The 112,968-nt window shown below is 71.0% G+C and carries 106 protein-coding genes, 1 tRNA gene, 4 pseudogenes and 1 riboswitch (1 of these 112 cut by a window edge); of the genes and pseudogenes, 59 read left to right on the top strand and 52 right to left on the bottom strand.

The window, feature by feature from the left end; translation table 11 throughout:
• The 4 genes from AB0I23_RS12800 to AB0I23_RS12785 all read left to right on the top strand — a co-directional run.
• A protein-coding gene (locus AB0I23_RS12800; protein WP_359109248.1) for an NmrA family NAD(P)-binding protein crosses the window boundary here: on the top strand, positions 1-260 show its 3' portion. The gene continues 568 nt to the left of window position 1, outside the view; 260 of the gene's 828 nt are visible here — the last part of the coding sequence; the start codon falls outside the window, past its left edge; its stop codon occupies positions 258-260.
• A 143-nt stretch (positions 261-403) separates the two neighbouring features.
• Complete coding sequence (locus AB0I23_RS12795; RefSeq protein WP_359109247.1) at positions 404-1,039, top strand: hemerythrin domain-containing protein; 636 nt, start codon at positions 404-406, stop codon at positions 1,037-1,039.
• 81 nt (positions 1,040-1,120) lie between these two features.
• Positions 1,121-1,648: an anthrone oxygenase family protein gene (locus AB0I23_RS12790; RefSeq protein WP_359109246.1), complete on the top strand. Its 528-nt coding sequence runs from the start codon at positions 1,121-1,123 to the stop codon at positions 1,646-1,648.
• Between the two features lie 235 nt (positions 1,649-1,883).
• Positions 1,884-2,876: an AraC family transcriptional regulator gene (locus tag AB0I23_RS12785; RefSeq protein WP_359109245.1), complete on the top strand. Its 993-nt coding sequence runs from the start codon at positions 1,884-1,886 to the stop codon at positions 2,874-2,876.
• A gap of 192 nt (positions 2,877-3,068) precedes the next feature.
• Here the strand turns inward: AB0I23_RS12785 and AB0I23_RS12780 are convergent, their stop codons facing one another.
• The 6 genes from AB0I23_RS12780 to AB0I23_RS12755 form a co-directional block, all read right to left on the bottom strand.
• Entirely contained in the window at positions 3,069-3,791 is a 723-nt protein-coding gene (locus tag AB0I23_RS12780; protein ID WP_359109244.1) for a 4'-phosphopantetheinyl transferase family protein, read from the bottom strand.
• A 229-nt stretch (positions 3,792-4,020) separates the two neighbouring features.
• A complete protein-coding gene (locus AB0I23_RS12775) occupies positions 4,021-4,914 on the bottom strand; it encodes an alpha/beta fold hydrolase (protein ID WP_359109243.1) in 894 nt (297 codons plus the stop codon).
• Positions 4,911-5,423, bottom strand: a complete 513-nt coding sequence (locus tag AB0I23_RS12770) for an SRPBCC family protein (protein WP_359109242.1) — start codon at positions 5,421-5,423, stop codon at positions 4,911-4,913. The genes AB0I23_RS12775 and AB0I23_RS12770 overlap by 4 nt, the downstream gene beginning before the upstream one ends.
• Before the next feature lie 68 nt (positions 5,424-5,491).
• The gene (locus tag AB0I23_RS12765) at positions 5,492-7,000 is read right to left on the bottom strand and encodes an FAD-binding protein (protein WP_359109241.1); all 1,509 of its coding nucleotides are present in this window, start codon (positions 6,998-7,000) and stop codon (positions 5,492-5,494) included.
• 59 nt (positions 7,001-7,059) lie between these two features.
• Positions 7,060-8,571 (bottom strand): flavin-containing monooxygenase, encoded by a 1,512-nt coding sequence (locus tag AB0I23_RS12760; RefSeq protein ID WP_359109240.1) that lies wholly within the window; start codon positions 8,569-8,571, stop codon positions 7,060-7,062.
• A 5-nt stretch (positions 8,572-8,576) separates the two neighbouring features.
• Entirely contained in the window at positions 8,577-9,461 is an 885-nt protein-coding gene (locus tag AB0I23_RS12755) for a class I SAM-dependent methyltransferase (RefSeq protein ID WP_359109239.1), read from the bottom strand.
• 206 nt (positions 9,462-9,667) lie between these two features.
• Between AB0I23_RS12755 and AB0I23_RS12750 the strand changes: the two genes are divergently transcribed.
• The 3 genes from AB0I23_RS12750 to AB0I23_RS12740 are packed head-to-tail and all read left to right on the top strand — an operon-like array spanning position 9,668 to position 11,672.
• The gene (locus AB0I23_RS12750; RefSeq protein WP_359109238.1) at positions 9,668-9,928 is read left to right on the top strand and encodes a hypothetical protein; all 261 of its coding nucleotides are present in this window, start codon (positions 9,668-9,670) and stop codon (positions 9,926-9,928) included.
• A gap of 11 nt (positions 9,929-9,939) precedes the next feature.
• Entirely contained in the window at positions 9,940-10,923 is a 984-nt protein-coding gene (locus AB0I23_RS12745) for a 3-oxoacyl-ACP synthase III family protein (RefSeq protein WP_359109237.1), read from the top strand.
• Positions 10,920-11,672 carry an SDR family NAD(P)-dependent oxidoreductase gene (locus tag AB0I23_RS12740; protein ID WP_359109236.1) on the top strand — a complete coding sequence of 251 codons (753 nt, stop codon included), beginning with the start codon at positions 10,920-10,922 and terminating at the stop codon, positions 11,670-11,672. The genes AB0I23_RS12745 and AB0I23_RS12740 overlap by 4 nt, the downstream gene beginning before the upstream one ends.
• 217 nt (positions 11,673-11,889) lie before the next feature.
• Here the strand turns inward: AB0I23_RS12740 and AB0I23_RS12735 are convergent, their stop codons facing one another.
• Positions 11,890-12,702 carry an AfsR/SARP family transcriptional regulator gene (locus AB0I23_RS12735; RefSeq protein WP_359109235.1) on the bottom strand — a complete coding sequence of 271 codons (813 nt, stop codon included), beginning with the start codon at positions 12,700-12,702 and terminating at the stop codon, positions 11,890-11,892.
• 410 nt (positions 12,703-13,112) lie between these two features.
• Between AB0I23_RS12735 and AB0I23_RS12730 the strand changes: the two genes are divergently transcribed.
• The 17 genes from AB0I23_RS12730 (at position 13,113) to AB0I23_RS12650 (ending at position 28,557) form a co-directional block, all read left to right on the top strand.
• Positions 13,113-14,327, top strand: a complete 1,215-nt coding sequence (locus AB0I23_RS12730) for an aminotransferase class I/II-fold pyridoxal phosphate-dependent enzyme (RefSeq protein ID WP_359109234.1) — start codon at positions 13,113-13,115, stop codon at positions 14,325-14,327.
• 268 nt (positions 14,328-14,595) lie between these two features.
• The gene (locus AB0I23_RS12725; RefSeq protein WP_359109233.1) at positions 14,596-15,861 is read left to right on the top strand and encodes a beta-ketoacyl-[acyl-carrier-protein] synthase family protein; all 1,266 of its coding nucleotides are present in this window, start codon (positions 14,596-14,598) and stop codon (positions 15,859-15,861) included.
• Positions 15,858-16,715 (top strand): MaoC/PaaZ C-terminal domain-containing protein, encoded by an 858-nt coding sequence (locus AB0I23_RS12720; RefSeq protein ID WP_359109232.1) that lies wholly within the window; start codon positions 15,858-15,860, stop codon positions 16,713-16,715. The genes AB0I23_RS12725 and AB0I23_RS12720 overlap by 4 nt, the downstream gene beginning before the upstream one ends.
• Entirely contained in the window at positions 16,712-18,220 is a 1,509-nt protein-coding gene (locus AB0I23_RS12715; protein WP_359109231.1) for an AMP-binding protein, read from the top strand. The genes AB0I23_RS12720 and AB0I23_RS12715 overlap by 4 nt, the downstream gene beginning before the upstream one ends.
• A 145-nt stretch (positions 18,221-18,365) precedes the next feature.
• Positions 18,366-18,629, top strand: coding sequence for an acyl carrier protein (locus AB0I23_RS12710; protein WP_359109230.1), 264 nt, complete (start codon positions 18,366-18,368; stop codon positions 18,627-18,629).
• Between the two features lie 3 nt (positions 18,630-18,632).
• Entirely contained in the window at positions 18,633-19,664 is a 1,032-nt protein-coding gene (locus tag AB0I23_RS12705) for a hypothetical protein (RefSeq protein ID WP_359109229.1), read from the top strand.
• Complete coding sequence (gene trpA / locus AB0I23_RS12700; protein ID WP_359109228.1) at positions 19,657-20,490, top strand: tryptophan synthase subunit alpha; 834 nt, start codon at positions 19,657-19,659, stop codon at positions 20,488-20,490. The genes AB0I23_RS12705 and trpA overlap by 8 nt, the downstream gene beginning before the upstream one ends.
• On the top strand, positions 20,487-20,861 hold the full coding sequence (locus AB0I23_RS12695) for an ectoine synthase (protein WP_359109227.1): 375 nt from the start codon (positions 20,487-20,489) through the stop codon (positions 20,859-20,861). The genes trpA and AB0I23_RS12695 overlap by 4 nt, the downstream gene beginning before the upstream one ends.
• 91 nt (positions 20,862-20,952) lie before the next feature.
• Entirely contained in the window at positions 20,953-22,098 is a 1,146-nt protein-coding gene (locus tag AB0I23_RS12690; protein ID WP_359109226.1) for an acyl-CoA dehydrogenase family protein, read from the top strand.
• On the top strand, positions 22,095-22,877 hold the full coding sequence (locus AB0I23_RS12685; RefSeq protein ID WP_359109225.1) for an N-(5'-phosphoribosyl)anthranilate isomerase: 783 nt from the start codon (positions 22,095-22,097) through the stop codon (positions 22,875-22,877). Before AB0I23_RS12690 ends, AB0I23_RS12685 begins: the two co-directional genes overlap by 4 nt.
• Positions 22,874-23,698: an indole-3-glycerol-phosphate synthase gene (locus AB0I23_RS12680; RefSeq protein ID WP_359109224.1), complete on the top strand. Its 825-nt coding sequence runs from the start codon at positions 22,874-22,876 to the stop codon at positions 23,696-23,698. Before AB0I23_RS12685 ends, AB0I23_RS12680 begins: the two co-directional genes overlap by 4 nt.
• A complete protein-coding gene (locus tag AB0I23_RS12675; RefSeq protein ID WP_359109223.1) occupies positions 23,695-24,597 on the top strand; it encodes an alpha/beta fold hydrolase in 903 nt (300 codons plus the stop codon). The genes AB0I23_RS12680 and AB0I23_RS12675 overlap by 4 nt, the downstream gene beginning before the upstream one ends.
• Before the next feature lie 149 nt (positions 24,598-24,746).
• Positions 24,747-25,349 (top strand): anthrone oxygenase family protein, encoded by a 603-nt coding sequence (locus tag AB0I23_RS12670; RefSeq protein ID WP_359109222.1) that lies wholly within the window; start codon positions 24,747-24,749, stop codon positions 25,347-25,349.
• A gap of 262 nt (positions 25,350-25,611) precedes the next feature.
• Complete coding sequence (locus AB0I23_RS41665; RefSeq protein WP_436846925.1) at positions 25,612-25,911, top strand: hypothetical protein; 300 nt, start codon at positions 25,612-25,614, stop codon at positions 25,909-25,911.
• A 188-nt stretch (positions 25,912-26,099) separates the two neighbouring features.
• Positions 26,100-26,477, top strand: coding sequence for a BlaI/MecI/CopY family transcriptional regulator (locus tag AB0I23_RS12660; protein WP_359109221.1), 378 nt, complete (start codon positions 26,100-26,102; stop codon positions 26,475-26,477).
• A 3-nt stretch (positions 26,478-26,480) separates the two neighbouring features.
• Positions 26,481-27,407, top strand: coding sequence for a M56 family metallopeptidase (locus tag AB0I23_RS12655; RefSeq protein WP_359109220.1), 927 nt, complete (start codon positions 26,481-26,483; stop codon positions 27,405-27,407).
• Positions 27,408-27,909: 502 nt separating this feature from the next.
• Positions 27,910-28,557: a DedA family protein gene (locus AB0I23_RS12650; protein WP_359109219.1), complete on the top strand. Its 648-nt coding sequence runs from the start codon at positions 27,910-27,912 to the stop codon at positions 28,555-28,557.
• 397 nt (positions 28,558-28,954) lie between these two features.
• Here AB0I23_RS12650 and AB0I23_RS12645 read toward each other — a convergent pair whose 3' ends face one another.
• On the bottom strand, positions 28,955-29,560 hold the full coding sequence (locus AB0I23_RS12645) for a fasciclin domain-containing protein (protein ID WP_359109218.1): 606 nt from the start codon (positions 29,558-29,560) through the stop codon (positions 28,955-28,957).
• Positions 29,561-30,582: 1,022 nt separating this feature from the next.
• Between AB0I23_RS12645 and AB0I23_RS12640 the strand changes: the two genes are divergently transcribed.
• The 3 genes from AB0I23_RS12640 (at position 30,583) to AB0I23_RS12630 (ending at position 34,197) form a co-directional block, all read left to right on the top strand.
• Positions 30,583-30,756, top strand: coding sequence for a hypothetical protein (locus AB0I23_RS12640; RefSeq protein WP_359109217.1), 174 nt, complete (start codon positions 30,583-30,585; stop codon positions 30,754-30,756).
• A 126-nt stretch (positions 30,757-30,882) separates the two neighbouring features.
• Positions 30,883-32,766, top strand: coding sequence for an ABC transporter ATP-binding protein (locus AB0I23_RS12635; RefSeq protein ID WP_436846924.1), 1,884 nt, complete (start codon positions 30,883-30,885; stop codon positions 32,764-32,766).
• Positions 32,767-32,919: 153 nt separating this feature from the next.
• Complete coding sequence (locus AB0I23_RS12630) at positions 32,920-34,197, top strand: MFS transporter (protein ID WP_359109216.1); 1,278 nt, start codon at positions 32,920-32,922, stop codon at positions 34,195-34,197.
• A gap of 678 nt (positions 34,198-34,875) precedes the next feature.
• Here AB0I23_RS12630 and AB0I23_RS12625 read toward each other — a convergent pair.
• From AB0I23_RS12625 to AB0I23_RS12610, 4 genes and pseudogenes are all read right to left on the bottom strand, one after another.
• Positions 34,876-35,676 (bottom strand): VOC family protein, encoded by an 801-nt coding sequence (locus tag AB0I23_RS12625; protein WP_359109215.1) that lies wholly within the window; start codon positions 35,674-35,676, stop codon positions 34,876-34,878.
• Positions 35,677-35,757: 81 nt separating this feature from the next.
• A complete protein-coding gene (locus tag AB0I23_RS12620; RefSeq protein ID WP_359109214.1) occupies positions 35,758-37,116 on the bottom strand; it encodes a carboxyl transferase domain-containing protein in 1,359 nt (452 codons plus the stop codon).
• Positions 37,109-38,584 (bottom strand): acyl-CoA synthetase, encoded by a 1,476-nt coding sequence (locus AB0I23_RS12615; RefSeq protein ID WP_359109213.1) that lies wholly within the window; start codon positions 38,582-38,584, stop codon positions 37,109-37,111. The genes AB0I23_RS12620 and AB0I23_RS12615 overlap by 8 nt, the downstream gene beginning before the upstream one ends.
• A 127-nt stretch (positions 38,585-38,711) precedes the next feature.
• Positions 38,712-38,978 (bottom strand): annotated as a pseudogene (locus AB0I23_RS12610) (MFS transporter); the annotation flags it as partial.
• A gap of 116 nt (positions 38,979-39,094) precedes the next feature.
• Between AB0I23_RS12610 and AB0I23_RS12605 the strand changes: the two are divergent.
• Entirely contained in the window at positions 39,095-39,526 is a 432-nt protein-coding gene (locus AB0I23_RS12605; protein ID WP_359109212.1) for an Lrp/AsnC family transcriptional regulator, read from the top strand.
• Here the strand turns inward: AB0I23_RS12605 and AB0I23_RS12600 are convergent.
• From AB0I23_RS12600 to AB0I23_RS12590, 3 genes and pseudogenes are all read right to left on the bottom strand, one after another.
• Positions 39,504-40,195 (bottom strand): annotated as a pseudogene (locus AB0I23_RS12600) (histidine kinase); the annotation flags it as partial. The gene AB0I23_RS12605 and the pseudogene AB0I23_RS12600 sit on opposite strands and share 23 nt — an antisense overlap.
• Before the next feature lie 58 nt (positions 40,196-40,253).
• Entirely contained in the window at positions 40,254-41,291 is a 1,038-nt protein-coding gene (locus tag AB0I23_RS12595) for a rod shape-determining protein (RefSeq protein ID WP_359109211.1), read from the bottom strand.
• 148 nt (positions 41,292-41,439) lie between these two features.
• On the bottom strand, positions 41,440-42,003 hold the full coding sequence (locus AB0I23_RS12590) for a hypothetical protein (protein WP_359109210.1): 564 nt from the start codon (positions 42,001-42,003) through the stop codon (positions 41,440-41,442).
• A gap of 78 nt (positions 42,004-42,081) precedes the next feature.
• Between AB0I23_RS12590 and AB0I23_RS12585 the strand changes: the two genes are divergently transcribed.
• Positions 42,082-42,951: an SCO2400 family protein gene (locus AB0I23_RS12585; protein ID WP_359109209.1), complete on the top strand. Its 870-nt coding sequence runs from the start codon at positions 42,082-42,084 to the stop codon at positions 42,949-42,951.
• 19 nt (positions 42,952-42,970) lie between these two features.
• Here the strand turns inward: AB0I23_RS12585 and AB0I23_RS12580 are convergent, their stop codons facing one another.
• Positions 42,971-43,408 carry a MarR family winged helix-turn-helix transcriptional regulator gene (locus tag AB0I23_RS12580; RefSeq protein ID WP_359109208.1) on the bottom strand — a complete coding sequence of 146 codons (438 nt, stop codon included), beginning with the start codon at positions 43,406-43,408 and terminating at the stop codon, positions 42,971-42,973.
• A gap of 130 nt (positions 43,409-43,538) precedes the next feature.
• On the opposite strand from AB0I23_RS12580, the gene AB0I23_RS12575 reads away from it, so the two are divergent.
• The 4 genes from AB0I23_RS12575 (at position 43,539) to AB0I23_RS12560 (ending at position 46,582) form a co-directional block, all read left to right on the top strand.
• Positions 43,539-44,558 (top strand): NADP-dependent oxidoreductase, encoded by a 1,020-nt coding sequence (locus AB0I23_RS12575; protein ID WP_359109207.1) that lies wholly within the window; start codon positions 43,539-43,541, stop codon positions 44,556-44,558.
• A gap of 89 nt (positions 44,559-44,647) precedes the next feature.
• Entirely contained in the window at positions 44,648-45,076 is a 429-nt protein-coding gene (locus AB0I23_RS12570) for an organic hydroperoxide resistance protein (RefSeq protein WP_359109206.1), read from the top strand.
• 82 nt (positions 45,077-45,158) lie between these two features.
• On the top strand, positions 45,159-45,959 hold the full coding sequence (locus AB0I23_RS12565) for an EI24 domain-containing protein (RefSeq protein ID WP_359109205.1): 801 nt from the start codon (positions 45,159-45,161) through the stop codon (positions 45,957-45,959).
• 14 nt (positions 45,960-45,973) lie between these two features.
• Positions 45,974-46,582 (top strand): LysE family transporter, encoded by a 609-nt coding sequence (locus AB0I23_RS12560; protein ID WP_359109204.1) that lies wholly within the window; start codon positions 45,974-45,976, stop codon positions 46,580-46,582.
• A 14-nt stretch (positions 46,583-46,596) separates the two neighbouring features.
• On the opposite strand, the gene AB0I23_RS12555 is transcribed toward AB0I23_RS12560, so the two are convergent.
• The 3 genes and pseudogenes from AB0I23_RS12555 to AB0I23_RS12545 form a co-directional block, all read right to left on the bottom strand.
• Entirely contained in the window at positions 46,597-48,543 is a 1,947-nt protein-coding gene (locus tag AB0I23_RS12555; RefSeq protein WP_359109203.1) for a flavin monoamine oxidase family protein, read from the bottom strand.
• A 117-nt stretch (positions 48,544-48,660) separates the two neighbouring features.
• Positions 48,661-48,957, bottom strand: a pseudogene (locus AB0I23_RS12550) (TetR family transcriptional regulator C-terminal domain-containing protein); the annotation flags it as partial.
• 231 nt (positions 48,958-49,188) lie between these two features.
• Positions 49,189-50,106, bottom strand: coding sequence for an SGNH/GDSL hydrolase family protein (locus tag AB0I23_RS12545; protein ID WP_359109202.1), 918 nt, complete (start codon positions 50,104-50,106; stop codon positions 49,189-49,191).
• 351 nt (positions 50,107-50,457) lie between these two features.
• On the opposite strand from AB0I23_RS12545, the gene AB0I23_RS12540 reads away from it, so the two are divergent.
• Positions 50,458-50,952, top strand: coding sequence for a DUF3145 domain-containing protein (locus tag AB0I23_RS12540; RefSeq protein WP_359109201.1), 495 nt, complete (start codon positions 50,458-50,460; stop codon positions 50,950-50,952).
• Between the two features lie 238 nt (positions 50,953-51,190).
• On the opposite strand, the gene fabF is transcribed toward AB0I23_RS12540, so the two are convergent.
• The 5 genes from fabF to AB0I23_RS12515 form a co-directional block, all read right to left on the bottom strand.
• Positions 51,191-52,453, bottom strand: coding sequence for a beta-ketoacyl-ACP synthase II (fabF, locus tag AB0I23_RS12535; protein WP_359109200.1), 1,263 nt, complete (start codon positions 52,451-52,453; stop codon positions 51,191-51,193).
• Between the two features lie 77 nt (positions 52,454-52,530).
• Complete coding sequence (locus tag AB0I23_RS12530) at positions 52,531-52,779, bottom strand: acyl carrier protein (protein WP_266986003.1); 249 nt, start codon at positions 52,777-52,779, stop codon at positions 52,531-52,533.
• 63 nt (positions 52,780-52,842) lie between these two features.
• A complete protein-coding gene (locus AB0I23_RS12525) occupies positions 52,843-53,844 on the bottom strand; it encodes a ketoacyl-ACP synthase III (protein ID WP_359109199.1) in 1,002 nt (333 codons plus the stop codon).
• Between the two features lie 13 nt (positions 53,845-53,857).
• Entirely contained in the window at positions 53,858-54,772 is a 915-nt protein-coding gene (locus AB0I23_RS12520) for an ACP S-malonyltransferase (protein WP_359109198.1), read from the bottom strand.
• 89 nt (positions 54,773-54,861) lie between these two features.
• Positions 54,862-56,061 (bottom strand): PucR family transcriptional regulator, encoded by a 1,200-nt coding sequence (locus AB0I23_RS12515; RefSeq protein ID WP_359109197.1) that lies wholly within the window; start codon positions 56,059-56,061, stop codon positions 54,862-54,864.
• 128 nt (positions 56,062-56,189) lie between these two features.
• Here AB0I23_RS12515 and AB0I23_RS12510 point away from each other — a divergent pair, with 128 nt between their 5' ends.
• The gene (locus AB0I23_RS12510) at positions 56,190-56,846 is read left to right on the top strand and encodes a pirin family protein (RefSeq protein WP_359109196.1); all 657 of its coding nucleotides are present in this window, start codon (positions 56,190-56,192) and stop codon (positions 56,844-56,846) included.
• 202 nt (positions 56,847-57,048) lie between these two features.
• Here AB0I23_RS12510 and AB0I23_RS12500 read toward each other — a convergent pair whose 3' ends face one another.
• Positions 57,049-57,870 (bottom strand): serine hydrolase domain-containing protein, encoded by an 822-nt coding sequence (locus AB0I23_RS12500; RefSeq protein WP_359109195.1) that lies wholly within the window; start codon positions 57,868-57,870, stop codon positions 57,049-57,051.
• A gap of 117 nt (positions 57,871-57,987) precedes the next feature.
• Between AB0I23_RS12500 and AB0I23_RS12495 the strand changes: the two genes are divergently transcribed.
• Positions 57,988-58,449 (top strand): MerR family transcriptional regulator, encoded by a 462-nt coding sequence (locus AB0I23_RS12495; RefSeq protein ID WP_359109194.1) that lies wholly within the window; start codon positions 57,988-57,990, stop codon positions 58,447-58,449.
• Positions 58,449-59,462, top strand: a complete 1,014-nt coding sequence (locus AB0I23_RS12490; RefSeq protein WP_359109193.1) for an aldo/keto reductase — start codon at positions 58,449-58,451, stop codon at positions 59,460-59,462. The genes AB0I23_RS12495 and AB0I23_RS12490 overlap by 1 nt, the downstream gene beginning before the upstream one ends.
• A gap of 315 nt (positions 59,463-59,777) precedes the next feature.
• On the opposite strand, the gene AB0I23_RS12485 is transcribed toward AB0I23_RS12490, so the two are convergent.
• The 3 genes from AB0I23_RS12485 to AB0I23_RS12475 form a co-directional block, all read right to left on the bottom strand.
• On the bottom strand, positions 59,778-60,716 hold the full coding sequence (locus AB0I23_RS12485; protein ID WP_359109192.1) for a DUF4429 domain-containing protein: 939 nt from the start codon (positions 60,714-60,716) through the stop codon (positions 59,778-59,780).
• Positions 60,717-60,801: 85 nt separating this feature from the next.
• Entirely contained in the window at positions 60,802-62,013 is a 1,212-nt protein-coding gene (locus AB0I23_RS12480; RefSeq protein WP_359109191.1) for an alpha/beta hydrolase, read from the bottom strand.
• 182 nt (positions 62,014-62,195) lie between these two features.
• Complete coding sequence (locus tag AB0I23_RS12475) at positions 62,196-62,927, bottom strand: TetR/AcrR family transcriptional regulator (RefSeq protein ID WP_359109190.1); 732 nt, start codon at positions 62,925-62,927, stop codon at positions 62,196-62,198.
• Positions 62,928-63,043: 116 nt separating this feature from the next.
• On the opposite strand from AB0I23_RS12475, the gene AB0I23_RS12470 reads away from it, so the two are divergent.
• Both AB0I23_RS12470 and AB0I23_RS12465 read left to right on the top strand, forming a co-directional pair.
• Entirely contained in the window at positions 63,044-64,654 is a 1,611-nt protein-coding gene (locus AB0I23_RS12470; RefSeq protein WP_359109189.1) for an MFS transporter, read from the top strand.
• A gap of 197 nt (positions 64,655-64,851) precedes the next feature.
• Positions 64,852-65,274: a peptidase inhibitor family I36 protein gene (locus AB0I23_RS12465; RefSeq protein ID WP_359109188.1), complete on the top strand. Its 423-nt coding sequence runs from the start codon at positions 64,852-64,854 to the stop codon at positions 65,272-65,274.
• Between the two features lie 56 nt (positions 65,275-65,330).
• Here AB0I23_RS12465 and aceE read toward each other — a convergent pair whose 3' ends face one another.
• A complete protein-coding gene (gene aceE, locus AB0I23_RS12460) occupies positions 65,331-68,072 on the bottom strand; it encodes a pyruvate dehydrogenase (acetyl-transferring), homodimeric type (protein ID WP_359109187.1) in 2,742 nt (913 codons plus the stop codon).
• A 483-nt stretch (positions 68,073-68,555) separates the two neighbouring features.
• Between aceE and AB0I23_RS12455 the strand changes: the two genes are divergently transcribed.
• The 6 genes from AB0I23_RS12455 (at position 68,556) to AB0I23_RS12430 (ending at position 73,216) form a co-directional block, all read left to right on the top strand.
• Complete coding sequence (locus AB0I23_RS12455) at positions 68,556-68,993, top strand: DUF3052 domain-containing protein (protein ID WP_037696857.1); 438 nt, start codon at positions 68,556-68,558, stop codon at positions 68,991-68,993.
• Between the two features lie 174 nt (positions 68,994-69,167).
• On the top strand, positions 69,168-69,626 hold the full coding sequence (locus AB0I23_RS12450; protein WP_359109186.1) for a peroxiredoxin: 459 nt from the start codon (positions 69,168-69,170) through the stop codon (positions 69,624-69,626).
• A gap of 171 nt (positions 69,627-69,797) precedes the next feature.
• Positions 69,798-70,373, top strand: coding sequence for a TerD family protein (locus AB0I23_RS12445; protein ID WP_359109185.1), 576 nt, complete (start codon positions 69,798-69,800; stop codon positions 70,371-70,373).
• Between the two features lie 178 nt (positions 70,374-70,551).
• On the top strand, positions 70,552-71,127 hold the full coding sequence (locus AB0I23_RS12440) for a TerD family protein (RefSeq protein ID WP_266986046.1): 576 nt from the start codon (positions 70,552-70,554) through the stop codon (positions 71,125-71,127).
• 70 nt (positions 71,128-71,197) lie between these two features.
• Positions 71,198-72,340 (top strand): DUF475 domain-containing protein, encoded by a 1,143-nt coding sequence (locus AB0I23_RS12435; protein ID WP_359109184.1) that lies wholly within the window; start codon positions 71,198-71,200, stop codon positions 72,338-72,340.
• Between the two features lie 141 nt (positions 72,341-72,481).
• A complete protein-coding gene (locus AB0I23_RS12430; RefSeq protein WP_359109183.1) occupies positions 72,482-73,216 on the top strand; it encodes a TerD family protein in 735 nt (244 codons plus the stop codon).
• Between the two features lie 31 nt (positions 73,217-73,247).
• Here AB0I23_RS12430 and AB0I23_RS12425 read toward each other — a convergent pair whose 3' ends face one another.
• Positions 73,248-74,123 (bottom strand): TerD family protein, encoded by an 876-nt coding sequence (locus tag AB0I23_RS12425; protein WP_359109182.1) that lies wholly within the window; start codon positions 74,121-74,123, stop codon positions 73,248-73,250.
• Between the two features lie 220 nt (positions 74,124-74,343).
• Here AB0I23_RS12425 and AB0I23_RS12420 point away from each other — a divergent pair, with 220 nt between their 5' ends.
• The 4 genes from AB0I23_RS12420 (at position 74,344) to AB0I23_RS12405 (ending at position 79,707) form a co-directional block, all read left to right on the top strand.
• Entirely contained in the window at positions 74,344-75,507 is a 1,164-nt protein-coding gene (locus tag AB0I23_RS12420; RefSeq protein WP_359109181.1) for an HpcH/HpaI aldolase/citrate lyase family protein, read from the top strand.
• A 10-nt stretch (positions 75,508-75,517) separates the two neighbouring features.
• Positions 75,518-78,013 carry a phosphoribosyltransferase gene (locus AB0I23_RS12415; RefSeq protein ID WP_359109180.1) on the top strand — a complete coding sequence of 832 codons (2,496 nt, stop codon included), beginning with the start codon at positions 75,518-75,520 and terminating at the stop codon, positions 78,011-78,013.
• 44 nt (positions 78,014-78,057) lie between these two features.
• Complete coding sequence (locus AB0I23_RS12410) at positions 78,058-78,873, top strand: HAD family hydrolase (protein ID WP_359109179.1); 816 nt, start codon at positions 78,058-78,060, stop codon at positions 78,871-78,873.
• A 174-nt stretch (positions 78,874-79,047) separates the two neighbouring features.
• On the top strand, positions 79,048-79,707 hold the full coding sequence (locus tag AB0I23_RS12405; protein WP_359109178.1) for an O-methyltransferase: 660 nt from the start codon (positions 79,048-79,050) through the stop codon (positions 79,705-79,707).
• Between the two features lie 44 nt (positions 79,708-79,751).
• Here the strand turns inward: AB0I23_RS12405 and AB0I23_RS12400 are convergent, their stop codons facing one another.
• The 4 genes from AB0I23_RS12400 to AB0I23_RS12385 all read right to left on the bottom strand — a co-directional run bounded on the left by AB0I23_RS12400 (position 79,752) and on the right by AB0I23_RS12385 (position 82,966).
• Positions 79,752-79,976 (bottom strand): FmdB family zinc ribbon protein, encoded by a 225-nt coding sequence (locus AB0I23_RS12400; RefSeq protein WP_327246529.1) that lies wholly within the window; start codon positions 79,974-79,976, stop codon positions 79,752-79,754.
• Positions 79,977-80,073: 97 nt separating this feature from the next.
• Complete coding sequence (locus AB0I23_RS12395; RefSeq protein WP_266990752.1) at positions 80,074-80,595, bottom strand: DUF4383 domain-containing protein; 522 nt, start codon at positions 80,593-80,595, stop codon at positions 80,074-80,076.
• Positions 80,596-80,738: 143 nt separating this feature from the next.
• On the bottom strand, positions 80,739-82,106 hold the full coding sequence (locus tag AB0I23_RS12390; protein WP_359109177.1) for a hypothetical protein: 1,368 nt from the start codon (positions 82,104-82,106) through the stop codon (positions 80,739-80,741).
• A gap of 71 nt (positions 82,107-82,177) precedes the next feature.
• Positions 82,178-82,966 (bottom strand): DUF4097 family beta strand repeat-containing protein, encoded by a 789-nt coding sequence (locus AB0I23_RS12385; RefSeq protein ID WP_359109176.1) that lies wholly within the window; start codon positions 82,964-82,966, stop codon positions 82,178-82,180.
• 190 nt (positions 82,967-83,156) lie between these two features.
• Here AB0I23_RS12385 and AB0I23_RS12380 point away from each other — a divergent pair.
• Positions 83,157-83,231: transfer RNA gene (locus AB0I23_RS12380), tRNA-Val, on the top strand.
• Between the two features lie 100 nt (positions 83,232-83,331).
• On the opposite strand, the gene AB0I23_RS12375 is transcribed toward AB0I23_RS12380, so the two are convergent.
• The 5 genes from AB0I23_RS12375 to AB0I23_RS12355 form a co-directional block, all read right to left on the bottom strand.
• Positions 83,332-83,715, bottom strand: coding sequence for a tyrosine-type recombinase/integrase (locus AB0I23_RS12375; RefSeq protein WP_359109175.1), 384 nt, complete (start codon positions 83,713-83,715; stop codon positions 83,332-83,334).
• Positions 83,716-84,974: 1,259 nt separating this feature from the next.
• Positions 84,975-86,024 (bottom strand): hypothetical protein, encoded by a 1,050-nt coding sequence (locus AB0I23_RS12370; RefSeq protein ID WP_359109174.1) that lies wholly within the window; start codon positions 86,022-86,024, stop codon positions 84,975-84,977.
• 322 nt (positions 86,025-86,346) lie between these two features.
• A complete protein-coding gene (locus AB0I23_RS12365; protein ID WP_359109295.1) occupies positions 86,347-87,285 on the bottom strand; it encodes a tetratricopeptide repeat protein in 939 nt (312 codons plus the stop codon).
• 319 nt (positions 87,286-87,604) lie between these two features.
• Positions 87,605-88,687 carry a hypothetical protein gene (locus AB0I23_RS12360; RefSeq protein ID WP_359109173.1) on the bottom strand — a complete coding sequence of 361 codons (1,083 nt, stop codon included), beginning with the start codon at positions 88,685-88,687 and terminating at the stop codon, positions 87,605-87,607.
• 613 nt (positions 88,688-89,300) lie between these two features.
• Complete coding sequence (locus tag AB0I23_RS12355; RefSeq protein WP_359109172.1) at positions 89,301-89,597, bottom strand: GYD domain-containing protein; 297 nt, start codon at positions 89,595-89,597, stop codon at positions 89,301-89,303.
• 302 nt (positions 89,598-89,899) lie between these two features.
• On the opposite strand from AB0I23_RS12355, the gene AB0I23_RS12350 reads away from it, so the two are divergent.
• From AB0I23_RS12350 to AB0I23_RS12340, 3 genes are all read left to right on the top strand, one after another.
• Entirely contained in the window at positions 89,900-90,346 is a 447-nt protein-coding gene (locus AB0I23_RS12350; RefSeq protein WP_359109171.1) for a DUF7144 family membrane protein, read from the top strand.
• Positions 90,347-90,434: 88 nt separating this feature from the next.
• The gene (locus tag AB0I23_RS12345; protein WP_359109170.1) at positions 90,435-91,784 is read left to right on the top strand and encodes a DUF1254 domain-containing protein; all 1,350 of its coding nucleotides are present in this window, start codon (positions 90,435-90,437) and stop codon (positions 91,782-91,784) included.
• Between the two features lie 47 nt (positions 91,785-91,831).
• Entirely contained in the window at positions 91,832-92,059 is a 228-nt protein-coding gene (locus AB0I23_RS12340; RefSeq protein WP_359109169.1) for a DUF2277 domain-containing protein, read from the top strand.
• On the opposite strand, the gene AB0I23_RS12335 is transcribed toward AB0I23_RS12340, so the two are convergent.
• The 4 genes and pseudogenes from AB0I23_RS12335 to AB0I23_RS12320 form a co-directional block, all read right to left on the bottom strand.
• Positions 92,046-92,723: a DedA family protein gene (locus AB0I23_RS12335; protein ID WP_359109168.1), complete on the bottom strand. Its 678-nt coding sequence runs from the start codon at positions 92,721-92,723 to the stop codon at positions 92,046-92,048. The genes AB0I23_RS12340 and AB0I23_RS12335 overlap by 14 nt on opposite strands.
• A 623-nt stretch (positions 92,724-93,346) precedes the next feature.
• A complete protein-coding gene (locus AB0I23_RS12330; protein ID WP_359109167.1) occupies positions 93,347-93,754 on the bottom strand; it encodes a hypothetical protein in 408 nt (135 codons plus the stop codon).
• 478 nt (positions 93,755-94,232) lie between these two features.
• Positions 94,233-94,802: pseudogene (locus tag AB0I23_RS12325) on the bottom strand (DUF7800 domain-containing protein); the annotation flags it as partial.
• A gap of 119 nt (positions 94,803-94,921) precedes the next feature.
• A complete protein-coding gene (locus AB0I23_RS12320) occupies positions 94,922-95,566 on the bottom strand; it encodes an HNH endonuclease family protein (protein WP_359109166.1) in 645 nt (214 codons plus the stop codon).
• A gap of 300 nt (positions 95,567-95,866) precedes the next feature.
• On the opposite strand from AB0I23_RS12320, the gene AB0I23_RS12315 reads away from it, so the two are divergent.
• The gene (locus AB0I23_RS12315; RefSeq protein ID WP_359109165.1) at positions 95,867-96,601 is read left to right on the top strand and encodes an ABC transporter permease; all 735 of its coding nucleotides are present in this window, start codon (positions 95,867-95,869) and stop codon (positions 96,599-96,601) included.
• 415 nt (positions 96,602-97,016) lie between these two features.
• Here AB0I23_RS12315 and AB0I23_RS12310 read toward each other — a convergent pair whose 3' ends face one another.
• Together AB0I23_RS12310 and AB0I23_RS12305 are read right to left on the bottom strand one after the other, a co-directional pair.
• Positions 97,017-97,679 (bottom strand): HAD-IA family hydrolase, encoded by a 663-nt coding sequence (locus AB0I23_RS12310; RefSeq protein WP_359109164.1) that lies wholly within the window; start codon positions 97,677-97,679, stop codon positions 97,017-97,019.
• Positions 97,680-97,867: 188 nt separating this feature from the next.
• Positions 97,868-98,860 carry a peptidoglycan-binding domain-containing protein gene (locus tag AB0I23_RS12305; RefSeq protein ID WP_359109163.1) on the bottom strand — a complete coding sequence of 331 codons (993 nt, stop codon included), beginning with the start codon at positions 98,858-98,860 and terminating at the stop codon, positions 97,868-97,870.
• A 119-nt stretch (positions 98,861-98,979) separates the two neighbouring features.
• On the opposite strand from AB0I23_RS12305, the gene AB0I23_RS12300 reads away from it, so the two are divergent.
• Positions 98,980-101,022 carry an MDR family MFS transporter gene (locus AB0I23_RS12300; RefSeq protein WP_359109162.1) on the top strand — a complete coding sequence of 681 codons (2,043 nt, stop codon included), beginning with the start codon at positions 98,980-98,982 and terminating at the stop codon, positions 101,020-101,022.
• Positions 101,023-101,071: 49 nt separating this feature from the next.
• On the opposite strand, the gene AB0I23_RS12295 is transcribed toward AB0I23_RS12300, so the two are convergent.
• A complete protein-coding gene (locus AB0I23_RS12295; protein ID WP_359109161.1) occupies positions 101,072-101,548 on the bottom strand; it encodes a GNAT family N-acetyltransferase in 477 nt (158 codons plus the stop codon).
• 471 nt (positions 101,549-102,019) lie between these two features.
• Between AB0I23_RS12295 and AB0I23_RS12290 the strand changes: the two genes are divergently transcribed.
• Positions 102,020-103,990, top strand: a complete 1,971-nt coding sequence (locus AB0I23_RS12290) for a bifunctional glycosyltransferase 87/phosphatase PAP2 family protein (RefSeq protein ID WP_359109294.1) — start codon at positions 102,020-102,022, stop codon at positions 103,988-103,990.
• Positions 103,991-104,014: 24 nt separating this feature from the next.
• Positions 104,015-104,569: a ricin-type beta-trefoil lectin domain protein gene (locus AB0I23_RS12285; protein WP_359109160.1), complete on the top strand. Its 555-nt coding sequence runs from the start codon at positions 104,015-104,017 to the stop codon at positions 104,567-104,569.
• Between the two features lie 130 nt (positions 104,570-104,699).
• Here the strand turns inward: AB0I23_RS12285 and AB0I23_RS12280 are convergent, their stop codons facing one another.
• From AB0I23_RS12280 to AB0I23_RS12255, 6 genes are all read right to left on the bottom strand, one after another.
• On the bottom strand, positions 104,700-105,668 hold the full coding sequence (locus AB0I23_RS12280) for an AEC family transporter (RefSeq protein WP_359109159.1): 969 nt from the start codon (positions 105,666-105,668) through the stop codon (positions 104,700-104,702).
• A gap of 146 nt (positions 105,669-105,814) precedes the next feature.
• On the bottom strand, positions 105,815-106,687 hold the full coding sequence (locus AB0I23_RS12275) for an ECF transporter S component (protein ID WP_359109158.1): 873 nt from the start codon (positions 106,685-106,687) through the stop codon (positions 105,815-105,817).
• Complete coding sequence (locus AB0I23_RS12270) at positions 106,684-108,396, bottom strand: ABC transporter ATP-binding protein (protein ID WP_359109157.1); 1,713 nt, start codon at positions 108,394-108,396, stop codon at positions 106,684-106,686. The genes AB0I23_RS12275 and AB0I23_RS12270 overlap by 4 nt, the downstream gene beginning before the upstream one ends.
• Positions 108,396-109,565: an energy-coupling factor transporter transmembrane component T gene (locus AB0I23_RS12265; RefSeq protein ID WP_359109156.1), complete on the bottom strand. Its 1,170-nt coding sequence runs from the start codon at positions 109,563-109,565 to the stop codon at positions 108,396-108,398. The genes AB0I23_RS12270 and AB0I23_RS12265 overlap by 1 nt, the downstream gene beginning before the upstream one ends.
• On the bottom strand, positions 109,562-110,203 hold the full coding sequence (locus tag AB0I23_RS12260) for an SCO2322 family protein (RefSeq protein WP_359109155.1): 642 nt from the start codon (positions 110,201-110,203) through the stop codon (positions 109,562-109,564). The genes AB0I23_RS12265 and AB0I23_RS12260 overlap by 4 nt, the downstream gene beginning before the upstream one ends.
• 41 nt (positions 110,204-110,244) lie before the next feature.
• Positions 110,245-111,513 (bottom strand): prenyltransferase/squalene oxidase repeat-containing protein, encoded by a 1,269-nt coding sequence (locus tag AB0I23_RS12255; RefSeq protein WP_359109154.1) that lies wholly within the window; start codon positions 111,511-111,513, stop codon positions 110,245-110,247.
• Positions 111,514-111,576: 63 nt separating this feature from the next.
• A riboswitch (cobalamin riboswitch) is annotated at positions 111,577-111,761 on the bottom strand.
• A gap of 373 nt (positions 111,762-112,134) precedes the next feature.
• On the opposite strand from AB0I23_RS12255, the gene AB0I23_RS12250 reads away from it, so the two are divergent.
• On the top strand, positions 112,135-112,359 hold the full coding sequence (locus AB0I23_RS12250) for a hypothetical protein (protein WP_359109153.1): 225 nt from the start codon (positions 112,135-112,137) through the stop codon (positions 112,357-112,359).
• Positions 112,356-112,769: a type II toxin-antitoxin system VapC family toxin gene (locus AB0I23_RS12245; protein ID WP_359109152.1), complete on the top strand. Its 414-nt coding sequence runs from the start codon at positions 112,356-112,358 to the stop codon at positions 112,767-112,769. The genes AB0I23_RS12250 and AB0I23_RS12245 overlap by 4 nt, the downstream gene beginning before the upstream one ends.
• Positions 112,770-112,968 lie beyond the last annotated feature (199 nt).

Raw genomic sequence — 112,968 nt, 5'->3', positions numbered from 1 at the left:
TGAGCTTCCACGACGTCGCCCGTGAGCTGTCGGCGGCCACCGGCCGGACCATCACCTACATCCCGGTCAGTGTCGAAGACTACCGCGCGGCACTGCGCGAGCTGGGCGAGCCGGAGGAGTTCGCGGACCTCTTCACCCTCATTGTCGACGGCCGCAACGCCAGCCTGGTGCACGGCGTCCGGGAAGCGCTCGGGCGGGAGCCCAAAGACTTTGCGGACTACGCCAAGGAGGCCGCGGCCACAGGCGCCTGGGACGCCTGACGAATCGGTGTCCCGCAGCGGTGGTCCGCCGGACCGGGCTACCCGGCCGACGGACCACCGCACCGACCGTGTATCGCCACAGACCGACCAAGCCGGGCGCCCCGGCGGCGGAGTGCCGGGGGCCCAGAGAAGAGAGGAACGCGATGGACGGGCTGCTGTGGGGAGGCAAGGGTGTGGAGGCGCTGCCCCGCCACCTTCGTGGATTCGCGCAGACGCACCTCGCGCTGCGGCGCGACTCCAGGCGGCTGGTGGCCGCGGCGCCGCTTCTGACATCCGTCGGTCTTCCCCGGGCCGCGGAATGGTGGCAGCAGCTCAGTGCCATCGTGGACTGGCATCACCGCACGGAGGACGAGATCCTCTGGCCGGGCCTGATCGAGCACGTGCCGGAGATCGCCGCCGGTTCCCACCGCATGGTGCAGGACCACGTGGCGCTCGACGACTCGATGTGCCGCGTGACCAAGGCGCTGGAGGGCGGACGCGCCGAGCTGATCGGCGGCCCCGTCGACACTTTCGACACGGTCCTTCACCGGCACCTGCTCGAGGAAGAGGCGCTGACCTTCCCGGTCTTCGCCCGCGTACCGGCCGACGTGTTCGCCGCCCTGGAGCGCCGCGTCCTCACGGCGGCGCCCTTCCGCGTCAAGCGGGTCCTTCCGCCGTGGCTGCTGGACGGACTCCCGCAGCCGGACGGGCTGATGCCCGGACCGGTGCGCCTGGTCGGGCGCACCCTGCTGGGACGCGCTTACCGCCGCTCGCTCATCGGAATCCTGGAACCTCGGTGAACGCGCCGCCGGGCCCCTCGTGGACGACGACCGCCCGGGGGCGCCGCTTACCCGCCCCACAGAACCGACCGGAGGAACACCATGAGCACTGCCGCCGCCCTCCACGAGGCCACCTCCAAGGACCCCGTGCTCCTCGCGGCCACCCTCGGCACCGGCCTGATGGCCGGTCTGTACCTCGCGTTCGACGTCGGCGTGATGCCCGCCCTCGCGCGCCGCGAGGACGAGAGATTCGTCGCCGCGATGCGCCGGGCCAATGACGCCCTGGACGACAACGCGGCCTTCGGGGCACTCTTTCTCGGTGTGTTCATGGCAACCGGCGTGGCCGCTCGCAGACTCGCCCGCGTGGACCCGGGCGACGCAGCCCGGAGGGCCGGGGCCGCCGCGGTGCTGTACGGCCTCAGCGTCGTGGTGACGATCTGCGCCAACCTGCCTCTGAACCGCCGGCTGCGCACCGCCCCTGGCACGTCGGCGGCCGCCCTGGCCGCTGCCAGGAAGGCGTACGAGCGCCCCTGGCGCCGGGCCAACACGGTTCGCACGGGAGCCTGCCTGGGTGCACTCGCCCTGTTGGGCGACACGGTGCGGCGGCGGGCGGCCGTACGGACGCGGTGACCGCCGCGACGAACGGACGTGTGGCAGGGACGAGTTGGCGGGGAGCGTTGACAGACTGGGCACAGGAACCACCGTGGGTCCGGAACTCCCCACGGGAGCGCCTGGACCCACGGTCGCCCCTCCCGACCCGTGAAGCCGCGCCGCCCGACGGTGCGGCTTCACGGGTCGGGAGGGGCACGGCCGGGGCCGAGGGCGCCCCGCGAGAAACGACGGCGAGACGGTGTGAGGTGAGGTTGTGGATACGCTCAGTGGTCTGCTGGAAAGCCCCAAGGCGCGGGGCGCCTTTCTGCTGAAATCGGTGTTCAACCCCCCATGGGGACTGCGTATCGAGGACCGTGCGCCCCTGTCGGTGGTCACCATGCTGCACGGCTCGGCATGGGTGCTTCGCGAGGGGGCCGCGCCGATGCGGATCGCGGCGGGTGACGTGGCGGTCCTGCGCGGCCCCGAGCCGTACACACTCGCCGACGACCCTTCGACGCCCCCGGGCATCACCGTCGACCCCGAGCAGCGCTGCAGCACCACTGACGGCGAGGACGTCACCGAGGCGATGTCCTTGGGCGTGCGCACCTGGGGGGAGCCGCGCCGCACCGGGTCGACCGTGATGCTGAGCGGCACCTACCAGGCGCCCAACGAGGTCGGGCGCAGACTGCTCGCCAGCCTGCCCGCGCTGCTCGTCCAGCCCGCCTCGGCCGCGCGGACCCCGCTGATCGGCATGCTGGCCGCCGAGATGGACGAGGAGGACATCTGCCAGGAGGTCGTCCTCGACCGGCTGCTCGACCTGCTGCTCATCAACGTACTGCGCTCCTGGCTCATGGAGCCCGGCACGGGTGCGCCGCTCTGGTTCCGGGCGCAGAGCGACCCGGTGGTGGGACGGGCGCTGCGGCTGCTGCACGAACGGCCCGGCGAGTCGTGGACGGTCGCCTCGCTCGCGACCTCGGTCGGGGTCTCCCGGGCGGCGCTGGCCCGGCACTTCACGGAGCTCGTCGGCGAGCCGCCGATGTCCTACCTGACCGGATGGCGGCTGACGCTCGCCGCCGACCTGCTGCGCGACCCCGACCTGTCGGTTGCCAAGATCGCCCAGCAGGTGGGTTATTCGGGGCCGTTCGCGCTGAGTGCCGCGTTCAAGCGGGAACGGGGCGTCAGCCCGCAGGAGTTCCGCCGGGGCAAGCGGTCCGGGGAGACCCTGGCCACCGGCTCGGACGGGCGGACAGTGGTCCTCAGACGCTGAGACGCGTCCGGCCGTCGGGCTCCGGCCCGGTGAGCTGAGGAAAGGCGGGGTACGGACCCGGGCGCGGCCCGGCGGCGGCCCTTGGGGGTGGTCACCGGACCACCCCCAAGCCGTCGTAGGAGTCACGGCGTTGCCGGCAGCCGCGTCCACCGGACCTCGCTCCCTGATCCAGCCTGGTCCAAACGAAAGACCCTAGCCCTCCACGGACACGCGGGCCCGCGCACCCACCCCCACCGGAGCCCCGGCCGGGACCGCCACGGCGGTGAGAAGCAGGCCCCCTTCGACGTGCCAGCGGCCCGTGTAGCGGGCCGCGAGGCCCCCGTCCTCAGGCCGTCGCCGGGCCGGCGGCGGCGTACGGTCCGGGCGGACCTCGGCCGTGAGCAGGCCACCGGTGGTGAAGGCGACCGCGACGGCGCTCGTGCCGATCCACTGGCGGGTGACCGGGTACCAAGCCTTGTAGACGGCTTCCTTGGCGCTGAACAACAGACGGTCCCAGGGCAGTTCGGGGTGCTCCCCGGAGAGCCGGGTCACCATCCGCCGCTCGCACTCCGACGCGAACAGACCGAGGACGCCGTGCTGCAGGGGGAGCGCGGGTTCGGCGTCCACGCCGAGCGCCGCCCACACCTCCGCGCGTGCCGCCACCGCCCCCCGATACCCGGCGCAGTGGGTGACGCTGCCGACGAACCCGGCGGGCCACGCCGGCGCGCCGCCCGTCGTGCGCAGCAGCGGCCCGGGCGGCGCTCCGAGGGCGTCCAGACAGCGGTGGGCGCAGGCTCGCGCGGCGGTGAACTGCCGGACGACCCGGTCCGGCCGGCCCCGTACGAGGGCGAGTTCCCGGGGGTCCGGCAGGTGAGGGAGCGCGTCGTCGAACGCCTCCGCCCCGGCGACCCCCGCCGGTACGAGCCGCTCGATCACGGCACACCGGGCAGCGCCCGGCCGCCCCGTACCCGGCGCTGCGTACCGTCCCTGGTACCGGTCGCCGCACCGACCACGAGCGCACGCGGCGCGCGGGCCGTCACCCCGTTCCCTCGACCGGCCGGTGTCCTGCGCGGAACCTTCCCCGGCGCCGGGACGGACCCGGATGCGCCCCTGACAGCCGGTCGGGCGGCGCGCCCCGTGGCAGCCGGGCCGGGGAGGGCTCTGTTCATCGGGTGCCCGCCTCTTTCACGCCTCCGGTGTCCCGGGCGCGCCCGGCCGCGCGGGCGGCGGTCCGGGTGACGGCCTCGGCCACGGCGTCCGGGTCCTCCAAGGGCAGGACATGGCCGGCGCGGGGGATCGAGGTGAACACGGCGTCCGGCAGAGCGGACGCCAGCTCCCGTCCCAGTTCGGGCCGGACGACCCGGTCGCTCTCGCCGGCGAGCACCGCGGCGGGCAACCGGACCTCGGCCAGCGCGGCCCGCAGGTCCATGCCCCGGGAGGCACGGAAGCAGGCCGCCCGTACCTGCGGCGTGGTCGCGGCGAACACCTGCCGGTTGACCTCGCGGAGCCGGGGGGCCAGCGACGTACCTGTCATGTGCCCCAGCAGGGTCCGCCCGAGGCCCGGTCGGCGCAGAGCCCACGAGAAGAGCGGCGCCTCCATCATGCGGGCCTCCTTCTCCGGGGTGTCCTGGTCGTGCGCCGCCGAGGCGACCAGGACCAGGCCCACCGGACGGGCCCCGGGCTCGGGTGCCGCGGCCAGCGCGAGCGCGGCGAACCCGCCGCCGGAGTGCCCGACGACGATCGGCGCGCCCCCTGCGTGGCTGACGACCGCCGCCAGGTCCGCGTTCATCGCCTCGGCGGTCACCTCCGAGGCGCCCACGGTGGAGGCGCCGTGGCCGCGCAGGTCGTAGGCGACCACTGGGAATCCGCTCCGCAGCAGCCGGTCGGTCACAGGGCTCCAGATCCGGCGGCTGCCGCCCCAGCCGTGCGCGAGCACCACCACGGGCCGGTCCTCGACGCCCCGCTCCAGAGGCTCCAGGACGGAGACTGCCAGCCGAGCCCCGTCCTTCGTACGAAGGAACGCCTCACCGGGGGCGGGAGCCGGAGCGGGCCCGGTCACCGGGAGACCCCCGGGGCCGGGGCGGCGGAGGCCGCCGGCGACGGCGCGGCGGGCAGCAGACGGCTGAGCCGCGCGAACGCCGCGCGGGTGGCGCGAGTGTGCTTCGCGTCCATGTCCACGAGGTTGGCCAGGACGGCGAGCGCGCCGTGCGGCTGGGCCCGGAAATGCATCGCGAGCCGGGTGCCGCCGTCGTCGAGCGGGGCGAGGGTGAACTCCGCCGTGCCCCGGAACGCCCCCTCCACGTAGGCCAGGGCCAGGCGCCTGCCCGGCTCCACGGCGGCCGTGCGCGCGGTGAACCGGATCTTCTTGCCCCCCTTGTCCACGCCCTTGGTGTGGACGGTGACCCGGGTGAGCGCGCCCACCCGGTCCGGGGCGCCGTTCACCGGCTCGAAGGTGTTGTCCGGCACCCACCACCGGGCGCCGCCTGCGAGTTCGCCCACCAGGGCCTCCCAGACAGCGTCCGGACCGGCGGCGAGCAACGCCTCGTCGATCAGGTCGTATTTCTTCAACTGCTCTTCCTCCTCATGGGATCGACGGGGACGGGCCGCCCTCGAAAGGGCGGCCGGGCTGTGCTCGGTCAGCCGAAGAAGCCCTGGCCGGGGGTGAGGACGTTGCCGGGGTCGAAGCTCTGCTTCGCCTTGCTCAGCGTCGTGTAGGAGGTGCCGAAGTGGCGGCGCCAGTCGTCGGTGGTGAGGTTGGGCACCGCGCCGACGTTGTAGCGCTTGGCGCCCATCGCCACCGCCCGGTCGTACAGCCAGCGGTTCTGCTGCACCATGCGGTCGATGTCGGCGGCGCTGGTGCCCGGGTGCGGGAAGCGCAGCAGGTCGAAGAGGTAGCCCACCCGGTCGTTCGGCTGGACGGCCATGGGCGCGGTGACATTGGAGGTGAGGTACGGGTAGCTCAGCAGCACGCCCCCGCCCAGACCGTCCGGCGTCAGTTCGCCCTCCGCCAGGCGCAGGAAGCTCGCGGCCGAGGAGCGCGGCAGGAACAGGCTCAGCCAGGGCTTGGGCTGGGCCCAGTATCCGGCGTCCTTCAGATACGCCTCGAAGCCGTCGACGCGGAAGAGGTAGTCGCGCAGTGCGTAGTCCTCGATGAGCGCCTCGGCGCGCAGGTCCTCGAGGCCCCCCAGCAGCCGGGCGCGGTCCGGGGCCCGGCCGCCGGAGTAGGTGGCGACCGCCTCGATCTTGTAGCGCCATCCCGAGTCGTCCGGCCGCCGGACCACCTCGCCGCCCTGCATCTGGAAGCGGTGGTCCGCCAGCAGGACCTCGGAGTCCTTCATGAAGGCGGCGACGTTGTCGTAGAACAGGCTGAACACGGTGGCGCGTTCGGCGGCGGGCACGGTCCGCAACGTGACCTGGACGATGACGCCGACCTGTCCGCCGCCCGCCAGCGCGGTGCGGAACAGCTCGGGCCGACGGCTCGGCGAGGTGGTGACGACTTCGCCGGTGCCGGTCACGACGACCAGCGACTTCACGGTGTCGGCGATCAGACCCTCGGTGCCCATGGTCAGGCCGATGCCGCCGACGCTGAGGGTGCCGCCGACGGAGAGCCGCAGGTAGTCGGGCAGGGCGGGAAGGGTACGGCCCCGGGGCAGCAGGTGGTCGGTGATCTCCGCGAACGTCGCGCCGGCCTCGACGGTGATCGAGTCGGAGCCGGTGGACAGGATGCGCGCCATGCCCCGGGCGTTCACCGCGATGCCACCGGGGACGGCGGCCTGGCCGTAGCAGGAGTGGGACTCCAGGTCCCCGCCGGTGCCGCTGCGGCCGCTGACGGCGAGCTTGAGCGTGTTGGCCCGGGCGTAGCAGATCATCTTGGCGATGTCCTGGACCGAGCCGGGGGTGAGCACCGCCCAGGGGACCGTGCCCGTCACCAGACGGCCGAAGTCGTGGGCGTAGGAGCCGAACTGGGAAGTGTCGGTGGTAAGGGTGCCGTCGAGGCTGGGCACGGGCACGACGCGGTCGCCGGGGCGGCGGGCGGTGTCGGCGGCCCAGGCCCAGCTCCCGGTCGTGGCGTTCCAGCCGATCACGGTGGCGGTGGCGCCCACCGTGCCGAGGACCGCTCTGCGGGAGGGGGTGTGCAGGTTCATCGGGAATCTCCGTGTCTCGTCGGCCGCGGGTACGCGGTTCGGTCGCGATGGCGCGGCCGTCAGGAAGCGGTGTGCGCGGGGGCGCGCAGGTCCTCGCTGGTGCTCAGCAGGTGCTCGGCCGGGTCGAAGCGGCTGGTGGCCCGCCGGAAGCGCCAGGTGTAGGTGGGCCAGATCGAGGGGTTGCGCCCGTGCTCGTCGAGGTACCAGCTCCGGCAGTTGCCCGCGTTCCACACGGTGCCCTCAAGTCGCTGGTCGAGCCGTTCGTTGTACGCCCGCTGGGCCTCGGGGCGCACCTCCACGCCGGCCAGCCCGCGCTTGTCCATCGTCTTCAACGCATCGAGGACGTAGGCGATCTGTGCCTCGATCATGATCACCTGGGAGGAGTGACCCAGGGTGGTGTTGGGGCCGAGCATCATGAAGAGGTTGGGGAAGCCGGCGACGCCGGTTCCGCGCAGGGCGCTCATGCCCTCGCTCCACGTCTCCTCGAGACTGACGCCGTCCCGCCCGAAGAGGCGCTCCGCGATCGGCCGCCGTACGGCCTCGAAGCCCGTCCCGAGGATGATCGTGTCCACCGGTCGCTCCTGGCCGTCGGCAGTGACCACCGCGTCGGCCGTGACCTTGGCGATGCCGTCGGTGACCAGGTCCACGTTGGGCTGCTGGATCGCCGGGTAGTACGTGTTGGAGAAGAGCAGGCGCTTGCAGGCCAGCACGTAGTCGGGCGTCAGCACGGCCCGCAGCCGCTCGTCCGGCACGCTCTTCTTCAGGTGGTCGGAGGCCATCTTCTGCATCTTCGTGGCGACGGCGGGACGCGCCATGACGAAGGCGAGGATCTCCCGGCCCCACATGTTGAAGTTCCGCCGGAAGCGCTGGTAGCCGGGCACGGAGGTCAGCAGCTTCGTCTGCAGGGCGCTGTTGACCTTGTCGTTCTTCGGCCCGATCCAGGGCGGGGTGCGCTGGTAGAGGTCGAGGTGGCCGACCTCCGGCTGGATGGCGGGCACGAACTGGATCGCGGAGGCGCCGGTGCCGACCACGGCGACCCGTCGGCCGGTGAGGTCCAGGTCATGGCGCCAGCGGGCGGAGTGGAAGACCTCGCCCTGGAAGTCGGCCAGGCCCGGGACGTCGGGGATGGCGGGTTCGCTGAGGTAGCCGGTGCCGGTGACGAGCACCTGGGCGGTGTAGTCCCCGCCCGTGGTGGAAATCCGCCAGCGCTTGAGCAGGTCGTCCCAGCGCGCCTCGGTCAGCTCGTGCCGGAAGCGGATGCGGGAGCGCACGCCGAACTCGTCGGCGCAGTCGCGCAGGTAGGCGAAGAGCTCCTGCTGCTTGCCGAAGGTGCTCTTCCAGCGGGGGTTCGGCGCGAAGGAGAAGGAGTAGAGGTGCGACATCACGTCGCAGGCGCAGCCCGGGTAGGTGTTGTCCCGCCAGGTGCCGCCGACTTCGTCGGCCCGTTCGAAGACGAGGAAATCGTCGATGCCTTGCTGGAGCAGCCGGATCGCCGTTCCCAGCCCCGAGAAGCCGCTGCCGATCACCGCCACCCGCAGGTCGCGCGCGGGGTCCAGAGGTGTCTCAGTCATGCCCGTCACCCCTTGCGGACCAGCGTGAGACGGAAGTTGTTGAAGAAGCGGTCCTCCAGCGTGTACGCGAAGATGTCCAGGTAGCGCTCGAAGCGGGCCACCACCTCCTCGTTCTCCAGCGCGACCGCCTCGTCGCGCCGCTCGGCGAGCCGGGCCAGCCAGGCGCGGCACGCCCGCGCGAACGCCTCGCGCTCGTTGACCAGTTCCACGACCTCGAACAGGCCCTCGGCGCCGGCCGCCAGCTCGTGCAGGTGCGGGATGTGCATCCCGGTGAACTCGGAGCGCTGGAGGAACTTCAGGTCCGCCAGGATCTTCCGGCCGATGGGCTGGGCCTCGGCGGTCATGGTGTGCAGCACGAACCGGCCGTCCGGCACCAGTGTCTCGTGTACCTGCTGGAAGAAGAAGCGGTAGCGCTTGGTCCGCTCCTTCGGGGGGAGGCTGGAGGGGACGAAGTGCTCCAGGGCGTTGACGCAGAACGCCGCGTCGTACGCGCCGGGGGCGTGGTGCTCCGACCAGCTCTCGACCCGGGTGGTGATGGCCGGGTTGCCCAGGTCCGCGATGTACGCCGCCTGGGTGCGGCTCAGGGTGAGGCCGACGGCCTCCCGGACGCCGTGCTTCGTCGTCAGGCGGTTGACGAGGGTGCCCCAGCCGCATCCGATGTCGAGCACACGGTCCTTCCCGGCCGCGTGCGCCAGGTCGGCGAACACGTCGAGCTTGCGTTCCTGTGCGACGTCCAGGGCCTCGACCAGGCCCTCCCCCGGCTCCCAGTAGCCCCCGCTGTACATCACGCTGGGGCCGAGCAGCAGTCGGTAGAACTCGTTTCCCACCTCGTAGTGGTGGCGGACGGCGTCCACCTCCGGCTCCGCGGTGTGGGAGGCAATCGTCGCCATCCTCGCCCTCTCCTCGCAGCATCGGCCGTCGGGCACCCTCGCGCCGCGCGACCGTCCGGTGATCTGAACTGTGCTGGGGCTGAGCCAAGCCGATCGGCGCAATCCGACCGCAACAGCGGTGTGTGACTGCCTTGTTGCGGTCGGATTGCGAGGAACGGCTTCCATGCGGACACACGCCCGTCCGTCGCGTTCAGAGAGGAACAACCATGGCACTGCCGACCGTCGAGGAACTCGCGCAGCAGCTCGCCGCCGTCTCGGGGGCCACCGAGGTGACCCCCGACGCGCCGATCCAGCACATCGCGGATGTGGACTCGCTGGACCTGATGGAGTGGCTCTACAACTTCCAGAACCAGTACCCCGACATCCCCGCCGACGAGTCCCTCTTCGCAGACCTGGACGACACCACGACCATGCGCGACGTGCACACCAAGCTGCTGGCGCACCTGCCCCAGCCGGCCGAGCGGTGACGGTACGCCACATGAGTGGATTCGACATCGCGGGGTGGGGCAAGGCCCTGCCCGAACGGGTCATCACCAGCGCCGAGCTGGCGGACCGCTTCGGGGTCGACGAGAACTGGGTCGTCAGCCGCTGCGGAATCCGCGAGCGGCGGGCGGTCGACCCCGGTCAGACCACGGCCTCGCTGGCTGTCGAGGCGGGCCGCGCGGCCTTGGACAAGGCGGGCCTGACCGGCGCCGATATCGCCCATCTGATCGTGGCCACGGCCACCCCCGAACAGCCCTCGCCCGCCACCTCCGCCTTCGTCCACCATGAACTGGGCATCGGCGGCGGGGCGATGGACATCAACTCCGAGTGTGCGGGCTTCGTGTACGGCCTCGTCACGGCCATGGGCTTCCTCCGTATGGACCGCCGCCCGATCCTGTTGATCGGCTCGGACACGCACACGCTGACCGCCAACCCGGCCGACCGTGACCTGTCCATCCTGGTGGGCGACGGCGCGGCCGCGGTGGTGCTCGTGCCGGGTCCGGAGGATCCGGTGCTGGCGTGGAACCTGGGTGCGGACGGCTCCTGCGCCGACGCGCTGAAGGTGCCCGCGGGCGGCAGCCGGATGCCCACCACACCGGAGACGGTGGCGCAGGGGCTCCACTACGCGCAGATCAAGGGCAACGAGATCTACCTCAACGCGGTCCGCTACACGGTCCGCACGGTGCGCGAGACCCTGGAGAGCGCCAAGGTCTCGCCCACCGAGGTGGACCACGTCGTCCCGCACCAGGCGAACATCCGGATCATCAACTCCGTTCTCCAGCACACCGGTCTGCGGCCGGAGTCCCTGGTGACCAACCTGGAGCGGTACGGCAACACCGCCTCGGCCTCCATCCCGCTGGCGCTCACCGAGGCGCTGGAGGCAGGACGCATCCGGCCTGGGGAGCTCGTGCTGTTCGCGGGCTTCGGCGCGGGGATGACCTGGGGTTCGGTCCTGATGCGCTGGGGAGGTGCCGCGTGAGCGGACAGGAAGCGGGGAAGCGCCCTGACGCGCCGGTCGCGCTGGTGACCGGCGCCTCGGGCGGGCTCGGTCAGGCGCTGGCGATCGAACTCGACGCGTTGGGCTGTCGGGTGGCCGTGCACTACCGCCGCGCAGCCGACCAGGCCGAGGCGGTACGCGAGAAACTGACGCACGACGCGGTGGTCGTCGGCGCGGACGTGGGGTCGTGGGAGGCGACCCAGGAGATGTACCGGCGCGTCGAGGAGTCCCTCGGACCGATCGATGTCGTGGTCAACAACGGGGCGATCCGTCGGGACGCTTTGATGGCGATGCAGTCCCCGGACGACTGGCACGAGGTCATCCGGACCAACCTGCTGGGGACGTTCCACACCAGCCGGGTCGCGCTGCCGCACATGTTGCGGCAGCGCTGGGGCCGGATCGTCAACGTCGTCTCGCCCTCGGGCCTGATCGCCACGGCGGGTCAGACGGCGTACTCCGCCTCCAAGGCCGGCGTCATCGGCATGACGCGGACGCTGGCCGCCGAGTGCGGGCGGCGCGGGGTCACGGTGAACGCCGTCTCACCGGGGTTCATGATCACGGGCATGACCCAGGGCCTGCCGGAACGGATCATGGACGAGATGGCCCGCAAGGCGCCGGTGCCGAGGTTCGTCACGGTGGAGGAAGTCGCCCGCAGCGTCTCGCTCTTCCTCGACCAGGACTGCATGACCGGTCAGGTGGTCAGCATCGACAGCGGGGTCTCCGTCATGTGAGACGGGACCCACGGCGACGAGTCCGGGAGCGGCGCGTGGGAGCGCCCCTCCCGGATTTCGCGCTGCCGGGTTGATCGGGTCGATCGGTTCGTGGGCGGGTGGTGGGTCCGAAGCGGACAGGTCCGGGACTCCGGCCGTACGGAGAGGGCTGGAAACACCAGGGAGCCGGGGGCTGCGGGCGCCGGTTCCTGCGCCCGCAGCCCCCGGCTCCCCGGTGTCAGCTCAGCGGGTGCGAAGGCACCGCCTGGTGCCGTATCGCGATGGCCGGGGGCACGGGCCGGGGAGTGCTCAGCAGCCCCAGGTAGGCGGCCTCGCTCTCAGGGCTGGGGTCTATCCCCAGCTCCTCGGCGAGCACCGTGCGTAACTGCTGGTATATCCGCAGTGCTTCGGCCCTGTTGCCGGCCAGCCGGTGCGCGGTCATCTGGCACCGGTAGGCGCTCTCTCTGAACGGCGCCTGGCGCACCGCCTCATCCGCGTACCGCAGGGCGTGGTGCGTGTCGCCCAGCGCGGAGGACGAGCTGCTGGCGGTCTCCAGCGCGGAGACGCGCACCTCCCCCAGCCGGCCCCGGACCGAGTCGACCCACCTGCCCTCGTGGGAGGCGAGGAAAGGTCCCCGCAGCAGGGACACGGCCGTGGTGGCGAGCCGTTGCGCGGTGCCGTGGTCACCGTCGCGGTACGCCGCCGCCGCGCTGACGGCGGCAGTCTCGGCGCGGTCCACGTCCACCTGGGCACCCTCCGGAAGCCGCAGCAGATAGCGGCCCCCGCGGGCGATCAGAGGCGGCTCGCAGGTGGCGGGTGACTCCTCGGACAGGAAGGCCCGCAGACGGCTGACGACGCTGCGGAGGGCCGAGGCCCAGGTGCTCGGCGGGCCGTCCGGCCAGATGGTGTCGGCGAGCTGCTCCCGGTCGATACCGGTGGGCCGCTCGACGCAGAGCCGGGCGAGAGCGATCTGAGCCTGGTGACTGGAGAGAACCCGGGGGGCTTCTCTGTCGTGTTCGATGGACACAAGGCCGACAAGCCTGATGAGCACGGCTGATCCCCCCAGAGTTTGAGACGGCCCTCACCGGTTTGGCCGACGGAAGCCGACTTGCTGGCGTGCGGCGTGCTGGTGGTGCGTGCGAACGACCTCAATCTGGCCCGCGCACCCGAGCGGCGGATCTGTGGCGCACGGAGGAGGGAGCCGGAGCAGAAGGAGCTTTGTAAAATCCTCCCCAGAACTGAGTAAGCAGCATTCTCGTTCAAAACAGGGTTGTGTCAACTGGGCTGTAAATTGGGGCAAGTTAACTCCTGGTGAATGCAACTTAACATGTGCAAATCGGTCGGCAGCTACTTGATCTTGCTCCCGTGTTGCGCCCTCATTGCGTGGTGGACGTTGAATTCTAGGCACGACGGTTCCGTTGTGCCGGTGCGCAATGGACGCCATAAACGAGAGGACGGCCGATGGCTTCCGCAGGGTGGGGGAGAATCGCACACAAGCTCGAAGCGACTCGGCGTCGCGTGGCCTCGCTGGAGTGGGACGCCGAGCGCCGCAACAGCTTCGTCCCCTACACCGCCGAGCGCGACTCGGCCTACGTCGACCTGGACGGCCGGCGTCTGCTGATGATGTCGGGCTACAGCTACCTCGGCCTCTCCGGTGACGAGCGCGTGGTCTCCGCCGCACAGGAGGCCGCCGCCCGTTACGGCAGCGGCAACCACGGGGTGCGCGCGCTGGCGGGTTCCATTCCGCTCCACGAGGAGCTGGAGGCCGAGATCGCCGAGATCGCCGAGCGGGACCGGGCCATCGCCTTCGGCTCCGGTTACGCCGCCAACGTCGGGACGATCGGCGCGCTCGTCGGCCCCGGCGACACCGTCTTCGTCGACAAGTACGCCCATGCCAGCATCGTGGACGGCTGCAAGCTCAGCGGCGCCACCGTGGTCCGCTTCCGGCACAACGACACCGAGCACCTCACACGGCGGCTGGAGGCCTCCGCGCCTGGCGGGGTCCGCCTGGTGATCGTCGACAGCGTCTACTCGATGGACGGTGACATCGCCCCCCTGCCACGGCTGCGCGAGGTCTGCGACGCCCACGAGGCGCTGCTGATGGCCGATGAGGCCCACGCCCTCGGCGTCATCGGCCGAACCGGCCTGGGCATCGAGGAGCACTTCGACCGCGAGGTGCGGGTGGACGTCAAACTCGGCACCCTCTCCAAGGCCATCCCCTCCATGGGCGGCTGGGTCGCCGGGTCGGCCGAGCTCATCGGCCATCTGCGCTACGCCGCCCGGCCGTTCCTCTTCTCCGCCGCGCTCGCCCCCGCGTCGGCCGCCGCCGCCCTGGCGGCGCTGCGGGTGCTGCGCGCCGAACCGGAGCTCGTCGCCCGGGTCCAGAGCCACGGCGCCCGATTCCGGGACCTGGTCAGGGCGGGCGGGATGCGGACCGGCGACAGCGAGACGGCCGTCATCCCGCTCATCGCCGGTACCGACGAGGCCGCCTACGACTTGGCGACCGCCGCCCGAAGGCTGGGCGTCATCGGCCTGCCGGTGGTGACCCCCGCCGTCCCCCGCGACCTGGCCCGGCTGCGCATCGCCGTCACCGCACGGCACACGGACGCGGACATCGAATTCGCGGCCGAGGCGTTCCTCAAGGCCGCGGGGGAGTGCGGCCTGCCGGCCGCCTGACCGGAGCCGTCCGGCCCGGGCCGAAGGACCTTGGGCCCAGGAGCCCAGGAGCCCAGGAGCCCAGGCCGGACGGCCAGGCGCGGCAGCGCGCCCGGGGCCCGGGGAACCCGGAGCCGTGGGGCCCAGGGCCGCGCCCCCGTAGCCGTACGGGACCCGACGCCGCGCCGGACCCCGCCGGGCGACCGCCCCGGAGAGCGGCGGGGAACAGGCCGTGCTCGCTTGCTCCGGTCGGCCCGAGACCACCGGAGAGGGAAGGAGAGAACAGACCATGCGTACTCCGGCAGGACGTCCCGCCCGATCGGACGTGGCCATCAGCGGCATGGGTGTCGTCACCCCGGCCGGTTGTACCACCGAGGAGCTGTGGACCGCAGTCTCGGCCGGCCGCTCCCTCGCCGCCGACCTCACCCACTTCGACGTCGCGCAGCACCGCATCCGCATCGGCTGCCGGGTGCGCGGCCTCACCGACGACGGCCGGGACCACCCCTGGCAGCGGGTGCTGGCGAGCAAGGACGCCCAGCGGCTCGACCCCTTCGCCCGGTACGGACTTGCCGCCGCCCTGGCCGCGCACGCCGACGCCGGGCTCCCCGAGGCCTCCGCCGCTCGTTGCGCGATCGTGGTCGGCAACGCCGTCGGCGGGCGTACCACCAGTGACCAGGAGTCCGTGAACTTCGCGGCCCGCGGCCCCCAGGGCGTCCGCCCACTGATGCCCCTGATGACGATGCCCAACGCCGCCGCCGCGCAGATCGCACTCCAACTGGGCTGGCACGGCCCGGCCCTCACGGTCAGCACCACCTGCGCCAGCGGCGCCGACGCCATCGGCCTGGGCGCCGCGATGCTCCGGGACCACCGCGCGGACCTCGTGATCGCCGGAGGCTGTGAGGCGACCCTCACCCCGATCACTCTCGCCGGTTTCGGCAACCTCAACGCCGCCTCCACCCGCACCGACGCCGCGACCGCGTGCCGCCCCTTCGACGAGAGCCGGGACGGCTTCGTCATGGGCGAGGGAGCCGCCTTCGTGGTCCTGGAGCGGGCGGAGGACGCCCGGGCCCGGGGTGCCCGCCTCCACGGCCTCGTCGCCGGGCACGCCGCCACCTCCGACGCGTACCACCTCTCCGCCCCGCACCCCGACGGCGCCTTCGCCGCCGACGCCATGTCCGGTGCCCTCACCGACGCCGGGCTCACCCCCGCCGACATCGCCCACGTCAACGCCCACGGCACCGCCACCGTGCACAACGACCGCGCCGAGGCCGCCGCGCTGGCGAAGGTGTTCGGGCCGTACGGGCTTCCGGTGACCGCCAGCAAGGGCGTCATCGGCCATCTCATCGGAGCGGCAGGGGCCGTCGAACTCGTCGTCGCCGTCCTGTCGATGAACGCGGGCGCGGTGCCGCCCACCGCCAACCACACACGAACGGAGCCCGAGATGGAGATCGACGTGGTCCACGGTGCCCCACGGCCCGTCGCCCTCGGCCCCGCGCTGACCAACTCCTTCGGCTTCGGCGGCCACAACAGCAGCCTGGTGGTGACCCCCGCATGACACTGCCCGGACCCCTCCTCGACCCGGCAGCCCCGCCGTTCGACCCAGCGGCCGCCCACCACTACCGCACGGTGACGCGCCAGGCCCTCGGCCGGGCGGAGCCCGCCCGACCCGACGCGGGCCCCCTCATAGCCTTCGTCCTCACCCACCCGCTCGCCGAACGCACCGTCGCCGGCCTCGCCGCCGGGCACGGCCCGTACTCCCTGGTTCACCTCGCCCAGGAGATCGAGCTGCTCGCCCCGCTGCTGCCCGGCACCGCCGTCGACGCCCGCGCCGAGGTGCTCGGGGCGCGCGTCGAACCCAAGGGCACCCGCCTCGCGTTGCGCACCCGCCTCACCGACCGGGAAGCCGGGACCGCGGTCGCCGACCTCACCGCGCACATCCTGCTGGTCGGCATCCGCGCCACCGAGCCGCACGGCGCACTCGCCACGGCCCCCGCGCCCCGCCAGGAGGCGCCCGGTACGCCGGTGAGCCACGCCGTCGCGATCGACCGGGACTGGATCGCCCGCTACGGCGAGGCCGCCGGGGATCTCAACCCCGTCCACCTCGACCCGGCGGCCGGCCAGGACGCGGGCTTCCCCGACGTCATCGCCCACGGCATGGCGCTGGTCTCGCTGGCCGTCGAGGAGATCGCCGAGCGGTACGCCGACGGGCACGCCGACCGCGTCCGGGCGCTCGGCGCCCGCTTCGCCCGCCCGGTGCTCCCCGGCACGGACACGGCCCTCGAACTCACTCCGCCGTCCGCGCCGCCCGGCCCCGGAGACACCGTCCTGTTCACCGTCCGCTCCCAGGGGGCCGTCGCCGTCAAGGGCGGCTGGGCCCGCCTGGGACCCGCAGAGGGAAGGCACCGATGACCGACCGACACGGTGAGACCGCCGAGGCCGTCCTGCGCTGGGCCGAGAAGACCCCCGACGCCCCCGCCCTGTGGTGGAACGGCACCGTCACCACCTACCGTGAGCTGGCTGACGAGACCGCCGCCGCCCGCGCCCGCCTTGCCGAACACCTCCCCGTCGGCGCCACGCTCGCGGTCCTCGACGCCAAGGCGCCCCGGACCGTCGCCACCGTTCTCGCCTGCCTCACCTCCGGCCGCCCCGCCCTGCTTCCCTCGCCCACGCTGCCGCGTGACCACCTCGCCGCCGTGACCGCCGAGGCGGGCTGCCGGTACGCCCTGGCAGGGGAGGCCGTCACGACCCTGACCCCGCAGTCCGGCGACGCCCGGAAGCAGGCCGTCGCGCCGGGCACCGGCTTCGTCCTGACCACCTCCGGGTCCACCGGAACGCCCAAGGCCGTCCCCCTGCCCCACGACGGCGTGGACGCCTTCACCCGCTGGGCCGCCGACGCCTTCGGTATCACCGAGGGGACCCCCGTCCTCAACTACGCTCCGCTCAACTTCGACCTGTGTCTGCTCGACGTGTGGACCACGCTCGCCCATGGCGGGCAAGTCGTGCTCGTGGACCCGGCGGTCGCCGCCAGCGGCCCCCGCCTGCTGGGCCTGCTGCGCGCCCACCGGATCGAGGTGGTCCAGGCGGTGCCGCTCTTCTACGCGCTGGTCTCCGCCGCCGCGCGGGCCGAGGGAGGCGGCCCGCTGGAGACCGTGCGCCATGCGGTCTTCACCGGGGACGTGATGGCCGAGCAGACCCTCGCCGCCCTCGCGGCCCTCGCCCCGGGCGCGCGGCTGCACAACGTCTACGGCTGCACCGAGACCAACGACAGTCTGATCCACGAGGTCGACCGGGACCGGCCGCTGCCCTCCCCGCCGCCGCTGGGCCGCCCGCTCCCGGGCGTGCGCATCCGGCTGAGGGACTCCGCGGGCCGCCTCGTCACCGGCCGGGGCGAGCTGGAGGTCTCCACGCCCTTCCAGAGCACCGGCTACCCTGACCGGCGGCGTACGGCCGAGAAGTTCATCACCGACCCGGCCGACGGTCCCGGCGGCGGGGCGCGCTGGTTCCGCAGCGGCGACCTGGTCGAGGCCGACGCCGACGGGGTCCTGCGGCTCGTAGGACGCCTCGACCACCAGGTGAAGATCAGGGGCGTCGCCGTCAACACCGCCGAGGTCGAGCAGGTGTTCCTCGACCACCCCGACGTCGTGGAAGCCGGGGTGACCACCCTGCCCGACCCCGTCGAGGGCCGCCGCCTGGTCGCCGTGGTCCGGCTGGAGCGCGACTCCACCGCGACCAGCCTCGACCTCAGACGTCACTGCGCCGCCCGGCTGCCGCGCGGTTCGCTGCCCGCCACCCTCGTCCCCGTACGCGAGCCTCTGCCCCGTACCAGCACCGGGAAGGTGGACCGCCGGGCCCTGGCCGCGATCCGCCCCGCGGCGCCCCAGGCACCGGCCGCGCCGGTCGGCACCGGGTCCTGACGGCCGCGTACACAGGCACGTCCCGCACGAACACGCCGTACCAGCACGTCTGTACGCACACCCCGTACGACCCCTTCCGTACCACCACGCCCGTACGACACCTCCGTACGACACGTCTGTACGAACACCCGCCAAGGAGCGCCTCGTGAGCAACGCCGACCAGATCAGCGAGTACATCGTCCGGGAGTTCCTGCCCGACCTCACCCCCTCCCAACTGCCGCATGACCAGGACCTCCTGGGCGACGGCATCATCGACAGCCTCGGAGTCCTCAAGCTGATCGCCTGGGTCGAGCTCCACTTCGAGCTCGCCGTCGGCGACACCGACCTCGACCCGGACAACTTCCGCAGTGTCCAGGCCATCGACGCCTACGTCGCCCGCTCCCGGGGCGCCTCCGTCACGGGCAGCTGAGCCGTGCACCCCGCCCTCGTCCCGGTCGTCGACCGGCGGGCCCTGACCGACGCGGACCACTGGGACGCGCTGTGGCAGGCACTGGCCGACGGAGCGCTGGACCGCGCCGACGTCCTTGCCCTGCTCGCCTCGCTCACCGCTGCGCTCCCCGACGGCCCGAGCCTGCTCGCGCTCCTCGACTCGCTGGACCGGCGCCGCCCGGCCCCGCCGTCCGCGCCCTGGCCCGGCACCGTCAACGTGGTGGGCACCGGGGGCGGGCCCCCGACCGTCAACCTCTCCACGGCGTCCGCCCTGGTGGCCGCCGCCACCGGCGTCCGGGTCGTCAAGTCCGGTTCGCGCGCCCACACCGCGCGGACGGGCTCGGTCGACCTCCTGGACCGCCTCGGCGTCCCCCTCACCTCCTCCCTCGACCACACCGCCGACCACCTGGCCGCGTGCGGCATCGCCTTCACCGGCCCGTTCGTCTACCCCGGCCAGCTCGCCCGGCTCGCGCTGCTCGCGGCCCCCACCCCGATGCGGGTCTTCGGCCGCTTCCTCAACACCCTCGGCCCCTTCCTGGCCGCCGTCCCCGTGGCCGCCCAGGTCACCGGAGTCTCCGCGACCGAACCTCCGCTCCCGCTCCGTACCCTCGCCGCCCGGCCCGGCGGCCCCGAGACCTGGCTGACCACCAACGCGGCGGGCGCCGACGAACTCCTCAGCGTCACCGACAACACGCTCCACCTCCCGGGCGGCGACACGCACACGCTCCGGGCCGGCGAACTGGTCCCCTCCGATGGCACCCTCGACGACCTCGCCCCCGTCTCCCGGGAGGATGTGGCCGACCACTTCCGGACCGTCCTGACCGGCCGGGCGGGCGCCCCGCTGCGCGCGACCCTCCAGCTCAATGCCGCCGCGCTCGCCGTCGCCTCCGGCCACCGCGACGACTGGGCCACGGCCGTCGCCGAAGCGGGCGCAGCGCTCGACGACGGGGCCGCGCTCGGACTGCTGGAACGCCTCACCACGACCCGCGCGCGAGGAGTGAGCCGCGTTGGCTGAGTTCACCCACGGGTTCTTCGGCGAGGCACGCGCCCGCGCCGAACTGGGCCTGGCCGTCTTCCTGAACGCCGGGGATCCGCCCCTGCCCGTCCTCAAGGACTGCGTCGCCATGCTGGACGAGTCGGGCGTCGACTGCCTTGAACTAGCCGTCCCCTTCCCGGACTCGCCCACCGACGGGCCCGTGGTACGGCGCTCCGCCGACAGGGCGCTCGCCGAAGGCGTGGGCCTCGCCGAGACCCTGGCCTTCGTCGCGGCCGTACGGCCGTCCCTGACGCGCCTGCGCATAGCCCTGCTCGCCGACTGGAGCCACAGCCTGCGCACCGCGCCGCCGGCCGACTACGCGCGGGCCGTGGCGGACAGCGGCGTCGACGCCCTGCTCGCCCACGGTCTGCCACCCCGGCTGCGTCCCGCCCACCACGAGGCGCTGCGCGAGGCCGGACTGCCCGAGGTCACCACCTGCTACCCGGCGAGCCCCCCGGCCACGGTGACCGAGGCGGCGGCCCACGCCACCGGCTACCTCTACCTGGTCGCCCGCTACGGACGCAGCGGCAGCGGCACGCCCTCCACCGGCCACGCCGGACTGGCCCCGATCGTCGGCTCCCTGCGTGACTTCACAGCTTCCCCGATAGCCGTCGGCTTCGGGGTATCGACCGCCGAGGACCTCACCTCCGTCGCACTGAGCGGCGCGGACGCGGCGATCGTCGGTTCCGCCGGGGTGGCGGTGGTGGAGCGGGCCCGCGAGACCGGGGCGGACCCGGTCGACGCCTACCGCTCCTTCATCGCCGCCCTCACCACAACCCCCACGTCCCGAGGAGGACACCCGTGATCATCCGCAATCTCGAGAACGCCAAGACCGTCGAGTGGGGCAACGGCCTCAGCCGCCGCTTCATCGTGGACGCCGACGGCCTGGGCTACAGCATCACCGACACCACCGTCCTGGCCGGGACCAAGTCCCGGCTGCAGTACCGCAACCACCTGGAGACCTGCTACTGCATCGAGGGCTCCGGGGCGGTCGTGGAGCTCGACGGCACCAGCCACCCGCTGACGCCGGGCGTCCTGTACGCGCTGAACGACCACGACCCGCACTACCTGATCGCCTCGCCCGACGAGGACATGCGGCTGGTCTGCGTCTTCGCACCCGCGCTCCGTGGCGACGAGGTCCACAACCTCGACGAGAACGTCTCGTCGGCCTACTAGCCGACCAGTTCAGCGGGCGCCCGGTTCGTCACGCTTCCCCCGCCCGTAACCGACCGAGGCCACCCGCACGGCCCGTACGGAAGGCTCCGCAGTGAGGCACCGCAACGCAGATCAGCAGGCACTGAGCGTCGGCATGGCCCAGTGGGGCAAGACCCTCAGCGAAGGACACGTCGAGGCGGACGCGCGGTCCGCCTTCGACCCGGCCCGCTGGCGGGCGGTGAGTGAGAGCGGGGTGCTGGGGCTGCCCTTCCCCGAGCGGTGGGGCGGCGCCGGCCAGTCCCTCGTCACCACCCTCCACGTCCTGGAGACCCTGGGCGAGACCTGCCGGGAGACCGGCCTCAACTTCTGCGTGACGACTTCGATGGCCAGCACCGGGGTGCCGCTCGACGCCTTCGGGACGGACTCCCAGCGGGAGCGCTTCCTGCCGGGCATCTGCTCCGGGGAGCTGATCGGCGCCCACGCCATCACCGAACCCGACAGCGGCTCCGACGCGATGGCGATGACCACCCGGGCCGAGCGGGACGGCGCGGACTACGTGCTCACCGGCGGCAAGGCGTTCGTCAGCAACGGCCCGATCGCCGACGTCTTCGTCGTCTACGCCCGCACCCACCCCGACGGCGGTCCGCTCGGGACCACCGCCTTCCTCGTCGAACGCGGTACGCCCGGCCTCTTCGTGGGCGAGCCGACCGCCAAGATGGGTCTTCGGACCGCCCCGTTGTCCACCCTGCACCTCGACGGCTGCCGGGTCCCGGCCGACCGCGTCCTCGGCCGGGCCGGCGGCGGGCTCGTCGTCCTCGACCACGTGATGAAGCGCGAGATCCTCTTCGGTTTCACCGTCGGCCTGGGCGAGATGCGCCACCGGCTGGAGCGCGCCGTCGCCTACGCGCGCGAACGCCGCGCCTTCGGCCACCCCATCGGCGACTACCAGGCGGTCTCGCACCGAGTGGTCGACATGAAGATCCGCACCGAGACCGCCGCCAAGTGGCTGTACGACACCGCCGAGCGGCTCACGGCGGGGGAGGACGTCACCGCCGACCTCGCCATCACCAAGATCCTCGCCAGCGAGGCCGCCCTGTCCACCAGCCTCTCCGCGATCCGTGTCTTCGGCGGCGCGGGCTACCTCTCCGAGGTCGGCCTGGAGAAGGACCTGCGCGCCGCCGTCGCCGGCACCCTCTACTCCGGCACCAATGACATCCAGTACAACCGGATCGCCTCGACCCTGGGGCTCGGGGGATGAGCGCACCGCCGCCGGCGCCCCGGCCGCTGCTGAAGGTGTGCGGGGCGACCCGCATCGAGGAGGCCGCCGCTGTTGCCGCGCGTGCCGATCTGGTCGGCCTCTGGTACGGCGTCGAGGGCGGCGCCCACGACGTGCCCGCCGCCGTGCCCGAGCTGGCTGACGCCGTCCGCGCCGGGGGCCGGGCCGAACCCGTCCTCGTCACCTTTCTGCATGACGCCGACCGGCTCGCGCGGGCGGCCCGGGCGGCCCGCATCCGCTGGATCCAGCTCCACGCCTACCAGCCGCCCCGGGCAGTCGCCGCCCTGCGCGCCGCGCTGCCGGACGCGGTTCTCGTCAAGGCCGTGCACGTCGTCGACGGGCGTTGCGTCGAACGTCCTTTCTTCGGGGCCTACGCGCGGGCGGGGACCGACCTGTTCCTCGTGGACGCCGCGACCCCGGGCGGCGGGGTCGGCAGCACCGGCCACCGCCTCCCGCCCGATGCGCTGGAGCCGCTGCTGCCCGCACTCGGGCTGCCCTTCCTGCTCGCCGGGGGCCTTACCGAGGCCGACGCGGCGCGCCGCCCGGACCTCGGGGCGGACCCCGGCTTCCGGGGCGTGGACGTGGACAGCGCCGCCCGGGGCGACGACGGCCTGCTGAGCGCCGACCGGGTCGCCGCCCTGGACCGCGCCTGGACGGGGACGGGAAGCCCGCCGGGGATGCACGCCGGGGCCGGTCAGGGCGCCCGGTCCCGTACGGACGCCCCTCCCGCGTCCACCACCCTGCAAGGGAACCCGACATGACCCAGCCCCTGCCCTTCATCTCCGCGCTCCTCGGCGCCGAGCGCCCTCTGATCATGGAGGTGAAAGCCCGCGACGCGCACGGCGGCAACCTGCTGCGTGGCCGCAGCCCCGGCGACCTGGCTGCGGCCTATGAGCGGTCCGGTGCCCCGTGCGTCTCCGTCGTGACCGGCCGGTGGTTCGGCGGATCGGCCGCCATGCTGACGGAGGTCACCTCCCGGGTCCGCGTCCCCGTGCTGCTCAAGGACTTTGTCACCCGCCGCGACCAGATCGCTGCCGCAGCCTCGGCGGGCGCCTCGGCGGTGCTGCTGACGGCCGCGCTGCTGCCGCGTGAGTCTCTGGTGGGCCTCGCCCGGGAGTGCCGGGAGTACGGCCTCACCCCCTTCGTCGAGATCACCCGCGCCGAGGAGGCGGCCGGCCTGCCCGACCCGCACCGCTGCGTCATCGCGGTCAACAACAAGGACATCACCGCCAAGGAACGCGACGCGGGAGACCTGGACCGCAGCCGGGCCCTGCTGCCCGCCGTACGGGCCGCGGGCACCCTCTGCCCGGTCAGCGCCAGCGCGGTGAGCGGTCCAGAGGTCGCTGCCGGGCTGCTGGCGGAGGGGTACGCCGCCCTGCTCGTCGGGACGGCGCTCCTGCGCGCGCCCAGCGTGGAGGCATGGCTGCGTGAGTTCGACGCCTGCCGCGCCGGGGCCGTCGTGCCGGGGACGATCCCGGTTCCGGCGACCGCCTCCGTACCTCCCTCGGCGCCCGCGCCCACCCCCGCCGAGCCGCCGCTCCCGGCCGGCCCCGTCGTCGAGGCGGAAGGAGCGCCGGTGTGAGCGCCGCACCCATGGAGACCGTCACCACCGACGGGGTGGAGCGGATCGTGCTCGGACGCGGCCGCCACCGGCTCGGCGCCTGGCGGGCCGCCCCCGCCACAGGCAGGCCCCGGTCCGTACTCGTCGCGATCCATGGCCGGGCGATGTCCCCGGGCTACTTCGCCGGACCGGTCGCCCCGCACACCTCCCTGCTCGCCCTCGCCACCTCCCTCGGCCACACCGTCCTCGCGGTCGAGCGGCCCGGCTACGGCCTCTCCCGCTCGTCGCTCCCGCTCGGCCTCCCCCTGGCGGACCAAGCCCGACTGCTGCGCCAGACGCTCGCCGACTACGCCGAACTCCACCCGGTCGGGGCCGGGTTCTTCCTCCTCGGCCACTCCGACGGCGGTAAGACCGCCATGTACCTGGCGGGCGAGCCATGGGGCGAGGCCCCGGCCGAGCGCCTGCTCGGGCTCGACCTCAACGGCTGCGGCCGGCACTACTCTCCGGCCGCCGCCCACTTCCCCGACACCCTGGGTGGCGGCGCGGGCCGGCTCAACTGGGGACCGCTGCGGCTCTATCCGGGCGGCACCTTCCACGCCGGCCGCGCCCTGCTCCGCGACGTCCCGGCCGCCGAGGAGGCCGATACCGCCCTCTGGCCCGCCCGCTTCCCGGGCATCGCGGCCCGGGTGTGCTGCCCCGTGCGGCTCACTTTCGGGGAGTACGAGGGCTGGTGGCGCCTCGACCGGGACGAACTGGCCTCCGTGGCCGACTGCTTCACCCGGATACGCCGCCCCGCGGTCGAACGCGTCCCTGAGGCGGGCCACAATCTCAGCCTCGGACTGGCCGCCCCCCGCTACCACTTGTGCGCGCTGGCGTTCCTGGAGGAGTGCCTGACGACCGCACCGGCCACCGTCCGGTGACGACCGCGTATGCGTCCGAGCGTGTGAAGCATGGACCACACGTCCCTCCGCCTGCTGGGATGGTCCTCAAGTAGTGCGGACGGTGCGTTCTCGCGCGCGCACCGTCCGTCAGCAGCCGGGAGATCCCACCCGATCGATAGGACGGCAACGTGAGCCACTACCCTCCGCCCAGCCCCGCACCGTGGGCGGCGCCTTCCTCCCGGCCGCCCGCGTCTGTGCCGCCTGGCCGCGACCGGGTCGCGGGGCCGCTTCTGGTGGCCTCCGTCCTCTGCACCGGCCTGATGGCCGGGCTGTTCTTCGCCTACGACATCTCCGTCATGCCGGGCCTCGCGGAGCTGGACGACCGCACGTACGCGGCGGCCATGCAGCGTTTCAACGCGGTGATCGACGGCAGCGCGCTGTTCGGCATGGTCTTCCTTGCCACGCTGGGCCTCACGGTCGCCTCCGCGATCGTGGCCTTCCGGAAGAAACGCCACGCGGTCGCCGTGCCACTGGTCGTCGCGGCCGTCTGCTACCTGGCGGTGCTCGTGATCACGGTCGCGGTCAACCTCCCGCTCAACGCGGAGCTGGCGGCGCTCGGGAACACGGCCACCGCCAAGGACCTCCCGGCGGTGATCGAGGACTTCAAGTCGGTGTGGGTGCCGGTGAACGCCGTCCGGACCGTGCTGTGCGTGCTGAGCCTCGGGGCGCTGTGTTCCGCCCTGCTTCGTTACGGCCGCGCGACCGCGACCGCGCCCTTCCGGCCTGTGTGACCTCCGCCCGGCGTGACGTCCTGCCCGGTGCGACCGTCCGGTCTCCGCCCAACCTCCGGGGCGGGGGCCCAAATCGGGAATTCCGCGCGTCGGGCGATGAGGTGAAAGGGGGCGAAGAGTGCCCGGTCGTGGCCGGGAATTGTCCGACCGAAAGCCCGGTATTGTTCGCGAGGGCAAATTCTCCGCGAGCCCATTCTCGTTCCGCCCCGTGCTTTGCGTTCATGTACGGTCGCGGGGCAGATTTCCCGTGTCCGAGGGGTCGATGCCCTCGTCGCGGAAGGCGGGTTCGTCCAGGGCCGGGCACGGCGCGGCGGGCACTTCATCGACGACGCCGGGCCGGACCTGCGCCGTCATCGAGGGCAGCGCCGTCGGCGCCGGCGACGGCGGCCTGAGGCCGAAGCAGATCGCGCGGGCGCTCGGGCTGCGCCCGGCCCAGGCGAGCGCGATCGCCTGGCTGCTGAAGTTCGTCGCCAAGCACTCCTTCAACGCCTTCGTGGTCCACCGGATCATCATCGGGCTTGTGATCTTCGGCCTGCCGGCCACGAACGTGCTCGGCGCGTAGGACCTGTCCGCGCGCCCCGTCGTTACCGCACCGGGGGACGATGAACTGCCCGCCCGCGGCTGAATCGTGCCCACCGCCCAACAGGCACCGGCTCGACCACATACGTGCCTTGGCGCCGGATTCATCCTCTACGTCTCGTAGTAGTTTGGGTGTTCAGTCCAATCCGTGTGCGGAAGGAGCGAGCAGGAGTGAGCGATCGGGGAGCGGCGGGCCGGCGGGCACGCGGAGCGTTGGAGAGCGAGGTGCTGGCGGCCCTGTGGGCGGCCGGCGAGCCGGTGGCGGCAGGCGCGGTACGTGAGCAGCTGCACGGCGATCCTGCCTACACCACGGTGCTGACGATCCTCACCCGCCTGCACGACAAGGGCCAGGTGACCCGCGAGCGGGCGGGGCGTGCCTATCTCTATGCGGCGGTGCGCGACGAGGCGGCGCACACGGCGGCCGGGATGCGGGCGCTGCTGGAAAAGGGCAGTGACCGGGCCGCGGTGCTCGCCCGGTTCGTCTCCGAGCTGGAGGCGGAGGACGAGCAGGTGCTGGAGCAGCTCCTGCACGGACACCAGGAGGGTTGACGGTTGCGGATCGACGTGTATGTACCGCTGCTGCTGAGCATGCTGTTCGGCGTGGCGGCACCGTGGGCCGTCCGGAGGCTACCGCCCCGAGCCGCCACGTGGCTGCTGACCTGCACCGCGGTGGTGGCGGCGGGCACCTGGGCAACGGCGCTGGCACTGCCGGCCCTCACCCTCGTGGGCCAGATCCCGCTGGTGGCTTCCGAAGGGTCGTGGTCGGCCGGGGTGCTGGCGGCGAACGATCCGGTGCACCGCTCGGTGGCGCTGGTCTGCGGGCTGGTGCTGCTGGCGTCCGTGGCGGGGCTGACGGTGGTGTCCTGGCGGCGGGTGCGCGTGCTTGTCGACGGGTGGCGGGAATGCCGGGAGCTTCCGGCGGCGGGGGATCTGGCCGTGGTCGACGACCCGATGCCGACCGCGTTCGCCCTGCCCGGGATGCCGGGCAGGGTCGTGGTCTCCTCCGGCATGCTTCAGGCACTGTCCGCCGACGAACGACGCGCCCTGCTCGCGCACGAACGAGCGCATCTGCGCCATCGCCACCACCTGTTCCTGCTCGTGCTCCAATTGGCGGCGGCCGTCCATCCTCTGTTGCGCCCGCTGGTCAGGGAGGGGGCCTTCACGGTGGAACGGTGGGCGGACGAGGAAGCAGCCGCCGAGGTCGCGGACCGTACTCTGGTGGCCCATGCCGTCGCCCGCGCGGCACTGGCCGCGAAAAGGGCACCGCAACGGGCTCTCCCGGCTGCCGGCGGCCCGGTCCCGCGGCGCGTGCAAGCCCTGCTGACCCCGCCCACGCCCTTCCGGCGGGGCCCGGTGTTGGTATGTGCCGCGTTGACGCTGGTCTGCTGCGTGGGCCTGGCCGGGGCCACCCACGACACCGAGCAGCTCTTCGAGAACGCCACGTACACCAGCGCCGCCACGCACGAGCAGCCGCGCTGAGATCCGCCGGACGGACCGGCCCTGGTCGCGCGCGGCGGGGATGTCGATGCGCCGACCGGTCCGCAGGCGGGCCGGTGTCAGGACCGGCGGAGCAGCAAGAAGCAGCGCGGGGGCCGCGTACCCGGCCGTAAGAGTCGATGCCGCGACCACAGCTGCGACCAGCGACGGACCGCCTGCGTCGCCGCGTTCGCGGCCGAGTTCTGCGGCGCCCGTGGTCTGGCCCATCCGCTCCTCCGGGGTGGCCGCGGCCAGGGCTGTGAAGGCGACCGGGGTGATCACACCCGTTCCGGAACCGGTGTCCACAGCGGCGGGCAGCACCCCGGCGAGGCCGGTGGCCGACAGCGCGGCAGTGGCGGTGGCCGGCGCCCGCAGGTCGACAGTGGCGCGGGGCCCACTCATGACGCTCGGGTGAAACCGTGGCGACCGCCCGGCGATCTACTACATGTTGTAGAGTGACCTTCGGGGCGCGCCCCTCACGTTCCGCGAAGGAGAGTGGCTACGCATGATCACCGACTGGCTGGCCGGACTGTCCGGCCCGGTGGTCTACGCCGTCGTCGCCGCCCTGGTTTTCTGCGAGGACGCCCTCTTCTTCGGCTTTGCCCTTCCCGGGGAAACCGCCGTGGTGCTGGGCGGGGTCCTGGCCAGTCAGCACCACGTCTCCGTGTACTGGCTCACCCTGGCCGTGGTGCTCGCGGCGATCGCCGGCGACTCGGTGGGTTACGAGGTCGGCCACCACTTCGGATCCCGAATCCTGGCCACCCGCCCGCTGCGCCGACACCAGGACCGGATCGCCGACGCCCAGGCGCTGATCCGCCGCCGGGGGCCCGTAGCGGTCTTCCTCGGCCGCTTCATCGCCTTCTTCCGCGCGATGATGCCCGCCCTGGCCGGCGCCTCGCACATGCGCTACCGCACATTCCTGCTCTTCAACGCCCTGGGTGGCCTCGTCTGGGGCGTCGGCTTCACCCTGCTCGGCTACTTCGCCGGCTCCGCCTATACCCGGGTCGAGCACACCGTCGGCCGGGCCCTCGCACTCGTGCTGGCCGCCGTCGTGATCGCCGGCCTGGTGGCCTGGCATCTGCGCCGGCGCCACGCCCACCGGGAGTCCGGCGACTCCGGCCGATCGGCGGGTGGCCTGCGCGACGCCCCCTGAGGTCCGGCGCCGGGTTGAACGCTGTCCCCGGCAACGCCCTCGCGCCTCCGGATTCCACCCATGCAGTACGTTGCGCCGCCCCCTCCTCCCGCCGGCCGGAGTCCGAGTGAGGTTCCCGCGTCGTTCCCGCAGCCCCGTCGACGAGGGGACGACGGGGCTGCAGGCGGTGTGGCCCGGCCATTTCGATCGCGTGGGCCGTTCAGCCATGCCCAGGTGCTGGGGACGTCAGGCTGTCGTGCCGGTTCTGCGGTCGGGCGAGGTTCCAGGGCCCCACGGTCCTGCCGTCGGGGATGCCGAATCCGTTACCGGGCTTGAGGTCGCCGAGCCGGTTCGGCGCCCGGACAGAAGGAACCCTGCTGGATGGAGACGTCCGGCTCAGGTCTCGCAACGAAGCCGCCTAGGCCGGGGGCATGAGGACCTTGTCGATGAGGTAGACGGTGGCGTTGGCCGTCCTGATGTCCCCACAGACGATGTTGGCGGTGTCGTTGACCTTGAACGACGTGCCCGACCCTGAGGTCTTGAGCGTCGAGCCCTCCAGCGTCTTGAAGCTGCCGTTGGGGAGCTCGCTGGGATTGATCGTCTTGTCCACGACGTGGTACTTCAGGACCTTCTTCAGCTGCGCCTTGTTCCTGAGCAGGTCGGCAAGCTGATTCCTGGGAATCTTGTGGAAGGCCGCGTTCGTGGGAGCGAAGACCGTGATGTGCTTCGCGTCGTTGAGCTTGGTGGTGAGTCCGGCGTCCTTCAACGCGACTGCCAGCTTGGTCAGTTTCGGGTTGTTGGCCGCGGCGGTGGCCACGTGTTCCTTGGCCATGCCGGTGACACTGCCCTTGCCGCCGTGCGGCAGCGAGGAACATCCCGGGCCGAACGGGCTCGGTGTGCTGGAAAGGCTGGATGCCGCGCTGCCGGCGAAGGCGTGCGGGGCGAACGCTCCGAGCGAAAGCGGGATGGCCACCACAGCGGTCACCGCTGCGGTGGCCATGGTGCGGGTGCGATGTGAACTCATATCGGTTCCTCTTCCCCTGGGCGGAGGCCCGTGAGGTGCCGACTGCGGTGACAGGCCGAGTTGCATGGCCGACCTGGCCGGGGTGTCGTCTGCACCGCTCCGGCATGTTTCATCGGACCATCAGGTCAAGACTAGGCGTCACCCGATGGGAGGCGCATGTCGGCGGTGACTGACCTTCCCTGGCCCCGGATCGGGGGGCACGCGTACGGGACGGTCGTCGGCCACATGTACGGCCGTACCCGCGCCGTCAGCGCCCGGAGGTCCTGCCGGGCCCGTTTCGCCCTTCGAACCGGCGCGGCCGGCGACTGATGGGCCGCCCGTACCCGGAGCGCCCGTCGGGCCGATCGGCCCCGGCTCGCCCAGCGGACCAGGCAAGGCTCCGTGACCGCGGGTGGCAGGGGATTTCTGCCGGCCAGAACGCCATCTGACGGGACCCAAGGGGACCGGACGAGAGAGTTTCCTGCTCGACGCGCTCCGACGCCGGGCGTGCTTCGGTGAATTCAGATCGCGCGGTGATGTGCTGCCCGCTCTTACCGGATCGGTGATGTCGATGCGGCGATACGGTGCGGGAGCCCGGGCCGTGCGTCGGGCGGGATGCAGTCGAGGTCCGGTGCCCCCTGAGTCGTCAGAAACCTCGTGCACGGGCCTGGTTGGTGTGGGGCGCGGCGTGGCTCACGAGGCTTACAGAGTTCTGGCATATGCCAGATGCATGCGTGGTTGGCATATCCACACTTCGGGTGCGTGGATGCTCAATCAGAGGAGGGGGGCCTTCGCGAGGCGCCGTCAGGCCGGGCGGGAGCAGGCGGGCGGGGACTGCGTCACGGAGGGGGCCACGGGCGGGCCGTGCGGGAGGGGCTTGCCGGAGCGTCACGCGCGGCAACGCGCCGGGGATTCTGGATGTTTCGTAGGTTCCGCTCCAGTGAGTAATTGCCCGACTTGTTGGCAGTTGGGGGTGGTCGTAATGTCGTTAGTGCCGCAGTCAGGAGCAAGGTGCGGCAAACCAACCTCGTAAGGAGGCGAAGATGAACGCACGTAGCATCTTCCGTGGCAGGGACAGGGACCGGGGCCGCTTCGGTGGCCGCTTCGGTCGAGGCGATGACGACTTCGGGTACGGCGGGTTCGGCGACTTCGGTCGTCGAGGCCGCGGCCGCGGCGACCGGTTCTACGGTCGAGGCGACCGGTGGTGCGGTTACTAACCGCACGCCCCCAATCCCACTGCTTCGAGGCTGGCTCGCGCTCCCGCGCGGGTCCGCCTCGAAGTGTTGGGGCCTGCGTCTATGGCGACGGACCCATAGCCCGAGCACCCCTGTGACGTGACGCCCATGAGTCCTCGAAACTCACCCCGCCATGCGGCCCGCCACGAAGCGCCGACCCAGGACTCGGCGACGGATGTGCCGATCCGCACCGATCCCATCAGTATCGCCGTCTCGTTCCGGCGCTTTTGGCCACTCACGCGAGGTGACCGGCGTTGGATCGTCCTGATCTGTCTGCTTGCCGTCATGGCCGCGATCGCCGAGACCGTGACGATCCTGCTCTTTGCCGAACTCACCGACAAGGCCCTGCAGGCGGGCTCCGTCAGCGCCTTCTGGAAGCCTGCCGGCCAATGGCTCGCCGTGGCCGCCCTCGGTGCGCTGGTGGGGTATCTGGGCAGTTCGCTCGCGGGCTGGACCGCTGAACGCTTCGTGCTGCGGCTACGGGCCCGTGTCTTCTCGCATCTCCAGACGCTGCCGCCGCACTTCTTCCAACGCAACCGCCGCGGTGACCTGGTGGAACGACTGACAGGCGACGTGGAAGCCATCGAACAGCTCGTGGTCTCCGGCATCGTCGGGGTGGCCTCGGCCCTCTTCAGTGCCGTTTTCTTCTCCGCCGCCGCGCTGTGGCTGCGTTGGGATCTGGCCCTTGCCACCTTTGTCCTGGTCCCGCTCTTCCTCGTCGTGACCCGGATGTTCACGGGGCGTCTGCGTGATGTGTCCCGTCGTGGACGCGCGGCGGACGGTGCCATCACAGCGGTGGTCGAGGAGACGCTGGTCAACGTTGTTATGACCCAGGCGTACAACAGGCAGCGGGACGAGGAGAAAAGGCTTCAGGACAAAGCACGCAAGCGGCTGAAGGCGGCGGTGTCCGGCGTCCGCCTCACCGCGCTCTACGCCGAGCTTGTGGAGATCCTCGAAACGCTCTGCATCCTGACGATCATCGGTCTGGGAGCGTGGGAGATCGCCGCGGGACGGATGACGCTCGGACAGCTCCTGGCCTTCGCCGCCTTCATCGGCTACCTCTACCCGCCGGTCCGCTCGCTGGGCCAGCTCGGCCTGACGGCCACCGCCGCGACCGCCGCGGCCGAGCGGCTGCTGGAGATCCTCGACGCCCGGCCCGCCGTCACCGACCCGGCCGATTCGGTGCCCGTCCCCGTCCGGAGCCGCGCGTTCGGCAGGGTGGAAGCACACCAGGTCTCCTTCTGTTACCCCGGCAACAGCGAGCCCGTTCTCCGCGACCTCTCCTTCACCGCGGGTCCCGGGGAACTGCTGGTCATCACCGGCCCCAGCGGCGCGGGCAAGTCGACCCTGGCGGCCCTGCTGCTGAGGTTCTACGACCCCGACTTCGGCAGCATTCGACTCGACGGCGTGTCCGTGGATCAGCTGCCGCTCACCCACCTCCGTCAGAACATCACGCTCCTGCCCCAGGACACACTCGTCCTGCACGACACCATCGAGGAGAACATCGGCTGCGGACGTGTCGCCGCAAACCACCATGATGTCGTGGATGCCGCACGGGCAGCCGACGCCGACGGCTTCATCCGTGACCTTCCGGACGGCTACGACACCGTCATCTCCCCCGGAACCGCCCGGCTCTCCGGCGGCCAGTTGCAGCGCGTCGCCATCGCCCGCGCCATGCTGCGTGACGCGCCCGTTCTGCTTCTCGACGAGCCCACCACGGGGCTGGACGCCATGGCCGCTCGGCGCATCCTCGGACCGCTGCGACGCCTCGCCGCAGGGCGGACGACCATCGTGATCACGCATGACCTGGCCCTGGCCACGGACGCCGACCGCATTCTGGTGCTGGACGAGGGCCGGCTGGTGGAGTCGGGTACGCATGCACAACTCCTCGATCGGAGCGGTCTGTACGCCACGCTGTTCTCCGCCCATCCCCCGTCACGGAACGGCGTCGTCCGCCCTCCTGTCAGCCCATCAGGAGTTCCCTGGCAGTGAGCGTGTGAGACTCGGCGCACCGGTGCGCACCGGACGGCGGTCCGGTCACCCGCCCGAGGACTGTCCCGCCGGGGATGACGGGACAGCCCTCGGCTTCCGCGGCAACGGCGTCTCCGGGCGAGGGCGGGCGCGGACCGGTCGTTACCATCCGCTGTGACCGAAACGACCGCCGAACCTGCCCAGCGCATCCGCATACTCGCCGACCTGACCCCGCTTCGGGCCTCACCCGACTACCGGAGGCTCTGGTTCGGGAACACGGTCTCCTGGATCGGGCAGGGGATGACGGCGCTCGCCGTGTCCCTCCAGGTGTACGACATCACCGGATCCGCCTTCTCGGTCGGGCTGATCGGATTCTGTTCGTTCCTGCCGCTCGTCGTCTTCGGCCTGTACGGCGGCGCCATCGCGGACACCGTCGACCGTCGCAAGCTGGGGCTGGCCAGTTCGTCCGGTTCCTTCGTGCTCTCCGTAGCCCTGGTCGCCACCACCGTCGCAGGGGTGGAGCAGGTGGGGCTGCTCTACGCGGTCGTCGCCCTTCAGGCGGTCTGCTTCGCGCTCAACTCACCGGCCCGCAGTTCGATGATCGTCAGGCTGCTGCCGGCCGAGCAGCTGCCCGCCGCCAACGCGCTCAACTCCATGACCGGCACCACCGGCGCGCTGGTCGGGCCGATGCTCGGCGGGCTCATCGTCGGCTGGTGGGGGTATCGGGCGGCGTACACCGTCGACGCCGTCACCTTCACCGCCTCGCTGTACGCGATGTGGCGGCTGCCCCCGATGCTTCCCGACCGCGGGGACGGCACGGAGTGCGGGCGCGGGGAGAAGCGGGCGTCCGTCGCCGACGGGTTGCGTTTCCTGGGGGCGCGGCCCAATCTGCGGATGGCCTTCTTCAGCGACCTGTGCGCCATGGTGCTCGCCCACCCGCGGGCCCTCTTCCCGGCCGTCGCCGTGGTCTGGTACGGAGGTGACGCGAAGACCACCGGGCTGCTGGTCGCGGCTCCGGCGCTGGGGGCGTTGCTGGGCGGGGTGTTCTCCGGCTGGCTGGGCCGGATCAGGCGGCACGGGCTCGCGGTGATCGTCGCTGTGGCGTGCTGGGGAAGCGCCATCGCTGTGTTCGGGCTGACCCGTCACCTCTGGCTCGGACTGATCCTGCTGGCGCTCGCCGGGTGCTCGGACACCATCTCCATGGTCTTCCGCACCACCATGCTCCAGGCGGCGGTACCGGACGAGATGCGGGGACGGCTGCAGGGCGTGTTCATCGTGGTGGTGGCCGGTGGCCCGCGCCTCGGTGACTTCCTGGCGGGCTCGGTCGCCGACCTGGCGTCCCCGGGGGTGGCGGTCACCGGGGGCGGGATCGCCTGCGTGGCCGCGGTGTCGCTGCTCGCGCTGAGGTGGCGCGGGTTCGCCCGGTACGACGCGCGCGATCCGCAGCCGTGACCGGTCCGACGGAGCCGGCGGCGGGACGCAGGGCAGGATCGGCGGTCGATCGCCTTCACGCCGTAGGCGACGCCGGTTCAGGTGAGTGCCGGTTCGGTCCGGTGTGGAGCAGCTCCGTCCTCGACTCCGTGACTAATGTTCCGAACCGAGAGCGCCGCTCTCCAGGTGTGGTGCCCGTAGTCAAGAGCAGTGCTCTCGCTTTTGTGGGGTTCACAACTGCTGGGCAGACACATCGTTGTGGCGAACATGGACACGATGGGGTGGCCGGTGTGACGAGCTGCGGGTATGCCTGGCGGGGTGTGCGTAGCGTTCTCGGTGCGGTCCGGGACGCCGGGTGTGGCGTCAGCAGTCGGGGCCCCGTGTCACCAGCGAGATGGTTCGGGGCCTCCCCGTCGCCTCCGGCCACACCCGTATGGCCGGGTCGCAGGGATTCCGCCCGCCCGGGACGGACCGCATACGGGATGTGCGTCGCCGACCGGGACGCGAAAGCGGAGGACCGGTGCGCCCAGGACCGTTCGGGGCGTACCGGTGAGCCGGGACTCACTCCTGCTCACTGCCCAGGAACGGTTGTGTACGGAGCTGCGTGGAGGAGGGGAGGGACGAACAGCCGGCCGCCGACGGGCGACCGGCTGTCCGTGGCCGGTTGCCCACGAGCGGACGGCCGGACTGCGTCGCCGTTCAGGCGGTCGCGTCGGAGAACTCCGGCATGTCGCCCCCGGTCGTCTTGACGTCGATCACCGAGAACGCCGCACCCTGCGGGTCGCTCAGCGCGGCGAACCGGCCGAAGGGGCTGGTCATCGGTCCGAACCGGAGGATCGCCCCGCGCTCCGTCGCCTTCGCCACCGCCGCGTCGCAGTCCTCGACGGTGAAGTACACGTTGATGTACGGCGGGACCTCGGGCGGGAAGTCGTCCGTCATCTTCATCCGCCCCATGACCGGGCCGGCGCCCAGGTCGTAGACGGCGAAGTCGATCGCGTCGTCCTTCATCTGCTTCACGTTGTACGGGAAGACGGCGGGGAAGAACGCGTCCGCCTTCGCGGGCTCCCGGGTGAACACCTCCGACCAGCAGTACGCGCCGGGCGTGCCCTTGGCCTCGAACCCCTCGTGCTTCCCCGCCTGCCACACGCCGAACGTCACCCCGCTCGGATCGTGGGCCAGCAGCATGGAGCCGAAGTCGCCGACCTGCATCGGGTCCATCAGCACCTCGCCGCCGTTGCCGCGGATCTTCGCGGCGGTCGCGGCGGCGTCGGGCGACGCGAAGTACAGGCACCACGCCGACTGACCCTCCTGGCCGGGCATGGGCGGCACGACGGCGGCCACCGCCTTGCCGCCCGCGTACGCCTGCGTGTAGTTGCCGAACTCCGACGACGCCTCGCTGAAGGTCCACCCCAGCACGTCACCGTAGAAGCTCTTCGCCCCCTCGAGATCGGTGAACATGGCGTCCGCCCAGCACGGCGTGCCCTCAGGTTCTGCGGCCATCACTCTGCGCTCCTGACTCGACGATTGGTCCGGTGTGTCACGCTAGTCAGCCATCCGTCACCCCGCGCGGTGGACTCGCCGTCAGGGCGCCTGCGCGCCGGGGGCCGCGATCCCGCGGGCGATGCCCAGCTCCACCAGGTCCTGGGGGCGAAGGCGCAGCTGGTCGGCGGTGGTGCGGACGGCGTCGGGCGAGCGCTTCAGGATGGCTGCCGCGAGCTCCGGGGCGATGACGGAAAAGTAGCTGTCCCGGGTGACGTACGTGTTGTCCGGCGCCGCCAGGGCCAGCGCGCCGCCCGAGCCGCCCTCGCCGATCACCAGCGTCGTCACCGGGACCCGGGCCTCGGCGATCGCCGTGAACGCGCCGGCGATGGCGGCTCCCGCGCCCGCCCGTTCCGCCTCGGCGTCGTTCGCCGCGCCCGGGGTGTCGATCAGGGTCAGGACGGGTACGCCGAGTCGGTCCGCCAGCCGGATCACCCGGGCGGCGGTGCGATAGCCCGCCGGGCGGGTGGCGGTGCCGCACTGGGCGACGTACGCGATCGGCCGGCCGCCGCGCAGCCCGAACCCGCAGAGCAGCCCCGGATCGGTACCGCCGCACCGGTCGCCGCCGAGTGGCAGCAGGTGGTCGAAGTACGCGTCGAGATACGCCTCGGCACGCGGCCGGGCCGGGGAGCGGGCCTGCCGCACGGCGTCCCAGCCGGTCGCGGGCAGCCCGGTGTCCGAGAGGGCGCCCGGGACCGGCGCGGGCAGGAGCGGCTCGTCGACGCCTGCCGCCCCCAGCGCGCCCAGCCACCGTCCCAGCGTCCCCGGCAGCTCGGCCGCGCCGACGACCGCGTCGACGTGGCCCGTCATCAGCTGGCCCTCCGCCGTGTACGCCGACGGGTCCGCGTCCGCCGGTCGCACCCGCGATCCGGCGAACCCGATCTGTGCCCCCGGCAGCGCCAGGATCACATCGGCGCCGGCTCCCAGCGTGGCCCAGCCGCCGCCCGTCGTCGGGTCGCGCAGGACCGCGAGCTGAGGCAGACCGGCCGCCCGCAGCCGGGCCGAGGCGCGCGCCACCCGTTGGAGCTGGGTGAGCGCCACCATGCCTTCCTGCATCCGGCTGCCGCCGGTCGCGATCAGCGAGACGAGCGGCAGCCGACGGCTGCGGGCGGTCTCGTACGCGGCCTCCAGCCGGTCCCCGGTGCGCTGCCCCAGCGAGCCGCCGAGGAAGCCGAACTCGAACGAGATCAGGACACACGGGTGGCCGCCGACGGTGGCGAGACCGTGGACGACGGACTCCTCCTCACCGGTGCGGTCCGTCGCACGGGCCCGGGAGTCGGCGTAACCGGACCAGGAGAGCGGACCGTCCGCCGGTATCTCCGCGCCGTGCGGGGCGACGGCTTCGACGAAGTCCTCGCCGACCGCCGCGATCGCCTGCCGCGCCGTCGGCCGCCTACGCACCGAGGGACCGCTTCATGATCTTGCCCATGTCGTTGCGGGGCAGCGCTTCCAGATAGCGGACCGTGCGCGGCCGCTTGTGCGGGGCGAGCTGCGCCGCCACATGGTCCGCCAGCTCGGCTTCCGTGGGCGGTGCGTCCCGGTCGGACGGCACCACCCAGGCGACGATCCGCTCGCCCAGATCCGGGTCCGGCTCCCCGGTGACGGCGGCCTCGCGGACGCCCGGGTGGTCCAGCAGCGCGTTCTCGATCTCGCCCGCGCCGATTTTGTAGCCGCCGCTCTTGATCAGGTCGGTCGCCCTGCGGCCGACGATCCGTACATACCCGTCGGTGTCGAGGGCCGCCATGTCGCCCGTACGGAACCAGCCGTCCTCGGTGAAGGCGGCCTCCGTCGCGTCGGGGCGGTTCAGATAGCCGGTGAAGACGTTCGGGCCGCGTACCTGGATCTCGCCCACCGCGCCCTCGGCCGTCGGGTCGGCGAGCGGGCTGCCGTCCTCCTCGACCAGCCGGAGTTCGACGCCGAGCAGGGGTGTCCCGACCGTCCCGGGACGCGGTTCGCCGTCCGCGCGGACACCGGTGTTCATCAGGGTCTCCGTCATGCCGTACCGCTCGATGACTCGGCGTCCGGTCGCCGCCGCGATCCGCTCGTGGTCATGGACGGGCAGCGCGGCCGACCCCGAGACCAGCAGCCGCGCCCCTGCGAGCGCCTTCGCCAGCCCGGTGGCTTCGGTCGCCGAACCGTCGTCGAGGGCCTCGGCCAGCCGGTGGTACATCGTCGGTACGCCGAACAGCATCGTGCCGCCGGACCCCAGCTCCCGGGCCACGCCCTCGGTGGAGAACCGCCCCAGATGACGCACCGAACCGCCCCGGCGCAGCGGACCCAGGACGCCGAGGATCAGGCCGTGCACATGGAACAGCGGCAGGGAGTGGACGAGGACGTCGTCGCCGGTCCACTGCCAGGCGTCCGCCAGCGCGTCCAGGGAGGCGGCGATCGCCCGGCGCGGCAGGATCGCGCCCTTGGGCGGGCCCGTGGTGCCGGAGGTGTAGACGATCAGGGCGGGGGACTCGGGGGAGGGCTCGGGGAAGCCGGCGTCGCTCGCCGCCGTTGCCGCCGTGTCGACATCCGTACGGTCCAGGGTGCCCAGCGCGGCCGGAAGCACGTCGCCCGCCCCGGCCAGCACTGCCGACGGTGCACTGTCGGCGACGATATGGGCCAGTTCCCGCTCGCCCGTCCTCGGGTTGAGGGGCACGGCGGGCACCCCGGCCCGCAGCGCCGCCACCACCGCGACCACGGTCTCCGGCGTCGGTGTCGCCCAGACGGCGACCCGCCCGGCGCCCGCGAGCCGTGCGGCGAGGGCGCCCGAGGCCGCGGCCAACTGTGCGTACGTCAGAGTGTGTTCGCCGAATCGGACGGCTTCCCGGGAGGCGGCCGGACCGGAACCGTCCTGCAGCGCAGGCAGAAGAGGAGTCACCCTCCCGACCCTAGCCAGTCCCGTGGGCGAGGCCATAAGGGCTGTCCCCTCATTCCGGGCGGGCACACGTCATTCCTGGCGGGCGCACGACGACAGGTGCGGCGCCACGCTGCGTCGCCGGGGCGCCCGGACGCGCCCGCCGGGCGCCGTATTTGTCGGTGAGCGCTCCTGCCGGGATCCGCCCCAGCGAACCGACCAGCACCGGCAGGGCGACCAGCAGCGACTGCTCGAACGAACTCAGCCCGAGCCGTTCCTTGAAGGCCCCGGACAACGGCGGGATCAGGTTCCAGGCCCAGGAAGTGAGCCCGAAGCCGATCGTGGCCATCGCGAGAGTGCGGTAGGCGGCGGACTTCCTGCCGACCGCAACGGGGGACTGCCTGACGGCTGTTTCCACCCTGCCAGTCAAGGCAGGACGGCAGCGGTGGGCCCGCCGACGTACTCCAGGCGAGGTACGGGGGCCCACCCAGGTCTCCGCAGTCGCAATCCGGCACAAGCTGCGACAATCGCGGTATGGACCGTCTGGACAGGGAAATCCTCGGCGTCCTCCAGGAGGACGCGCGGATCTCGTACCGCGATCTGGGGGTACGGGTCGGCCTCAGCGCCAACGCCGCCGCCGACCGGGTGCGCCGGCTGCGTCGCGACGGCGTCATCCGTGGCTTCACCGTGATCATCGACCCGGCCGCCGACACCCGGACGGGCCTGGTCGTCTTCATCGATGTGACGCTGCGTATCGACACGACCAACGAGGCGTTCGAACGCGCGGTGCTCGCGCTGCCCGGCATCACCGAAGTGGTGCACGTGACGGGCGGACACGACTATCTCGTACGCGCCACCGTCGCCGACACCGCCGCCCTGGACGGGCTGCTGCGCAGACTCAAGCGCGAGGCGGGCGTCGCCCACTCCAGCACCCGGGTCGCGCTCAGAGCGGCGCCTGCCAGGTGACGGTCGTCGAGCGTGAGCCGTCCTCGGCGTGCCTTCGTCGGCAACCATCAGCCGGACCGCGGACCGCGTCCGTCCGCGAGCCGCGCCGTCGCGTCCACCTCCACCTCGATGACCGACAGACACCCCGGCCCGCCGGTGCGCCGCCGCCAGGGCGCCGCGCAGCGCCGCGCGGAGCTGCTGGTCCATCCGCTGCCGCACCAGGGCGTCCACCGCCCCGGAGAATTGCACCGACGGCTGGAACCCGAGCACGGAGGCCGCGCCCCCGGTCTCCCGCAGCACCCGGCCGCGGAAGGTGCTGGGCGCCTCGGTGGGCGGCTGCTGGAGGGCGAAGATCGCGGTCCGCACTTCCTGAATGGTGGAGTCCAGCTCGTCGGCGGCCCGGCTGAGCAGCTCGTCCGTCTCCGGCGCGGCGGCCCGGCGGCGGGTCGATTCGAGCATCATTTCCGTCGCGAAGAGCCGCTGGACGACGAGATCGTGCAGATCGCGGGCGATCCGGTCACGGTCCTTGTACACCGCGAGCTGTTCCCTGTTGTGCCGGGCGTCCGCCGGCACCAGGGCGAGCGCCGCCTGCGAGGCGAACCGGGAGGCCGGCAGCCGGTCCACCGCCGTGTACGGCGCGCCGCCTCGCCGCCGGGGCAGAGCGGGGGTGCCGATCAGCCGTCCGTCTCGCCGCGGGCCCGTCCGCGGTGCCCCGGTTCTCGTACGTCATACGCTGCCCTCGCGGTCGTCAGGCGGCCAGCGGGTTGAGGACCAACGGCTCGATCTTGCCGTCCAGCATGGCGCCGAGCCCCAGGACGGAGCAGACATCGGGGCGCTCGGCGATCTGCACCGGCATGCCCGTCGCATCACGCAGCATCTGGTCGAGGCCGGGCAGCAGCGCGCTCCCGCCGACCATCATGATCCCGCAGTCCGCGAGATCGGCCACCAGATCGGGCGGGCAGTCGCGCAGCACCTTGCCGAGACCGTCATGGACCGCGGTCAGCGGCGTCTGGATGGCCTGCCGTACGGCGGCGGTGTCGACGTGCACCGAGCGGGCCAGGCCGGTCGCCACGTCACGGCCGTGGATTTCGGTCGTCGCGGGACCGTACGGGGTCAGACCGTTGCCGCTGAGCGCCAGCTGCAACGGACGTACCGACTGACTCGGCAGCATCAACTCGTGGTTCTGGCGCAGATGCTGGATCACCGCGTGGTCGATGGCGTCGCCGCCGATCGGGATCCGGGCGGCCGTGACGATCGAACCGAGCGAGAGCACCGCGATCTGCGTGGTCGCGGCCCCGCACACCATGATCATGCTCCCGACCGGCTGCTCGACCGGGAGCCCGCAGCCGACGGCCGCCGCGATCAGCGTGTCGACCAGCTCGACCCGCCGGGCGCCGAGCCCGACCAGGGTCTCGACGGCGGCCCGCTGGGCGAGCGGATCGCTGTCGTGCGGGGTGCAGGCGGCCGCCCGCAGCCGCGGCTTGCGGCGCAGCTGGCGGCGGAGCTTCTCGCCGAGCAGATGGCGGAGCATGCGCTGGGCCATCTCGATGTCGATGACCGTTCCGCCGGAGACCGGGCGGGCCACCCGGATGTAGTCGGGGGTGCGGCCCGTCATCTGCTCGGCGAGCGCGCCCACGGCGATGAGCGAGCCGGTACGGGTGTTCACTGCGGCGCAGCTCGGCTCGTCGACGACGAGCCCGAGCCCTTTGACGTACACCCGGGTACGGGCGGCCCCGAGGTCGACGGCGACATGGCAACGGCGCAACTGCTCAAGACTGACGGTCACGGCAGGTTCTCCCGAGAGCGCTGATGGAGGCGCCGGCGGCAGCCGGCCCTCTCTGCATCGTGCGTCGTCCGGACGGATCGCGCGCGTTGGGATGAGCCGGAGGGAGTATGGAGCTGACGGGCCGACAGATGCGGGCGCCGCGCCGGAGTCAGCCGGGCAGCAGTCGCTGGAACAGCCCCCAGGTGAACTCGGCCACGTACAGGGCGCCCGTCACGGGGTCCGTGATCGCCAGTGCCCAGCGGGTCGGCGCGCTGCCCTCCATCGGGCGGGCCGGCGCGAAGGCACGCGCCACCTCGTCGACGGTGCACGACCAGGGGCGCAGGTCCTCGACGGTGCGCAGCTCAGGGCCGGCCGCCCCTGGGGCTCTGACCAGCCATTCGTTCCATACGGCCCCGCCGGGCGCGATCATCACCTCGAATCGCAGATCCGGCCAGAGCGGCACCGGCCAGAGCAGGGCGTCGCACTCCAGGTCGCCGATCCGGCGGTGTACGGAGGACTCGGGTTCACCCAGCACCGAGCGGTAGCGGCGCAGCGAACCGCGGCCGCGAGGCGCGCGCACCATCGCCTGCCAGCGGCGGTTCGCCTCCCGCATCTCGGAGAGTGAGGCGCTCAGTTCGTGCCGGGCGTCCTCCACGAGGTCCGGTTGGTGGTCGGCCATCCGCCGGAGCAGGACGAGCTGGAATTCGAGTGGACCGAAGGGGGCGATGGTCATGGAATCAACGCTTCCACACAGGATCCTCACCTGAGCGGCTTTCTCTGTTGTCCTATCGGCACTTAATCTGCGGGCGCCATGAATTACTGTCACCCGTGTCAGCGGCATCTCAACGGAGCCCTCGCCTGTGCCGGGTGCGGAACCCCCGCCGAGGCGCTGAGCCACTACGCCACGCCTGCCCTCTCCGGCCACGAACCGGACACGGAGCGCGCGAAGGCCGCACCGTCCATGTCGGCCGGCGGCCGCCGGTCCCGCGGCGCCGCCGAACCTGCGCCGGGCGGGCACGCGCGCGGATCCCGGGGCGCGCGCACCCCGGGCGGCTCGCGGCGCGGTGTCCGGGCGGAGAGCGACGGACCGGGCGGCCGGGAAGGGCGGGGTGGCCGGGGCAATCGACGCGGCCGGGAAGGGCGAGGCACCAAGGAAGGCCGCGGCCGTCGCTCGCACCGCCGCCGCGGCCGTACGGCTCTGCTCGCCGTCCTCGGAGTCGTGCTCGCCGCCGGTGCCCTGAGCCTCGCCCGGCTGGCCATCGAGCCGAACGGTGACGACCACGCCTCCGACTACGTACGCGAGGCCACCGACGTCACGGCGGAACCGGCACCGGACCCCTCGTCGAGCCACGACATCGACAGTCCCGGACCGGTGGACGGTCCCTCCGTGGCCCCGGACACCGATGCGCGCACCTCCGGCACCGGCCGTCCGGCCGCCTCGACCGGCACCGGGGCCCCAGGAGGCGAGGGCTCCGCCCCGCCCGCGGCCACCACCACGCCCTCCGACGGCGCCGGCCCCTCCACGGAGGCGTCGTCCGGACCGAGTCCTTCCGGTACGCCTCTCGACCCGGCGGAGTCGGGGCAGCCCACCGGCACCGCAGTACCGCCCCAGAATCCGGCGCCACCCGCGCCCAGCCCGACCGGAACGGAGACGTGCTGGTTCCTGTTCTTCTGCTCCTAGGGGTGTCCGCGGCCCGGGGCTAGGACCCCGCGTCCACGCCCAGCATCCGCCGCAGCAGATCCCGCAGCACCGCACGGTCCGTGTCCGACAGCTTCGCCAGGGGCTCCCGGGCGAAGCTGAGCGACTCGCGCAGCTGCCGTGCGGTGTCGATGCCCTTCTCCGTCGGGGCGGCCAGTTTCACCCGTCGGTCGGCCGGGTCGGGCCGGCGCTCGACCAGGCCGCGGGTCTCCAGCCGGTCGACGATCCCCGTCACGTTCGACGGCTCGCACTTCAGCTTCTGGGCGATCCTGCGCATCGGCATCGGCTCCAGGGAGAGCAGTCCCAGGACCCTGGCCTGCGCGCCGGTCAGCGAGTGCGCGGCCGCTGCCTGGTCGTACTCCTCGTAGTAGCGCGCCACGACAGTGCCGATGAGCTCGACGACTTCGAGGGTCAGAGGGTCTGTTCGCGTGGTGGCCATGACACTCAGGATACCCGGTTACTTGACAACATGAAATATTCAGGAGCATGGTTGTTTCACGTCATGAAGCTTTTCTCCTTCGCGGGAACGCTTCCCTCCACCCGTATGACATCGAGGAGACCCCGAGCCCATGTCTGCAGCACTTCCCACGTCCAGCCGTGAATGGCACCTTGTCGCCCGCCCCCACGGCTGGCCGAAGGCCGAGGATTTCGCGCTGCGTGAGGCCCCGGTCGCCGCTCCCGGCGAGGGGCGCATCCTCGTCCGCAACCTGTACTTCTCGGTCGACCCGTACATGCGGGGCAGGATGAACGACGTGAAGTCGTACACCCCGCCCTTCAAGCTGGATCACCCCATGGAGGGCGGCGCGGTCGGCGAGGTCATCGCCTCCAACGCCGAGGGGATCGCGGTCGGCGACCACGTCCTGCACGGTCTGGGCTGGCGCGAGTACGCCGACGTGCCCGCCAGGCATGCCGTGAAGGTCGACCCGGACCTGGCCCCGCTCTCCGCCTACCTCGGCGTGCTCGGCATGACGGGGCTCACCGCCTACGCCGGCCTCTTCGACGTCGCCTCCTTCAAGGAGGGCGACGCCGTCTTCGTCTCCGGCGCCGCCGGTGCGGTCGGCAGCCAGGTCGGCCAGATGGCCAAGCTCAAGGGCGCCTCGCGGGTCATCGGCTCGGCCGGATCCGACGAGAAGGTCAAGCTCCTCGTCGAGGAGTACGGCTTCGACGCCGCCTTCAACTACAAGAACGGCCCGGTCGCCGAGCAGTTGCGCGAGGCCGCTCCCGACGGCATCGACGTCTACTTCGACAACGTCGGCGGCGAGCACCTCGAAGCCGCGATCTCCTCGCTCAACGTGCGCGGTCGCGCCACCATCTGCGGAATGATCGCCCAGTACAACGCGACCGAGCCGACCCCCGGCCCGCGCAACCTCGCGCTCGTCATCGGCAAGCGGCTGCGTCTGCAGGGCATGCTCGTCGGCGATCACGCCGCGCTCCAGCCGCAGTTCGTCCAGGAGGTCGCCGCCTGGCTGGCCTCGGGCGAGCTGAAGTACGGCGAGACCGTCGTCGAAGGCATCGAGAAGGGCTTCGACACCTTCCTCGGTCTGATGCGCGGAGAGAACACCGGAAAGATGGTCGTCTCCCTCGGCTGAAAGCCGCTCACAGGCACCCGTTAGTCTCATCCACAGGCCGTCGCGACCGTGGGCGCGAGTCGCGGCGCTACAGCAGAGGAACCCTCAGCATGACTGTTCAGGACATAACCGTCGCGTACACCGCTGTCGCCACCGCGGAGAACGGCCGTGACGGCCGCGTCTCCTCCGACGACGGCCGGCTCGACGTCGTCGTCAACCCGCCGAAGGCGCTGGGCGGCAGTGGCGCGGGCACCAACCCGGAGCAGCTCTTCGCGGCCGGCTACAGCGCCTGCTTCCAGGGTGCTCTCGGTGTCGTGGCCCGCCAGGAGAAGGCCGACATCTCCGGCTCGACCGTGACCGCCGCCGTCTCCATCGGCAAGACCGCCGAGGGCGGCTTCGGCCTGGAGGTCGCGATCTCCGCGACCATTCCGAACGTCGACACCCCCACCGCGCAGTCGCTCATCGAGAAGGCCCACCAGGTGTGCCCGTACTCGAACGCCACGCGCGGCAACATCAAGGTCGAGCTGTCGGTCGTCTGATCGCCCCTATGGCTTGTACGTGACCGAGGGCCGCATCCGCGCCAGGGTGCGGCCCGTCCGCCGCCGCCAGTACGCTGACGCCATGCGTGATCTAGGGGCGGGTTTCAGGTATTTGATCAAGGGGCAGCGCTGGGTCGGCCGGCACGGACGATGGTTCGGCTTCGGCCTGATCCCCGGCCTCATCACACTCGTCGTGTACGCGGGGGCGCTCATCGGTCTCGGCTACGGCGCCGACGACCTCGCCGCCTGGGCGACCCCGTTCGCCGACGACTGGTCCAGCCCCTGGCTCGGTCTTCTCCGCACCACCCTGACCGTACTGGTCTTCGCGCTCGGCCTCTTCCTCGCCGTGATCACGTTCACCGCCGTGACCCTGCTGGTCGGCCAGCCGTTCTACGAGTCGCTCTCCGAGGAGGTCGACCGCACCGAGGGCGGCGAGGTCCCCGAGTCCGGGCTGCCGCTCTGGCGCGAGTTGTGGATCTCCGCCCGTGACAGCATGCGCATCCTGGTGCGCGTCACGCTCTACGCCGTCCTGCTCTTCGCCCTCGGGTTCATTCCGGTCGTCGGCCAGACCGTGGTCCCCGTCATCGGCTTCTGTGTGACCGGCTACTTCCTCGCCGAGGAACTCACCGCCGTCGCGCTCCAGCGCCGCGGCATGGTCCTGGCGGACAGGCTCGTCCTGCTGCGCGGCCGCCGCATGCTGATCCTCGGCTTCGGCGTACCGCTGGGGCTCGCCTTCCTTGTCCCGTTCGTCGCCGTGTTCCTGATGCCGGGCGCCGTCGCCGGGGCCACCCTGCTCACCCGGGACCTGGTGGCGCCGCCCGCCGATGACGAGGACGGGGACGAGGACGTCTCCGCGCCCCCGTACAGGGTCACCACGGACTGAGGGGACCCGAGCCCATGACCGAGATCGTCGCCGTCGCCGTCATCACCGTCCTCGCCGTCATCAGCCCGGGCGCCGACTTCGCGATGGTCGTGCGCAACAGCTGTCTTTACGGCCGGACGACCGGGCTCCTCGCCGCCGTCGGTGTCGCCGCGGGTGTCCTGGTCCATGTCACGTACACCATGCTCGGCGTCGGGCTGCTGATCGCGTCCTCGACCGTTCTGTTCACCGCGATCAAGCTGGCGGGTGCGGCGTATCTCGTCTACATCGGGGTACGGACCTTCTTCGCCCGCAATGACCTCGCCGTCGACCTGGAGTCGAAGCCGGGACTGAGCAGGCTCGGGGCCCTGCGCACCGGCTTCCTCACCAACGCGCTGAACCCCAAGACCACCCTCTTCGTCGTGTCGACGTTCACCCAGGTCGTCGGCCCCGGCACCGGCCTGTGGCGGCAGGCCGGCTACGGGCTCTTCATGTCCCTCGCCCATCTCGGCTGGTTCGGACTGGTCGCGCTGTTCTTCTCGCTCGCCCACCTGCGCACCGCGATGCTGCGGTGGCAGAAGGTCCTCAACCGGGGCATCGGATCGGTGCTCGTCGGACTGGGCGTCACGCTGGGCCTCGCCCGCTGAGTCAGTGACGGACGTCAGCTCGTGTGCACGTCCAGCGCCGTGCGGACCGCCGACTCCAACGCCCCTTCGATCCAGGCCGGCTTGACCGAGGTGTGGCAGCCCGCGAAGTGCAGCGGCCCCTCGACCGAGCGCACATCGGCGAACAGTTCGGTGTGCTGGCCGGGCAGCAGCACCGACGCCTCGCCGTACGCGTACGGGTCGCGCATCCACGACTGGGTGGCGCCGACCCCCGTGTAGAAGACCTCGATGCGCTGCCCGTACACGTCCTGCACGCCTCCCAGGGCGTGCGGGTAGCGCTCGTCGTCGTCCAGGGAGTCCCACTTCAGGGCGTCGTCGGCCCAGCTGTACGAGGCGAGGAGGACACCCCCCTTGCTCCCGTCGACCGGGTGGGAGGGCTGGAACATGAAGCGGTTGGCGTTGTCGGTGACGGATCCGCCGCCGATGACATGCGCCGCCTCGGGCTGGTCGCGGGCGGTCGCGCGGTACGCCGCATAGTGCACGCGCTGGTTGCGCGGAAGATGTCCGGGCGGTACGGAGGGGTGCGCGCCGAGCAGCGAACCGTCGGCCGGCGCCTTGCCGAGCCGGTACGCGTCGTACAGACCGGGCCGGATCCGCTCCAGCTCGGCCTCCCAGTCCTTCTCCTCGAACTCCCACCAGCGGAGGCTGAATTCGAGCAGCACCTTGGTGGCCGCGTCGTAGTGGATCTCGGTGATCGCGCGCCGCTTGCCGTACGAGAGCGCGGGCGTGACCGGGATGTGGCGCAGCCCGGAGAACGGCACGGTGACGATCGCCCGGTCGCCGGTGAACGTCTCCCGCACGACCTTGCCGTTACGGCCCTCGGACACCGTCTCGACCCGGACGCTGTCGGCTTCGTAGCTGATCCTGGCGGCCCGGCGGTCCAGCCGCACCAGGTCCTTGACCCGCGCGTACATGGCGTCGGCCAGGGTCGCCGTGCCGTCGGGCAGCTCGTAGAACGCGGTGTCCGGGCTGATCAGGGAGGCTCCGATGAAGCTGTGCACAAAGGCGAGATGGAGTCGCGAGGTGAGGTTCTCGACCGTGCCGATGAGGTCGATGGTGCGCTCGTCGAGCTTGGCCGCCTCGGTCAGGAAGCGGAACATCGACCAGTGTCCGTACCGCTGGATGACCCGTGCCCAGCCCTCGACGAGCTCCCGGCCCTCCTTGCCCTCGAACTCCTTGCGTACAGGCGCGAAGGCCTCCCGCACGATGGTCGCGGCGGTCTTGTTCTCGAACTCCGCGGGGACCCCGAAGGAGCGGTTGAGCGTCTGCGGCTTCTTCGCGTAGTCCGCCTTGCGGACCCGGATGCCGTTGACATGGATCCAGGTGTGGTTGACGGGCTCTCCCGCGCCGTCGACATCGACGAGGTAGAAGCGGCGGCGCTTCAGACCGAAGCTGTCCATGAGCCCGGTGACGAGCGGGTGGCTGTCGGGAATCCGCATCGCCCCGCCCTCGGCGTACTGCTTCGAGTCGGCGAACGGCGCCTTCGCGTTCTCGTGGCCGCCCTTGCGGAAGGTCTTGATCCGGCCGCCGACCCGGTTGCCGTTGGCCTCGATCACGGTGACGGTGTGCCCGGCGCTGCTGAGCAGATGGGCGGCGGTCAGTCCGGCCGGCCCCGCACCGATGATCAGTACCTTCTTGGGGGGCTTGCGGCTGCGCGGCAGGCCCTTGGAGAGCAGGATGTCGCGGTAGTGCGGCACCAGTGGCTCGTCCTGATCGTCGCGTACGAGGATGGCACGGGCGATGGCCAGGCAGGCGTTCCAGTCGGAGCCGGGGGCCCTCTCGGGGGCCGCAGGAGTGGAAGGCGCCGCGAGGGAGTCGGGCGTGGCCGCGTTCGCCGAGGTCACGGCGGTCGTGGCGAGGGCGGTGGCGCCGGCGGCGACACCCGCGAGCATGCTGCGTCGCGAGGGCAGGACCGAGGTCTCTTCGGCTGGCTTGTCAGTCATGCGGACACCCTGGGGGGCGCGGAATGGAGCGCGTTGCCCGGACGCGCGTAGACCGCTCGGAATCACTCGCAGGTGCCGCTTATCGATCTTGTCGTACCGGTGTTGTCGCAGGTCATTTCACTTGTGGGTGGAGTCGTCGCGCCCGTCGGGGGCGTCCGCGGCCCCCGGCTGCAACAGCCGCGGGAAGTCCCGGAACGCGGCCGGCATGTCCACCGATCCGGGGTCGGGCAACCACTGGTACCGGAGCCCGTCCAGCACCGCCACGAGCAGCGGCGCGGCCCGCTCCGGAGTGAGACCGCCCGGCAGCGCCCCGCCGTCCTCCGCGCGCAGCATGGCCGCCATGCTCGCGCGCGCCTGCGTGTAGTTCGACTGGACCCTCGTGCCCGGCGTGTACGAGGTGCGGGCAGCGCGCTCGCTCGGCGACGTACGCATGACGGCGGCCACGGAGGTCAAGGAGTAGCGGCAGCTCCTCGGACCGGAGAGTCCCGGAGCAGCACCTGACCCCGCTCCGGGGCTCTTCTCGTCCGGTCAGCGCACCGAGAACCCGTACACGGTCGTCGACACGTACTCCTCGCGGTCCGTACGTACCGCCGTGCTGCTCAAACCCGCGTCCATGATCACGGACCTTAGACCACGTGCCGGTGGCTACGCCGGGGGCTTCCGAGCCGTGACATTGCGGTACGCGATCTCGGCGAGCCGGGCCTGGCCGCTCAGCCCCGGATGGAACCAGTCCCACTGGCTGAGCTGCCGGCCACTGAACGGGTAGTCGAAGACCGCACCCCCGTCGTACCGGCAGCGCAGGTCCTTCGCGCACACGTCCCGCAGCACCTCGTTGTACGCCACGACCCGCTCCTGCACCGAGGTTCGGCGCGCCACGGCGCCGGCGCTCATGTCATCCGCATGGCCCAGCATCGACTTGCAGATGCCCAGCTTCCAGATCTGCTTGCCCAGGGCGTTGTCGCGCCCCGTCGACCAGAGGCGTTTGAGATCCGGCACGCTCGACACGTACACCTGCGCCTTCGGCGCCTTGCTGCGGAGCTGACGCATCGAAGCCTCGAACGAGGCCCGGAAGTCCGCCACCGGCGTCATCAGCCTCGCCGAGTCCCGGCAGGCGTCGTTGGCGCCGATCATCACGGTCACCAGGTCCGGCTTCCGCTCCGCCGCGAGAGCCATCTGCTCCGCCAACTGGGCGATCCGGGCCCCGGTCTCGGCGTGGTTCCAGCTGTGCGAGGCCGCGCCCGAGGAGCCGAGCAGCCGCACGGCGAGGCTCCGGACCTTGCGGTCCGTGCCGGTCGCCCAGGAGGCCTCGGGGCAGTCGGCCAGCACGGAACAGGCGTCGAAACCACGGGTGATGGAGTCCCCGACCGCGGCGACCGACCCGGGACTGGGGTTCCAGGCGGGGGAGGGCGCGGCAGACGGGTGGCGCTGCCCGGCGGCGGACCCCTTGGTCGTCCCGTCCGACCCGGTGTCACAGCCGGCCAGCGCGGCCACGGCGATCACCGGAAGCGCCGTCAGAACGGCGGCACTGGTGCGCGAGCGATGGCTCGCGGAACGATTCTGCATCCCTCATGCCCTCCCGTTTATGCCCCCGGCAACCCCGTGAAGCCCCAGGCGACACGCCCGCGCGCCCTGCCGGGTGAAAGGTGTGCGAATGATGGGCCCAGGACCGACGGTACGTCACACCTCGGGCGCCGTCGCACGGTAGCTTTTCCCCGTCGAACCAGTGCCGCGTTCCACCACCCGACTCCACTTGGGTGGCTTCGTATCATCACATCACGTCACATATCGTCCCTTTTCCGGAGATTCACTTCCGATGCTGTTTACTGACGACAGCCTCGGGGACCGGCCGAGAAAAGGCGGTACGGGCGCGAGGCCGCTGGGGAAGGCGAACCTCGTCCCACACTGGAGGTCCCGGTGACGACACGTGGAGTCCTGTACGTTCACTCCGCACCGCGCGCGCTCTGCCCACATGTCGAGTGGGCGGTGGCGGGTGTCCTCGGTGTGCGGGTGCAGCTCGACTGGATCAGACAGCCGGCCTCGCCCGGCACCTGGCGGTCCGAGTTCTCCTGGAAAGGCGCCGCAGGCATCGCGTCGAAGCTTGCCTCCGCATTGCGGGGGTGGGATCTGCTGCGCTTCGAGGTGACGGCGGAGCCGTGTGCGACGGCGGAGGGCGAGCGGTACAGCTCCACGCCGGAGCTGGGCATCTTCCACGCGGTCACCGGCATGCACGGCGACATCCTGGTGCCGGAGGACCGGTTGCGGGCCGCTCTGGCGCGGTCGGTGCGGGGGGAGACGGAGCTGGAGGCGGAGATCGCCAAACTTCTCGGCAAGCCGTGGGACGACGAGTTGGAGTCGTTCCGGCATGCCGGGGAGGGGGCACCGGTGCGGTGGCTGCACCAGGTGGTGTGAGGGGCGCCTGTGGCGTGCCTGTTCCCCGACCCGCCCCTTCCCGAAACCGGGGCTCCGCCCCGGGCCCCGCACCTCAATCGCCGGCGAGGCCGGCGTCCGGCGCGACAGAAATCAGCCCCTCCGGCGATGAGGAGCCGGGCCCGGGGGCAGAGCCCCGGAAACGTCCCGCGCAGCGGACGAGGCCCGCCTCCCCACTCGGGGGAGGCGGGCCTCGGTGTACCGGGCCGCGGGCCAGGGGTCAGACGCTGCGGAACGCCAGCACCACGTTGTGCCCCCCGAACCCGAACGAGTTGTTGATCGCGGCGATCGACCCCTCGGGCAGCGGACGGGGTTCACCGCGCACGATGTCGGCCTCCACCGCCTCGTCGAGGTTCTCCACGTTGATCGTCGGCGGAGCCATCCGGTGGTGCAGCGCCAGGACCGTCGCGACGGTCTCGATGCCGCCCGCGCCACCGAGCAGGTGACCGGTCATCGACTTCGTCGCGGAGATCGCGACGTGGTCGAGGTCGTCGCCCAGGACCTTGCGCAGAGCCTTCAGCTCCGCGACGTCGCCCTGCGGCGTCGACGTGGCGTGCGCGTTGATGTGCACGATCTCCGACGGCTTGAGATCCGTCTGGTCCAGCAGGTTCTGCATCGCGGCAGCGATCCCGCGCCCGGTCGGCTCGGGCTGCGCGATGTGGTGGGCGTCCGCGGACAGTCCCTGGCCCAGTACCTCGCAGTAGACCTTGGCGCCACGCGCGGCCGCGTGCTCCGCGGACTCCAGGACGACGACACCGGCACCCTCGCCGAGCACGAAGCCGTCACGGCCCGTGTCGTAGGGACGGGACGCCTTCTCGGGCTCGTCGTTGTTCTTGGACATCGCCATCATGTTGGCGAACGCCGCGATCGGCAGCGGGTGGATGGCCGCCTCGGTGCCACCGGCGAGCACGACATCGGCACGGCCGGTGCGGATCATCTCGACGGCGTACCCGATGGCCTCGGCGCCCGACGCACAGGCGGAGACCGGAGCGTGGACACCGGCCTGCGCGTTGACCTCGAGGCCGACGTTGGCGGCCGGGCCGTTCGGCATGAGCATGGGCACGGTGTGCGGGGAGACACGGCGAACGCCCTTCTCCTTCAGCACGTCGTACTGGTCGAGGAGCGTGAGCACGCCACCGATACCGGAGGCGATGACCGAGCCGAGCCGGTCGGGCTGGATCTTCTCGTCCTCACCGGCCTTGCCAATGAAGCCGGCGTCCGCCCAGGCCTCGCGGGCCGCGATCAGCGCGAACTGCGCCGATCGGTCCAGCTTGCGGGCGAGCGGGCGGGGCAGTACGTCGCCCGGGTCGACAGCCGCGAGGGCGGCGATCCGGACGGGCAGTTCGGCGAAACGTTCGCCCTCGAGAGGGTTGACGCCGGAACGACCGGCCATCAGACCTTCCCAGGTCGACGCCGAGTCGCCACCCAGCGGAGTGGTTGCGCCGATACCGGTGACGACCACGGTGCGATTGGTCGAGTTCACTGGAAAATCTTCTCCACGTGTAGAGGGTCGTGAATCAGCGGCGCCACCGCCGGGTGGCGACACACGAGCCGGCTGGATCAGGCCTGGTGCTTCAGGATGTAGTCGGCAGCGTCGCCGACCGTCTTGAGGTTCTTGACGTCCTCGTCCGGGATCTTGACGTCGAAGCGCTCTTCGGCGGCGACGACGACCTCGACCATGGACAGCGAGTCGACGTCCAGGTCGTCGGTGAAGGACTTGTCCAGCTGGACATCCTCGACCGGGATACCGGCGATCTCGTTGACGATCTCGGCGAGACCGCTGACGATCTCTTCCTGGGTGGCGGCCATGTTGGCGCTCCTTCGATGTGTTTCTGCAGGGTTCGGACGTCCGGACCGGAAGGTCCGGTGTGCCTAGGGGAGAGTAACGACCGTCGCGGCGTAGACGAGACCCGCCCCGAAGCCGATGACGAGCGCGGTGTCGCCGCTCTTCGCCTGACCGGTCGCCAGGAGCCGCTCCATAGCGAGCGGAATCGAGGCGGCGGAGGTGTTGCCGGTGGTCTCCACGTCACGGGCGACCGTGACGCTCTCCGGCAGCTTCAGGGTCTTCACCATCGAGTCGATGATCCGCATGTTGGCCTGGTGCGGAATGAAGACGTCCAGGTCTTCCGGGGTGATCCCGGCCGCGTCCAGCGCCTGCTGGGCGACCTTCGCCATCTCGAAGACGGCCCAGCGGAAGACCGCCTGGCCCTCCTGCGTGATGGCCGGGAACTTCTCCGGGCGCTTGGCGTGGAACTCGTCCCACGCCACGGTCTGCTTGATCGTCTCGGACTTGTCGCCCTCGGAGCCCCAGACCGTCGCGCCTATGGCGGGGACCTTGGAGGGCCCGACCACGACCGCACCGGCACCGTCGCCGAACAGGAACGCCGTCGCGCGGTCGTGCAGGTCGGTGAGGTCGCTGAGCCGCTCCACGCCGATGACAAGGACGTACTCCGCCGAACCCTCGACGATCATGCCCTTGGCGAGGGTCAGGCCGTAGCCGAACCCGGCGCAGCCGGCGGAGATGTCGAACGCGGCGGGCTTGCCCGCACCGATCCTGTGGGCGATCTCGGTCGCGATGGCCGGGGTCTGCTTGAAGTGCGAGACGGTGGAGACGACGACGGCGCCGATCTGCTCCGGCGTGATGCCGGCGTCGGCGATGGCCTTGCCGGACGCCTCCACGGACATCGCGGCCACGGTCTCCTCCTCGGAGGCCCAGTGGCGGGTGGCGATGCCGGAGCGGGAGCGGATCCACTCGTCCGACGAGTCGATCGTTTCGAGGATCACCTCGTTGGGCACGACACGGGTCGGCCGGTAGCCACCGACGCCCATGATCCGTGCGTACGCGGCGCCCTTGCTGGGCTTGATCTTCGACATGCTCTCGGGCTCCTTAGGCGTCTGCGTGCTCAGCGAGGAGCGCGCGGGCCGCGTCGAGGTCGTCGGGGGTCTTGAGCGCGAGGGTCCGCACCCCGGGCAGCGCCCGCTTGGCGAGACCGGTCAGGGTCCCACCGGGGCAGGCCTCGATGAGCGTCGTGACGCCCAGCTCCTTGAACGTCTCCATGCACAGGTCCCAGCGGACCGGGTTGGCGACCTGGCCGACCAGCCGCGAGATGACCTCGGCGCCGGAGGCGACCGTCTTTCCGTCGGCGTTCGAAACATACGTCACAGTCGGCTCGGAGACCGTCAGTGCCGCGGCGGCCTCGCGGAGCCGGTCGACCGCGGGAGCCATGTGGTGCGTGTGGAAGGCACCGGCGACCTTGAGGGGCACCACGCGGCGCACGCCCTCGGGCTTGTCCCTGGTCAGCGCGGCGATCTGCGCGGCGGTACCGGCGGCGACGATCTGGCCGCCCCCGTTGACGTTCGCCGGGGTCAGACCGAGCTTCTCCAGGTGTGGGACCGTCACCTCCGGGTCGCCGCCGAGCAGCGCCGCCATCCCGGTCTCGGTGACCGCTGCGGCGTCCGCCATGGCGAGTCCGCGGGTGCGTACGAGACGGAGCGCGGCCTCCTCGTCGAGGACACCGGCGAACGCCGCCGCGGTGATCTCACCCACGCTGTGACCTGCGACGACGTCGGGCGACGCGCCCAGTGCGGCGGCGGACAGCAAGCCCGCGGCGACCAGCAGTGGCTGAGCCACCGCGGTGTCGCGGATCTCGTCCGCGTCGGCCTTCGTGCCGTAGTGGGCAAGGTCGAGCCCGACGGCGTCGGACCAGGCCGCGACGCGGTCGGTGGCACCGGGGAGGTCGAGCCAGGGAGTCAGGAAGCCGGGCGTCTGAGCGCCTTGGCCGGGAGCGACGAGTACGAGCACCCTCACACTCTCTCTTGCGAACAGTCCTGAACGCCCGTGGGGACAGGGACGAAGAACCGTAGGGGGAATTGTTGATGTCCGACAAAAGTCTAGGACTGGGTATCTCTGTCGGCCAGACGCCCCAGAATCAGGGCGATTCGCAGCGTGAACGCCGAGCGGACATCGGAGGGCGACCATCCGGTGACGTCCGTCACACGTCGGAGCCGGTAGCGCACGGTGTTGGGGTGCACGAACAGCATCCGGGCCGCGCCCTCCAGGCTGCTCGCCTGCTCCAGGTACACACTCAGAGTCTCCAGCAGCGCCGAGCCCGCTTCCTCCAGCGGTCTGTAGATCTCCTCCACCAACTGGTCGCGCGCGGCGGGGTCGCCCGCAATGGCGCGCTCCGGCAGCAGATCGTCCGCCAGAACGGGCCGCGGCGCGTCCTGCCAGGCACCGCACGCCTTGAGCCCGGCGGCGGCGGCCTGGGCGGACCGGGTGGCCGCCAGCAGGTCGGACACCACGGGCCCGGCGACGACCGGCCCGGCCGCGTACGGGCCGATCAGCGCCTTCGCGACGTGCAGCGGGTTGTCGCTGCCGCCCGCGATGACGACCAGACGGCTGCCGAGCACGCCGGTGAGTACCTGGAGCTTGGCGTGCCGGGCGGCGCGCCGGATCGCCTCGACGGTCAGTTCGCTGTCGCCGTCGGGGGCCGTGCCGAGGATCACACACACATGCTCGGGGGAGTTCCAGCCGAGCGCGGCGGCCCGGGAGACGGCTCCCTCGTCGGCCTCCCCGGACAGCACCGCGTTCACCACGAGCGATTCCAGCCGGGCGTCCCAGGCGCCGCGCGCCTCGGCCGCCTGCGCGTACACCTGGGCGGTCGCGAAGGCGATCTCCCGTGCGTAGACGAGCAGCGCCTCGCGCAGCAGCGACTCGTCGCCGGGCGCGGCGACCTCCTCGATCGCGGCCTCCATGACCTCGATCGTCGTACGCACCATCTCGACGGTCTGGCGCAGGGTGATCGCCCGGGTCAGCTCGCGCGGAGCCGTACCGAACACATCGGTGGAGATGGCCTGCGGCGTCTCCGGGTGCCGGAACCACTCGGTGAACGCGGCGATTCCGGCCTGGGCCACCAGGCCGATCCAGGACCGGTTCTCCGGTGGCATCGCCCGGTACCAGGGCAGCGACTCGTCCATGCGGGCGATCGCGTTCGCGGCCAGCCGGCCGGAGGACTGCTCCAGCCGCTTCAGGGTCGCGGCATGCAGGTGGGCGTCATTCGCAGCAGGCTGCTCAGGATCGGATCGGGGCACGGAGACAAGACTGCCTTATCAGGCCACGGGCACGGTGGGCCGGGGCCACCGCGGGTCGTACTGCCGGGTAGCGGGCGGCCGGTGGCCGGCCGGGACGCAGGGGTGCCGGGCCGGGCTACCGTGGACCCGTGATTTCCGTACAGCGCGCGGACGACCGGTATACGGGCGGGGACGAGGCCGCCGGCATTCTGTCCCGGCACGCCTTCTCCTTCGGGTCCTTCTACGACCCGGACAACCTGCGCTTCGGCGCGATCCTGGCGTGCAACGAGGAGCGGCTGGCGCCCGGCGCGGGCTTCGACGAACACCCCCACAGCCATACGGAGATCGTCACCTGGGTGGTAGAGGGCGAACTGACCCACCGCGATTCGGCCGGTCACGCCACGGTCGTACGCGCCGGGGATCTCCAGCACCTCAGCGCCGCGGCCGGGGTGCGCCACGTCGAACGCAACGACGGAGACGTTCCGCTGACATTCCTTCAGATGTGGCTGTCCCCGCTCTCCCCGGGCGGCGAACCCTCGTACACGATCGTCCGCGGCATCGCCGACTCCACCCCGTACGCCCTCTCCGAGGCGGACGCCCTGCTGCATGTGCGCAGACTCGCCGGGGGCGAGCGCACGGCGGTGCCGGACGCGGCGCGGGTGTATGTGCAGGTGGTGTCCGGCGAGGTGCGGCTCGACGGCGAGATGCTCGGCCCGGGCGACGCGGCGCGGATCACCGGGGCGGTGGGCCTGGAGCTGGTGGCCGAGGCTCCGGCGCAGGTACTGGTGTGGGAGCTGTCGGGCTGAATCCGCGCGCGTCGAGGTCGCGGACGGCTGTCCGGAACTGCCCCGCGCGGTACTGGGTGATGTCCTCGACGAGGGCGGCCGGGAACTGGTCCTGGTCGATGCCGTCACCGACGGCTGGGGCGTGGAGCCGCGCCGCGACGGCCGTGGCAAGACGGTGTGGTCCGAGTGCCGGGCCGCGAAGGCGGCGGACGGATGATCTCCCTCAGCGGCCGGAGCCGAGCTCCGCGAGCACCGCGTCCGTGAACGCCGGCCACACCTCGACCGCCCACGGGCCGAAGGCCCGGTCGGTGAGCGCGACGCACGCCGCGCCCGCCACCGGGTCGATCCACAGGAAGGTGCCGGACTGCCCGAAGTGCCCGAACGTCGCGGGCGACGAGGAACCGCCCGTCCAGTGCGGCGACTTGTGGTCCCGGATCTCGAAGCCGAGCCCCCAGTCGTTGGGGTTCTGGTGGCCGTAGCCCGGCAGCACACCCTTGAGGCCGGGGTGCACGACGGTCTGCGCGGCCAGCACCGTACGCGGGTCGAGCAGCCGGGGCGCCTGCACCTCCGCCGCGAACCGTACGAGATCGTCGACGGTCGAGACGCCGTCCTTGGCGGGCGAGCCGTCCACCATGGTCGAGGTCATTTCCAGCGGCTCCAGAACCGCCTGGCGCACATACTCGGGAAACGGGATGTCGGTGGCCTTGGCGATGTGGTCGCCGAGCACCTCGAAGCCCGCGTTGGAGTACAGCCGCCGGGTACCCGGGGCGGCCGTCACCCGGTGCTCGTCGAAGGCGAGCCCGCTGGTGTGCGCGAGCAGGTGCCGGACGGTGGAACCCTCGGGCCCGGCCGGCTCGTCGAGCTCGACCGCGCCCTCCTCGTACGCCACCAGCGCCGCGTAGGCCGCGATCGGCTTGGTGACGGAGGCGAGCGGGAAACGGTGCGCGGCCGGGCCGTGCGTACCGACGACGGTGCCGTCCGCTCGTACGACGGCCGCCGCCGCGGTGGGGACGGGCCAGTTGTCGATCATCGCCAGGCTCTGCATACGTATGAGCCTAAAGGGCCGTCCTGCACTGGTCGGAGGGGGTGTCCCGGCCGCCGCCGAAACCCGTCGCCGTTTGCGCTTGCTTCGAGTGCACTCCAAGGTTCTAGCGTGGAGGTCATGACGGTGATGGAGAGCACTTCCGTACGGACGGACGCCTGCGCATCGGCCCTGCGGGCGCATCCCCGCCCCGAGGGTCAGGACCGCTACACCATCAGCGAGGTCGCGGCCTTCACCGGACTCACCGCCCACACGCTGCGCTGGTACGAGCGGATCGGGCTGATGCCGCACGTCGACCGGTCGCACACCGGTCAGCGCCGCTTCACCAACCGTGACCTGGACTGGCTGGCCTTCGTCTCCAAGCTGCGGCTGACCGGGATGCCGGTCGCCGACATGGTCCGGTACGCGGAACTCCTGCGCGAGGGCGAGCACACCTTCGAGGAACGGCAGGAACTGCTGGAGTCGACCCGCCGCGATGTGAGGACGCGGATCGCGGAGCTTCAGGACACCCTCGCCGTCCTCGACCACAAGATCGACTTTTATGCGAGCGCCCGCCGGGCGCCGGAGAGGCCTTGCAGCTGATGACTGACAACAAGATCGCCACCGTGGAACTCGGGAACGGCGGCCCGCAGGTGGGCGTGCAGGGACTCGGCTGCATGGGCATGAGCGAGTTCTACGGGGACACCGATGAGTCCGCCGCGCGCGAGACGCTGGAGACGGCGCTGGCGGCGGGCGTCACGCTCTTCGACACCGCAGACGTGTACGGTCGCGGCGCCAACGAGACGTTCCTGGCGCCGTTCGTCGGGGCACACCGGGGCGAGATCACCCTCGCCACGAAGTTCGCCATAGAGCGGACCGACGATCCGCACTACCGGGGTGTGCGCAATGACCCCGCGTACATCCGCCAGGCCGTCGAGGACAGCCTGCGCCGGCTGAACACCGATGTCATCGACCTCTACTACATGCACCGCCGCGACCCGGCAGTCCCGCTGGCCGAGTCCGTCGGCGCGATGGCCGAGCTGGTCCAGCAGGGCAAGGTCAAGCAGCTCGGGCTGAGCGAGGTCACCGGCGCGGAGCTGCGCGAGGCGTACGCCGTGCACCCGATCGCCGCCCTGCAGTCCGAGTGGTCGCTCTTCAGCCGGGACGTCGAGCGCAGCGCCGTGCCCGCGGCGGTCGAGCTCGGGGTGACCTTCGTGCCCTACTCGCCGCTCGGCCGGGGCTTTTTGACCGGGGCGTTCACGGACGCGTCCAAGGACCTGTCGGACGGCGACTTCCGCAAGTACCAGCCGCGCTTCACCGGCGACAACGCGAAGACGAACGCCGCTCTGCTGGAGCCCGTCCACAAGATCGCGGCGGCGCACGGGGCGTCGGCCGCGCAGGTGGCGCTCGCCTGGGTGCAGCAGCGGGCCCAGGTGCACGGTCTGACCGTGGTGCCGATCCCGGGCACCCGCAAGAGCAGCCGGCTGCTGGAGAACGTGGCCGCCACCCGGCTCACGCTGACCGCGGAGGAGCTGGCACTGCTGGAGCCGATCGCGGGACAGGTGGCGGGGGACCGGTACCCGGATATGAGCTCGACGTCCGCCGCGCGCGAGTAGTTGGTTTCCGGCGGGCCGGGGCGCCCGGCGATCGTGGTGTCCTCAAGTGCCGGACGGGCTGGATGCGCGCCGCCCTACGCCGGCCCCAGCGCGAACACGGCGAACCCCGCCGCGAGCAGCCCCGCCGCCGCAGGCGCCCGATCCCGCGCCTCACCCCCTCAAGGCCTCCCAAGCGACAGGGGGTGGGCTCCCGACGCCCGGCGACTCCGCTTGCGGCGTTGGCGTCGGTCACCGACGCTCCGCGTCGACTCCCGCCTCCGCCTTGCCATCGAAACCGCACGATCAGAGGTCACCCGGCAGGCTCTCAGCCACCCGCTACAGCTCCGCGAGCAACTGGGCCTTCTTCGCGCTGAACTCGTCGTCCGTCACGAGTCCCGCCCGGTGCAGCTCTCCGAGGTGCCGGATCCGCTCGGCGATGTTCGCCGGATCGCGGCGCCCCGTACCCGGGACGGCGGCCGCCGTCCCGGGTACGGACTGCTTCCTGCGTACGGACTCCAGTACGGCGGCCGCGAACGGCAGCGACTCGTGCACCGGGCCGTAGCCGAGCCCGAAGATCACCGCGGCCGGGTCCTGATCGGCCTGGGTGGGCCGCGCGGCCATCGCCTGCGGACCGGGCGCGGCATCCGTACGGGGTGTTCCTCTCTCCGCGCCCGCCGGTGAACCCGCGCCTTCGGCGCCTCGCGGCACCAGCCGCAGGTAGCCGTCGAACGCCTCGGGCGACCGCCACTCGACGCCGCTCAGTTCGGTGACCGGAAACGTCTGGTCACCCGCCTTCCACTTCGCCGTGGAGGCACCCGTCCAGAACCAGCGGAAGGAGATCCGGTCGCCGTCGAAGCTGGCCCGGCCGTCGTACGCCTTGAACTGCATCGGCGCCTCGGGGGCCGCGACCAGGAAACGTTCGGCGGGTTCCCCCGCGCCCGGTCCGAGCAGTGCGCGCAACTCGTCCGCGTAGTAATCGGCGAGCGTCTCGCGTTCGGCGGGCAGCACCAGCCGGTACGGATCGCAGCCCTCCTTCAGCTGACCCGCCGCAGCCTCCAGCAGGGGATCGGCACCGGGTCTCGGCACCGCGTGCAGCACCACCGTGCCCCGCCTGCCCGGGGTCAGCGTCACCGACGACAACGCCGCGTGCGGAATACGGCGTTCACGCAGGCTCTGAAAGAGCTTCGGCGTGCGGATACCCCTTCCGAAGCGTATGAGCACGGAGTCGGTGTCGAACTCCCAGGTGGCATGAATTCCGGCCAGCACATCACCCATGTGCCTCATCGTATGCGGCACTTGCCCGCACGTCCCCCCTCGGCGTATGCCGCAATTCATGCCCCGTTGCGACTCTTTACGCGCGTCACATGCCTCCGGCGCCGGACATTCCCTCGTGGCAGGCACTGTCGGCGCTCGCGCAGTTCACCGAGCCGTAGGCACCGACGCCGATGGCGGCGAAGTTGCTGAGGCTCTCGGTGCCCGGCACGAAATAGCCGCTGTGACCGTTGGCGTCGCCCGCCGAGACGACACGCGCGCCGAAACTCCGGTCCACCGGATCGGCCCCGTGGCCGAGCCCGCCGACCTCCATGTTCGGTACGTCCTCGATCCAGTCGTTGCGGTCCCGCATCGCCCAGACGGCGGCCGAGGTGTGCAGCTGAGCGGCGCGCTCCACCCGCATGCCGGGGCTGCCCGCGACCGCGATGTCGGTGACCCGGGACGGCAGTTCGTCCGCGGCGACACCGCAGAGCACGGACCCGTAGCTGTGGCAGAACAGCGAGACCTTTGACGTGCCGGGCAGGGCACCGACGAGCGCACCCAGCCGGACCGCGCCGCGTTCGGCGAGGTTTCCCATGGCCGCGTCCATGCCGATGCCGGCGGGCGCGGTGTAGTCGGCCCAGGCGATGACGGCGGTCCGGGTGCCGGGGCGGGCGGCGCGCTCGGCCGCGTACAGCGACTTCGCCATGCCGACGGGGGCGGCGTTGACCTTCGGCCCGGTCCGTTCCAGCGTCAGCAGGTTGGTGTCGACACCGGGCACGACGATCGAGATCCGCTCGGCCTTCTCCAGGTCACCGAACACCTCGGCGGCCCGGCCCTTCCCTGACGGGTCGAAGGCCAGGAAACGCCGGCCGTGGGCGAGCATCGACTGGAAGCGCTCCATCCGGCGCAGCGCGTCGGCGCGGCCGTCCGGGGAGAGCCTGACGTCGTGCAAGCGTCGCCGTTCGACCGCCCGCGCCTGAACCAGGGCCCGCCGGTTGGCGTGGTAGCGCAGGGTGACCGGGGCGCCGTTCAGATTGCCGACGACCAGCGGGTACGTGTCGGCGAGCGCGGTCCGCTGCGTCGCGGTGAGCGTGGCGAAGAACTGGGTCAGCCGGTGCGGAGGTGCATCGGCGTCCGGCAGCGGGTGACCCGCTATGCGCCCCCGCGCCCAGGAGGCGAGTGAGATGTCGCGTGGCTCGTGGGAGGGTTGGTGACGTACGGCTGTCCAGCCGGTGGTCGCCAGCATCACGAACACGACCGCGACGGCGAGCAGCGCGCGCCATGCGGTGAGTGTGGGGGAGGAGTCGAAGGAAGTCACTCCGGCCCACATTAGGAGACGCGCGACGACCACTGTGAAGCGGGTGACGCACATCACTCCGCTGTGGGGAATTGAGAGGGGCTTCCCTCACGCTCCGTGCGCGCCTCCCGTACGCTCCGAGTGGATTTCGCGCCGCTCCCGCCTCGCACGAGCCGGTCGTGGTAGGGCAGTTGTGAAGTCCGTCATGTTCCGGTACGAGGCGTTCGGCACATGGGAGGGCGGAGCTGTCCGGCGGAAGGCGCCGCGGTCACGAGTTCGACCGGCGTACGCCAGTTCCCCGCGAGCGCCGGACCCAGTTGGTCCAGATAGTTCTCGGTCAGTGCGCGCAGCGACTCCACACTCGTGTCCCGCCCCTGCCCCCACAGCTGCCCGGTCACCCGCATCACCCCGGAGAACGCGGCGACGGCGACCCGCGGCCGCGGATCCGTCCGGACATCGAGGCCCTCGCGCCCGGCGATCACCTCGGCGATCTCGGTCTCCAGGCCGATGGTGCGCCCGAGGTGGGCCGCGAGCAGGGAAGGGGTCGACTCGATCATCCGGTAGGTACGCATGTGGAGCTCGACGGTGACGATCTCCTCGATCGCCTCACCGATATTGCTCCAGGTGCACAGGACCGCGCTGCGCATCGCCTCGAAGGGGGCTTCCGTGGCGGGCCGTTGACGCAACTCGGAGAGGAAACGCGACTCCACCATCTCCTGGACGGCGAAGGCGGTCTCCTCCTTGCCGGTGAAATAGCGGAAGAAGGTGCGCTGGGAGACCTCGACGGCGTCGACGATCTCGTCGACGGTGGTCTCGTCGTACCCCTGGGTGGTGAAGAGATCGAGGGCGGCGTGCAACAGGGCGTCCCGTGTGCGTCGCTTCCTGCGTTCGCGCAGCCCGGTCGGTTGCTCTGCGACGCGCCGGCCATCGGTCACTGAGCGGTCCTCTCTCGGTCTCTTTGTTCAGCTCAGGAGGCCTGTGAGCTAAATGACGGTTACCAGCTTGTGAAATGGTTTATAAACTGTCAGTGACTGACATTAATGTCCCCGGCATGACTAGTCAGACCACTGCAGAAAAGGCGGCGCGGGAGCCGCAGGGCACCCCTGCTCCCGCCCCGGCCAAGGGCCTGCGCGGCCACCCCTGGCTGACACTCTTCTCCGTGGCCATCGGCGTGATGATGGTCGCGCTCGACGGCACGATCGTCGCGATCGCCAACCCCGCCATCCAGCGGGAGCTGGGCGCCTCGCTCGCCGACGTCCAGTGGATCACCAACGGCTACATGCTCGCCCTCGCGGTCTCCCTGATCACCGCGGGCAAGCTCGGTGACCGGTTCGGCCACCGCCAGACCTTCCTGATCGGTGTCGTCGGCTTCGCCGCGGCATCGGGAGCCATCGGTTTCTCCGGCAGCGTGGCCCTGGTCATCACGTTCCGGGTGCTGCAGGGCCTCTTCGGCGCCCTGCTGATGCCGGCCGCGCTCGGCCTGCTGCGCGCCACGTTCCCGGCCGAGAAGCTGAACATGGCGATCGGTATCTGGGGCATGGTCATCGGTGCCTCGACGGCGGGCGGTCCGATCCTCGGCGGTGTCCTCGTCGAGCACGTCAGCTGGCAGTCCGTCTTCTTCGTCAACGTACCGGTCGGAGCGACCGCGCTCCTGCTCGGCCTGGTGATCCTCAAGGACCACCGCGCCGAGAACGCGCCGAGCTCCTTCGACATCGGCGGCATCGTGCTGCTGTCGCAGGCGATGTTCTGTCTGATCTGGGCGCTCATCAAGGGTGCCGAGTGGGGCTGGGGCGACTTCAGGACGCTCGGCTTCCTGGGGGCGGCCGTGGCCCTGTTCGTGGTGTTCGCCCTCTTCCAGAAGAACGTCAGGGAACCGCTGATCCCGCTGGCGATGTTCCGCTCGGTGCCGCTGTCCGCGGGTGTGGTCCTGATGGTGCTCATGGCGTTCGCCTTCATGGGCGGACTGTTCTTCGTCACCTTCTACCTGCAGAACGTGCACGGCATGAAGGCCGTCGACGCGGGTCTGCACCTGCTGCCGCTGACCGGGATGATGATCGTCGGCTCCCCGCTCGCGGGTTTTCTGATCACCAAGCTCGGCCCCCGCGTCCCGCTCGTCGGCGGCATGGTGTGCACCGCCGTCGCCACGTTCGGGATGTCCCAGCTGGACACCGGTACCGGCACGCTGACGTTGTCCCTCTGGTTCGGTCTGCTCGGCCTCGGCCTCGCCCCGGTGATGGTCGGCGCCACCGAGGTCATCGTGGGCAACGCCCCGATGGAGCTCTCCGGTGTCGCGGGCGGTCTGCAGCAGGCCGCCATGCAGGTCGGCGGGAGCCTCGGCACGGCGGTGCTGGGTGCGGTCATGGCCTCGCAGGTCGACTCGAAGCTCGCTGACAACTGGGCGGCCGCGGAGCTTCCGCCGCTCTCGCCGCAGCAGCTGGACCAGGCGTCCTCGGCCGTCGAGGTCGGGATCCCGCCGGTGGCATCCGGCACTCCGGGGCCGGTCGCGGAGAAGATCACGAGCGTCGCGCATGACACGTTCGTGTCGGGCATGAGCACGGCGTTCATGGTCGCGTGCGTGGTCGCGGTGATCGCCGCGCTGGTCGCCACGCTCACCAAGCGCGGTGCGAATGCGGAGGCGGGCGCGGGCGCGGGCCACATCTGACCCCGACGCAGGCCTGCGCCGGCTCCTGGCGCCGATGGCGCGCGAGCGTCAACACAGCGCGTACGACAGCCCCGCCGGACCCTTCCGGCGGGGCTGTCGCCTATCCGGGTGGTCCGGCCCTGCGCCCCTTCCCGCGGCGGTGCCCCGCAGGTCAGGGTGCATGCAAGTGATCCACACCACCACGGGGGTTGATTGATATGCGTACGACTGTGCTTGCCGCCGCACTGGCCGCCACCGCGCTCATCCCGCAGGCCGTACAGGCCTCACAGGCCGCACCGGCCACACAGAACACCCAGGCCACGCGCACCACGCCGGCTCCAAAGGCCGCGCCGGTCAGGCTCGGAACGTGCGGGGCGGGTCAGCTCTGTCTCTGGGAGAAGCCGGGCTTCACCGGCGCCCGGCAGATCCATGAGCTGTCCACCATCGACATCGAGAGCTGTGTCCCGCTGCCACCGGCCGGCAAGGTCCAGGCGCTCGCCAACCGCACCGGCCGCCCTGTCACCACCTACCAGTCGGCGGAGTGCGCCGAGACCGGCGAGTTCGAGACCTATCCGGGCGGCGGCACCTGGGTGCCGCAGTCCCCGTACCAGGTCAGGGCCTTCAAGGTCTGGGAGAACTGACGCCGAAGGGCGACGGACCACGAGGTCCGCCGCCCTTCGGAGCTGTCCGGTCGTGCCTACGCGTCGCCGCCGGCCGCGCCCGGTTCGGCCGCGGTCACGTCCAGGAGTTCGTACCGGTCGATCGCCTGCTTCAGCAGCGAACGGTCGACCCGGCCCTCCTTCGCGAGCTCGGTGAGCACCGCGAGGACGATCGACTGCGCGTCGATGTGGAAGTACCGGCGGGCCGCGCCACGCGTGTCCGCGAATCCGAAGCCGTCCGCACCCAGCGACTGGTACGCACCGGGAACCCAGCGCGCGATCTGGTCCGGTACGGAACGCATCCAGTCCGAGACCGCCACGAACGGGCCCTCGGAGCCGGCGAGCTTCCGGGTCACGTACGGGACGCGCTGCTCCTCCTCCGGGTGCAGCAGGTTGTACCGCTCCACCTCGACGGCCTCGCGGCGCAGTTCGTTCCAGGAGGTCGCCGACCAGACGTCCGCCTTCACGTTCCACTCGTCGGCGAGGATCCGCTGCGCCTCGACCGCCCACGGGACCGCCACACCGGACGCCATGATCTGGGCCGGGATCACGCCCTTCTCGCCGCTCCTGAAGCGGTAGACGCCCTTGAGGATGCCGTCGACGTCCACGTTCTCCGGCTCGGCCGGGTGCTGGATCGGCTCGTTGTAGACGGTGAGGTAGTAGAAGACGTCCTCATTCTCCTCGGGGGTCCCGCCGTACATCCTGCGCAGACCGTCCTTGACGATGTGCGCGATCTCGTACCCGAACGCCGGGTCGTAGGCGACACAGCCCGGGTTCGTCGAGGCGAGCAACTGCGAGTGGCCGTCCGCGTGCTGCAGACCCTCACCGGTCAGCGTCGTACGACCGGCGGTCGCACCCAGCACGAAGCCGCGCGCGAGCTGGTCGGCCATCTGCCAGAACTGGTCACCGGTGCGCTGGAAACCGAACATCGAGTAGAAGACGTACACCGGGATCAGCGGCTCGCCGTGCGTGGCGTACGCCGAACCCGCGGCGATCAGCGACGCCGTGCAGCCCGCCTCGGAGATGCCGTCGTGCAGCATCTGACCGGTCGGCGACTCCTTGTACGCGAGCAGCAGGTCACGGTCCACCGCCTCGTACTGCTGGCCCAGCGGGTTGTAGATCTTCGCGCTCGGGAAGAACGCGTCCATGCCGAAGGTGCGGTACTCGTCGGGCGCGATCAGCACGAAACGCTTGCCAATCTCCTTGTCCCGCATGAGGTCCTTCAGGATGCGGACGAACGCCATGGTCGTGGCGATCGACTGCTGACCCGAACCCTTCTTCGCGGTCGCGTACGTCTTGTCCTCGGGGAGGACCAGCGGCTTCGCGCGCACCACGCGGGTCGGGACATAGCCGCCCAGACCCTTGCGGCGATCGTGCATGTACTGGATCTCTTCCGAGTCGCGGCCCGGGTGGTAGTACGGCGGGTAGCCCTCGTCCAGCTGCTTGTCCGTGATCGGGATGTGCAGTCGGTCGCGGAACCGCTTGAGGTCCTCGACCGTGAGCTTCTTCATCTGGTGGGTCGCGTTGCGGCCCTCGAAGTTCGGGCCCAGGGTCCAGCCCTTGACCGTCTGCGCGAGGATCACCGTCGGCTGGCCCTTGTGGGCCTTGGCCGCCGCGTACGCCGCGTAGACCTTCCTGTGGTCGTGGCCGCCGCGCCCCAGGTGCAGGATCTGGTCGTCGGTCATGTCCTTGACCATGTCGCGCAGTCGCGGGTCGTCCCCGAAGAAGTGCTGACGGATGTACGCGCCCGACTCGGTGGCGTACGTCTGGAACTGGCCGTCCGGCGTGGTGTTCAGCCTGTTGACCAGGATGCCCGTGCGGTCCTGCGCCAGCAGCGGGTCCCAGGAGCGGTCCCAGACCAGCTTGATGACGTTCCAGCCGGCGCCGCGGAACTGAGACTCCAGCTCCTGGATGATCTTGCCGTTGCCACGCACCGGGCCGTCGAGGCGCTGCAGGTTGCAGTTGACCACGAAGGTCAGGTTGTCCAGGCCCTCGCGGGCGGCGATGGAGAGCTGGCCCAGCGACTCGGGCTCGTCCATCTCGCCGTCGCCCAGGTAGGCCCAGACGTGGGACCGGGAGGTGTCGGCGATGCCGCGCGCCTCCATGTAGCGGTTCATCCGCGCCTGGTAGATCGCGCCGAGCGGGCCGAGACCCATCGAGACGGTGGGGAACTCCCAGAAGTCCGGCATGAGCCGCGGGTGCGGGTAGCTGGACAGGCCGTTCGGCGCCTTCGACTTCTCCTGGCGGAAGGCGTCGAGCTGCGCCTCGTTCAGCCGGTCGAGCAGGAAGGCGCGGGCGTAGATACCGGGGGACGCGTGTCCCTGGAAGAAGATCTGGTCGCCGCCGAGACCGTCGTCCTTGCCCCGGAAGAAGTGGTTGAAGCCCACGTCGTACAGCGAGGCGGAGGAGGCGAACGTGGCGATGTGCCCGCCGACGCCGATGCCCGGGCGCTGGGCGCGCGACACCATCACGGCCGCGTTCCAGCGGGTCGCGTTGAGGATCTTGCGCTCGATCTCCTCGTCGCCGGGGAAGAACGGCTCGTCCTTCGTGGCGATCGTGTTCACGTAGTCCGTACTGCGCATCTCCGGCACGGCGACGCGCTTCTCGCGCGCGCGCTCGATGAGCCGGAGCATCAGGTAGCGGGCACGCTCACGGCCGCGCTCGTCGACGGCGGCGTCGAGGGAGTCGAGCCATTCCTGGGTCTCTTCGGGATCGAAGTCCGGGACCTGGCTCGGAAGGCCGCCAATGATGATCGGGTTGCGATCGGATCCGGAAGCCACGCTGTTCCTTCGCTGTTCGGTGGTGCTCTACGGGGCCTGGTTACGGGAGGCATGCCCCCGGGATGTATGCATGTGCGCCAGCACCATCGTGTACCGCGACGACGCTTACGTCATCTCTACCGAGGGGTAACCGCCAGGTGGATCGGACATCATGTCCGGTGCGCCGGGGCGGTCCGGACAGACGGGTTGGATCAAACCGCAACCATACGCCCAACCCGTCCAAGCGTTCCCAAAGGCTGTTCGACTCCGATTGGCGGACCGAAACGGCATAAGCTGTGGAAGGACGTAAAGGGTGTGGACGGCCGTGTGGAGCCCAGTCAGGGACCTGCCGATCGTCCGGCGACGTGGCAGGGAACGTCACCGTTTAGGCGGTCTCGCACGCTGGGTACTTGCGCGATCCGCCGCGCCCGTGTGGACTACGGCCAACGCCCCGCGCACGCGCGTGGCTGAAGCATTTTCCGAAACATGATCAGGAGGCAACCCGTGAGCGCGACCGCGGACCACGCGGAGGAACGGACCAACTCGGCTGCACGGCTGGGGTTCGAGCCCGGACAGGTGGTCCAGGAGATCGGCTACGACGACGACGTCGAGCAGGAGCTCCGTGAGGGCATTGAGGCCACTACCGGCCAGGAACTCGTCGATGAGGACTACGACGACGTCGCTGACGTCGTTCTGCTGTGGTTCCGCGACGAGGACGGCGACCTTACGGACGCGCTGGTGGATGCCATTGGTCTGATCGACGAAGGCGGTGTGATCTGGCTGATGACGCCGAAGACCGGCCGCGAAGGCTACGTCGAACCGAGCGATATCAACGAGGCCGGCCAGACAGCCGGTCTTTCCCAGACCAAGAGCATCAATGCGGGCAAGGACTGGACGGGCAGCCGTCTGGTCACCCCGAAGTCGGCCAAAGCCAGGCGCTGAACCGCACTCACCACGAGGCCCCCGCCGGTCGTGCACCGGCGGGGGCCTTCGTATGCCCGTACACGTGTCCCTCGCCCGCGTACATCCCTGTTCGCAGGGGAGCCGAGGTGGCTGCGTAGGGTGGAGTCCACCCGGACAGCCCAGCCCGGTGAAGCAGCGAAGGGACACGTTTCCATGGCGATCGAGGTCGGTACCCAGGCCCCGGATTTCGAGCTGAAGGACAACCACGGCCGGACCGTGAAGCTCTCCGACTTCCGCGGGGAGAAGAACGTGGTGCTGCTGTTCTACCCGTTCGCCTTCACCGGCGTCTGCACGGGCGAGCTCTGCGCCCTCCGTGACGAGCTGCCGAAGTTCGAGAACGACGACACGCAGCTGCTGGCCGTCTCCAACGACTCCATCCACACCCTGCGCGTCTTCGCCGAGCAGGAAGGCCTCGAGTACCCGCTGGTCTCGGACTTCTGGCCGCACGGCGCGGCCTCACGGGCGTACGGCGTCTTCGACGAGGAGAAGGGCTGCGCGGTGCGCGGCACCTTCATCATCGACAAGGAGGGCGTGGTGCGCTGGACCGTCGTCAACGGCCTGCCCGACGCGCGCGACCTGAACGACTACATCAAGGCCCTCGACGCGATCTGAGCCGGTTCCGGACGATCCCGCGTCGGTGATCCGGACGATCTCCCGGCGCCCCCCGGCCAAAAGCCTGTTTTGGCCGGGAACCGGTCACTAGGATCCACTCGTTGATCCGATGCCAACGCAACGTGGAGGCGCCGGCAGTCGTCGGCCCCCAAGAAACCAATGGGAGGACTCGTGGGAGTCAGCCTCAGCAAGGGCGGCAACGTCTCGCTGACCAAGGCCGCGCCCAACCTGACCGCCGTCGTCGTCGGTCTGGGCTGGGATGCCCGTACCACCACCGGTGGAGACTTCGACCTCGACGCCAGCGCGCTGCTGACCAACGCCGAGGGCAAGGTCGGCAGCGACGGGAATTTTGTCTTCTTCAACAACCTCAAGAGCCCCGACGGCTCCGTCGAACACACCGGTGACAACCTCACCGGTGAGGGCGAGGGCGACGACGAGGTCATCAAGGTGAATCTGGCCGGAGTCCCGGCCGACGTCGACAAGATCGTCTTCCCGGTCTCGATCTACGAGGCCGAGACCCGCCAGCAGAGCTTCGGCCAGGTGCGCAACGCGTACATCCGCGTGGTGAACCAGGCGGACAACACCGAGCTCGCGCGGTACGACCTGAGCGAGGACGCCTCGACGGAGACCGCCATGGTCTTCGGCGAGCTGTACCGCAACGGCGCCGAGTGGAAGTTCCGTGCCATCGGCCAGGGCTACGCCTCGGGTCTGCGCGGCATCGCGCAGGACTTCGGCGTCAACGTCTGAGTACGGCCCAGAGGGCGCGACCGGGCCGTTCCTGAGAAGGCACAGCCCGAGCCGCGCCCGGGAGGTGTCCGGCCATGACCGCCGTACACCCTCCAGCACGTCCCCGTCCGGCGCCGCACCCAGTGCGGCGCCGGACGCGCTCAACAGACGGTTCATCGACTCGGGGAGGACTCACATCATGGGCGTCACACTCGCCAAGGGAGGCAATGTCTCCCTCTCCAAGGCCGCACCCAACCTCACCCAGGTGCTCGTCGGCCTCGGCTGGGACGCACGATCCACCACGGGCGCCGACTTCGACCTCGACGCCAGCGCGCTGCTGTGCCAGTCGGGCCGGGTGCTCGGCGACGAATGGTTCGTCTTCTACAACAACCTCACGAGCCCGGACGGCTCCGTGGAACACACGGGCGACAACCTCACCGGTGAGGGCGAGGGCGACGACGAGTCGGTCATCGTGAACCTCAACCAGGTCCCCGCCCACTGCGACAAGATCGTTTTTCCGGTCTCGATCCATGAGGCCGACAATCGCGGCCAGACTTTCGGCCAGGTCAGCAACGCGTTCATTCGCGTGGTGAACCAGGCGGACGGCCAGGAACTCGCGCGCTACGACCTGAGCGAGGACGCCTCCACGGAGACCGCGATGATCTTCGGAGAGCTTTACCGGTACAACGGCGAGTGGAAGTTCCGTGCAGTGGGACAGGGGTACGCGTCGGGGCTGCGGGGCATCGCTCTAGACTTTGGGGTCAACGTTTCGTAAAGCCGCGCACGGCGCGGGGGAGCCCCGTACACATCCGGGGGAGACCCGTACATACATGATGGGGTAGCCAGTGCTTCTGAAAACCTTCGGCTGGTCGTTCGCGATTACCGCGCTCGGCCTGGTCGCAGCGGTGCTCTACGGGGGGTGGGAAGCGTTCGGTGTGGTCGCGATTCTTTCCGTCCTCGAGATCTCGCTGTCCTTCGACAATGCGGTGGTCAACGCCGGAATCCTGAAGAAGATGAATGCCTTCTGGCAGAAGATCTTCCTCACGGTCGGTGTGCTCATCGCGGTCTTCGGTATGCGGCTGGTCTTCCCCGTCGTGATCGTGGCCATCACCGCCAAGATCGGGCCCATCGAGGCGGTCGATCTCTCGTTCAGCCAGCCCGAGCGCTACCAGGAACTGGTCACGGACGCCCACCCGGCGATCGCCGCCTTCGGTGGCATGTTCCTTCTGATGATCTTCCTCGACTTCATTTTCGAGGACCGTGACATCCAGTGGCTGCGCTGGATCGAGCGTCCGCTCGCCAAGCTCGGCAAGGTCGACATGCTGTCGGTCTGCATCGCGCTCATCGTGCTGCTGATCTCGGCCATGACCTTCGCGTCCCAGGCGCACCAGCATGGCGGGGCGCACGCGGACAAGGCGGAGACCGTCCTGCTCGCGGGTGTCGCGGGTCTGATCACGTACCTCATCGTCGGCGGTCTCTCCGGCTACTTCGAGAACAAGCTGGAGGAAGAGGAGGAGCGCGATCACGAGGCCGAGGAAGAGGCCAGGAAGACCGGCAAGAAGCTGTCCGCGGTGGCTCTGTCCGGCAAGGCCGCGTTCTTCATGTTCCTCTACCTCGAGGTCCTCGACGCGTCCTTCTCGTTCGACGGTGTCATCGGTGCCTTCGCCATCACCAACGAGATCGTGCTGATGGCCCTCGGCCTCGGCATCGGCGCCATGTACGTCCGGTCGCTCACGGTCTACCTGGTCCGCCAGGGCACCCTGGACGACTACGTCTACCTGGAGCACGGCGCGCACTACGCCATCGGCGCGCTGTCCGTCATCCTTCTCGTCACCATCCAGTACCAGATCAACGAGATCATCACCGGTCTCGTCGGCGTCGTGCTGATCGGCTGGTCCTTCTGGTCCTCCGTCCGGCGTAACAAGGCGCTGGAGGCCGGGGGCGGCGACGACTCGGATTCCAGGGCGGAAGTCCCGTCCGGGGTGTGACCCGGTAGGGATTGAGGAACGCTCTCAGCGGGGCGGTCCGTACGGCGACGGTTCTCGGGGAACACCCGGACCCGGCCCGGGGGCCGCCCCGCAGTGATGCGTGCGGGGCCTGGGCACTACCGAGACGTGTGGGGGTTGGGGATGGCGTTCTGGGACAGCCTGTGGCCGGGGCGGGAAGCACAGTTCGAGTCGGGCAACGCGGCGACCAACTCCATCGTGCTGTCCAAACGGCACGCCACGGTCTCCCTCACCAAACAGGGCGCGCTGACCGGCAACCTGCGGGTCAACCTCTCCTGGCGGATGCGTACGTCCGACATCGAGGGCAGGTCGCGGCAGAGCGGGCGGCTGCTGCGGCCGTTCAAGCTCTTCCAGCCCGATGTGGTCCAGGCACACACCCAGGGTGTGGTCAACGTCGACCTGGACCTGGGCTGCATGTACGAGCTGAAGGACGGCACCAAGGGTGTGGTGCAGCCGCTCGGCAACCTGATCGGCGACCTGAACGCGCCGCCGTACATCAGGCTCAGCGGGGACGACCGGTTCGGGGCGCCGTCGGGGGAGACCGTGTACGTCAACCTCGACCAGCGGGACCAGATCAAGCGGCTGCTGTTCTTCGTCTACATCTACGACCAGACGCCGGCCTTCGACCGTACGCACGCCAAGGTGACGCTCTACCCGGGCAACGGCCCGCGGATCGAGATCGAGCTCGACGAGCGGGCCCCGCAGGCGCGCTCGTGCGCCGTGTTCACCGTGGAGAACATCAAGGACGAGCTGATCGTGCGGCGCGAGGTGAAGTTCGTCTACGGCTTCCAGTCGGAGCTGGACCGGCTGTACGGCTGGGGAATGCAGTGGGGGCGCGGCTACAAGTCCCGGGCCTGAGCGGGCGCCTGCCGCCGCGGCGCCGCGGCGGTCAGGAGCGGACGAACTGGGGGCCCTGCGGCGGCAGGACGAAATTCGGGTCCGGGGCGGGCGCGGCGGCGGCTGCGGGCTGCGGATAGCCGTATGCGGGCCGCGCGGCGGGCGGCTGCGGGTAGCCGTAGGCGGGCTGCGGAGCGGGCGCGGCCGCTGTGGGCTGCGGGTAGCCGTACGCCGGCTGGGCGGCCGGGGCGGCTGCGGGCTGCGGGTAGCCGTACGTGGGCTGCTGGTGCTGGACCGTGGCCTGCGAGTCGGGAACGGGTGCCGGGGGAGACATGGGGGCGACCGCCGGCACAGCCGGGGCCGGATCGGGCTCGGCCGCGGCCTCCGCCTCGTCGACCGAGATGCCGAAGGCGGTCGCGAGCCCGACCAGTCCGGTCGGGTAGCCCTGACCGACCGCCCGGAATTTCCAGCCATCGCCGCGCCGGTAGAGCTCACCGCAGATGATCGCGGTCTCCTCGCCGGTCTCCGGGCGTACATCGAAGACGGCGAGCGGGTCGCCGCCCGCCGACGCCGCGTCGTAGAGGAGGATGCGGAGATCGCGGACCTGCTGGAAGGCGGCCCCGTCGGAGGACGCGGCGATGACCACCTGTTCGACCGACGGATCGAGCGCGCCCAGATCGGCCTCGATGGTGTCGGTGAGCCCCTCGGCGACACTGCGCTTCGGCAGCCGTCGTACCAGACCGGAGGGGTGCCGGGGCTGGTTGTAGAAGACGAAGTCCTCGTCGGAGCGCACACGGCCTCCGGCGCCGAGAAGCAGGGCGGAGGCGTCCACATCGGGCACCCCGGCGCCCGGGGTCCAGCGCAGCACGGCCCGTACGGCCATGGCGTCGAGGGGGACGTTCGAGCCCTTCAGCATCGCGTGCGTCATGGCGGTCATCCTGCCTGCTGGCTGCCCGCGCAGACAACGCGGGGGCCCGACCCATGTCTCGGCAGTGCGTCGGAACCACGTCCTCCGGGCCTTGTGGACCCGTCGGGAAATGGACGAGTTACCCGAAGTTCACGCACATGGGGAACTGCCGACACCCGTCCATACGTACTATTACCGGCCACACGTCGTCCGGCCGGCCCAGCAGTTACGGGGGAATCACATGCGTCATTTCGGGCACATCTCGCCCGCTGCGCGGGAAGGCCTGTTCTTTCGGCAGCCGTGCCAATTCGGTGCGGACTCCCCCGCCCGGATGCTGTCGGCTGCCCTGGGCGCCACCCTCTACTCCCCGGCAACCCGGCCGCGGCTCGCCGACGACGTCCTCAAGCAGGCCGGGCGCGGTGTCGTCTCGATGGTGCTGTGCCTGGAGGACTCCATCGACGACTCCGAGGTGTCGGACGCCGAGGAGAACCTGGTCAGGCAGTTCCGCGACCTCGCCGCGCACGGCGCCGAGGTGCCGCTGCTCTTCATCCGGGTCCGCGAACCGGAGCAGATGACGGACCTGGTGCAGCGGCTCGGCAGCTCCATCCGATTGTTGTCCGGTTTTGTACTTCCCAAGTTCACGGAAGAGCGCGGCATTCCGTTCATGGAGGCGCTCACCAAGGCCGAGACGGCCGGGGGACAACGCCTGTTCGCGATGCCCGTTCTCGAATCGCCCGAGCTGCTGCACCTGGAGAGCCGCGCGGCGACGCTCCAGGGAATCGCCCGCACCGTCCACACGTACCGGGACCGGGTGCTCGCCCTGCGGCTCGGGGTCACCGACTTCTGCTCGGCGTACGGACTGCGCAGGGCGCCCGACATGACGGCGTACGACGTCCAGCTCGTCGCCGCGGTCATAGCCGACGTGGTCAATGTGCTGGGCCGGGCGGACGGCACGGGCTTCACGATCACCGGACCGGTGTGGGAGTACTTCCGGCTCCAGGAGCGCATGTTCAAGCCGCAGCTGCGCCGCAGCCCCTTCCTGGAGGGCCGGGCCGAGGAGCTGCGCACGGCACTGATCGAGCACGACCTGGACGGGCTGCTGCGGGAGATCGAGCTCGACCGGGCCAACGGGCTGCTCGGCAAGACCTGCATCCATCCGTCGCACGTCGCGCCGGTGCACGCACTGTCCGTGGTCAGCCACGAGGAGTTCAGCGACGCACAGGACATCCTGCGGCCGGAGCGGGGCGGTGGCGGGGTGCTGCGCTCGGCGTACACGAACAAGATGAATGAAGTGAAGCCGCACCGCGCCTGGGCCGAGCGCACCCTGCAACGGGCCGAGGTCTTCGGCGTGGCGAAGGAAGACGTCGGCTTCGTGGATCTGCTGGCCGCGGGGCTCGCGGAATGAGCGCGTCTCGATGAGCGAGCGCGCAGCAAGGAAAGAGACGGCGAACGTGGTGTGGTCGGGTAGCTGGGTGGCGGAGCGACTGGGCGTCGAGCTCGTCGGCAACGGGAAGCCCGAAGGCGACGGCGAGCTCCGGGAGCTGCTGGGCCTCGCCCTGCGCCGCAACCCCAAGCGGGCCCATCTGCTCGTCTCCAATGTGCTGGGCAAGCATGTGCCGCAGCGGCCCTCCGTGGTGTACGGCGCGGGGTTCGAGCTCGGCCTGCGCGTGCGTGAGCTCCTCGGGGAGGCGGAGGCCCGCCGGGCGGTGGTGCTCGGGTATGCGGAGACGGCCACCGGCCTCGGCCACGCGGTCGCCGACGGGCTGGGCGTGGCCCCGTACCTCCACTCGACGCGGCGTCCGGTCGAGGGCGTGGCCAGGGCGGGCGGCTTCGAGGAGTCGCACTCGCACGCGACGTCCCATCTGCTGCTGCCCGAGGACCCCGCCTTGCTGGCGCGCGGGAGCGGGGCGCCGCTCGTGCTGGTGGACGACGAGTTCTCCACGGGCAACACCGTGCTCAATACGATCCGCGCGCTGCACGAGCTCTACCCGCGCGACCGCTACGTCATCGTGGCACTGGTGGACATGCGGTCGGCGGCCGACCGCGAACGGCTGACCGGGTTCGCCGCCGAGATCGGCGCCCGCGTCGACCTGGTGGCCAGGGGTACCGGTACGGTCCGCCTCCCGGACGGCGTCCTGGAGAAGGGGCAGGCCCTGGTCGCCGCCCACGAGCCGGAACGGGAACCCGCCCGGGCCGGCGCGGCAGGGGCCGGCAGCCCGTGCACCCGGGTGGAGCTGGAGTGGCCGGCCGGTGTGCCCGACGGCGGGCGGCACGGCTTCACCCCCACCCACCGTGAGACGCTCGAATCGGCCCTTCCCGCGATGGCCGCCCGCATCGTCGGCGCCCTGGGCGGTGAAGCCCGCCGCATACTCGTCCTCGGCTTCGAGGAGCTGATGTACGCACCGCTCCGGCTGGGCACCGCTCTGGAGGAGCACACCGACGCCGAGGTGCGTTACTCGACCACCACACGGTCCCCCGTCCTCGCCGTGAACGACCCCGGCTACGCGATACGCAGCCGGCTGGTCTTCCCGGCCCACGACAACCCGGCCGACGGCCCCGGCGCGCGCTACGCGTACAACGTCGCGGACGCCGGGTTCGACGCCGTGGTCGTTGTTGTCGACTCCGCCGCCGACACCCCGGAACTGCACGCCCCGGACGGCCTGCTGGCGGAACTCGCCGCGCACACCTCCCACGTCCTGCTGGCCGTCGTCCCCTCGTACGTCCCGTCGTCCGCACCGTCCACCGCCCCCGAACGGCAGGCACCCCCCATGCTGTCCGAGCCCCTCCGCGGCCCAGCCTTCTCCTCCTACGCGCCGGACGAAGTCGGCTGGCTGCTCCAGGACCTCTCGGACACCGAGCTGGAGGCGCCCACAGAGGAGCGCGAGGAGGCGATACAGAGCGGCGGCGCGCACTACGCCGAGTCGCTGCCCGTCGAGTACCAGCCGTCCGCCGCGTACCAGGACCTGTTCAAGGCTGCCCTGGATCTGTCGGCGGCCCGCATCGCACGGGCCGTCGGAACCGTCACCGAGACGGTCCTCGCCGAGCGCACCCCCCGCCCCGTCCTGGTCTCCCTCGCGCGGGCCGGCACCCCGGTCGGCGTGCTGATGCGCCGCTGGGCCCGGCACCGTCACGGGCTCGATCTGCCGCACTACGCCGTCTCCATCGTGCGCGGCCGGGGCATCGACGCGAACGCCCTGCGCTGGCTGGCCGCCCACCACGACCCCGCCGACGTCGTCTTCGTCGACGGCTGGACCGGCAAGGGTGCCATCACCCGCGAACTGGCCGCCGCACTCGAAGAGTTCGACGGATTCGACCCCGAGATAGCGGTCCTCGCCGACCCGGGCGGCTGCGTCCGTACCTACGGGACCCGCGAGGACTTCCTCATCCCGTCCGCCTGCCTCAACTCCACCGTCTCCGGGCTGATCTCCCGTACCGTCCTGCGGGCCGACCTGGTCGGCACCCATGACTTCCACGGCGCGAAGTTCTACCGCGAGCTCGCGGAAGCCGATGTGTCCGGTCACTTCCTCGACACCGTCGCCGCCCACTTCGACGAGGTCGGCAACGCCGTGGACGCCGAGGTCAAGGAGCTGCTCACGGCCGACCGCGCCCCCACCTGGGAGGGCTGGGCAGCCGTCGAGCGCATCAGCGAGGAGTACGGCATCCATGATGTGAACCTGGTCAAGCCGGGTGTCGGCGAGACCACCCGCGTACTGCTGCGACGCGTCCCCTGGAAGATCCTCGCCAAGCGCGGCGCCGGTGCCGACCTCGAACACATACGGCTGCTGGCCGAGCAGCGCGGCGTGCCGGTCGAGGAGGTCGACGATCTCCCGTACACCTGCGTCGGACTGATCCACCCGAAGTACACCCGCGGAGCGACGGGCGCGGACGGCAAGGCGGTGGCGTCACAGTGACCTACCCGGCCACTACGACCACCCCGACCACTCCGACCACCCCTGTGACACTGGTTGCCAGCGACCTCGACCGCACCCTCATCTATTCGACGGCGGCACTCCAGCTCGCCATGCCGGACGCGGACGCCCCCCGGCTGCTCTGCGTCGAGGTGTACGGGAACAAGCCGCTCTCCTACATGACGGAGACGGCCGCCGTACTCGTCGACGAACTGGCCCGCACCACGGTCTTCGTACCCACGACCACCCGTACCCGCGAGCAGTACCACCGCATCCAGTTCCCTGGTCCCGCACCGAAGTTCGCCATCTGCGCCAACGGGGGACACCTCCTGGTCGACGGCGTCTCCGATCCCGACTGGCAGGACGCGGTGGCCCGCCGGCTCGCCGACGAGTGCGCCTCGCTCGCCGAGGTCCGTGCCCACCTCGTGGCCGCCGCCGACCCCGCCTGGCTGCTGAAGGAACGAGTCGCCGAGGACCTCTTCGCCTATCTCGTCGTCGAACGCTCGCTGCTGCCCACGGACTGGCTGCACGAGCTGGCCGAGTGGGCGGGGCCCCGCGGCTGGACCGTGTCCCTCCAGGGCCGCAAGATCTACGCCGTGCCCAAGCCGCTCACCAAGAGCGCCGCGATGCACGAGGTCGCCCTCCGCGCCGGCGCCACGCTCACCCTCGCCGCCGGCGACTCGCTCCTCGACGCCGATCTGCTGCTCGCCGCCGACCTCGCCTGGCGTCCGGGCCACGGCGAACTCGCCGACACCGACTGGAGTGCCCCGCATGTCGACGTCCTGACGGAACGTGGTGTGGCGGCGGGCGAGGAGATCCTCCGCCGGTTCATTCGGGCTTCCGTTCCCCGGCACGGTCTCTGAATCCTGCGCGGCCGTCGCCGAACGGCTGCACAGTGCGCGGAGAAACACGTCGACGCGATCTTCGACAAGCTCGGACCGACAGGGAACAGTGGCCGGCAGCCGACGCGTTCTCGCCGTACAACCGGTACGCGGGGACCTGACCAGCCTGCCCGGCAGGCACGAAGAGAGTCTGCGATGAGCAAGGGAAACGAAACCAAGATCACGGACGAGTTGTACGCGTACATGCTGGCGCACAACCCGCCGCTCGACGCGGTGCAGCGTGAGCTCGTCGAGACGACATACGCGCGCCTTCCCGATCAGGCCGCCATGCAGTCCGCCGAGGAGCAGGGGCCACTGCTCGCCTTCCTCGTACGGCTGACCGGGGCCCGGCACATCGTCGAGGTCGGGACATTCACCGGGTTCTCCGCCCTGGCCATGGCGCAGGCGCTGCCGGCCGACGGGCGGCTGATCGCCTGCGACATCTCGGAGGAGTGGACCGCCTACGGCCGGGAGGCGTGGGCGAAGGCAGGCGTCGCCGACCGGATCGAGCTGCGCATCGCCCCCGCGCTCGACACGCTGAGGGCGATGCCGTCCGAGCCGCACATCGATCTCGCCTATCTGGACGCGGACAAGGGCAACTACATCCCGTACTGGGAGGAGCTGGTGCCCCGCATGCGGCAGGGCGGCCTCGTCGTCGCCGACAACGTGCTGTTCCACGGCGGCGTGACCGATCCGCAGGCGACCGGCGGGGCGGCGGCGATCAAGGAGTTCAACGAGCATGTGGCCGCTGATCCGCGGATGGACAGCGTGATGCTCACCGTGGCGGACGGGCTGACACTCTCCCGCAGGAGGTAGCGCCGCCCGCCCGCCGGGCCGAGCCGGCCGCCGGCGCGGCCGGGTCAGCCGCAGCAACCCCCACCGCAGCAGCCTCCGCCGCCACCGCCGCCCGACGGGGCGGCGGGCGCGGACTTGGCCGAACCCCCGCCCACAGCCACGGTGGAGAGGAGCTTCACGGTGTCCTCGTGCCCGGCGGGGCAGGAGGCAGGGGCCGAGGACTCGGCCATCGGACGACTGAGTTCGAACGTGTCTCCGCAGGAGCGGCAGCGGTACTCGTAACGAGGCATGACCCCAGGCTAACCGGCGGCGCCGGCCGGCAGCGGTATCCGGCAACAGGACCTGGGGACGGTAGGGGGAGGGCGCACCGCCCCGACGGCACCGCTCCTACGACCGGGCAATCGGCATGGACTGCCGCCGACGGCGGCGCAGCTCCTGAGCTGCCTGTTCGGGATGGCGGGCCTGCCAGTACGGGTTGTCGTGCGGGAGCCCGCCACTGACCCGCCCGTACATCCCGAACATCATCAGCATCAGCCCGACGACAAAGCTGAACAGCACGTTCTGCAGGTGGAAGGCCAGGAAGTTGTAGTCCGTGTCGAGCAGCGCGAGATTGATGAAGCCACTGAGGATGAACGCGATCCCGAGGACCATGTTGAGCGTCGAGGCGAAGTTTCCGCCGATCACCATTCCGGTGAACAGGAGCAGGCCGACGCAGATGGACAGGACGCTGAGCGCGCCGTTGGTGTTCAGGCCCGCGACGGTGGCGCCACCCGTGTCGAAGAAGCCGATCTTGTCGATGAGCCCCAGGATGCCGAAGGCGAGCAGCACCAGCCCCATCAGCCCTGCCCCGACGCGGTAGACGCTGCTGAGCCGGTGATCGACCGGGAGATGTTCGTCGAGCCGGGCCATTCTGCCGGGTCCTGCCGGCCCTCGCGCCGCTCGCTGCGGGTGATGAGGGAGATGCGGGAGACGCGGCGCATGAGTCTGGGCCATGGTGGCCTCCTTCGGACAACCACCATGATCCGCCCCGCCCCGGGCCCCGACAACTCGGCTCAGCCCCCGGCGCCACGCTCCTCCCGGATCTCGGATACCACCCTCGCAGCCGTCTGCCGCACCGCTTCCGTCTCGGTCAGAAAGTGCCAGTAGTCGGGGTGGCGGCCCTCCAGCCCGGCGACGGCGCGCTCCAGCCTGGCCACTCCGTCGTCCAGCGGCCGGGCATGGCGCGGGTCGGGCGTGTTGCGGCCCGCCATGGCCAGACGCTGCGCGTCCCGGATCGCGAACCGGGTCCGCTGGATCTCCTGCTGCGGATCCTTGGCCACGGCGTCGAGCCGGTGCAGCCGGTCACCGGCCGCGGACACCGCCTCGTCCGTCGCGTTCAGCAGGGCCCGTACGGTGGCGAGCCGCGAGGTCGCGTCCGCCCAGCGCTGCTCGTCCCGCGCCTTGGCCGCCTCCTTGAGCTTCTCCTCGGCCTGCCGCACATTGACCGCCGCCTGCTCCGGGACCGGCTGGAGGTCCTGCCAGCACGCGGCCGAGAAGCGCCGCCTCAGCTCGCTCAGCACCGGCTCCACCGAACCCGCACGGGTGGTCAGCGCCTGGGCACGGGTACGCAGCGACACCAGCCGGTGGTCGATCTCGGCGGCACGTCCGGGAAGCTGCGCCGCCTCCGCCCGTACAGCTTCCGCACCGCGCAGCACCTGATCGGCGCGGAGCAGCGTCTCCGGCACGCCGTGCCGGCCGGCGCCCTGGTTGAGCTTGGTCAGTTCGGGGGCGAGGGCCGCCAGGCGCGCGGCGAGATCGTCCGCCCGCAGCCCGGACGCGCGCGCTGCGTCGAGAGCATTGCTCGCACCGAGCAGCGCCTGCCGGGCCCGCTCCACGGCGGGCGCGAGCCGGGCGAGCTGTGTCTCCGCGTTCCCCAGGAGCGGACCGAGTCCCTGGGCGAACCGGTCGAGCTCGCCCTTGACCCGTACGAGCTCGTCCTTGGCGCTCGTCAGCTCCGTCCTGGCACGCGCCGCGATCGCCGGTTCGAGATCGTCCCGGTCCAGGTCGTGTGCGTCCACCGCCGTGATGTACGCATGGCTCGCCTCGTCGATCCGCCGCCCCAGAGCGGCGAAATCGTCCGTGACCTTGCGCGCGGCGGGCGAACTGTCCACCGCGGTGATCGTCTCGATCGAGATCTGCAGGTCGCGCTGAGCGGTGTCCAGCTCGTAGAACGCCTCCGCGGCCGCGTCCTTCGCCGCCTGCGCCTCGACACGCTGGCTCTCCCCACGGCCGCCGAACCAGCGTCGCGTACCCCCACCGGCGAAGGCGGCCGGCAGTGCGGCGGCGAGCAACGGCACCGGCAGCATCATCAATCCGAGGACGTCCCTGACGGCGGAATTGCCACCCGCTCTCGCCTGCGGCCGCGCGTGTGTCGCCGTCACATCCCTCTCCCGTGCCGTTTCGCCCTGCCCGGTTCATTCTTCCACCAGGTAAGGACGAACACACGGGCCGGTTAGTTCGCCGTTCGCACCGTGATGTGCCCGTTGTCGCTGCGCGCCTTCACCACATGAGGACTGCCGTCGCTGCGCGGCACCTTCACCGAGACGCGCCCGTTGCTCGCGGTGGCAGTAACCGCGTACGCCTGTGAACTGCGCGGCAGGTCGATGGTCACCCGGCCGTTGTCGCTGACGGTGTCGACCAGATCCGGCACAGCGCTGAACCCGAGCCGGATCCCCCCGTTGTCCGAGCGCGCGGAGACGGACCTGCTGGAGATCCGCTCCGTGACGAGGCCCCCGTTGTCGCTCTCCAGCTTCAACGGACCGCTGCAGTCACGGACGGTCACCTTTCCGTTGTCGGAGTGGAGCGTGAGCGGAGTGTCGAACCCGGACGCGAGGACCCGCCCGTTGTCCCCGTTCACCGCCACCGCGACGCCACGGGGCACCTTCACCTGGTGGCGCGACCCGCAGTTACTGATCAACGCGTCGCACGTCACCCGCAGCGTGAGCGTGCCGTCCCGCATCGACCACCGGGCATCGGGCCCGCTCCCGAGCACCACCCACCCGTCGACGCGCCGGGTCACCTCGACCTTGCGCACATCGGCCGGTACGAGCTCCACGGTCGTACCGCCGGACTCGATGGTCAGCGTCTTCCCGCTCAGCGCGAACGACCTGTGCTCGGCCGGCGCGTCCTCCACATCCGCGCTGCCGCAACCGGTGAGGGCCAGGGCGACGAGAACAGCCCCGCCGGACGCGACGAGCGCGCGGGGCCGGGTGCGAGCGCGGGTGTGGGTGCGGAGTGCCACGGTGATCGATCCCCCATCCGGTCCGGCGGGCTGTCCCGCCGGTGTGGATCCACCGTAGAGAGCGTGCCGGCCCGGGGGGAATCCGGGCGGCTACCGTAAGCGGGGTGGGGATATCCCCCGTCTCCCCGTCGGTCCGGACAACCGTTTGTGAGCATGGGCCCTGTGCCATGTACGCTGTTGCTTCATCCACGGGTGCGTAGCTCAGGGGTAGAGCGCTGCTCTTACAAAGCAGATGTCGGCGGTTCGAAACCGTCCGCGCCCACCAGCAGGAAGCACGACAAAGGCCCAGGTCACCGGTATCAAACCGGGAGCCTGGGCCTTGATCGTTCCTCCGTCATCCCGGCGGGGAAGTGGCGTCGTGCCACTCACGTGCCAGATGCCTCCTCCGGACCCTCCCCGGAGGGCTCGGCCGGGCGGCCCTTTTTGATCTGCTCATCAACCTGAGCGGCGATCGCATGGTCCCGCCCGTTGACCAGGTGCTGATAGATCAGCGCGGCCCGCACCGACGAGTGCCCCATGCGCTGCATCAGCTCGCGCGTCGTCGCGCCACCGGTCGCAGCGAGGGTGTTGCCCGTGTGCCGGAGGTCGTGAAAGTGCACGTCCCCGAGTCCGGCCTCCTCGACAGACCGCAGCCAGATGCGGCGGAAGTTGTTCCGGCGAAGCTGGCCGTCCGAGCCGGGGAGCAGTGACTGACAAAAACTCGGTACAGGACAGGCATCACGAGACCCGTATCCGCCTTGGACGGACACTCATGGCGATTCTGTTAATCGCCCACGTAGCACCCGCCCTCATAGGCATCTTGGGCCTTGTCCTAGGCCTGCTCTTCTTCGTCCTGGGCGGCACCGTCGACCATTGATCGGGCCGTAGGCGTTGACGCGACCAAGCACAGGTCAAAGGGCAAGTGAGCGACAGAGGCGCGCTCTTCGGGGCCTGCCCCTCCCTCACTCCGCACTGCGGTACAGCCGTGAAGTACAGCAACTGCGCCGACCGCATGACGGCAACGACAACGGACGCCACCGCACGCAGCCGCGCGTCAGCGGCTGTCAATCTGGGTCGTCATCGGGTCGGATCGCGGTCTGTCCCGAGCCATCAACTCGCCTGAGAAGTGGAAGGTCAAGGCCAGCCATCAGCGGTCAGCGCACGCATAGGAGCCGTCCGCCTCCCGCGCTATGGAGTTGTGGCCCCAGCACTTCAGCATTGGTGCAAGCGTGTAGGCCCGACAGACGGCCGCGACGAGCAGTAGACCGCACACCAGGCCGACGAATGCCCGCAAGGGCCGAGGCGCCCACAAGGTGGCTGCTAGCGCCCCGAGGGAGGCGGCGACGCTGAGGGTCAGCAGAAACAGCGCAAGACCGCTGAGATTGTCCCGCCACCCCGCGAAAGCGTCTGGAGAATCAACCTCCATCGTGCCCACGAAACTGAACAAGAGCAGCAGCCCACCGAGCGGCACCAACCCCACGATCAGGCCTACGGTCACACAGCCTCTCGCGAAACCTCCGCGCTCCGCGGGTGACGACGTGCCTGTCGTGCCCATACCCACCCTTCGACGAGGTCCCGCCGCAGTGACCATCCCGGGTCGCACCAAGAACGTCAACATCATCGGAAGCATGGAAGACGCGGCGATACTGATCACACTGCCCGTGAGTGGCCAGCGTGCCCTCCTAAGCCGCTTCCAGTTCATTGCCGACCACTGCGAGGCCTACCCGGTCAAGCGGCTGTGCCAGGTGCTCGACGTCGTCCGTTCCAGTTACTACAAGTGGCGCGACGCCCGTCAGGCCCGGACGGAGCGCGAGCGCGCCGACGCCCTCCTAGGCCCGTACTTCGCGGGTCGTCGATTCGGATGGTCTCGGCGTCGGGACGGTGTCCGAAGCCGGTGCGGTTGCGTTGGATCGGGTGTGTCGATACGTTCTGCCGTCTGAAGCGCTAGGCGCCACGGGAGTCGGCGAGTAGCCGGCAACCACGTGCAGAAGAACGCCCGGCCGGGCGTTCCGCGTCGGCATCGGAGGGCTCAGTCCTTCCCGGCAAGGCTCCACAGGTGGAGGGCCGTCTGGTCCTTGGAGCCGGTGTACCACGTGCCCTGGCCCGCGGAACATGGGCCTCCTGAGATGGGGAAGGGGTAGGTGACAGGGCCACCCATGGACATGGTGCGCGGGTCCACGAGCCAGTGACGTGGGACGTCAGGGTAGTCCTCGGTGGCGGCTACAGCGCCGTCCTCGTAGGGGAATGCGGCCTGGAAATGCCATCTGGCCTCGTCGTCGTCCGGCAGAGGAGATACGGCGTCCGTGGCGTCCAGTCTCCGCGATTCGGCACCGTCGGAAGTCCGGTGCAGATAGAGGCCCGACCCCGCGGGGTCGGTTGTGAGGAAGTGTTCCCCGGATGGGCTGGCAGCCAGGAAAATCTCCCCCACGATCTTTTCAAAGGTGAGTGTGGTGCCGTCCCAGCGTCCCCAGAGGGTTGGAGAGTTGTCGTCTCCCTCACCGATGGACAGCCCCATGTGGTCACCGTCTGGATGGGGAAAGTGCCATGAAGCGGAGCCCACGGTCGTGGTGTCCGCCCGCCCCAGGATCGAGCCGGAGGCGGCGTCCAGGACAAGCCATTCCTCCTTCGTGTCGTCCCCGTCACGATTGCGGACGTGAGCCCACACCAATGTGCCGTTCGAGGAGAAGGCCGCCGAGCCGCTGTCCGCGTGGGCGTGGTAGTAGTCGTCGGCGTACTCGGAGAACGAGGCATGGGCCACGGTGCATACGGCGGCGGACCAACAGCCGTGCCGGATCTCCCACAGCACGGTGCCGGTCGCATCCACGGCTCGCAGCGCGTGCACGCCGGCGAACACGGCGACGTCACCCGTGGGAGAGACCGTCACCGAGCCGTACCGGCGAGGCCACGGAGCGGGGAAGCGGACCTCCGTCGCCTCCCCGTCCAGATCGAAGGTGACCAGTTCGGTGTCACCGCGCTGCACGAGAAGCCTGCGCCCGGGCCAGTGCAGCACGTGGGGAGCGTCCGCGGACGCCGGGTCCAGCGGTGCGGCGACGGTGGCGACAAGACGAGCGGCGGTCACGAAGTCCTCCAACGCGAGACGGGAACCTGAAACCGTCCACCGTACGGGGGAACTTCAGCAGTGACTGTGACCGCTCACGAAGCGCGCGTCCCGCAATGCACTCGGAATTCGTCGTCACCGAGGCCATGGGAGTCGAGGCAGTTGAGAAGAAGCGGCCACAGGCCCGAGGTGCTGTGCTCAGCGTGCAGGCGAGCCCACAGCTTGACGGAGGCCGGGGTGTCGCTGAGCCACAGCGGCTGCACGTCGCCGTGACCTTCATCGGATGTGATCATTCGGCCCTGGGGGAGCGGATGCCAGGTCGAGGGTCTGACAGGGTGCGTGTTCAGTTCTTGCTGATGCGGCGGGCCTTGGCCACGAGTCCCCGGGGCAGCCCCGTCCCCGCGCACGCGTAGTCGATCAGCAGGTCCCGGTAGGAGGTGTTCGCGAGTTCCGGCGCCAAGGCGATCAGGGCCCGTAGGTCGTCGGGCGAGCCGGACAGGCGCGTGCGATAGGCGGCGCGTCCCGCGCGCAGTGAGACTTCGTGCGGTTCGTGTTGCAGGCCCTGTTCAACGAGGGCCACAGCGGTGGCGAAGTCCCCTTGCTCAGCGCGCACATCGGCGAGGTCCAGGTAAGGGGACCAGTTGGTGGGATCCAGCGTCAGGGCTTGCTCGAAAGCCGCCGCAGCCTGGTCCAGGTCGCCCATCGCGCGCCAGGTGTTCGCTCGTGCGACCTCGGTCCACATGACTCGATCGACGGCATCGGCGCGGTCGCACAGGGTGAAGGACAGTTCGTAGCGGCCGCAGGCCCGGGGCAGCCGGGCCATCGCGGCCAGCGACTCCGGCACGGGTTTCCGTTCGGACACCGCGTCGATGACGTGAAACCAGGGGGTGAACCGCTCACGCATCTCGTCGGTGTTCAGGTCGTGGCCGTAATCCAACGTCCGCAGACACGCCTCCGCCAATGCCTCGGCACTCACCGCGCCGAGAAAACGCGCGTTGCCGAACCAAGGGGCAGTGCCCCACGCCACGTCGGGTCGCGCCCCCGTGACCGAACCAAGAGCCATCACCGCGTCGTCCATGTTCTCTTCGAGGAACAGGAAGTACGCCTGCGCCAGCACAGCGCTCAAGGAGCCGTCCCCTTCGAGGCCCTCCTTCAGCTCTGAGCGTCGGTCCCGCCACAACTCGTCGAGGGCCGCATAGGGCTCCGGGGCAGTCGGCGCGGAGGCTATCGCGCCCACCAGGAACTCCACGGCGCCGACCGGACTTCCGCCGCAGTGCGCCATCACACCAGCGAGACTGACGCCCGCTTCTACTGACTGATTCGACATCGCCAGAGAATATCCATGGCCAAGGTTCTGTGGACCCTTCCGCCCGGGCGGCGGCACAGCAGTCGGTGGTCCGTGAGTGACGGCAGCCCTGACGGCAACGACGGCACACAGAGGCCGATGATCACCATCGTCGGCGATCACTCCGGGAGGAGGCTGACCACCCTCCCGACGAGCTGTCCGATCCTACGGTTCAGAAGGTTGCAGGTTCGAATCCTGCCGAGTGCGCGGAAGTGAGAGGCCCCGGGGATCCGGGGCCTCTGGTGTTTCTTGTGGATCACTTAAGGACGTCGAGGGTGTTGGTGGCGTCGTCGACGAAGTACACGGCGTCGCGGTCCAGGTCCACCGCCAGACCGAACAGCGCGCCCGCGCCGGGCGGGGAGCCGCTGTTGTCGAGTTGCCGGAAGGCCACTTGGCGGCCTGCGGGCGTGGTCTCGACGATGTTGCCGTCACCGCTGTTGACGGTCAGGATGTGGCCGTTGGGTGCGATGGCCAGGCCGAGGGGGCCGTTGAGCTTGCCGCCGCTGCTGACGACGCGGCCGGTGCCGGCGCTGGATCCCCGGGTCACCGCGCGCCGGATGACGGTGATCCGGTTCTTGACCGTGTCGGCGACGTAGAGCGAGCCGTCCTTGGCGAGGCCGACGCCTGTCGGGCCGATCACCAGGGCGGCGGGGTCGGTCTTCTGGGCGAAGCCCGAGCCGATCGTGGTGGTCTTCACCCGCCGCGGCGGCTGGTGGTCATGACGCTTGAGGGTGATGCGCAGGACGGTGCCCCGGTCCACTTCGTTGCCGCCGCCCGCCACAGTGCCGTTGAGCACGTTGGTGACGAACAGGTCGGTACGGTCGCCGTGGCTCGTGGCGGTCATGTCCCACGGTCCGTTGATGCCGCCTCCGGCGAGCGTCTTGCGGACCTTGCCGTGGCTGTCCAGTACGAGCAGGCAGCCCGCCTGGGCGGTGGCGGAGGTGCCGTCGGCGGTCGGGAGGCTGCCGACCACCACCCACCCGCCGGGCAGGATGCTCAGGGCGGTGGTGAGACCCACACCGCCGGGGCAGGGACCGGGCAGGTGGGCCGGGTCGATCTGCGCGAACAGACTGGCGGTGCCCCGCGGGCTGACCTGGACCAGGGTGGTGCCCGTGCCCTGCTGGTTCTGGCTGTTGTTGAAGTTGCTGACCAGCACGTTGCCTTTGTGGAGCTTCCCGGCGTCGCGCGCGACCACGGCCGTGCCATAGGGGTTCACGTCGCCGTTCGCGGGGACCGTGGAGGCAATCTCACGCACGGTGTGCAGACGGCCGAGGAACGTCCCGCAGGCCGAGGCGGCGCCTGCCGCAGCCGTTGCCGAGATGGCCACGGCGGCTGTCAACGCGGACAGCCTTCGCGCCAATGGTGACAGAAGGTTAGCTTTCATGAGCGTCACGTTAAAAGTGATGGTCGGATTTGGTGCGCACGGACACGCTCTGCCCTCGGGTATTTCGCCCCTCCGGTGGCCGAAGCGCGCAGGCGTGCAGGGTGCCGCGCCATCAGCCGTTGCTGTCGGAGAAGGAGTGCGTCGTGGCTGGGGCGGTCGACTGTCCGGTGCCCCGCGGTAGTCGAACCGGTCGCCAGGCGCGGGCCGTCACTCGCTTGCGAGCCGGCCACGGCGCGCCGGCTCCGTCCGTCCGGGCGGCTCACCGGGACTGCCCGCCAAGCATCCCCTTCTCGGCACAGCACCGCCGCCGCACCACACGGACTCGGCCGGCTGGAAAACCTCGGAGACCCGTGCGTGTAAAGCGAGACGGATCAGTCCAGCTGGGGCGTCTCGGTCTCCGACCCGGTCACCGCGGTCCGGAGCCATCCACGGCGGTGCGACGACGCCGACCGAGCTGGTCGTAGAGCCGGCACGTACGCACATGGGACGACTCGGGACCTCGGCAGGGTCGTCACGGGTTGCTGAGCCGACTCGCCGGACGCGATCGCTCGCACTGTGTGGTGGGTCGTCAGCCGGCCGCCTTGGCGATGATGCGCTCCATCTCCTCTCGGCCGAAGGCCCGCAGAGTCGTGGAACGGACGTTGCCCACCCCACCGAGCTGCAGGAGTGCTGCCGTGGCAGTTTCGTCGTCGGGCGCCTCGACGACGGTCACGAGGTCGTACGGACCGACGGTCCAGTAGATACTCAGGAGCTTCGCCCCGAGCTTCTGTACCGCTGAGCCGAAGGCCTCGGCGCGCTGCGCGGTGTCCTTGTAGTTTCGGACCCCTTGATCGGTCCAGCTCAGCAAGGTGACGTACGTCGGCATGTTCTTTCACCTTCACGAGGAGACACATCGTGAGGCCAAGCCTGGACATCTGGGCTGGAACCTGCACGAGATACGCACCCGAACGAGCGAACGACGCGGGTCGCCCCGTCGTGCTGACGAGCCGCGACCGTTTTGATGAGCAGGCGAGCGGCTGTTCCGGCCTCCCGGTCGTGACCGATCGCGGGAGAGGCTGATGCCAGGTCGACGCCGTCACCCGTACGGACGCGTCAGGTGGTCGCACGGGCGGGCGCCGCGCAGGGTCGGATTCGTGCAGTTGTTCCGCTCCGGCCAAGGAGACTCAGATGGCACAGTCAGCTCCCGCCCCCGGCGCCCGCCGCACCTCCGAGCCCCTGGGTGAGAATCCCTGGGCGGCCGGGGGAGTCATGTTCGCCGGTGTGCTGCTGATGGTGGACGGCGTCATGGGGATCATCAAGGGGATCGCCGGTATCGCGTCCGACGAGGTCTACACACGCATCAGCAATTACACCTTCAAGTTCGACGTGACGGCCTGGGGCTGGATCCACCTGGTGCTCGGCGTGGTTCTCGCGTTCGTCGGCTGGGGCATTCTCAAGGGTGCCGGCTGGGCCAAGGCGACGGGTGTCGTACTGGCCGCGCTCAACATGATCGTCAACTTCATGTGGCTGCCGTACCAGCCGATCTGGGCGATCATCTCCATCGCGATCGACGCGTTCGTGATCTGGGCTCTGTGCACCGACCGTTCGACGGCAGTCATCCAGTGGCGGCCGTGACGGCGGGCGCGGCGCGTGCGGCGGCGGCGTTGATCTGGATCCGGGACCGGCTGCTGCTGCGGTGCTCGCCGTGGGGGGTGTGCAGGTGATGGGTGCACCGAACGGGCAGGGGGAAGACCTCGTCGCTCTTGCCGCCGAGGCGTACGTGTACGGATATCCGCTGGTCGTCGCCCTGTCGACGGTCGAGAGATCGATGCAGGAGGGATTCGGCCCGTTGGCGCCGACCCCGTTCAATCACTTCGCGCACGCGGGGCCGTGGGCGGGCCCCGACGTGCATGCCGTCTCCGCCGACGACGACACCGTTCATTCGATCGCCCAGCTGGATCTGTCCGGAGGGCCGATCCGACTGCATGTCCCGGACACCGACGGGGCTTACTACGTGATGCAGTTCGTGGACACCTGGACCAACACCTTCGCGTACGTGGGGCGTCGAGCCACCGGCACGGGCGCGGGTGACTGGCTCATTGTGCCGCCGGGCTGGTCGGGCAGGGAGCCGGGCGGGCTGCGCGGGGTGATCGACGCACCGACCTCCGTCGTCTCTGTCGTCGGGCGCAACGCCTGCGACACTCCGGACGACATGAAGCGGGTGCGGGCGCTCCAGGAGCAGTACACGCTCACGTATCTCGAACCCGGAACGCACCGCACCGGGCTGCCGGCGCCCGACCCCGACGTACCGGCGGATCTGCGGTTCTTCGAGCAGCTCAGGGTGTGGATGGCCGACTTTCCGCCGGCCGCCGCCGACTGTGCGTACCAGGACCGGTTCCAGCCGCTGGGGCTGCTGGAGGAGGGGCCCTCGCCGTACGTCTGCGCCGGTCCGGCCCTCGTACGCGCACTCACCGAGGGGATGACTCAGGGCAGGGCGCGGGTGGAGGCGGCCGCCCGGCCGAGCACGGCGACGCTCGGGGGATGGGAGATGGATCCGCATCTCTTCGACTACAACCTCGACCACTTCGGGGTGGGGACGATCGACTCACCGGAGTGGAAGATCGCCGACCGGGAGGCGTCCTACCTGGTCAGAGCGGTCGCGGCGCGCGTGGCCCTGTGGGGGAGCCATGGGTACGAGGCGGTGTACGCCCATACTCGCCACGACGCCGACGGCAATCCGCTGAGCGGTGCGCACTCCTACGTGCTGCGCTTCGAGCAGCCGCCGCCGGTGGAAGCGTTCTGGTCCGTGACCATGTACGACGCGCCGGACCACCGTCTCGTCGCGAACCCGTCGGGCCGGTACTCGCTCGGGGACCGCACCCCCGGGCTGGTGTGGGGGGAGGACGGGGCGCTGACGGTCCTCATCAGCAAGGAGCCCCCCGCGGACCCTGTAGCAGCGGCGAACTGGCTGCCCGCGCCCGACGGGGAGTTCCGGCCCGTGCTCAGGTTCTGCATGCCGGGGCGCGCGATCCTCGACGGCAGCTATGAGCTCCCCGCAATCGAACTGAGCTGACCCGGGGGTCCCGGGCCGTTGTCAGTGGGGCGGTCCACACTGGAGCCATGTGCCGAAGTATCAAGACCCTTCGCCCGCCCGCCATCCCCGAGGAGGCCACCGAGGAGGACATCCGGGCGGCCGCCCTGCAGTTCGTGCGCAAGGTGTCCGGCTTCCGGGCTCCGGCCGCGCACAACCAGGAGGTGTTCGACCGGGCCGTGGACGAGATCGCCGCCGCGACCGCCAGACTGCTCGACGGTCTTGAGGTGCGGGGGGCGGCCGTCAGGGCGCCGTAGAAGCCGAAGCGGATACGGGAGCGGAAGCCGCCGCGGCCGCCGCTCCTGGGCGGCGCATGAGGTACGCGGCGAGGGCGCCTGCCACGAACAGGGCCAGGACCGAGACCGCCGTGCCCAGCCACGTGGTGCCCAGCCACTGGCCGCCGAAGTAGCCGAGACCCACGCTGTACCCCGCCCAGGCCATACCGGCCAGAGCCGACCAGGGCAGGAACTCCTTCGCCTTGCGGTGCGCGGCGCCCGCGCCCAGGGAGACGACCGAGCGGCCGGCCGGGGCGAAGCGGGCGATGACGACGAGGATGCCGCCGCCGCGGCTCAGAGCCGCACCGAGACGGTCCTGCGCGGTGGTGAGGCGGCGGGAGCGGGCAATCGCCCGGTCCAGGCGGTCACCGCCGCGCCAGGCCAGCCGGTACGCGACGAGGTCGCCGAGCACCGATGCGGTGGCCGCGCTCAGGGTCAGGGCGAGGAGCGACGGCACCTGGGGGACATCACCGGGGCCGCCCGCCGCGCCCGCGACCGTGGTCGAACCCGCGGCGGCGGCCGTCGCGGCGGTGATCACCAGGACCCCGCTGGGGAGGACGGGCAGGAAGACGTCCAGGAGCACCGAGAGGGCGACCACGGCATAGATCCATGGGCTGCCGGTCAGCGCACCCACACTCTCAAGCACCTTCTACTCCCCGATTCGTTTCAACGCCGCGACGTCGCAGGGGAGCGGCAGGAGCGGCAGGGCCAGCTGTACAGCGTACGCCTGCCGTTTACCTGTACATCATTAATGTGCGAAGGATGTTGTGTACCTCACGCGTCACATCTGCACCGTGGGTGAGGGAGTGATGCCCGGCCCCCGCCGTGGCAGGGGGCCGGACGGTTCGCGGAGTACGGGCTCGACCCCCAGGTGAGGGTGCTCGTCGATGAGCGCGGTCACTGAGCCGGGGTCGGCCCGGGGCGCGGTGCCGGTCTTTCGACCGGCCCGTTTCCCTGGACCGCTTCCCGAACCCGGCGGGCACCTCTCAATGCACCGGCCGGGCTCTCCCCCCCGAAACGGGCTGCGTGTTGGACATCCTCATCCCGCGATAGGCCAGGGAGCCGGAATAATCGAACCTTGATATCGGTAGCGGGTCGTTCCTACCTTCTCAGGGTTGAACAGCTTTCTGTCCTCACAAACCCCGGGCCGGAAGTAAGCACACCAGCCCGCAACGCCATATTCAGCCGACGCAGAAGGTCATTCAGCGGCTGGTTCACTTCGGCCTCTCGGCGCAGCGTCTTGACCTTCCGCTCCGCGAACTGCGTTAGTTAGGGGATCACTACGTACGGGCTGCTATAAGGGGTGCCGCCGCTGTGCATTACCACCTTGCAAGACCCCTGGTCACCGACCGAGAAGACGAAGCTCTTCGTCTGGCCTTTCGAGATGGTGAACGCGCCATTATCCCATTTCGAGAAATTATTAATGCAAATCAGTTGGAACCGTGCGGTCACCGTGGAACCCTCCCACTTTTCGTAGGACGCGCCATAACCGTCAGGGGAACCCGAGATGCCAGCAGCGCACACATTGCCATTTCCGATGTCCGTACACTTCTTCGGGCCGAAGCCAAGGGTGCTGATCGTTCCGGCGTGAGCCTCGGCTGCGGAGACGGCGGTCAGCGGCAGGGCAGCGCATACTGCCGCGAGCGCAAGAGTGGTTATTCGACGACGTGTGATCACTCGTTGATCCCTTCTCGGATGGGGTATCGCGTACACGCTTCCGTTTGTTCGCGAGCACTGATCCAGGATCGAGCGGTGCGGGGGGAATGTCGTTGATCGAGAGTGCCACGTGCTTGACAACGCGCGCCAACTACACGGGGCACGGTCACGGAGAGGACCCTGACGGCCGCCTGCCGTGGGCCCCACCCACCGCGCTGGTAAAACGTGAACGCTCCTCATCCGTAAGCCGCGGGCCGGGAGCGGGCGCAAGCGGGGGCGTCAGCCGGGTGCCGGCGGGTCGGGGCTGTTCATGGTCGCTGCCCTGGTTCCGATGCCACCGAGGATCATGTCCCGGCGGCCTGTACGGGCTGCGGGGAGACGTTGGGCCAGGGCGACAGCATCGGTTTCGAGCGGCGTCAGGTCCGTGACATCCCGCTGACCACGGTCAGGGTGACCGAGCACCGGACCCATCGCTGCCGGCGTGCCTGCGGGACGGCGCCTCGTAGTCCGCGACCTCGGCGCCCGGCGGTTCGCTCAGGTCCCGGCGTGCGGCGAGGCGGCGGCGGGTCGCCTTCGACGTCTCGTCGGCGTACACCTGGTCGCCGAGCAGGAGCAGTACGTCGGGGCGTACGGTGCGGGGGTCGGCGGCGAGCCGGGCGGCGAGGGCCTCCAGGGCGTCGGGGCCGACGGTGTCGCGCTCGCCGGAGGGGGGAGCCGCCCAGCGGCAGGACCCGAAGGAGATCCGCACGGGCCGTTCCCCGGTGTCATCGGCCGATGCCGGCGGCGTGGTGATCGTGCTCGCGGGGAAGCCGGAGTCCTCGAGCGGCCAGACCCGGCGGCCGTCGAGCAGCACCTCGTACGCGGTGGTCGAGTCCGGTGTCAGACCGGTCACCACCACCAGCGCGTAGTGGTGACCGGCGATCGCGAACGTCCGGGACGAGCCCGACGCACCGTCCGCGCACCGGACTGCGGCCGTGGCGGGCCGGTCGGCCTCCACCCAGACGGTGGCGGTGGAGCCCGTCTCCCAGTCGACGTACCGCAGCAGTGGTCCCAGGCGCAGCCCTGCCATGAGGTGCCCTCCTCGCGTCGTCCCGTACGGACGGAGCCCGTCACGTACGAACGGGCCCGTACGGTACGGGCGGCTCCGTACCGTACGGAACGACGGGGAAGGGGCGGGCGGTTCCGGGGTCAGCAGCCGCCCAGGACCGACTGGAGCGCGCTCTTCTCCGCGGAGTCGACGGACAGGTTGTAGTAGTACTTCACGTGCACCCAGGCGCGCACGTAGGTGCATCGGTACGCGGTACGCGACGGCAGCCACGTCGCCGGGTCCTGGTCGCCCTTGGACTGGTTGACGTTGTCCGTGACCGCGATGAGCTGAGGTCGCGTCAGATCGTTGGCGAAAGACTGGCGTTGGGTGGTGGTCCAGCTGCTGGCGCCGGAGCGCCAGGCCTCGGCGAGCGGGACCATGTGGTCGATGTCCAGGTCGGAGGCGGCGGTCCAGGTGGCCCCGTCGTACTCCGAGTACCAACTGCCGCTGACGGCGGCGCAGGCGGAGTCCTGGGTCACGTTCGTCCCGTCGCGCTTCAGGACGACCTCGCGGGTGTTGCAGGTGCCCGACTGGGTGATCCAGTGCGGGAACAAGTCCCGGCTGTAGCCGGTCGACGAGCCTTCCGCCGAGACTTTCAGCTGGCCCAGGTAGGTGCGGGCGGTGGAGGCACTGACCGGGGTGGGCATGGCCGCCTGGGCGGTGGGTGCGGTGAGCAGCCCCGTGGTTGCGGCAAGTGCGGCGGAGGCGACGACCACACCTATGCGACGCGCGTAGACACCTGACATGCGAACTCCCTTGATGTGGGGGGATCTTGGACGGGCGACCTGTGAAGCCCGGCCATCGTGACGGCGCCAGGTTTCCGGGAGGTGGGCGCCAGGTAACAGGGTGGCGACATGGGCACGTCACATCAAGAGCTGGGACGGACCGGGCTGAGCTGCGAGAGCGTACGGAAGGAAATGCGCGGGGTTCCGCGGGTGTTCGCGGCCCATGGGGGCGTTTGAGCCGTGCGCGAGGCATGTGTGGATACGGGGCCGACATGTCGACAGGTCGCGAATGCCGGGGCGGGCCGGACTTATCGTTGCCGCGTGCTGCTTCCGGTCAACCTCACCCTCGGCATCGTCCTCGCCGTGCTGCTCGCGGCGGCCGCCGCCGTCGCCGCCTGGGCCTCGCTCGGCCGGTCGCGCGAGATCGTCCTCGCAGGGCTGCGCGCCGCGGTCCAACTCGCCGCCGTCTCCTTGCTCATCGGCTGGGTGGTCCGCTCGCTGCCCCCGCTGCTCTGCTTCGTGGCGCTGATGTACGCCGTGGCGGTACGGACCGCCGGACGCCGGATCACCAGGAACCGCACCTGGTGGTGGGCGGCCGTGCCGATCGCCGCGGGGGTCGCGCCGGTGGTCGCCCTGCTGCTGCTCACCGGGCTTCTGCCGTTCCGGGGCATCGCGCTGATCCCGGTGACGGGCATTCTCATCGGGGGTGCGCTCACCGCGACCGTACTCGGCGGACGGCGGGCCCTGGACGAACTGACCACGCGGCGCGGGGAGGTGGAGGCGGGAATGGCGCTCGGGCTGCTCGACCGCGATGCGCGGCTGGAGATCGCCCGTCCCGCGGCGTCGGACGCACTGCTGCCGGGGTTGGACCAGACGCGGACGGTGGGGCTCGTCACGCTGCCCGGCGCGTTCGTCGGCATGCTGCTGGGCGGCGCCTCACCGGTTCAGGCGGGGGCCGTGCAGCTGTTCGTCCTGGTGGCGCTGATGGCCGTACAGGCGGTGGCCGTCGCCGCGGTGCTGGAACTGGTGGCGAGGGGGCGGCTGCACCGGGACTGAGAGCCTGTCGGGTGACCTTCGATCGGAGAGCGGACGCGGCATGGTGCGTGCGATTCCAAGGCGCCGGGATGGCCTTGGATGGGGCCTTCCCTGCTCGAACGAAGCTGAGAGCTTGGGGAAGGAGCTACCAGGGCATTTCGGCAACGCCGGAAGCGTGCGTGCCAGGGCGTGGCCGCCCGATCAGAGGTCACCCGACAGGCTCTGATCCTCGGGGAGGTTCTCCTGGACCAGGGCGTGTGCCGGAAGTCCCGCCGTCCGCCCGAAGGGCGGGCCCGGCGGAGTCCGGTGCGTGCGATCGCAAGGCGGAGGGTCGTCCTCGTACCGGACGTGCGCGGACGAGCCCGGCAACGCGGCGAGCGAGCGTGTGTGCCGGGCGTCGCGGGGCAGGCGGCACTTCCGATACGCGCCCTGGGGATCAGAGGGCGCTGATGTGCAGGCGGATCGAGCCGTCGGCCGACGCCTCCACCCGGATCCGCGTCAGATCCTGGACGTGCGCATCCGGCGCCAGTGCCGCGGCGCGCGGACCCACGCCCACGACGCGCATCCCGGCCGCCCGGCCTGCCGCGATACCCGCCTCCGAGTCCTCGAAGACGATGCAGTCGGCCGGGGCGAAGCCCAGTTCGGCCGCCCCCTTGAGGAAGCCCTCGGGGTCGGGCTTGCTGGCGCCGACGCATTCCGCCGTGACGCGGGTGCTCGGCATCCGCAGCCCGGCCGCCGTCATCCGGGTCCGGGCGAGTGCCTCGTCGGCCGAGGTCACCAGGGCGTGCGGGAGCGTGGTGATCGCGTCCATGAAGGCCGGGGCGCCGCCGATCGGGACCACGCCGTCGGTGTCGGCGGTCTCCTCGGCGAGCATGACCCGGTTGTCGGCGTAGTTCTGCTCCATCGGCCGGTCGGGAAGGAGTACCGCCATGGTGGCGTACCCCTGCCGCCCGTGGACCACCTTGAGTGCCGCCTCGGGGTCCAGCCCCTCCCGCAGTGCCCAGCGCCGCCAGCAGCGCTCCACCACCGCGTCGGAGTTCACGAGTGTGCCGTCCATGTCGAGCAGGAGGGCACGTGCGGTGAGGACGGTGGCCGGCATCGGCGGGCTCCAGGGCGCGGGGGGAGGAGGGCAGCGTGGGGTGAAGGGAACAAGTAGCCCCGCCCGCCGGTCAGGGAGTGCGGGCGAGGGCTACTTTGTTCCCTCACGATACAAAAACCGGCCCGGGAAAGCGAATCCCTTTCCGGATCCGGGAGGGGAGAGGGCCGGCCCCCGGGACCGGCCGCCCCTCAGGACTGGCCGCGGCCCGTCGTCTCCGCCTCCAGTGCGTTCCGGGTGCTCGGGCCGTAGACGCCCGGCGGGTCGCCCTCGATGGACTTGTACGACTGATAGACGCGTACGGCGCTCTCGACCCGGTCCGTGTAGTTGCCGTTGTCGGGTCCCTGGTAGAGCCGTACCTCCTGCAGTCGCCGTTGCAGCTCGGCCACCGCGGGGCCGCGGTCGCCGCGCTGCAGCGTGCGATCGTCCGGATTCGCGAGCGACGGGGCCGTCGAGGTTCCGGCGGACTGCGAGACCGACGCCGACGCCGACGGGGCGGGCGGGCGCGAAGAGGCGGCGGACGCGGACGGGGCGGGCGAGGCGCTCGCCGACGTGGAGGCGGATGCGGACGGCGATGCCGAAACCGACGGGGAGGAGGACGCGGAGGCCGACGGCGACGCGTCCGGTGAAAGGGGCGCGTCGGGGACGCTCGACACCCAGGTACTGGGGAGCGCCCGGTCGTGCTCGATGTCCTCGTTCCCGCCCCCGCCGAACAGACCGCCGGCGAACGCCGCGGTGCCCACCACGCCGACCACGGCCGCGCCGACCGCGAGCACCGCGAAGAGCCGTCGGCGGCGTGGCCGCACCGGGTCCACCAGACCCACCAGGTCCACGGCCACGGCGTCCGTACGGGGATCAACCGCCCCCGCGCTCTCCCGCGGCAGGGGTGGCGGGGGCGGTGTATCCGCCGCCGGCCGGTCGAGGAAGAGCGGCATCGTCATGGCGGCGTCCCCCGAGGGGGCGTCCACGGGTGTCTCGTCGCCGCCCAGCGTCACGTACGGCCGGATCCGCAGGGGATCGAAATCCTCCGCCGCTGCGGCCTCCGCCCGCTCGGCCGCGCGCCGTGCCGCGCGCTCCGCGCACCCGCAGCCGGGCCCGGCCCCGGATCCGGCGTCCGGTCTCCCGTCCCGTGCGGCCGTCGCTCTGTCGTCCGTGCCGCACTCCGGGCAGACATGTCCGGTCATTGTGGGTCCCCTCCCCTTGAACTGCCTGTGATTATGCAGTCAGCCACGGTGATGCCCCAACAGGCCATAACCATCCACAACGGCCAGGATGGGGATGTAGCGGAACCGAGGAGATGTTCATGGCCCACCAGCTGAACCCCCCGGCCCTGGCCCCTGGCGAAGGCCGTTCACAGCGGACGGTCCTCGTCGCCATCGGCGCCCTGCTCCTCGGCATGCTGCTTGCCGCACTCGACCAGACCATCGTCTCCACCGCCCTGCCGACCATCGTCAGCGAACTCGGCGGCCTGGAGCATCTGTCGTGGGTGGTCACCGCCTATCTGCTCGCGTCGACCGCCGCGACCCCGCTCTGGGGCAAGCTCGGTGACCAGTACGGCCGCAAGAAACTCTTCCAGTTCGCCATCGTCATCTTTCTCATCGGCTCCGCGCTCTGCGGCATCGCCCAGAACATGCCGCAGCTGATCGCGTTCCGAGCTGTCCAGGGCCTCGGCGGCGGCGGACTGATGGTGCTCTCGATGGCGATCGTCGGTGACATCGTCGCCCCGCGCGAACGTGGCAAGTACCAGGGGCTGTTCGGCGCGGTCTTCGGTATGACCAGCATCCTCGGACCGCTGCTCGGCGGCTTCTTCACCGAACACCTCACCTGGCGCTGGGTGTTCTACATCAACCTGCCGATCGGCGTCGTCGCCCTGTTCGTCATCGCCGCCGTGCTGCACATCCCGGTCCGTCAGGCCAAGCACACCATCGACTACCTGGGCACTTTCCTCATCGCCTCCGTCGCCACCTGCCTGGTTCTCGTCGCCTCGCTGGGCGGATCGACCTGGGCCTGGGGCTCGGCGCAGATCATCGGACTCGCCGTCCTCAGCGGGGTGCTGCTGATCGCCTTCGTGTACGTGGAACGGCGCGCCACCGAACCCGTACTGCCGCTGAAGCTCTTCCGGATCCGGACCTTCAGCCTCGTCGCCGTGATCAGCTTCGTCATCGGATTCGCGATGTTCGGTGCGATGACGTATCTGCCGACGTTCCTTCAGGTCGTGCACAACATCTCGCCGACCCTGTCCGGTGTGCACATGCTGCCGATGGTGCTCGGTCTTCTCCTCACCTCGACCGTGTCCGGTCAGATCGTCAGCCGTACGGGCCGGTGGAAGGTCTTCCCGATCCTCGGTACCGGCATCACCGCGATGGGCCTGCAGCTCCTGCACCGGCTCACGGAACACAGCAGCACCTGGCAGATGAGCGCCTACTTCTTCGTCTTCGGTGCCGGCCTCGGCCTGGTGATGCAGGTCCTCGTGCTGATCGTGCAGAACGCCGTCACGTACGAGGACCTCGGCGTCGCGACCTCCGGGGCCACGTTCTTCCGCTCCATCGGTGCCTCGTTCGGTGTCGCCGTCTTCGGCACGATCTTCACCAACCGGCTCACCGGCAAACTCGGCGCGGCCCTCTCCGGCGTCACGTTGCCACCGGGTGTCGACGCCGGGCGACTGGCCGCCGACCCGCGCGCCATCTCCCGACTGCCGCCCGCGCTGCGGGCCCCGGTGATCCACGCGTACTCGACCTCGATCACCGACGTCTTCGTGTACGCCGCGCCCGTCGTCCTGGTGGCCTTCGTCTTCGCCTGGTTCCTCAAGGAGGACAAGCTGCGCGGCTCGGTGACGGCTCCCGACAGCACCGAGACCCTGGCATCGAACCCGGTCGAGCGCTCCTCGTACGACGAATGCGCACGGGCCCTGTCGGTGCTCGCCACCCGCGAAGGACGCCGTGACATCTATGTGAAGCTCACCGAGCGTGCGGGGTACGACCTGCTGCCCGCGGCGAGCTGGATGCTGCTGCGCATCAAGCGGCACGGCACCGTCGAACCCGCGCTGCTCGCCGACGCCACCCCCGTGCCGCTGCGCGTGATCAACGAGGCGGTCCGGCAGCTGGAGGAGCGCGGTCTGACCCGGCGCGAAGGGGTACAGCTGGTGTTCACCGACCGCGGCTCGGAGGCCGTGGTGAAGCTCGCGGAGGCGCGTGAGGAGTTGCTGGCCGAGCTGCTGGGCGACTGGTGGGGGCCGGAGCGGCCGACCGACCTGGTCGCACTCGTCGCGGAGCTGACCGCCGAGACGGCCGGATCGAGCAGGGAACAGCCGCGCAGCCCGGAGCCGAGGCGGGACCACGCGATCTGATCCCGGGCCGGGATCCCCGGGCCGGACCCCCGGCCCGACAGCTCCCGGGTCACAGCTCCTTGGCGAACCAGTGCTCCGCGTACTGCCGCTGGTGGAACGCGGGTACCTCCCGGAAGCCGTGCTTGGCGTACAGCCCGCGCGCTTCCACCAGATCGTTACGCGTGTCCAGCCGGATCTGCCGTACACCGAAGGCACGCGCCGCGCGCTCGACGGCCGCCAGCAGCAGCCCGCCGCCGCCCGTGCCGCGGAACTCCGGGCGCACGAACACGCGGGTGACCTCCGCGGTGTCCGCGTCCACCACCAGCAGCCCGGCGCAGGACGCGGGCTTCCCGTCGAACCTGCCGACCACGAACGCGCCGGTCGGCGCGGTGAGCAGGTCGGCGCCGTCGCCGGTGAGCCCCTCGTCGATCTCCTCCGCGGTCGCGGGCCGCTGCCAATAGCGGCTGGCGACCTCGTCGTAGTAGTCACGGCGCAGCGCGCTCGCGTCGGGAGAGTCGAAGCGTTCGGAGGCCACGGTCCACGTCATGTGGGCCATTGTGGCCTGAACATGACCGGGAAGCCGAGCGGTTTTGAGGGAGGGCCACGGTGCAGGACGAGCAGGGCAGCGACGAGCGAGCGGTACGGGCGGGGCTGCTCGGCGTCCGAGCGAGCGCCGGCTGCGCGAGCGCCCGGGGCAGCCTTGTCTGCTCGCCCGCCGGGCTGTCCCCGTCGATCAGTCGATCACGGGGACAGACGGCGGAGCGAACGATCCGGTTCCGGCCACGGCGTCCGGGCCCGGCCGGCTCCCGGGCGTTGTCCTTGGACAAAAGCGGGATGACAGTCAGGCGAAGAGGGGTTGTTTGCGTCTATTTCATAGCGCAGTGCGAAGGTTTCACAGCACGTTCTGGGTCGAGGGACGGCGGATGAACAGTGGGAGGGTCGGCGCAGCGTGGCGAATGCGGAGCACAGTGTGCGCGGAAACGCGGCGACGGGGGCGAGGACCGGGGCCGCCCGGGCCGTGCTCTGGCTGGTCGTCGCAGTGCTGGCGGTACGGCAGATGGCGGTGGTGCTGCGGCAGCCACCCGGTGAACGGCTCACCGATCTGGAGACCTGGATCGGTGAGAACGGCGTCCTGCATGTGACGGGGTCGCTGTACGACAGCGACCGGTTCACCGGCACCCCCTTCGCCGGTCTGGTGCTGAAGCCACTTACTCGTACGGCCGAACAGAGCCTCGGGGTCGCCTGGATCTTCGGTTCGCTGCTGCTCGTCGCCGTCCTCGGCATCGTCGCGGCCCGCGCCCTGCCGGGCCCCGTCTCCCGTCGCACCTCGCTGCTGGCCGCCCCCGTCGCGATCAGCCTGCTCATGCTGTCCCTGCCGGTCCGAAACGCCCTCAACCTCGGCCAGACCAGCATTCTGCCGGTCCTGCTGGTGCTGCTGGGCTGCTTCGTGGCCCGGGGGGAACGGGCATCCGGCGTACTGATCGGGATCGCCGCCGCGCTCCAGCCGACCGTGCTGCTCTTCGCCGCCCTGCTCTGGCTCACCGGACGCCGCCGGGCCGCCGTGACGGGCGGCGGCGCGTTCGCCGCGTGCACCGCCCTGGCCTGGGCCGCGATGCCGCACGACTCGGTCACGTACTGGGTGCACCATGTCGCGGGCGCGGGGCTCGGAGACGGCGCGGACAGCCTCGCCAACCAGTCCCTGCACGGCGCGCTGCTCCGCTTCGGCCTTGCGGGCCCGCTCGAAATCGTGCTGTTCCTGCTGCTGGCCGCCGCTGTCTGCCACGTCGGGCTGCGCCGCGCCGTGCGCTACGCGCAGGACGGCCAGCAGCTTCTCGCCGTCGCCGTGACCGGCTGTGTCGCCGTCGCCGTCTCGCCGACCGCCTGGCAGCACCAGCTGCTGTGGGTGCTCCTCGCCGTCGTCGGCCGGGCCGGTACACGTGCCTCCGAACGGCTGGTGTGGCCGGCCGTCGTGGTGCTCGTGCTCACCCTGCCCGGGAAGGTACTGCTGCCGAACATCCCGGTCGCCCACCCGATACGGGACAACGCGCTGCTCCTGGCCGCGCTCGGCGCGGCCTGCGCCACACCGTTCCTGCCGCGCACCTCGCCGCACTGGCAGCACCCGATCCCCACCGACTACGCCGCCCCGGTCCCGGTCCGCTGGAGCCGCGTACCGCTGCTGCCGTTCTGGCGGCGGGTGCGCAGCCGCCCCGATCTCCTGCTCGAACTTCTGCTGATCCGGGTCGTCTACTCCGCGTACGCGCAGGTCAGGCTCGTGGCCACGGCCGGTCGCGCCACCGCCGAGGAGCACGGACGGCAGATCCACTCGCTCGAACGGTGGCTGCACATCGACATCGAGCACTGGGCCAACCACGCCGTCGTCGGCATCGGCTGGCTGCAGGGCTTCTTCGACTACTACTACTCGACGTTCCACTTCATCGTGCCGCTGACGATCCTCGGTGTGCTGTACGTACGCCGCCCCGCGGACTACCGCTGGGCCCGTACCACCCTCGGCTTCGCCACCCTGGTCGCACTGCTCGGCTTCTGGCTCTACCCGCTGGCCCCGCCGCGGCTGATGCCGGAGCTCGGCTTCATCGACACGGTCCACGGCGTCCAGGACTTCGCGAAGCCCGACTACGGGACGCTGACCTCGATGACCAACCAGTACGCGGCGATGCCCTCGCTGCACTTCGGCTGGTCGCTCTGGTGCGGCATCATGATCGTGATGCTGGCCCCGAAGGCGTGGATGAAGGCACTCGGGCTGCTGCACCCGCTGTTCACCGTCTCCGTGATCGTCGCCACGGCCAACCACTGGGTGCTCGACGCGGTGGGCGGGGCGCTGGTCATCGGGGCCGGATTCCTGCTCACATACGTCCTGGTGGGGCCGCGGCGGCTGCAACCCGTGGCGGGGCCGTCGGACGGGGCGGACGGCGCGGCGTCCGCGGACCACGTGCCGGAGGCGACCGGCGAGGCGGTGGGCAACAAGCGCTGACCGGGCCGCGCCCGGCCCTGCTCCGTGTACCTCGGCTCCCTGGACACCGCTCTGGTCACAGGGCAGCCGCCGGCCGTGATCGACTGGTTCGCGCGGGACAACGCCTGGAACCTGGAGCGCACGAGCTACCCGGTGCGGCCCGAGGGCGACCCGGTGCAACTGGCCGACACCGTACGCACAGCCCTTCCGGCACCCGTCGTACCCGGCCCGATCACCGGCGTCGGCGGCAGGTGCGTCGCTCCCGAAGGCGGCTCGTCCGCCGACGGAACCGCCCTGCAGCTCTCCGCGTGCGACGGCAGCCCCGGCCAGACCTGGACCGTGCCGGGCGACGGCACGGTGGTCGCGTACGGCAAGTGCATGGACGTCCGCAACGGGTCGACGGCCGACGGCACCGCCGTCCAGCTCTACCAGTGCAACGGCACGCCGGCCCAGTCCTGGACCGCGCTGCCCGACGGCACCCTGCGCAACGTCAAGTCGGCGCTGTGCCTGCACGCCGAGGGCGGCGCCACGGACGGCGCGCATCTGCTCATCCGGACCTGTGGAACAGCCGCCGAACAGCAGTGGAAGCTCCCCGGGTAGCCGGAGCCCGTACCGCCCCTGAGGGCCGAAGGGGTGCCGGGACGAACCGCATCGTCCCGGCGCCCCTTCGGCGTGGATCGCCGCGTTATCCAGAATCCGCCTGTCCGGGGTGGCCCGCCACTCGAACGGCTCAGGGGCCGGGCGGTACCAGCGCCCAGGCGGCCAGCGACAGCGTGGCCATGGACACGACCGTGGACGCCACTACGGAGTTGCGGGCGAGGCTGGTGTCCAGGCCGTACTGGCGGGCGTAGATGAAGGCGTTCTGGGCCGTCGGGAGCGCGGAGCAGAGGACCACGGCCAGCAACTGGTGGTCCGGCAGATGCAGCAGCGGGCCGCCGACCAGGAAGGCGATCAGGGGCTGGACCAGTGTCTTCAGCGCGACCGCCAGGCCTGTTTCCGTACGTCCTGCGGGCACCGTCGTCCCGGTCGATGCCGAATCGGGGCGGCCGTGCAGGGACAGGCCGAGGGTGATCAGGGCGGTGGGTACGGCGGCAGCGCCGAGCAGATCACAGGAGTGTTCGAGGACGTGCGGCAGCCGCACGCCGAGCGCGGAGACGACGACGCCGAGCATCGAGGCCATGATGATCGGATTGCGTACGGGCATGGTCACCATCCGCCGGAGCGCGACGACCTTTCCGGAGCCCGCCCCCGTACCCGTGTCCAGGAGTGTCAGGATCACGGGGGAGACCAGCAGCACCTGGAAGAGGATGATCTGGGCGACGAACGACGCGTCGCCGAGCACCTGGACCGCCACCGGGATGCCGAGATTGGCGGAGTTGACGTAGCCGGACGCCATGCTGCTGATCGCCTGGTCGGCCGTCTTGCGGCCGAAGAAGCGCCGGGCGAGCACGAAGCCGAGGGCGGACACGAGCGCCGTGCCCGTCCCGAACGCCACCATCGAGGAGTTGGCGAAGGCGTCCAGTCGCGCACCGGAGACCATCGTGAACAGCGCGGCGGGCATGGCCACATGGAAGACGAACCGGCCGAGTACGGCTTCCGCCTGCTCGCCGAGCAGGCCGCTGCGGCCGACCGCGTAGCCGATCGCGGTGAGTATCCAGATCGGAGCGAAGGCGGAGAGCAGGGCATGCATGGACGCCATGATCCTCGGACAGCTGTCCACTGCCTGTACCGGGGCGCGGAGTGCAGGAGGGGACGGGGCGCGGACGGGCGGCAGGGGCCGGGGTGTGGGAGTCGTTCTGCCGGAACGCCCAGGCGCCGCACGGGCCGCCGTAGCGCGACGTCATGTCACGTCCTGGGGACCTCGAATGTGACCTGGGCCCCGAAGGCGGCACGCCGGGTGGCCCGGCGCAGCGCCTTCAGCAACGTCCCGCCGACGACGAGGGTCAGCGCCACGGTCAGCACGGCCCGTCCCAGGTCCCAGCCCAGCGAAGTGGCCAGGCAGTAGGCGAGGAAGCGGGTCAGGTTCTCGGGCAGCGGGTCACCGGGATGGAAGGAGATGCCCGAACCGAGGCCCGGCACGATCGTCCAGCCGTACAGGTTCATCACCGTACCGTACGCGAACGCCGCTACACCCCCGTAGGCCGCGAGCATCAGCAGCTCGGCCCGCCCGCGCAGCCGGTCCGGGCCGGGCAGCAGCCCTGCGCCCATGGTGAACCAGCCCATCGACAGCATCTGGAACGGCATCCACGGGCCCACCCCGCCGGTGAGCAGGGCGGACGCGAACATCGTCACCGAGCCGAGCACGAAACCGAAGCCCGGTCCGAGCACCCGGCCGCTCAGCACCATCAGGAAGAACATCGGCTCCAGGCCCGCCGTCCCCGCGCCGAGCGGGCGCAGCGCGGCGCCGACCGCGGCGAGCACGCCCAGCATCGCCACCGCCTTCGCGTCCAGGCCGGAGTCCGCGATCGTCGCGACGACCACCCCGACCAGCAGCGGAAGCAGCGCGGCGAACAGCCAGGGCGCGTCCTGGGAGTGCGCGAGGCCGGAGTCCGCACCGGCCAGCAGCGGCCAGCCGATGGCGACGACACCGATCGCGCTGATCAGGAGGAGCGCGGCGATGGCGCGCGGCCCGAGCCGCACGGCCCGCGCCTGCCGGTCGCCCGTGCGCCGGTCCCTCGGTGTTTCGGCCGCTCGTACGGCCCGGTCCCGGAGCGTCATGCGCCCGCCTCCAGTGCCGCGCGTACCTGCGGCACGGTCAGCCACTCCTGCGGGGCGAGGATCTTCGCGGTCTGCGGTGCGAACGCCGGGGACGAGACCACGACCTGCCGGGTCGGCCCGTCCGCGACGACCTCCCCGTCGGCGAGGATCACCACCCGGTGGGCCAGTTCGGCGGCGAGCTCCACGTCGTGGGTGGCCAGGACGATCGCATGGCCCTCGGCCGCCAGACCGCGTAGCACGCGTATCAGGCGGGCCTTCGCCGCGTAGTCCAGGCCACGGGTCGGCTCGTCGAGCAGCAGCAGTGGGGGGCGCGCGGTCAGCACGATCGCCAGTGCCAGGGCGAGGCGCTGTCCCTCGGAGAGGTCGCGCGGGTGGGTGTCGTCCGGTACGTCCGGCAGCAGCTCGGAGACCAGGGCCCGGCAACTGCCCGCCGCGGCGCCCGCGTCCGTGTCGGCCGCCGCGCACTCGGCGGCGACCGTGTCCGCGTAGAGCAGATCGCGCGGTTCCTGCGGTACGAGCCCGACCCTGCGCACCATGTCGCGCGGCGGCGTACGGTGCGGGGCCCGGCCGCCCACGTGGACGGTGCCGGCCGTGGGCTCGACCGTGCCGACGAGGGTGGCGAGCAGTGTGGACTTGCCCGCGCCGTTGCGGCCCATCAGGGCGACGGTCTCGCCGGGCGTGACGCGGAGCGTCACCCGGCGCAGCGCCTCGACGCGACCGCGCCGCACCCCCAGACCCTCGACCCTGGCGGTCGCTTCCCCCGCAGGACCCAAAGCCGGCTCCGGCTCGTGCGCGCGACGGCGTCCGAACAGCCCGCGCCGCACGGGGGCGTCGGCGGGCAGCGGTGCCGGCGCGGCAGGTGTCGCCGGCGCGGCGGGCGACGGCGGCTCGGCCGACGCCAGCCGTTCCCGCAGCCCGGTCGCCCGGCGTCGCGCATCGCGTACGGAGAGCGGCAGCGGATCCCAGTCCGCCAGCCGTCCCAGCGCGACCACCGGCGGGTGGACGGGGGACACGGCCATGACGTCGGCGGGAGCACCCGTCACGGGTGCGGCGCCCGGCGACGGCAGCAGGACCACCTGGTCCGCGTACTGGACCACGCGTTCCAGCCGGTGCTCCGCCATCAGGACCGTCGTGCCCAGGTCGTGCACCAGCCGCTGGAGCACCGCGAGGACCTCCTCGGCCGCCGCCGGGTCCAGGGCGGACGTCGGCTCGTCCAGGACCAGCACCTTGGGGTGCGGGGTCAGCACCGAACCGATCGCGACCCGCTGCTGCTGGCCGCCGGAGAGCGTGGCGATCGGCCGGTCGCGCAGCCCGGCGAGGCCCAGCAGATCGAGGGTCTCCTCGACCCGCCGCCGCATCACATCGGGGGCGAGCCCCAGTGACTCCATGCCGTACGCCAGCTCGTCCTCGACGGTGTCGGTGACGAAATGGGAGAGCGGGTCCTGGCCCACCGTGCCGACCAGATCGGCGAGTTCACGTGGTTTGTGGGTGCGGGTGTCGCGGCCGTCGACCGTGACCCGGCCGCGCAGCGTGCCGCCCGTGAAGTGCGGCACGAGACCGGAGACGGCCCCCAGCAGCGTCGACTTGCCGACCCCCGACGGGCCGACGAGCAGTACCAACTCGCCCTCCGGGACCGTCAGATCGACGCCGGACAGGGTGGGGTGCGCCGTGCCCTCGTACTGCACCGAGACCTGCTCGAACCGGATCATCACTGCCCCTTCTCGGAGTGCGCGGCGGGAGCGTCGGCCGGACCGGCCACCGCGGGCGGCGCGGGCGCCACCACCGCGGGCAGCAGCCCGACCAGCACCGCCGCCGCGGGCCACAGCGGGAACACCGGCGCGGCCAGGGGTACGACCCCGGGGTGCAGTGCCTCCGGGTCGACGCCGGCCGCCAGGATCATCGCCGCCGCGACCACGGCACCCGACCCCGCCACCAGCCAGGCCCGCACACCCCACCGGTCGGGCCGGTAGCGGGTACGGACCGAGCGGGCGCCGCCGAGCCGCAGCCCGGCCGCAGCGGCGACGAGCCCGGTGAGCAGCAGCGGCAGCCCGTACACCGCACCCTGCGAGGCCAGCAGGCCGTACGTACCGGCGCAGACCCCCAGCAGACCGCCGAGGGTGAGGACGTTCGTGGTGCGCCGGACGGCGGGCGGGACCTGCGCGGTACGCCCGTACCCGCGCGCGTCCATCGAAGCCGCCACCGCCACCGACCGCTCCAGCGCACCCTCCAGCACCGGCAGTCCGATCTGCAGAACGGCCCTGATGCCCCCGGTCGGGCGGCCCCGCAACCGGCGTGCGGTGCGCAGCCGTACCACATCGGCGACCATGTTCGGCGCGAACGTCATCGCCACGACGACGGCGACCCCCACCTCGTACAGCGCACCCGGCAGCGACTTCAGCAGCCGGGCCGGGTTGGCGAGCGAGTTCGCCGCGCCGATGCAGATCAGCAGCGTGGCCAGCTTCGCCCCGTCGTACAGCGCGAAGAGCAGCTGCTCGGCGGTGACCCGGCCGCCGATCCTGACGCCCTGAGCCCAGTCGGGCAAAGGGACTTCGGGGAGGGTGACCACCAGGTGCGTACCGGGGATCGGCGAGCCGAGGACGACGGAGAACAGCAACCGCACGGCGACGACGAACAGCCCGATCTTGATGAACGCGCCGTACGAACGCGCCCACGGCGCGTCCGTCCGGCGCGCCGCCACGACATATCCGGCCACACCCACCAGCAGCCCGAGCAGCAGCGGATTGCTGGTCCGGGACGCGGCGGTGGCCAGCCCGAGCGCCCACAGCCACCAGGCCCCGGCGGGCAGGGCAGTGCTGCGGGTCGCCTCGGGCGCCCGCAGCGCATGGCTGAGCCGGACCGCGCCGGGGGAGGCGGTCATCCGCGCCGGCGGCGGGCCTGCAGGACGGCGGCGATGCCGAGCAGCAGGACGGCACCGAGCCCGACGAGCACCCCGGTGGACGGACCGCTGCGCCCGTTCCCGGGGTGGGAGGGCGAGGGAGAGGCGGACGCCGTGTGCCCGCTGCCGGAGACCTGTTCGCCGCAGCCCGATGCGGGGTAACCGGAGATCGCGCAGAGCAGGGCGTTACTGCTGTAGCGCAGCGGCTTGGCCACCGAGGCGAGCGCCTCGGCGGTGCTCGCCCCGGTGGCGACCTGCGCACAGGCGGTGCGCAGCGCGGGCGGCGTCTCCCCGGCCGGGGCGTCCGCCGGCGTGCCGGGGTCGATGACGAGCGCGACCCGCTTGGTGCCGTCCTTGGCGGGAGTGTCCGCGCAGACCGTCGCGAAGTCGGGGGTACGGCGCGGCTTCGCCGAGTCCTGGGAGTCCTCGCTCACGGAGAACCGGAAGCCCTGCACCGCCCCGTCGTCGGGCCGGACGAGCGAGGGGCCCTGGGTGGCGTAGGCCCAGCCGGACCCCTTGCCCTCCCAGAACGACCAGTAGCGGTAGCCGGCCGCATGAGCGGTGCCCGCGCCGAGCACGGTCAGAGCGGCGCCGAGCACCAGCAGCAGCGCGACGGCCACCCGTCCGCCGAACGCATTCCCCGCACGATGTCCCGCCCGGTTCACGGCTGCTGGGGCTTCCGGCGGCTGCTGATCAGGAAACCGATGCCCGCACCTGCGGCGAGGCCGATACCGACCAGCCACCACACCCCGAGACCGGCGTCGTCGCTGGTGCCGTCCTGTTCCGAGAAGTCGTCCGGGGTCGCACTGGGCGTGATGACGGCGGCGGGCGCGGGACCGCTCGCGTTCAGCTCCCGGACCAGGTCGACACCGCCGAAGTCGCGGGCGTCGGCGCCGGTCGCGTGCGCGGCCAGGACCAGCTGGGCGTAGGCGGCGGGGCCGCTCTCCGCGGCCCAGCTCCTGGAGTTCTTCCGCAGCCAGCCGACCGCACCGGCCGCCTTGTTCTTGTGACCCGCGGAGGCCAGGGCGACGACCGCGTCCGCGGTGTTGCCGAAGTCGGGCAGCGGGGTGGTGTCGTCGGCGCCCGGCATCGGCGGGAGGTTCAGGTGGTTGCCGTTCTTCGCGAGGGCGCCCGCGAGATAGAAGGCGCCGTTCCGGGCGGCCTGTTCCGGCTTGACGACGTCGGCCTTCCGGCAGGCCGGCGGCTTGCCGTCGACCGCGGCGTTGTCCCCGGCGGCCAGCCCCTTGCCCATCGAGCCGAGCACGGCGGCCGCGGTGGCGTCCGCGTTCGCGGCGAGCTTCCCGGCCTTGTCGGGCTGGTACGCGAACGCGCCGCCGTCCGGGCCGCCGCACGGGATCGCGAGCGCGAGCAGCGCGTCGTACGGGGTCTTGCCGCCCGGATTCGTCATGTCGCCGATCCGCTGGCCCTGCCGGGCCAGCGCGCCGATCACGACCGAGGTGGAGTTGGCGTCGCTGGGAGAGCCCGCGCTGTAGCCCCAGCCGCCGTCCTCGTTCTGGATGGACTTCAGCCAGCGGACCCCGTTGTTGACGATGTCGCCGTGCCCGCCGATTTCCGCCAGCGCCTGCACCGCGGCGGCGGTCGCATTGGTGTCCAGCATGGTCTTGGCGTCGCACGGCTTCGAGACATCGGCGCGGTACGAGGCGTAGGCGCCGCTCGCGCACTGCTGGGCGATCAGCCAGTCCACCGACTTCGTCGCGGGCACGACCCCCTCGACGCGCTGGGCGAGGAAGGCCAGCGACTGTCGCCAGACCCCGTCGTACGTCGGGTCCTTGGTGCCGTACAGCCCGGAGGGCAGCGCGGCGGACGGGGTGGGGGAGGGGGACGGCGCCGCGACCGCGGCCGGGGCAGCGGCCGCACAGAGCACGGTGGCGGTGGCGGCGAGCGCTGCTGCGCTGCGGCGTACGGTCATGGTGGGCTGAGCCTCTCCTGGTGCGGAACCGGGCACAGGCACACTCAGGCACCAGGCTCCGGCCCCGTATTCCTCGACGGTGCCGGTCACCGGGGTTCCGGTGACGCGAGCCGGTCACGACCGCGGACAGGGCATTCCGACTCACCGCTGTGTCAGCGGCTCACGGTTGCGTGGTCAGTGCCGGATTCGCACCGGCTTCCCCCTGAACGGGCATGATGACGACTCGCACACTCTACCGGGACGTAGCCCGCTCGCTCCGGGCGGAGGGCTGTCTCCCGCAGCGACGTACGTCACCGTGCGGGGGCGAGGGTGCCGCGGACCGGGTGTTGTCGTACATGACGCCTCGATCTGTCTTCGGGCGTCAACAGTGAGGTGCGATGAGTCATGCGCGGTCCCCGACGAGCCCGGGTCGGCGGCCGGCGCCGACGCGTACACCTCGGCCTGCTTCTTCGGCCCCATCCCGGGCGCCAGGGCCTGCCTGTCCGCGGGCGCCTTGCCGGCTCCCGACCAGCCGCTGCACGCCAGCAAGATCGTGTTAAGCCGGCTTTCGTGCCTCCTGAGGCTGCTGAAGCACCTGAAAGACCCGGGCTGGGCGGCTTCGCGGACCGTACACTGGCTGGTATGACCGTTCGCGACGAAGCGCACCGCCTGCTGGATGCTCTGCCGGAGGACCGGCTGATGGACGCCATAGAGCTGCTGCGCGAGTGGGCCGAGGTGGAGCATGGCGAGCGCCCGCGTCGGCGCTTCCGCACGACCGCTTCTTTCGACGGTGACCCTGACCTCGGGGTGCGCGCCAAGGACGTCGTGCGTGAGGCGTGGGACGGTCAGGAGCGGCGCAGCGCGTGATCGTGATCGACGCCGGCCCCGTGGTCGCGGCGGCCAACCGCAAGGATGATCAGCACGCCGCTTGTGTGCGCCTGCTGGAGAACCATCCGGGCCCGCTGCTGCTGCCGTCCCCGCTCGTGGCAGAGATCGGCTACATGCTCTCCAGCCGGGCAGGAGTGAAGGCCGAGGCCGATTTCCTTCGTGATGTGGCCGACGGTGTGTACGACCTGGTCCCGGTCACCACCTCCTCCGAAGCCGCGCGGGCCGCCGACCTGGTGGAGCGGTACGCAGATCTTCCCCTCGGGACGGCGGATGCCTTCGTCGTGGCCGTGGCGGAGAAGTTCCGCGCGGTCAACGTCGCGACGCTGGATCGCCGCCACTTCAGCATCGTCCGACCCACCCACGTGCCTGCCTTCACCTTGCTTCCGTAGCAAGCCCTCGGCTCCTCGGCCCGGCCTATGGCAGGTGGTCGGGCCTCAGCCGCCGACCGTCAGCCACGACGACGGGTGCGCCGGACGATCACCCGTCACGTGTGCCTCACTCAGCCCCCACCGGCTCAGCCACGCTGTCCATGTCGTCACGGCCTGAGCCAGCCGCGGGCCAGGCGTATGAGACGGCGCAGAGGGTTCG

It is taken from the genome of Streptomyces atratus, assembly GCF_040655115.1.
Classification (GTDB): Bacteria; Actinomycetota; Actinomycetes; order Streptomycetales; family Streptomycetaceae; genus Streptomyces; species Streptomyces atratus_D.
Note: the sequence above shows the minus strand (reverse complement) of the source record. Positions and strands in the feature narration are given on the sequence as shown.

Bases quoted from the DNA above. Each gene is read 5' to 3' on its own strand.
- AB0I23_RS12420 (WP_359109181.1), top strand. From the start codon at position 74,344: ATGCGTCATTTCGGGCACATCTCGCCCGCTGCGCGGGAAGGCCTGTTC.
- AB0I23_RS12790 (WP_359109246.1), top strand. From the start codon at position 1,121: ATGAGCACTGCCGCCGCCCTCCACGAGGCCACCTCCAAGGACCCCGTG.
- AB0I23_RS12350 (WP_359109171.1), top strand. From the start codon at position 89,900: ATGGCACAGTCAGCTCCCGCCCCCGGCGCCCGCCGCACCTCCGAGCCC.
- AB0I23_RS12680 (WP_359109224.1), top strand. From the start codon at position 22,874: ATGACCCAGCCCCTGCCCTTCATCTCCGCGCTCCTCGGCGCCGAGCGC.
- AB0I23_RS12355 (WP_359109172.1), bottom strand. From the start codon at position 89,597: ATGCCGACGTACGTCACCTTGCTGAGCTGGACCGATCAAGGGGTCCGA.
- AB0I23_RS12755 (WP_359109239.1), bottom strand. From the start codon at position 9,461: ATGGCGACGATTGCCTCCCACACCGCGGAGCCGGAGGTGGACGCCGTC.
- AB0I23_RS12495 (WP_359109194.1), top strand. From the start codon at position 57,988: ATGACGGTGATGGAGAGCACTTCCGTACGGACGGACGCCTGCGCATCG.
- AB0I23_RS12565 (WP_359109205.1), top strand. From the start codon at position 45,159: ATGCGTGATCTAGGGGCGGGTTTCAGGTATTTGATCAAGGGGCAGCGC.
- AB0I23_RS12250 (WP_359109153.1), top strand. From the start codon at position 112,135: ATGACCGTTCGCGACGAAGCGCACCGCCTGCTGGATGCTCTGCCGGAG.
- AB0I23_RS12765 (WP_359109241.1), bottom strand. From the start codon at position 7,000: ATGAACCTGCACACCCCCTCCCGCAGAGCGGTCCTCGGCACGGTGGGC.
- AB0I23_RS12430 (WP_359109183.1), top strand. From the start codon at position 72,482: ATGGCGTTCTGGGACAGCCTGTGGCCGGGGCGGGAAGCACAGTTCGAG.
- AB0I23_RS12255 (WP_359109154.1), bottom strand. From the start codon at position 111,513: ATGACCGTACGCCGCAGCGCAGCAGCGCTCGCCGCCACCGCCACCGTG.
- AB0I23_RS12750 (WP_359109238.1), top strand. From the start codon at position 9,668: ATGGCACTGCCGACCGTCGAGGAACTCGCGCAGCAGCTCGCCGCCGTC.
- AB0I23_RS12760 (WP_359109240.1), bottom strand. From the start codon at position 8,571: ATGACTGAGACACCTCTGGACCCCGCGCGCGACCTGCGGGTGGCGGTG.
- AB0I23_RS12625 (WP_359109215.1), bottom strand. From the start codon at position 35,676: ATGGCCGCAGAACCTGAGGGCACGCCGTGCTGGGCGGACGCCATGTTC.
- AB0I23_RS12645 (WP_359109218.1), bottom strand. From the start codon at position 29,560: ATGAGTTCACATCGCACCCGCACCATGGCCACCGCAGCGGTGACCGCT.
- AB0I23_RS12365 (WP_359109295.1), bottom strand. From the start codon at position 87,285: ATGGCGCACTGCGGCGGAAGTCCGGTCGGCGCCGTGGAGTTCCTGGTG.
- AB0I23_RS12425 (WP_359109182.1), bottom strand. From the start codon at position 74,123: ATGACGCACGCGATGCTGAAGGGCTCGAACGTCCCCCTCGACGCCATG.
- AB0I23_RS12530 (WP_266986003.1), bottom strand. From the start codon at position 52,779: ATGGCCGCCACCCAGGAAGAGATCGTCAGCGGTCTCGCCGAGATCGTC.
- AB0I23_RS12685 (WP_359109225.1), top strand. From the start codon at position 22,095: ATGAGCGCACCGCCGCCGGCGCCCCGGCCGCTGCTGAAGGTGTGCGGG.
- AB0I23_RS12590 (WP_359109210.1), bottom strand. From the start codon at position 42,003: ATGACCATCGCCCCCTTCGGTCCACTCGAATTCCAGCTCGTCCTGCTC.
- AB0I23_RS12545 (WP_359109202.1), bottom strand. From the start codon at position 50,106: ATGCAGAATCGTTCCGCGAGCCATCGCTCGCGCACCAGTGCCGCCGTT.
- AB0I23_RS12305 (WP_359109163.1), bottom strand. From the start codon at position 98,860: ATGACCGGACATGTCTGCCCGGAGTGCGGCACGGACGACAGAGCGACG.
- AB0I23_RS12320 (WP_359109166.1), bottom strand. From the start codon at position 95,566: ATGTCAGGTGTCTACGCGCGTCGCATAGGTGTGGTCGTCGCCTCCGCC.
- AB0I23_RS12560 (WP_359109204.1), top strand. From the start codon at position 45,974: ATGACCGAGATCGTCGCCGTCGCCGTCATCACCGTCCTCGCCGTCATC.
- AB0I23_RS12580 (WP_359109208.1), bottom strand. From the start codon at position 43,408: ATGGCCACCACGCGAACAGACCCTCTGACCCTCGAAGTCGTCGAGCTC.
- AB0I23_RS12400 (WP_327246529.1), bottom strand. From the start codon at position 79,976: ATGCCTCGTTACGAGTACCGCTGCCGCTCCTGCGGAGACACGTTCGAA.
- AB0I23_RS12525 (WP_359109199.1), bottom strand. From the start codon at position 53,844: ATGTCGAAGATCAAGCCCAGCAAGGGCGCCGCGTACGCACGGATCATG.
- AB0I23_RS12650 (WP_359109219.1), top strand. From the start codon at position 27,910: ATGATCACCGACTGGCTGGCCGGACTGTCCGGCCCGGTGGTCTACGCC.
- AB0I23_RS12465 (WP_359109188.1), top strand. From the start codon at position 64,852: ATGCGTACGACTGTGCTTGCCGCCGCACTGGCCGCCACCGCGCTCATC.
- AB0I23_RS12715 (WP_359109231.1), top strand. From the start codon at position 16,712: ATGACCGACCGACACGGTGAGACCGCCGAGGCCGTCCTGCGCTGGGCC.
- AB0I23_RS12500 (WP_359109195.1), bottom strand. From the start codon at position 57,870: ATGCAGAGCCTGGCGATGATCGACAACTGGCCCGTCCCCACCGCGGCG.
- AB0I23_RS12470 (WP_359109189.1), top strand. From the start codon at position 63,044: ATGACTAGTCAGACCACTGCAGAAAAGGCGGCGCGGGAGCCGCAGGGC.
- AB0I23_RS12415 (WP_359109180.1), top strand. From the start codon at position 75,518: ATGAGCGAGCGCGCAGCAAGGAAAGAGACGGCGAACGTGGTGTGGTCG.
- AB0I23_RS41665 (WP_436846925.1), top strand. From the start codon at position 25,612: ATGCCCTCGTCGCGGAAGGCGGGTTCGTCCAGGGCCGGGCACGGCGCG.
- AB0I23_RS12640 (WP_359109217.1), top strand. From the start codon at position 30,583: ATGAACGCACGTAGCATCTTCCGTGGCAGGGACAGGGACCGGGGCCGC.
- AB0I23_RS12555 (WP_359109203.1), bottom strand. From the start codon at position 48,543: ATGACTGACAAGCCAGCCGAAGAGACCTCGGTCCTGCCCTCGCGACGC.
- AB0I23_RS12575 (WP_359109207.1), top strand. From the start codon at position 43,539: ATGTCTGCAGCACTTCCCACGTCCAGCCGTGAATGGCACCTTGTCGCC.
- AB0I23_RS12585 (WP_359109209.1), top strand. From the start codon at position 42,082: ATGAATTACTGTCACCCGTGTCAGCGGCATCTCAACGGAGCCCTCGCC.
- AB0I23_RS12280 (WP_359109159.1), bottom strand. From the start codon at position 105,668: ATGGCGTCCATGCATGCCCTGCTCTCCGCCTTCGCTCCGATCTGGATA.
- AB0I23_RS12795 (WP_359109247.1), top strand. From the start codon at position 404: ATGGACGGGCTGCTGTGGGGAGGCAAGGGTGTGGAGGCGCTGCCCCGC.
- AB0I23_RS12635 (WP_436846924.1), top strand. From the start codon at position 30,883: ATGAGTCCTCGAAACTCACCCCGCCATGCGGCCCGCCACGAAGCGCCG.
- AB0I23_RS12340 (WP_359109169.1), top strand. From the start codon at position 91,832: ATGTGCCGAAGTATCAAGACCCTTCGCCCGCCCGCCATCCCCGAGGAG.
- AB0I23_RS12310 (WP_359109164.1), bottom strand. From the start codon at position 97,679: ATGCCGGCCACCGTCCTCACCGCACGTGCCCTCCTGCTCGACATGGAC.
- AB0I23_RS12745 (WP_359109237.1), top strand. From the start codon at position 9,940: ATGAGTGGATTCGACATCGCGGGGTGGGGCAAGGCCCTGCCCGAACGG.
- AB0I23_RS12570 (WP_359109206.1), top strand. From the start codon at position 44,648: ATGACTGTTCAGGACATAACCGTCGCGTACACCGCTGTCGCCACCGCG.
- AB0I23_RS12440 (WP_266986046.1), top strand. From the start codon at position 70,552: ATGGGCGTCACACTCGCCAAGGGAGGCAATGTCTCCCTCTCCAAGGCC.
- AB0I23_RS12405 (WP_359109178.1), top strand. From the start codon at position 79,048: ATGAGCAAGGGAAACGAAACCAAGATCACGGACGAGTTGTACGCGTAC.
- AB0I23_RS12490 (WP_359109193.1), top strand. From the start codon at position 58,449: ATGACTGACAACAAGATCGCCACCGTGGAACTCGGGAACGGCGGCCCG.
- AB0I23_RS12270 (WP_359109157.1), bottom strand. From the start codon at position 108,396: ATGATCCGGTTCGAGCAGGTCTCGGTGCAGTACGAGGGCACGGCGCAC.
- AB0I23_RS12395 (WP_266990752.1), bottom strand. From the start codon at position 80,595: ATGGCCCGGCTCGACGAACATCTCCCGGTCGATCACCGGCTCAGCAGC.
- AB0I23_RS12605 (WP_359109212.1), top strand. From the start codon at position 39,095: ATGGACCGTCTGGACAGGGAAATCCTCGGCGTCCTCCAGGAGGACGCG.
- AB0I23_RS12295 (WP_359109161.1), bottom strand. From the start codon at position 101,548: ATGACGTGGACCGTGGCCTCCGAACGCTTCGACTCTCCCGACGCGAGC.
- AB0I23_RS12345 (WP_359109170.1), top strand. From the start codon at position 90,435: ATGGGTGCACCGAACGGGCAGGGGGAAGACCTCGTCGCTCTTGCCGCC.
- AB0I23_RS12725 (WP_359109233.1), top strand. From the start codon at position 14,596: ATGCGTACTCCGGCAGGACGTCCCGCCCGATCGGACGTGGCCATCAGC.
- AB0I23_RS12450 (WP_359109186.1), top strand. From the start codon at position 69,168: ATGGCGATCGAGGTCGGTACCCAGGCCCCGGATTTCGAGCTGAAGGAC.
- AB0I23_RS12265 (WP_359109156.1), bottom strand. From the start codon at position 109,565: ATGACCGCCTCCCCCGGCGCGGTCCGGCTCAGCCATGCGCTGCGGGCG.
- AB0I23_RS12730 (WP_359109234.1), top strand. From the start codon at position 13,113: ATGGCTTCCGCAGGGTGGGGGAGAATCGCACACAAGCTCGAAGCGACT.
- AB0I23_RS12485 (WP_359109192.1), bottom strand. From the start codon at position 60,716: ATGGGTGATGTGCTGGCCGGAATTCATGCCACCTGGGAGTTCGACACC.
- AB0I23_RS12275 (WP_359109158.1), bottom strand. From the start codon at position 106,687: ATGACGCTCCGGGACCGGGCCGTACGAGCGGCCGAAACACCGAGGGAC.
- AB0I23_RS12720 (WP_359109232.1), top strand. From the start codon at position 15,858: ATGACACTGCCCGGACCCCTCCTCGACCCGGCAGCCCCGCCGTTCGAC.
- AB0I23_RS12300 (WP_359109162.1), top strand. From the start codon at position 98,980: ATGGCCCACCAGCTGAACCCCCCGGCCCTGGCCCCTGGCGAAGGCCGT.